The 115,343-nt window shown below is 60.2% G+C and carries 99 protein-coding genes, 2 tRNA genes and 1 riboswitch (2 of these 102 running past the window's edge); of the genes, 50 read left to right on the top strand and 51 right to left on the bottom strand.

Annotated elements, in window-relative coordinates:
- The 12 genes from argS to BTE54_RS15875 form a co-directional block, all read left to right on the top strand.
- Window positions 1-1,348, top strand: the 3' portion of a protein-coding gene (gene argS / locus BTE54_RS15930; RefSeq protein ID WP_078053085.1) for an arginine--tRNA ligase. Its footprint begins 410 nt before the window's first position; only the last 1,348 of its 1,758 coding nucleotides appear in the window; its start codon lies off the left edge, out of view; its stop codon occupies window positions 1,346-1,348.
- Between the two features lie 66 nt (window positions 1,349-1,414).
- Window positions 1,415-4,456: an SPOR domain-containing protein gene (locus BTE54_RS15925; RefSeq protein WP_078053084.1), complete on the top strand. Its 3,042-nt coding sequence runs from the start codon at window positions 1,415-1,417 to the stop codon at window positions 4,454-4,456.
- Window positions 4,457-4,703: 247 nt separating this feature from the next.
- Window positions 4,704-5,720: a beta-N-acetylhexosaminidase gene (gene nagZ / locus BTE54_RS15920; protein WP_065655997.1), complete on the top strand. Its 1,017-nt coding sequence runs from the start codon at window positions 4,704-4,706 to the stop codon at window positions 5,718-5,720.
- Window positions 5,721-5,778: 58 nt separating this feature from the next.
- A complete protein-coding gene (locus tag BTE54_RS15915; RefSeq protein WP_003522723.1) occupies window positions 5,779-6,627 on the top strand; it encodes a ScpA family protein in 849 nt (282 codons plus the stop codon).
- The gene (gene scpB, locus BTE54_RS15910; protein WP_143240728.1) at window positions 6,617-7,351 is read left to right on the top strand and encodes an SMC-Scp complex subunit ScpB; all 735 of its coding nucleotides are present in this window, start codon (window positions 6,617-6,619) and stop codon (window positions 7,349-7,351) included. Before BTE54_RS15915 ends, scpB begins: the two co-directional genes overlap by 11 nt.
- 128 nt (window positions 7,352-7,479) lie before the next feature.
- Entirely contained in the window at window positions 7,480-7,686 is a 207-nt protein-coding gene (locus BTE54_RS15905; RefSeq protein WP_003509722.1) for a twin-arginine translocase TatA/TatE family subunit, read from the top strand.
- A gap of 157 nt (window positions 7,687-7,843) precedes the next feature.
- Window positions 7,844-8,611, top strand: coding sequence for a Sec-independent protein translocase protein TatB (gene tatB / locus BTE54_RS15900; protein WP_078053083.1), 768 nt, complete (start codon window positions 7,844-7,846; stop codon window positions 8,609-8,611).
- On the top strand, window positions 8,608-9,411 hold the full coding sequence (gene tatC, locus BTE54_RS15895) for a twin-arginine translocase subunit TatC (protein ID WP_065655994.1): 804 nt from the start codon (window positions 8,608-8,610) through the stop codon (window positions 9,409-9,411). The genes tatB and tatC overlap by 4 nt, the downstream gene beginning before the upstream one ends.
- Window positions 9,412-9,512: 101 nt before the next feature.
- A complete protein-coding gene (gene serS / locus BTE54_RS15890) occupies window positions 9,513-10,796 on the top strand; it encodes a serine--tRNA ligase (protein WP_078053082.1) in 1,284 nt (427 codons plus the stop codon).
- Window positions 10,797-11,004: 208 nt separating this feature from the next.
- Window positions 11,005-11,775: a 5'/3'-nucleotidase SurE gene (gene surE, locus BTE54_RS15885; RefSeq protein WP_065655992.1), complete on the top strand. Its 771-nt coding sequence runs from the start codon at window positions 11,005-11,007 to the stop codon at window positions 11,773-11,775.
- Entirely contained in the window at window positions 11,772-12,425 is a 654-nt protein-coding gene (locus tag BTE54_RS15880) for a protein-L-isoaspartate(D-aspartate) O-methyltransferase (RefSeq protein ID WP_003522731.1), read from the top strand. Before surE ends, BTE54_RS15880 begins: the two co-directional genes overlap by 4 nt.
- Before the next feature lie 345 nt (window positions 12,426-12,770).
- A complete protein-coding gene (locus BTE54_RS15875) occupies window positions 12,771-14,336 on the top strand; it encodes a LysM peptidoglycan-binding domain-containing M23 family metallopeptidase (protein WP_198939161.1) in 1,566 nt (521 codons plus the stop codon).
- Window positions 14,337-14,630: 294 nt separating this feature from the next.
- Here BTE54_RS15875 and mobB read toward each other — a convergent pair whose 3' ends face one another.
- The 5 genes from mobB to moaA form a co-directional block, all read right to left on the bottom strand.
- The gene (gene mobB, locus BTE54_RS15865; protein ID WP_078053078.1) at window positions 14,631-15,146 is read right to left on the bottom strand and encodes a molybdopterin-guanine dinucleotide biosynthesis protein B; all 516 of its coding nucleotides are present in this window, start codon (window positions 15,144-15,146) and stop codon (window positions 14,631-14,633) included.
- Window positions 15,143-15,769, bottom strand: coding sequence for a molybdenum cofactor guanylyltransferase MobA (gene mobA, locus BTE54_RS15860; RefSeq protein ID WP_078053077.1), 627 nt, complete (start codon window positions 15,767-15,769; stop codon window positions 15,143-15,145). The genes mobB and mobA overlap by 4 nt, the downstream gene beginning before the upstream one ends.
- Window positions 15,766-16,965, bottom strand: a complete 1,200-nt coding sequence (locus BTE54_RS15855) for a multidrug effflux MFS transporter (RefSeq protein WP_078053076.1) — start codon at window positions 16,963-16,965, stop codon at window positions 15,766-15,768. Before BTE54_RS15855 ends, mobA begins: the two co-directional genes overlap by 4 nt.
- 1 nt (window position 16,966) lies before the next feature.
- Window positions 16,967-17,935 (bottom strand): DMT family transporter, encoded by a 969-nt coding sequence (locus tag BTE54_RS15850; RefSeq protein ID WP_078053075.1) that lies wholly within the window; start codon window positions 17,933-17,935, stop codon window positions 16,967-16,969.
- A 171-nt stretch (window positions 17,936-18,106) separates the two neighbouring features.
- Window positions 18,107-19,156: a GTP 3',8-cyclase MoaA gene (gene moaA / locus BTE54_RS15845; protein WP_078053074.1), complete on the bottom strand. Its 1,050-nt coding sequence runs from the start codon at window positions 19,154-19,156 to the stop codon at window positions 18,107-18,109.
- A 132-nt stretch (window positions 19,157-19,288) separates the two neighbouring features.
- Here moaA and BTE54_RS15840 point away from each other — a divergent pair, with 132 nt between their 5' ends.
- From BTE54_RS15840 to BTE54_RS15830, 3 genes are all read left to right on the top strand, one after another.
- The gene (locus BTE54_RS15840; protein ID WP_003522738.1) at window positions 19,289-19,657 is read left to right on the top strand and encodes a DUF971 domain-containing protein; all 369 of its coding nucleotides are present in this window, start codon (window positions 19,289-19,291) and stop codon (window positions 19,655-19,657) included.
- Between the two features lie 277 nt (window positions 19,658-19,934).
- On the top strand, window positions 19,935-21,746 hold the full coding sequence (locus tag BTE54_RS15835; RefSeq protein WP_078053073.1) for a monovalent cation:proton antiporter-2 (CPA2) family protein: 1,812 nt from the start codon (window positions 19,935-19,937) through the stop codon (window positions 21,744-21,746).
- Between the two features lie 49 nt (window positions 21,747-21,795).
- Entirely contained in the window at window positions 21,796-22,404 is a 609-nt protein-coding gene (locus BTE54_RS15830; RefSeq protein WP_065655984.1) for a pyridoxamine 5'-phosphate oxidase family protein, read from the top strand.
- Window positions 22,405-22,630: 226 nt separating this feature from the next.
- Here BTE54_RS15830 and BTE54_RS15825 read toward each other — a convergent pair whose 3' ends face one another.
- The 8 genes from BTE54_RS15825 to BTE54_RS15790 all read right to left on the bottom strand — a co-directional run bounded on the left by BTE54_RS15825 (window position 22,631) and on the right by BTE54_RS15790 (window position 30,318).
- Complete coding sequence (locus tag BTE54_RS15825; RefSeq protein ID WP_078053072.1) at window positions 22,631-23,701, bottom strand: GGDEF domain-containing protein; 1,071 nt, start codon at window positions 23,699-23,701, stop codon at window positions 22,631-22,633.
- A gap of 506 nt (window positions 23,702-24,207) precedes the next feature.
- Window positions 24,208-25,425 carry a gephyrin-like molybdotransferase Glp gene (gene glp, locus BTE54_RS15820; protein ID WP_078053071.1) on the bottom strand — a complete coding sequence of 406 codons (1,218 nt, stop codon included), beginning with the start codon at window positions 25,423-25,425 and terminating at the stop codon, window positions 24,208-24,210.
- A complete protein-coding gene (gene moaC, locus BTE54_RS15815) occupies window positions 25,426-25,932 on the bottom strand; it encodes a cyclic pyranopterin monophosphate synthase MoaC (protein WP_078053070.1) in 507 nt (168 codons plus the stop codon).
- Between the two features lie 7 nt (window positions 25,933-25,939).
- Window positions 25,940-26,755 carry an indole-3-glycerol phosphate synthase TrpC gene (gene trpC, locus BTE54_RS15810; protein WP_065655980.1) on the bottom strand — a complete coding sequence of 272 codons (816 nt, stop codon included), beginning with the start codon at window positions 26,753-26,755 and terminating at the stop codon, window positions 25,940-25,942.
- A 10-nt stretch (window positions 26,756-26,765) separates the two neighbouring features.
- Complete coding sequence (gene trpD, locus BTE54_RS15805) at window positions 26,766-27,785, bottom strand: anthranilate phosphoribosyltransferase (RefSeq protein WP_078053069.1); 1,020 nt, start codon at window positions 27,783-27,785, stop codon at window positions 26,766-26,768.
- A 16-nt stretch (window positions 27,786-27,801) separates the two neighbouring features.
- Complete coding sequence (locus BTE54_RS15800) at window positions 27,802-29,694, bottom strand: peptidylprolyl isomerase (RefSeq protein ID WP_078053068.1); 1,893 nt, start codon at window positions 29,692-29,694, stop codon at window positions 27,802-27,804.
- Between the two features lie 269 nt (window positions 29,695-29,963).
- Entirely contained in the window at window positions 29,964-30,098 is a 135-nt protein-coding gene (locus tag BTE54_RS25435) for a hypothetical protein (RefSeq protein WP_256387174.1), read from the bottom strand.
- A gap of 40 nt (window positions 30,099-30,138) precedes the next feature.
- Window positions 30,139-30,318: a hypothetical protein gene (locus tag BTE54_RS15790; RefSeq protein WP_004442101.1), complete on the bottom strand. Its 180-nt coding sequence runs from the start codon at window positions 30,316-30,318 to the stop codon at window positions 30,139-30,141.
- A 437-nt stretch (window positions 30,319-30,755) separates the two neighbouring features.
- Between BTE54_RS15790 and coaD the strand changes: the two genes are divergently transcribed.
- From coaD to BTE54_RS15755, 6 genes are all read left to right on the top strand, one after another.
- A complete protein-coding gene (coaD, locus tag BTE54_RS15780; protein ID WP_059760169.1) occupies window positions 30,756-31,250 on the top strand; it encodes a pantetheine-phosphate adenylyltransferase in 495 nt (164 codons plus the stop codon).
- A gap of 29 nt (window positions 31,251-31,279) precedes the next feature.
- Window positions 31,280-31,849, top strand: a complete 570-nt coding sequence (locus BTE54_RS15775; protein WP_004442095.1) for a peptidylprolyl isomerase — start codon at window positions 31,280-31,282, stop codon at window positions 31,847-31,849.
- Window positions 31,850-31,885: 36 nt separating this feature from the next.
- A complete protein-coding gene (locus BTE54_RS15770) occupies window positions 31,886-32,395 on the top strand; it encodes a peptidylprolyl isomerase (RefSeq protein WP_065655977.1) in 510 nt (169 codons plus the stop codon).
- A gap of 244 nt (window positions 32,396-32,639) precedes the next feature.
- A complete protein-coding gene (gene queA, locus BTE54_RS15765) occupies window positions 32,640-33,722 on the top strand; it encodes a tRNA preQ1(34) S-adenosylmethionine ribosyltransferase-isomerase QueA (RefSeq protein ID WP_078053066.1) in 1,083 nt (360 codons plus the stop codon).
- The gene (gene tgt, locus BTE54_RS15760) at window positions 33,722-34,852 is read left to right on the top strand and encodes a tRNA guanosine(34) transglycosylase Tgt (protein ID WP_078053065.1); all 1,131 of its coding nucleotides are present in this window, start codon (window positions 33,722-33,724) and stop codon (window positions 34,850-34,852) included. The genes queA and tgt overlap by 1 nt, the downstream gene beginning before the upstream one ends.
- A 37-nt stretch (window positions 34,853-34,889) precedes the next feature.
- Window positions 34,890-36,047: an aminodeoxychorismate synthase component I gene (locus BTE54_RS15755; RefSeq protein ID WP_078053064.1), complete on the top strand. Its 1,158-nt coding sequence runs from the start codon at window positions 34,890-34,892 to the stop codon at window positions 36,045-36,047.
- A 205-nt stretch (window positions 36,048-36,252) separates the two neighbouring features.
- Here BTE54_RS15755 and BTE54_RS15745 read toward each other — a convergent pair whose 3' ends face one another.
- The 5 genes from BTE54_RS15745 to BTE54_RS15725 form a co-directional block, all read right to left on the bottom strand.
- Window positions 36,253-37,530, bottom strand: a complete 1,278-nt coding sequence (locus BTE54_RS15745; protein ID WP_198939160.1) for a type III PLP-dependent enzyme — start codon at window positions 37,528-37,530, stop codon at window positions 36,253-36,255.
- On the bottom strand, window positions 37,514-39,046 hold the full coding sequence (locus BTE54_RS15740; protein ID WP_078053063.1) for an AMP-binding protein: 1,533 nt from the start codon (window positions 39,044-39,046) through the stop codon (window positions 37,514-37,516). Before BTE54_RS15740 ends, BTE54_RS15745 begins: the two co-directional genes overlap by 17 nt.
- Entirely contained in the window at window positions 39,043-39,306 is a 264-nt protein-coding gene (locus BTE54_RS15735; protein WP_078053062.1) for an acyl carrier protein, read from the bottom strand. The genes BTE54_RS15740 and BTE54_RS15735 overlap by 4 nt, the downstream gene beginning before the upstream one ends.
- 105 nt (window positions 39,307-39,411) lie before the next feature.
- Complete coding sequence (locus BTE54_RS15730; RefSeq protein ID WP_198939159.1) at window positions 39,412-40,152, bottom strand: hypothetical protein; 741 nt, start codon at window positions 40,150-40,152, stop codon at window positions 39,412-39,414.
- 287 nt (window positions 40,153-40,439) lie between these two features.
- The gene (locus BTE54_RS15725) at window positions 40,440-41,567 is read right to left on the bottom strand and encodes an S-(hydroxymethyl)glutathione dehydrogenase/class III alcohol dehydrogenase (RefSeq protein ID WP_003525152.1); all 1,128 of its coding nucleotides are present in this window, start codon (window positions 41,565-41,567) and stop codon (window positions 40,440-40,442) included.
- 428 nt (window positions 41,568-41,995) lie between these two features.
- Between BTE54_RS15725 and BTE54_RS15720 the strand changes: the two genes are divergently transcribed.
- From BTE54_RS15720 to BTE54_RS15710, 3 genes are read left to right on the top strand one after another with little or no spacing between them, the layout of a single operon-like run.
- On the top strand, window positions 41,996-43,210 hold the full coding sequence (locus tag BTE54_RS15720) for a TadE/TadG family type IV pilus assembly protein (protein WP_078053060.1): 1,215 nt from the start codon (window positions 41,996-41,998) through the stop codon (window positions 43,208-43,210).
- 1 nt (window position 43,211) lies between these two features.
- Window positions 43,212-43,778 (top strand): TadE/TadG family type IV pilus assembly protein, encoded by a 567-nt coding sequence (locus BTE54_RS15715; protein WP_078053059.1) that lies wholly within the window; start codon window positions 43,212-43,214, stop codon window positions 43,776-43,778.
- Entirely contained in the window at window positions 43,775-44,377 is a 603-nt protein-coding gene (locus tag BTE54_RS15710; protein ID WP_078053058.1) for a TadE/TadG family type IV pilus assembly protein, read from the top strand. The genes BTE54_RS15715 and BTE54_RS15710 overlap by 4 nt, the downstream gene beginning before the upstream one ends.
- A 6-nt stretch (window positions 44,378-44,383) precedes the next feature.
- On the opposite strand, the gene trmFO is transcribed toward BTE54_RS15710, so the two are convergent.
- The 3 genes from trmFO to BTE54_RS15695 all read right to left on the bottom strand — a co-directional run bounded on the left by trmFO (window position 44,384) and on the right by BTE54_RS15695 (window position 47,186).
- Window positions 44,384-45,826: a methylenetetrahydrofolate--tRNA-(uracil(54)-C(5))-methyltransferase (FADH(2)-oxidizing) TrmFO gene (trmFO, locus tag BTE54_RS15705; RefSeq protein WP_198939158.1), complete on the bottom strand. Its 1,443-nt coding sequence runs from the start codon at window positions 45,824-45,826 to the stop codon at window positions 44,384-44,386.
- A gap of 588 nt (window positions 45,827-46,414) precedes the next feature.
- Window positions 46,415-46,558 carry a DUF1127 domain-containing protein gene (locus BTE54_RS15700; protein WP_003495735.1) on the bottom strand — a complete coding sequence of 48 codons (144 nt, stop codon included), beginning with the start codon at window positions 46,556-46,558 and terminating at the stop codon, window positions 46,415-46,417.
- 481 nt (window positions 46,559-47,039) lie between these two features.
- Entirely contained in the window at window positions 47,040-47,186 is a 147-nt protein-coding gene (locus tag BTE54_RS15695; protein WP_004433052.1) for a DUF1127 domain-containing protein, read from the bottom strand.
- Window positions 47,187-47,849: 663 nt separating this feature from the next.
- On the opposite strand from BTE54_RS15695, the gene BTE54_RS15690 reads away from it, so the two are divergent.
- From BTE54_RS15690 to BTE54_RS15680, 3 genes are all read left to right on the top strand, one after another.
- A tRNA-Leu gene (locus tag BTE54_RS15690) sits at window positions 47,850-47,932 on the top strand.
- 239 nt (window positions 47,933-48,171) lie between these two features.
- On the top strand, window positions 48,172-49,650 hold the full coding sequence (gene tig, locus BTE54_RS15685; protein WP_078053057.1) for a trigger factor: 1,479 nt from the start codon (window positions 48,172-48,174) through the stop codon (window positions 49,648-49,650).
- A 335-nt stretch (window positions 49,651-49,985) separates the two neighbouring features.
- Window positions 49,986-50,636, top strand: a complete 651-nt coding sequence (locus BTE54_RS15680) for a hypothetical protein (RefSeq protein ID WP_078053056.1) — start codon at window positions 49,986-49,988, stop codon at window positions 50,634-50,636.
- Between the two features lie 258 nt (window positions 50,637-50,894).
- Here BTE54_RS15680 and sthA read toward each other — a convergent pair whose 3' ends face one another.
- From sthA to BTE54_RS15660, 3 genes are all read right to left on the bottom strand, one after another.
- Complete coding sequence (gene sthA / locus BTE54_RS15675; RefSeq protein ID WP_004433043.1) at window positions 50,895-52,298, bottom strand: Si-specific NAD(P)(+) transhydrogenase; 1,404 nt, start codon at window positions 52,296-52,298, stop codon at window positions 50,895-50,897.
- A gap of 407 nt (window positions 52,299-52,705) precedes the next feature.
- Window positions 52,706-53,239, bottom strand: a complete 534-nt coding sequence (locus BTE54_RS15665) for a DUF1003 domain-containing protein (RefSeq protein ID WP_078053054.1) — start codon at window positions 53,237-53,239, stop codon at window positions 52,706-52,708.
- 115 nt (window positions 53,240-53,354) lie between these two features.
- Window positions 53,355-55,295, bottom strand: coding sequence for an LTA synthase family protein (locus BTE54_RS15660; protein WP_198939157.1), 1,941 nt, complete (start codon window positions 55,293-55,295; stop codon window positions 53,355-53,357).
- Between the two features lie 222 nt (window positions 55,296-55,517).
- On the opposite strand from BTE54_RS15660, the gene BTE54_RS15655 reads away from it, so the two are divergent.
- A complete protein-coding gene (locus BTE54_RS15655) occupies window positions 55,518-57,197 on the top strand; it encodes an NAD+ synthase (RefSeq protein ID WP_065656130.1) in 1,680 nt (559 codons plus the stop codon).
- Between the two features lie 238 nt (window positions 57,198-57,435).
- On the opposite strand, the gene BTE54_RS15650 is transcribed toward BTE54_RS15655, so the two are convergent.
- Window positions 57,436-57,813: a glyoxalase superfamily protein gene (locus BTE54_RS15650; RefSeq protein ID WP_078053053.1), complete on the bottom strand. Its 378-nt coding sequence runs from the start codon at window positions 57,811-57,813 to the stop codon at window positions 57,436-57,438.
- A 191-nt stretch (window positions 57,814-58,004) separates the two neighbouring features.
- Here BTE54_RS15650 and BTE54_RS15645 point away from each other — a divergent pair, with 191 nt between their 5' ends.
- A complete protein-coding gene (locus tag BTE54_RS15645) occupies window positions 58,005-58,835 on the top strand; it encodes a TolB family protein (protein ID WP_078053052.1) in 831 nt (276 codons plus the stop codon).
- Window positions 58,836-58,899: 64 nt separating this feature from the next.
- A riboswitch (cobalamin riboswitch) is annotated at window positions 58,900-59,083 on the top strand.
- 76 nt (window positions 59,084-59,159) lie between these two features.
- Window positions 59,160-59,876, top strand: a complete 717-nt coding sequence (gene bluB, locus BTE54_RS15640) for a 5,6-dimethylbenzimidazole synthase (protein ID WP_078053051.1) — start codon at window positions 59,160-59,162, stop codon at window positions 59,874-59,876.
- A gap of 194 nt (window positions 59,877-60,070) precedes the next feature.
- Here bluB and BTE54_RS15635 read toward each other — a convergent pair whose 3' ends face one another.
- Together BTE54_RS15635 and BTE54_RS15630 are read right to left on the bottom strand one after the other, a co-directional pair.
- Window positions 60,071-61,186 carry a DUF2865 domain-containing protein gene (locus BTE54_RS15635; protein WP_198939156.1) on the bottom strand — a complete coding sequence of 372 codons (1,116 nt, stop codon included), beginning with the start codon at window positions 61,184-61,186 and terminating at the stop codon, window positions 60,071-60,073.
- A gap of 136 nt (window positions 61,187-61,322) precedes the next feature.
- The gene (locus BTE54_RS15630; protein ID WP_078053050.1) at window positions 61,323-63,638 is read right to left on the bottom strand and encodes an NADP-dependent malic enzyme; all 2,316 of its coding nucleotides are present in this window, start codon (window positions 63,636-63,638) and stop codon (window positions 61,323-61,325) included.
- Window positions 63,639-63,866: 228 nt separating this feature from the next.
- On the opposite strand from BTE54_RS15630, the gene BTE54_RS15625 reads away from it, so the two are divergent.
- Entirely contained in the window at window positions 63,867-64,706 is an 840-nt protein-coding gene (locus BTE54_RS15625) for a UDP-2,3-diacylglucosamine diphosphatase (protein WP_161988019.1), read from the top strand.
- 290 nt (window positions 64,707-64,996) lie between these two features.
- On the opposite strand, the gene dgcA is transcribed toward BTE54_RS15625, so the two are convergent.
- Window positions 64,997-65,980: an N-acetyl-D-Glu racemase DgcA gene (dgcA, locus tag BTE54_RS15620; RefSeq protein ID WP_078053049.1), complete on the bottom strand. Its 984-nt coding sequence runs from the start codon at window positions 65,978-65,980 to the stop codon at window positions 64,997-64,999.
- A gap of 144 nt (window positions 65,981-66,124) precedes the next feature.
- Here dgcA and BTE54_RS15615 point away from each other — a divergent pair, with 144 nt between their 5' ends.
- The 5 genes from BTE54_RS15615 to BTE54_RS15595 all read left to right on the top strand — a co-directional run bounded on the left by BTE54_RS15615 (window position 66,125) and on the right by BTE54_RS15595 (window position 71,210).
- The gene (locus BTE54_RS15615; protein WP_065656138.1) at window positions 66,125-67,285 is read left to right on the top strand and encodes an ABC transporter permease; all 1,161 of its coding nucleotides are present in this window, start codon (window positions 66,125-66,127) and stop codon (window positions 67,283-67,285) included.
- 10 nt (window positions 67,286-67,295) lie between these two features.
- Window positions 67,296-68,132, top strand: coding sequence for an ABC transporter ATP-binding protein (locus BTE54_RS15610; RefSeq protein WP_003502972.1), 837 nt, complete (start codon window positions 67,296-67,298; stop codon window positions 68,130-68,132).
- Window positions 68,133-68,140: 8 nt separating this feature from the next.
- Window positions 68,141-69,511 (top strand): MlaD family protein, encoded by a 1,371-nt coding sequence (locus BTE54_RS15605; protein WP_078053048.1) that lies wholly within the window; start codon window positions 68,141-68,143, stop codon window positions 69,509-69,511.
- 15 nt (window positions 69,512-69,526) lie between these two features.
- On the top strand, window positions 69,527-70,132 hold the full coding sequence (locus BTE54_RS15600) for an ABC-type transport auxiliary lipoprotein family protein (RefSeq protein WP_078053047.1): 606 nt from the start codon (window positions 69,527-69,529) through the stop codon (window positions 70,130-70,132).
- 112 nt (window positions 70,133-70,244) lie between these two features.
- Entirely contained in the window at window positions 70,245-71,210 is a 966-nt protein-coding gene (locus tag BTE54_RS15595; protein WP_078053046.1) for a dienelactone hydrolase family protein, read from the top strand.
- 23 nt (window positions 71,211-71,233) lie between these two features.
- On the opposite strand, the gene BTE54_RS15590 is transcribed toward BTE54_RS15595, so the two are convergent.
- Entirely contained in the window at window positions 71,234-71,671 is a 438-nt protein-coding gene (locus BTE54_RS15590; RefSeq protein ID WP_078053045.1) for a PACE efflux transporter, read from the bottom strand.
- A gap of 680 nt (window positions 71,672-72,351) precedes the next feature.
- On the opposite strand from BTE54_RS15590, the gene BTE54_RS15580 reads away from it, so the two are divergent.
- The gene (locus tag BTE54_RS15580) at window positions 72,352-72,600 is read left to right on the top strand and encodes a hypothetical protein (RefSeq protein ID WP_078053044.1); all 249 of its coding nucleotides are present in this window, start codon (window positions 72,352-72,354) and stop codon (window positions 72,598-72,600) included.
- 234 nt (window positions 72,601-72,834) lie between these two features.
- Here the strand turns inward: BTE54_RS15580 and BTE54_RS15575 are convergent, their stop codons facing one another.
- The 6 genes from BTE54_RS15575 to BTE54_RS15555 all read right to left on the bottom strand — a co-directional run bounded on the left by BTE54_RS15575 (window position 72,835) and on the right by BTE54_RS15555 (window position 74,650).
- The gene (locus BTE54_RS15575) at window positions 72,835-73,023 is read right to left on the bottom strand and encodes a hypothetical protein (protein WP_003524758.1); all 189 of its coding nucleotides are present in this window, start codon (window positions 73,021-73,023) and stop codon (window positions 72,835-72,837) included.
- A gap of 56 nt (window positions 73,024-73,079) precedes the next feature.
- The gene (locus BTE54_RS24980) at window positions 73,080-73,226 is read right to left on the bottom strand and encodes a hypothetical protein (protein WP_158080269.1); all 147 of its coding nucleotides are present in this window, start codon (window positions 73,224-73,226) and stop codon (window positions 73,080-73,082) included.
- 76 nt (window positions 73,227-73,302) lie between these two features.
- Window positions 73,303-73,533, bottom strand: coding sequence for a hypothetical protein (locus BTE54_RS15570; RefSeq protein WP_003524760.1), 231 nt, complete (start codon window positions 73,531-73,533; stop codon window positions 73,303-73,305).
- Window positions 73,534-73,733: 200 nt separating this feature from the next.
- Window positions 73,734-73,985, bottom strand: coding sequence for a hypothetical protein (locus BTE54_RS15565; protein ID WP_020810465.1), 252 nt, complete (start codon window positions 73,983-73,985; stop codon window positions 73,734-73,736).
- Between the two features lie 179 nt (window positions 73,986-74,164).
- Window positions 74,165-74,240, bottom strand: a tRNA-Lys gene (locus BTE54_RS15560).
- A gap of 155 nt (window positions 74,241-74,395) precedes the next feature.
- Entirely contained in the window at window positions 74,396-74,650 is a 255-nt protein-coding gene (locus BTE54_RS15555; protein WP_003524764.1) for a GlsB/YeaQ/YmgE family stress response membrane protein, read from the bottom strand.
- A gap of 122 nt (window positions 74,651-74,772) precedes the next feature.
- Between BTE54_RS15555 and BTE54_RS15550 the strand changes: the two genes are divergently transcribed.
- The 3 genes from BTE54_RS15550 (at window position 74,773) to BTE54_RS15540 (ending at window position 81,215) form a co-directional block, all read left to right on the top strand.
- Window positions 74,773-77,409: a mechanosensitive ion channel family protein gene (locus tag BTE54_RS15550; RefSeq protein ID WP_143240726.1), complete on the top strand. Its 2,637-nt coding sequence runs from the start codon at window positions 74,773-74,775 to the stop codon at window positions 77,407-77,409.
- 297 nt (window positions 77,410-77,706) lie between these two features.
- Window positions 77,707-80,220, top strand: coding sequence for an FAD-dependent oxidoreductase (locus BTE54_RS15545; protein WP_065654977.1), 2,514 nt, complete (start codon window positions 77,707-77,709; stop codon window positions 80,218-80,220).
- 161 nt (window positions 80,221-80,381) lie between these two features.
- Window positions 80,382-81,215: a response regulator gene (locus tag BTE54_RS15540; protein WP_065655037.1), complete on the top strand. Its 834-nt coding sequence runs from the start codon at window positions 80,382-80,384 to the stop codon at window positions 81,213-81,215.
- Window positions 81,216-81,231: 16 nt separating this feature from the next.
- Here BTE54_RS15540 and BTE54_RS15535 read toward each other — a convergent pair whose 3' ends face one another.
- Window positions 81,232-82,788, bottom strand: a complete 1,557-nt coding sequence (locus BTE54_RS15535; RefSeq protein ID WP_065654978.1) for a phospholipase D family protein — start codon at window positions 82,786-82,788, stop codon at window positions 81,232-81,234.
- Window positions 82,789-82,947: 159 nt separating this feature from the next.
- On the opposite strand from BTE54_RS15535, the gene BTE54_RS15530 reads away from it, so the two are divergent.
- Genes BTE54_RS15530 through BTE54_RS15520 form a run of 3 tightly spaced genes read left to right on the top strand, consistent with a single transcriptional unit; the run spans window position 82,948 to window position 84,265 of the window.
- On the top strand, window positions 82,948-83,262 hold the full coding sequence (locus tag BTE54_RS15530) for a metalloregulator ArsR/SmtB family transcription factor (protein WP_065654979.1): 315 nt from the start codon (window positions 82,948-82,950) through the stop codon (window positions 83,260-83,262).
- Window positions 83,259-83,615, top strand: coding sequence for an SRPBCC domain-containing protein (locus tag BTE54_RS15525; protein WP_065654980.1), 357 nt, complete (start codon window positions 83,259-83,261; stop codon window positions 83,613-83,615). Before BTE54_RS15530 ends, BTE54_RS15525 begins: the two co-directional genes overlap by 4 nt.
- A 41-nt stretch (window positions 83,616-83,656) precedes the next feature.
- Window positions 83,657-84,265, top strand: a complete 609-nt coding sequence (locus tag BTE54_RS15520; protein ID WP_065654981.1) for an ATP-dependent Clp protease proteolytic subunit — start codon at window positions 83,657-83,659, stop codon at window positions 84,263-84,265.
- Window positions 84,266-84,274: 9 nt separating this feature from the next.
- Here BTE54_RS15520 and BTE54_RS15515 read toward each other — a convergent pair whose 3' ends face one another.
- The 13 genes from BTE54_RS15515 to parE form a co-directional block, all read right to left on the bottom strand.
- Window positions 84,275-84,622, bottom strand: a complete 348-nt coding sequence (locus BTE54_RS15515) for a hypothetical protein (protein ID WP_223215635.1) — start codon at window positions 84,620-84,622, stop codon at window positions 84,275-84,277.
- Window positions 84,623-84,719: 97 nt separating this feature from the next.
- On the bottom strand, window positions 84,720-84,974 hold the full coding sequence (locus tag BTE54_RS24975; RefSeq protein WP_125145652.1) for a hypothetical protein: 255 nt from the start codon (window positions 84,972-84,974) through the stop codon (window positions 84,720-84,722).
- Between the two features lie 49 nt (window positions 84,975-85,023).
- Entirely contained in the window at window positions 85,024-85,470 is a 447-nt protein-coding gene (locus tag BTE54_RS15510; RefSeq protein WP_065654982.1) for an SMI1/KNR4 family protein, read from the bottom strand.
- Window positions 85,471-85,481: 11 nt separating this feature from the next.
- Window positions 85,482-93,815 carry a hemagglutinin repeat-containing protein gene (locus BTE54_RS15505; protein WP_078053042.1) on the bottom strand — a complete coding sequence of 2,778 codons (8,334 nt, stop codon included), beginning with the start codon at window positions 93,813-93,815 and terminating at the stop codon, window positions 85,482-85,484.
- A gap of 61 nt (window positions 93,816-93,876) precedes the next feature.
- Window positions 93,877-94,173: a hypothetical protein gene (locus BTE54_RS25300; RefSeq protein WP_236774855.1), complete on the bottom strand. Its 297-nt coding sequence runs from the start codon at window positions 94,171-94,173 to the stop codon at window positions 93,877-93,879.
- Window positions 94,173-94,613, bottom strand: a complete 441-nt coding sequence (locus BTE54_RS15495) for a hypothetical protein (protein ID WP_143240725.1) — start codon at window positions 94,611-94,613, stop codon at window positions 94,173-94,175. The genes BTE54_RS25300 and BTE54_RS15495 overlap by 1 nt, the downstream gene beginning before the upstream one ends.
- 62 nt (window positions 94,614-94,675) lie before the next feature.
- Window positions 94,676-95,218: a hypothetical protein gene (locus BTE54_RS15490; RefSeq protein WP_078053040.1), complete on the bottom strand. Its 543-nt coding sequence runs from the start codon at window positions 95,216-95,218 to the stop codon at window positions 94,676-94,678.
- A gap of 28 nt (window positions 95,219-95,246) precedes the next feature.
- Window positions 95,247-96,086 (bottom strand): tetratricopeptide repeat protein, encoded by an 840-nt coding sequence (locus BTE54_RS15485; RefSeq protein ID WP_245316611.1) that lies wholly within the window; start codon window positions 96,084-96,086, stop codon window positions 95,247-95,249.
- 125 nt (window positions 96,087-96,211) lie between these two features.
- Complete coding sequence (locus BTE54_RS15480) at window positions 96,212-98,200, bottom strand: filamentous hemagglutinin N-terminal domain-containing protein (RefSeq protein WP_245316609.1); 1,989 nt, start codon at window positions 98,198-98,200, stop codon at window positions 96,212-96,214.
- Window positions 98,197-99,009: a ChaN family lipoprotein gene (locus BTE54_RS15475; protein ID WP_245316607.1), complete on the bottom strand. Its 813-nt coding sequence runs from the start codon at window positions 99,007-99,009 to the stop codon at window positions 98,197-98,199. The genes BTE54_RS15480 and BTE54_RS15475 overlap by 4 nt, the downstream gene beginning before the upstream one ends.
- A 140-nt stretch (window positions 99,010-99,149) precedes the next feature.
- Complete coding sequence (locus BTE54_RS15470) at window positions 99,150-99,713, bottom strand: invasion associated locus B family protein (RefSeq protein ID WP_245316606.1); 564 nt, start codon at window positions 99,711-99,713, stop codon at window positions 99,150-99,152.
- Window positions 99,714-99,815: 102 nt separating this feature from the next.
- A complete protein-coding gene (locus BTE54_RS15465; RefSeq protein WP_223215627.1) occupies window positions 99,816-101,807 on the bottom strand; it encodes a ShlB/FhaC/HecB family hemolysin secretion/activation protein in 1,992 nt (663 codons plus the stop codon).
- A 958-nt stretch (window positions 101,808-102,765) separates the two neighbouring features.
- Complete coding sequence (gene parE, locus BTE54_RS15455) at window positions 102,766-104,880, bottom strand: DNA topoisomerase IV subunit B (RefSeq protein ID WP_065654989.1); 2,115 nt, start codon at window positions 104,878-104,880, stop codon at window positions 102,766-102,768.
- 226 nt (window positions 104,881-105,106) lie between these two features.
- On the opposite strand from parE, the gene BTE54_RS15450 reads away from it, so the two are divergent.
- The 4 genes from BTE54_RS15450 (at window position 105,107) to BTE54_RS15435 (ending at window position 109,331) form a co-directional block, all read left to right on the top strand.
- Entirely contained in the window at window positions 105,107-105,988 is an 882-nt protein-coding gene (locus BTE54_RS15450) for an alpha/beta fold hydrolase (RefSeq protein ID WP_065654990.1), read from the top strand.
- Window positions 105,989-106,200: 212 nt separating this feature from the next.
- Entirely contained in the window at window positions 106,201-106,971 is a 771-nt protein-coding gene (tpiA, locus tag BTE54_RS15445; protein ID WP_078053039.1) for a triose-phosphate isomerase, read from the top strand.
- Window positions 106,972-107,087: 116 nt separating this feature from the next.
- Window positions 107,088-107,543, top strand: a complete 456-nt coding sequence (secG, locus tag BTE54_RS15440) for a preprotein translocase subunit SecG (protein WP_003524802.1) — start codon at window positions 107,088-107,090, stop codon at window positions 107,541-107,543.
- 159 nt (window positions 107,544-107,702) lie between these two features.
- On the top strand, window positions 107,703-109,331 hold the full coding sequence (locus BTE54_RS15435; RefSeq protein WP_059760448.1) for a CTP synthase: 1,629 nt from the start codon (window positions 107,703-107,705) through the stop codon (window positions 109,329-109,331).
- A gap of 314 nt (window positions 109,332-109,645) precedes the next feature.
- On the opposite strand, the gene fumC is transcribed toward BTE54_RS15435, so the two are convergent.
- Window positions 109,646-111,037 (bottom strand): class II fumarate hydratase, encoded by a 1,392-nt coding sequence (fumC, locus tag BTE54_RS15430; RefSeq protein WP_078053110.1) that lies wholly within the window; start codon window positions 111,035-111,037, stop codon window positions 109,646-109,648.
- 500 nt (window positions 111,038-111,537) lie between these two features.
- On the opposite strand from fumC, the gene BTE54_RS15425 reads away from it, so the two are divergent.
- Complete coding sequence (locus BTE54_RS15425) at window positions 111,538-113,397, top strand: murein L,D-transpeptidase (protein ID WP_198939165.1); 1,860 nt, start codon at window positions 111,538-111,540, stop codon at window positions 113,395-113,397.
- Between the two features lie 310 nt (window positions 113,398-113,707).
- Here the strand turns inward: BTE54_RS15425 and BTE54_RS15420 are convergent, their stop codons facing one another.
- Window positions 113,708-114,409: a phosphoglycolate phosphatase gene (locus tag BTE54_RS15420; RefSeq protein WP_078053037.1), complete on the bottom strand. Its 702-nt coding sequence runs from the start codon at window positions 114,407-114,409 to the stop codon at window positions 113,708-113,710.
- A 190-nt stretch (window positions 114,410-114,599) separates the two neighbouring features.
- Between BTE54_RS15420 and rpiA the strand changes: the two genes are divergently transcribed.
- Entirely contained in the window at window positions 114,600-115,295 is a 696-nt protein-coding gene (gene rpiA / locus BTE54_RS15415) for a ribose-5-phosphate isomerase RpiA (protein WP_065654995.1), read from the top strand.
- 16 nt (window positions 115,296-115,311) lie between these two features.
- Window positions 115,312-115,343 carry the start of a DUF2059 domain-containing protein gene (locus BTE54_RS15410; protein ID WP_078053036.1) on the top strand. 538 nt of this gene lie beyond the right edge of the window, so 32 of the gene's 570 nt are visible here — the first part of the coding sequence; it begins with the start codon at window positions 115,312-115,314; the stop codon falls past the right edge of the window.

Raw genomic sequence — 115,343 nt, 5'->3', positions numbered from 1 at the left:
GCATGTCGGCCATTGCCGTGGCGCCGTCGTCGGCGACACGTTGGCGAACCTGCTCGCTTTTGCCGGTTATGGCGTCACCAAGGAATATTACATCAACGATGCCGGTTCGCAGATCGATGTGCTGGCCCGTTCGGTATTCCTGCGTTACCGCGAGGCGCTCGGCGAAGATATCGGCACCATTCCGTCCGGCCTTTATCCCGGCGACTATCTCGTTCCCGTCGGCCAGGCGCTGGCGGATGAATATGGCATCAAGCTGCGCGCCATGCCCGAGGAAAAGTGGATGCCTATCGTCAAGGACAAGGCGATCGACGCGATGATGGCGATGATCCGCGAGGATCTGGCGCTGCTCAATGTCCGGCACGACGTGTTCTTCTCGGAGCGCACGCTGCATGAGGGCAATGGCGGCCCGATCCTCTCGGCCATCAACGATCTCACCTTCAAGGGCCATGTCTACAAGGGCACCCTGCCGCCGCCGAAGGGCGAATTGCCGGAAGACTGGGAAGACCGCGAACAGACGCTGTTCCGCTCCACCGAGGTGGGCGATGACATGGACCGCGCGCTGATGAAGTCGGACGGTTCCTACACCTATTTCGCCGCCGACGTTGCTTACTTCAAAAACAAGTTCGACCGTGGTTTTTCCGAGATGATCTATGTGCTCGGCGCCGACCATGGCGGTTACGTGAAGCGGCTGGAAGCGGTTGCGCGCGCCGTCTCCGAAGGCAAGTCGAAACTGACGGTGCTTCTGTGCCAGCTCGTCAAGCTGTTCCGTGACGGCGAGCCGGTGAAGATGTCGAAACGCTCCGGCGACTTCGTCACGCTGCGCGATGTTGTCGACGAAGTGGGTCGCGATCCAGTGCGATTCATGATGCTTTATCGGAAGAATTCCGAGCCGCTGGACTTCGATTTCGCGAAAGTGACCGAACAATCTAAGGATAATCCGGTTTTTTACGTGCAATATGCGCATGCCCGTTCGATGTCGATCTTCCGGCAGGCGCAGGAAGCGTTTCCGGGGCTTTCTCCTTCGGCTGAGGAGATGGCGGCGTCCGTTGCTTTGATTAGCGATATCAATGAGTTGAAGCTGGTTGCGAAGCTTGCGGAATATCCGCGCCTGATCGAATCGGCGGCCCTTTCGCACGAGCCGCACCGGCTTGCTTTTTACCTCTACGATCTCGCCAGTTCCTTCCATGGACACTGGAACAAGGGTAAAGACCAGCCGGAATTACGTTTTATTAACGATAAAAACCGAGAATTGAGCATTGCCAGACTTGGGCTGGTGAATGCTGTCGCAAATGTTTTGAGGTCCGGCCTTACGCTTTTAGGAGCGGACGCACCTGCTGAAATGCGATAACATATCACCATTATTTGCTCACAATACGCTGGCAAGAGCTGCAATGCGTAGATGGTGGAACACGTAATGGTCGAAAAAAATGTCGCGTATAACCGGGACGCCCGGTCCGAAGGGTTCGCTGACAACGATCCTCTGGCAGAACTGGCGCGTATCGTCGGCTTCGAAGATCGTCCTTCGCATGCGGGTTCCGAGGCTCAGCCATCGGTGACCCGCCGCGAACCCGAATTCAATCTCGAAGATGAGCTTCTGAGGGAATTCGAGGTTTACGACGCACCGCACGCCGATCCGGTCGTTCTTGATCCGGCAAACGATGTCCGTGCGGGCATCCCCCCCAAAGATTTCATGCAGCGTGTCGAATCGGTTTTCGCCCGCCGCGAGCCCGAGCTTGCGCCGGCGGATGAACCCGCGCCGGTGGCCGCATCCGCACCGGAGGTGATCGAAGAGCCGCTTCCGGAAGTCGATCAGGCCTATATTCACAACTACGTCGAAACGACCACGCAGGACATTCGTGCGGATTTTCGCGACGATGCCTCCGCGGTGGCGGAAGTTTTCGATGTGCATTCGCGCCAGTCGCGTCCCGCCGAGCCGATGGTTTACCAGCCCGCCGCCCAGCAGGTGGCATGGGAAGAGCCGCAGGCCGCAGAACCCGCAGAGCCAGAATGGCACACGATGCCGGAGCTTCCGGCCGATGTTTCGAGCAACATTCACGCCGATGTTTATTCCTATGCGCCGGAGCCGCAGGCTTTCGATCTCGCCGATGAGGTGGAAATAGCTGTCGCCGAGGAGGCGCCCGCGCCGGTTTCCGTACGTCCGCCATCGCATGGCGGCCGTTCTTCGCTGGAATTTTCCAGCCTGCGGCTGCCGCTCGCCAACTTCGGCGCGCGCCGGGATGTTTCGGCCGCCGATCCGAAGCGGGTCGAGCCGCGTTCCGAGCAGCAGCCTGCCGCAGCCCGTATCGAGCCGCAGGTCGAAGCCGCGCCTGCCGTCGTGCAGGCGGAAGAGACCGCGCCGTCCTTTATGCCTCCGGTCGCCGAGACCTTTGCGCCTGCCGCAGAGCCTCTGGCGTTCGAGGCTGCCGGGAAGCCGGCAGCGAAACATCTCTCGCCGATGGACGAGCTGATTTACGACGTCGCGAAATATTCCATTCCCGGTCGCGGCGAAACACCGCTGGTGCAGGACGTTCCCGCTGCGCAGGCCGCGAAGGTAGAGCCGCCCGTGGTTGCCGCAGCGCCGGTGAAGGCAGCGCCGATTGTCGCTGCCGCGCCCGCAGCACCCGCTGAAGAACTTGATTTCACGGATTTCGCCGGCTTCAACGATGATGATTTCGAGCTTGCGCTCGACGATCTCGATCTTGATCTGGACCTGTCTGAAATTGCCGAGGCGGAAGTTGCGCCTGCGCCCGCACCGCAGCCCGTTCGTCAGCCGCCAGCCGCTCCGGTTGCCGCTGCTGCCGTTGCGCCGCAGCCGGTGAGGGAACAGCCGGCACCTCAACCGCGCCCGGCTCCCGTTGCCGCCGTGGCACCCGTTGCCGCCGTGGCACCCGTGGCCGCTGCTGCGGTTCAGCCGCGTCCGGCCGCCGCAGCACCGCAGCCAGCCGCGCCGCAGACGCTGGAAAGCCTGCCTTTCGATCCTTCGCAGATCGGCGAGACGGAAGAGCATCCGGAAAACATCATCGAGATGGACGTGCCGGAACTGCCGGTCGGGGTTTTCGAACCCAAGCCGACCGCGCGCCGCCACGAGGAAGATCTCGATATCGATACCGAGCTTGCGACGCTGTTTGCGCCTGCGGTTGCCGGCGGTCTCGACCGTCATAAGCACGCTGAAAACCGTGGCGCCGCCCAGGCGCGTCCCGCGCAGGCTCCGGAAGAGGCCGATGAATTCGAACGGGCGCTGGAAGAGGATTTCCGCCGCTCCATGCAGGAGGCTGCGGCTTCCCGTGGCAGCGCCCAGCGCGATGCCGAAAACACCTATGTCGACCATCAGGCGGCCTATCGTGAGGAAGATGAACGCGGCGGTCGCCGCTGGATCATGCCGGTTGCCGCCGCAATCGGTCTGGTGCTGATCGGTGGCGGCGTTTACGCGCTGGTCTCCGGCGGTTCGTCCAGCACCGGTTCCAATGGCGCGCCGGTCATCATCTCCGCCGATAACGATCCGATGAAGGTCGTTCCGGAAAATCCGGGCGGTCGCGTTGTGCCGAACCAGGACAAGGCGGTTTATGACCGCGTGGCCGGCGGCAGCGCTGCCGATCCGAAGCAGCCGGCACTGATTTCCAGCAACGAGCAGCCGGTGGATGTGGTTCAGCGTACGCTGATCCCCGAACAATTGCCGCTTGAAGGCGAAAACGACGCGGATATGGAAGCCGCCGGCACGCCGGTTGGTGAAACGGAAGATCCGCGCCTGCTTTCGCCGGAAGAAAAGGCCGCGCAGACCGAAGGTTCGGCTGCAACCGGCGTTTCGCCGCGCAAGGTCCGCACCATGATCGTCAAGCCTGACGGCACGCTGGTTGCCCAGGAAGTCGAGGTGCCGGCAGCCCAGCCGCCGAAGGCCGACAAGGTCGAGGAGCTTGCAGCACCGCAGACCGCAAAGCCGGGTGAGGGCGCTCCCGCCGTCATCGCCGCATCGCGGGTTCCGGTTGCGCCGGAACAGGCTCAGCCCCAGGCAAATACGCCTGCCGCCGCCGCCAAGCCGGCAGCGCAGTCGGCAGCACCGCTTCCTGCGGCGCGTCCGTCCTCGCAGCCCGCCAATGTGGTGGCAACGGTGACCAACCAGGGCAATGTCCGCCCTGCGACCGCTCCGGCGCAGCCGCAGGCCGCGCAGCAGCAGACGGCAGCCGCAACGCCTGCGGCCACCAGCACGCCGTCTGCCGGTGGCTATTACATCCAGATCGCCTCGCTGCCGAGCCAGGCGGAAGCCCAGAAGTCCTACCAGAACATGTCGGCCAAGTTCGGCTCGGTCATCGGTGGACGCGGCGTCGACATCAAGGCCGCCGAAATCGCCGGCAAGGGCACGTTCTACCGCGTCCGCATCCCGGCGGGCGACAAGAACGAAGCCGTGGCGCTGTGCGAAAAGTTCCGCTCGGCCGGCGGTAGCTGCCTCGTGGCGCGGTGATAGAGGCCAATAGGGCTTGTAAGATTGGGGTTGCCGTCTAAGGCAACCCTTCTTTGGGTGGGGAAGGGTTTTTCCCCACACGCGACGTCATCCTCGGCCTTGTGCCGAGGATCTGCAACGTTTCGCCAGCCGGTCGGTTGCAGATGCTCGGGACAGGCCCGAGCATGACGGCGGAGAGTTTGACACTCCTCCCCACGCCTTTCGGTACAAGGCCATTTCCCATTCCATTTCCTGCGAGCGTGACACCATGACCGATTGCAAAGCTATGATCCTCGGATGCAGCGGGCTTTCGCTGACTGCCGACGAGATTGCCCTTTACCGCGATGAGCAGCCGTGGGGCTTCATCCTGTTCGGGCGCAACATTGGCGAGCCGCAGCAGATTACCGATCTTGTCGCCGCCATGCGCGATGCCGTCGGGCGGCCAGATGCGCCGGTTCTTATCGATCAGGAGGGCGGGCGCGTGCAGCGTATCAAGCCGCCGATCCTGCAGGCCTATCCGAACGCCCGCATTCTCGGCGAAATCTATGAGCGCGACCGGGGGGCGGGTCTGCGCGCCGCCTGGCTGATGTCGCGCCTGCACGCGTTTGACCTGATGAAATTCGGCATCAATGTCGATTGCCTGCCGGTGCTTGATGTGCCGGTGGAAGGCGCCAGCAATGTCATCGGTAATCGCGCTTATGGCTACACGCCGACAATGGTGGCCGAGATGGGGCAGGCGGCGGCCGATGGGCTGAAGGCGGGCGGCATGCTGCCTGTCATGAAACATATGCCGGGCCATGGCCGTGGCATGGTGGATTCGCACCATGAACTGCCGGTCGTCGATGTGCCGCTCGATGAGCTGGACGCGCATGATTTCGTGCCGTTCCGGGCGCTGAACCGCGAATTGATGGCGATGAGCGCGCATCTGGTATTCAACGCCGTCGACCGCGAACGGCCGGCGACGACCTCGCCGAAGGTGATCGAGGAAATCATTCGCGGCCGGATCGGATTTGACGGCCTGCTGATGTCCGACGACAGTTCCATGAATGCGCTGAAGGGCACGCTCGGTGAAAGAGCTGCGAATATTGTTGCGGGCGGCTGCGATATAGTCTTGCATTGCAACGGTGTGATGGGTGAAATGCTTCAGGTCGTGAAGGAGGTTCCCGTTCTTTCCGGCCGTTCGCTGGAACGGGTGCAGGCCGTGGAAGCGGGTTTCCCCGTTGCGGACCCTTCCGACGAAGCGGAGCTGAGAGCCGAATTCAACGCCATGTGGGCCGTTTCCTGACAGTCGGGCGGCGGCCCGTTACTCGGGACGACAGGCCGGACGCCCGGCGGATGGAACAATGGCCGCAGACAAGTCTCGCAATTCGACACCGATGGACAAGCTCTGGCAGGATGTGACGCCGGAGCGGTTGACGGGCGAGGCCGGGCTGGTCATCGATGTCGCGGGTTTCGAAGGCCCGCTCGATTTGCTGCTGCATCTTGCCCGCACGCAGAAGGTCGATCTTTCGCGCATTTCGGTGCTGGCGCTTGCCGAACAATATCTGCAATTCGTGGAAAGCGCGCGCCGCGTGCGTATCGAGCTTGCGGCCGATTATCTCGTGATGGCGGCGTGGCTCGCCTTCCTCAAATCCAAGCTCCTCATTCCGCAGCAATCGAAGGATGACGGTCCCTCGGGCGAGGAAATGGCCGCGACGCTGGCGTTCCGGCTGAAACGCCTGGAGGCGATGCGCGAGGCGGCGGAACGCCTCGTCAACCGCGCCCAGCTCGGCCGCGATGTTTTTGCCCGTGGCGCGCCGGAGCATATTCCCCATATCAACCGCTCGGCCTATGAGGCGAACCTCTACGATCTCCTGAGCGCCTATGCCAATCTGCGGCAGCGGCAGGCGATTACCCAGGTCACGATTGAAAAGCGGCAGGTCTGGTCGCTTGTCGAGGCGCGTGAGCTTCTGACCCATCTCCTCGGCGATGTCGGAGAATGGACCGTGCTCGATCAATATCTGCTGCAATATGTGCCTGATCCCGCCATGCGGGTGACGGCGATAGCCAGCGCCTTTGCCGCTTCGCTGGAGCTGGTGCGCGAGGGCTCGCTGCAAATCCGGCAGGAGGGCGCTTTCCAGCCCATTTATATGCGTAAGGGTGGACGAGACGACCGTGCGGTGAATGCCGAAAGGACTGACAATGATGAATGACGATGAAACCGCCGAGGTCACCATCGCGGCCGACGGGGCCGAGCCCGAGCCCACGGTATTCTCCGAGCGCCAGTTGAAGGAGGCCGAGCGGATCGCCGAGGCCCTGGTCTTTGCCTCGTCCGAGCCGGTTTCCGTGGCCTTCATCGCCGAGCGCCTGCCGCGCGGCATGGATGTCGTCGCCATTCTGCAGCATCTCAAGGTTCTTTATGCGGAGCGGGGCGTCAATCTCGTGCAGGTGGGCGGGCAATGGGCCTTCCGCACCGCCGGCGATCTTTCCTTCGTCATCCGCGCCGAGGAAAAGGAGCCGAAGAAGCTGTCGCGCGCGGCGCTGGAAGTTCTGGCGATTATCGCATATCATCAACCGGTGACACGCGCCGAAATCGAGGAAATCCGCGGCGTTCAGACCTCGCGCGGCACGCTTGACGTGCTGATGGAGGCGGGCTGGGTCAGGTTCCGTGGCCGCAGGCGTACCCCCGGCAGGCCGGTGACGATCGGCACCACGGTTGAGTTTCTCGACCATTTCGGCCTTGAAGAATTGCGCGATCTGCCGGGCCTCGAGGAGCTGAAGGGGGCAGGGCTGCTTTCGGGCCGTATTCCCTCCAATTTCGGCGTTCCTCTGCCGATGATGAGCGACGAATTGCGTGAGGACGAAGACCCGATCACGCAGCTCGATCTCGAGGAACTGGGCCTGCTTTCGCCGGGCGGCGGTGATGGCGACGACTGATATCGCCATCCTGTTGGCGGGGCCACGAAAACTTTATGCGCACTCGCTGTTGAAGCGACGATTTGTCGTTTGAAAAAGCCTTTCAAACGTCTTACATCGTCTGAAAGCGAAATTCAGGAGTTTCAGTTATGGGTTCTTTTAGTGTGTGGCATTGGCTCATCGTGCTGGTGATCGTTCTCGTCCTATTCGGACGCGGCAAGATCCCGGAATTGATGGGCGATGTCGCAAAGGGCATCAAGAGCTTCAAGAAGGGCATGGCTGACGAAGACCAGACGCCGCCGCCGGCCGATGCCAACACGAAGACCGTCGACCACAAGGCTGACGAGATCAAGTAAGCGGCCTGTCGCCGCTTGGTGTGGGACTGGCGCTAGAGCGCCGTGCGTTCTTTCGGACGCACAAGAACGCTCTACCACTTGTATGTTGCGCATCGTTCCGGTCGAAAATCGATTCCGATTTTTGGGGCCGATGCGCTAGGGTCTCGGGAGCATATTGATGTTAGATATCGGCTGGAGCGAGCTTCTGGTGATTGCGGTCGTGTTGATCGTGGTCGTCGGGCCGAAGGACTTGCCGCCCATGATCCGCGCTTTCGGCAAGACGATGGCCGGCCTTCGCAAGATGGCGGGGGATTTCCGCACCCAGTTCGATGAAGCCCTCAAAGAGGCCGACATGGACGATGTGCGCCAGACCATCTCCGATGTCCGCAATCTCAACCCCACCAATTCGCTGCGCGATGCGATGAACCCGCTTCGCCAGCTTGGCAATGAGATCAAGTCCGATCTGCAGAAGGCGACCACCCCGCCGGACGGCCTGTCTTCCACCCAAGCGCCCGTCACAAGCGAGCCGGTTGCGCCGCTGGTGAGCGTGCCCGAGCCGGAGATGAAGCTGCCGGATGCGCCGCCTGTTGTCGCCGCATCCGCCGCGCCGGTGGCCGCAGCCGTCGCTGCGGAGGAGAAGCCGAGGCGCGCGCGGGCGAAATCGATTGCGACCGTGGAGGCCGAAGCGGTTGCCGCCAAGCCCAAACGCGCCGCCCGCAGCAAGGCCGCAGCGGCGACGCCCGAAACCGCCCCGGTTACGAAAACCGCCGCGAAAACCAGTGAGCCTGCCGTTTCGAAGCCCGCTGTTTCCAATCCCACCGTGAAGGCCGTCGCCAAAAAGGCTGCGGTCAGGAAGTCTGCCGCAGACAAGGCGGTTGTGGCCGAGACCAAGCCGGCGAAAACGGTAAAAACCAAGGCCGCAAAGCCCAAAAAGGATGAAGCATGAGCGGGGATATCGAGGACAAGCCGCAGCCGCTTATCGAGCATCTCATGGAGTTGCGCACGCGGCTGATCTGGGCGCTCGGCGCGTTCTTCGTCGCCTTCATCGCCTGTTTCGCCGTTGCCAAGCACCTGTTCAACCTGCTCGTCATTCCTTACAAATGGGCGGTTCTCTGGGCGGGCCTCGACGTCACGAAATCGTCGCTGATCTATACCGCGCCGCAGGAATTCTTCTTCACGCAGATCAAGGTCGCCATGTTCGGCGCGATGGTGATTTCGTTTCCGGTGGTCGCCTCGCAGCTCTATAAATTCGTGGCGCCCGGGCTCTACAAGAACGAACGGGCAGCCTTCCTGCCGTTCCTCATCGCGTCGCCGATCCTTTTCCTCATCGGTGCGGCGCTCGTCTATTTCTTCTTCACGCCCATGGTCATGTGGTTCTTCCTCGCCATGCAGCAACTGCCCGAGGACGGCGAGGTGGCGATTTCGCTGATGCCGAAGGTGTCGGAATATCTCAGCCTCATCATGACGCTGGTTCTCTCCTTCGGTCTGGTGTTCCAGTTGCCTGTCGTCACCACGCTTCTGGCGCGCGTTGGCCTCTTGACCAGCGACTGGCTGCGGGAAAAGCGCAAGTTTGCGATCGTCCTCGCCTTCGTGGTCGCCGCCGTGCTGACGCCGCCGGATCCCATGTCCCAGATCGGTCTTGCGCTGCCTGCGATCATTCTCTACGAGATTTCCATCTACATGGCTCGACTCGTGGAGAGGAAACGTGCGGCAGAATCCGCAAGCACGGAGCTGGAGGAGACCTGACATTCTTGAAGGTCTCGCCGCTCACGACATTTCCTCGCGCCGGGCTCATGCCCGGCGTTTTGCTGTAAAACGCGACGATGCAACAACGGTCTGGAACGACGATGCACGACATTAAATGGATACGCGAAAACCCCGAAGCTTTCGATGCGGCGCTTGCACGCCGAGGTGCTGAGCCCGCCGCCAGCGGCCTGATCGCGCTCGATGAAAAGCGCCGTTCCGTCATCCAGTCCCTGCAGGACATGCAGTCGCGCCGCAACGCCGCCTCCAAGGAAATCGGCGCCGCCATGGCGCAGAAGAACATGGAGCTTGCCGAAAAGCTTAAAGCCGAAGTCGCCGATCTCAAGGAAAACATGCCGCGCGCGGAGGAGGAGGACCGTCAGGTCACCGCCGAGCTCAACGATGCCCTGTCGCGTCTGCCCAACATGCCCTTTGACGACGTGCCCGACGGCAATGACGAGCATGACAATGTGGTGGCCCGTGTGGTCGGCCAGAAGCCCGGCTGGAACCACGAGGCCAGGGAACACTTCGATATCGGCGAAGCGCTCGGCTATATGGATTTCGAGCGCGCCGCCAAGCTTTCCGGTGCACGTTTTACCGTGCTGACCAGCCAGCTCGCGCGTCTGGAACGGGCGCTCGGCCAGTTCATGATAGACCTGCACACGGGCGAACACGGTTATACCGAGGTGTCCTCGCCGTTGATGGTGCGCGACGAGGCGATGTTCGGCACCGGCCAATTGCCGAAATTCACCGAAGACCTGTTCAGGACCACGGATGGCCGCTGGCTGATCCCGACAGCGGAAGTGACGCTGACCAATCTCGTCTCCGGCGAAATTCTCGACCAGGAAAAGCTGCCGCTGCGCTTCACGGCGCTGACGCCGTCCTTCCGTTCGGAAGCGGGCTCGGCCGGTCGCGACACGCGCGGCATGCTGCGCCAGCACCAGTTCTGGAAGTGCGAGCTCGTCTCCATTACCGATGCGGAAAGCGCCGTTGCCGAACATGAGCGCATGACGGCCTGCGCCGAGGAAGTGCTGAAGCGCCTTGGCCTGCATTTCCGCACCATGACGCTCTGCACCGGCGATATGGGCTTCAGCGCCCGCAAGACCTACGATCTGGAAGTGTGGCTGCCCGGGCAGAACACCTATCGCGAAATTTCGTCCTGCTCGGTCTGCGGCGATTTCCAGGCGCGGCGCATGAATGCGCGTTATCGCGGCAAGGACGACAAGGCGACGAAGTTCGTGCACACGCTGAACGGCTCCGGCACGGCTGTCGGCCGCTGCCTGATCGCGGTTCTCGAAAATTATCTGAACGAGGACGGTTCCGTCACAATTCCAGACGTGCTGCTGCCCTATATGGGCGGTCTGAAGCGCATCGAGAAAGCGGCCTGATTGTTCGTCTTCTAAGGGCGCGGCCGTCATTCCGGCCTTGAGCCGGAATCCAGCCAGCCCAAGTCCTTGGGCTGAAAAAGACTCTTCCCGCCGCGCAGACGCGCGTCGACTGGATTCCGGCTCAAGGCCGGAATGACGGTCGTGGGGGTGCTTCTGTGAGAGAAATCATTGTGTCCTCATAGTGGGATACAGCAGCGGAGAGAGAAACATGCGGATTTTGCTGACCAATGACGACGGTATCCACGCCGAAGGTCTGGCGGTGCTGGAGCGTATCGCCCGCACGCTGTCCGACGATGTCTGGATCGTCGCGCCGGAGACCGACCAGAGCGGTCTTGCGCACTCGCTGACCCTGTCCGAACCGCTACGTCTGCGAAAAGTTTCCGACAAGCATTTCGCGCTGCGCGGCACGCCGACCGATTGCGTCATCATGGGCATTCGCGAAGTCCTGCCGGAAAAGCCCGATCTCGTGCTCTCCGGCGTCAATGCCGGCGCCAACATGGCCGATGACGTGACCTATTCCGGCACCATTGCCGGCGCCATCGAAGGCACGCTGCAGGGCGTGCGCTCCTTTGCGCTCAGCCAGGCCTTTAGCCACGTCGACGGCCGCGTCGTGCCATGGGAAGTCGCCGAGACCTATGCGCCGGACCTCTTGCGCAAGCTGATGAATGTGGAACTGCCCGATGGCACCTTCCTCAATCTGAATTTCCCAAATTGCGCGCCCAAGGATGTGCAGGGCGTTTCCGTGACCGGACAGGGCAAGCTCGATTTCGGCCTGACGGTGGAAGAACGCCAGGATGGCCGCGGTTTTCCCTATTACTGGCTGCGCTTCGGCGAGCGTCTCGGCACCTTCCGCGAAGGCACCGATATCCACGCTTTGAAACATGGCAAGATTTCCGTCACGCCGCTTAAGCTTGACCTGACGGACTACACGGTGAAGGATCGGGTTGCGCAAGCACTTGGATTCGGAGTCGCCGATTGAAATCCGCAATGGTCGAAAAGGAAGGTTTTGCCGCTCTCGTTCTCCGCTTAAGGGGCGAGGGGATTTCCGATCTCGACCTTCTGACGGCGGTCGAGCAGACGCCGCGCTCCAAATTCGTGCCGCCGCAATTTGCGGCGGACGCCTATTCCAGCCGCACGATTCCGATCGACTGCGGCGCCTTCATGGAAGGCGCCGACATGGCGGTGAAAATCCTTGCCCGGCTGCAACTGAAACCCGGCCAGCGCGTGCTGGAAATCGGCACGGGCAGCGGTTTCATGACCGCGATCATCGCTCGCCGGGTAGAGCGCGTCTTTTCGCTGGAGCGTTACAAGACGCTGGTGCAGCAGGCGCAGAACTGTCTAGACGATCTTTCCATCCGCAATGTCGTCATCCGCCAGGCGGATGGCAGCAACGGTCTGGTGGGCGAGGGCACCTTCGACCGAATCGTTTCCACCGCCGCCTTCACCACCATGCCCCGCTTCTTTGCCGAGCAGATCGTTTCGGGCGGCATGATGATCGCGCCGATCATTCTCGAAGACGAGCGTTGCGTGATGACGCGCTTCTCCAAGACTGGCAGCCGCTTCGAGAAGGAAGAGCTGTTCGAAGCGCCTTACCTGCCGCTCAGCACTCATATTGCGCGTCACTTGTGACAAAATGAAAATTTTGGAGACACTCTATTTTTGTCTCCTAATGTTCTGAATTGCCGCAACTATCTGATTTTCAATATCATTATTGTATCAACATGACGCATCCGGTTTTCGTCATGGTTATCGAAGTGTCAAAAAAGCGCTGAACGGCTTAACGTTTTAACGGCGTGGTAACACTAACGCGCTTTAATCATAAACATCGACGCATGGTTTTCCCCACCTCGGGAAATGGGCCTTGCAAGAAGTGAAATTTGTGCCGGATCGGTCTCGATGCGGCGGGTTGGCGTCAGTGTAGATCGAGTCATGCGTATGAGACATTCGTCTAAAATCGGAAAATCAGTCGCAAAAATGTTCGCAGCGGCATTGCTGGCAAGCGTCGCAACGGGCTGTAGCTCGGATGCAACGCGGTTCAGCGGCCTCTTTTCCAGTGGACCGGATCAGATGACCACGGCGTCAATTCCTGCCCGTCAGGGCGGCGGTGCTTACGGGCAGGCCCCGGTTCCGCAGGGCGACATGAATGGCGGTTACGCCTCTGCCGCACCGCAAGGCGGTTATGCCAACCAGAACATGGCGGGCAATTCCTACCCGCAATCGGGTGGTTATGGCGGCGTTCAGCCTTCCACGGCCCGCTCGGCTTCGGCCTCTCCGGTGCAGCGTTCCGAGCTGTCGGCGCCGACGGTCGTGGCAAGCCGCGATCCGTCGACCCGCAACGAAGCCATGGCCCAGCCTTTCCCGTCCGCTCAGCCCAAGGCCGCGCCGTCGCTTGCTGCGCCCGCCCGTCAGGCTGCCGCTCCCGTCACCGACAATCTGACGACCGCAACCGTCCGTTCAGACAAGAACGGCTGGCACACCGACGGCGCTTCCTCCGTGACCTTGCGTCCCGGCGAAAGCATCGCGACCCTCTCCAACCGCTACGGCGTTCCGGAAAAGGAACTGCTGCGCGTCAACGGTCTGAAGACCGCATCTTCGGCGCAGGCCGGCCAGTCGATCCTCATTCCGAAGTTCGGTCAGGTCCGCAATGCCGCCAAGGACGCGGCCGGCGATATCGCTCTCAACCGCAATGGCGACCAGCCGACACCGCTGCGTAGTCCTGAAGGGAATGTGGCCGTGCTGCCGTCGCAGGCCGCCGCCCGTGACAAGGTTTCCTCCGAAACCGGCAAGCTGACGCCTCCCGGCGGCAAGCCGCTGCCGCCCACCGGCGGCTACAAGGTTCAGCCGGGCGATAGCCTGGCGAAGATTGCCCGCGAAAACGGCGTGTCGGTCTCTGCCCTCAAGGCGGCAAACGGTCTCAGCAACGAAAGCATCCGCGTCGGCCAGACGCTCAACATGCCTGGCGCTTCGACGGATGCCATCAAGACGGCTTCCGTTCCCGCCAAGGAAGCGGCCAAGCCGGTCGAAACCGCATCCGCCAAGCCTGAGCCCTACAAGGCACCGGCTGCTGCCGCGGCTCCGACTGCACCTGCCACACCGGCCACCGCCAGTGTCAGCGACATCGAGAAAAAGGCCGACATGGCTTCCGTCGCACCGGAATCCACGGGCATCGGCAAATATCGCTGGCCGGTTCGCGGCGCGGTCATCAACAATTTCGGCGATAATGTCGAAGGCAGCCGCAACGATGGCATCAACATCTCCGTTCCGGAAGGCACGCCGATCAAGGCCGCTGAAAACGGCGTGGTCATCTATGCGGGCAACGGCCTGAAGCAGCTCGGCAACACGGTTCTTGTCCGCCATGACGACGGCAAGGTCACCGTTTACGGCAATGCCGCCAATCTCGACGTGCAGCGCGGTCAGAAGGTCCAGCGCGGCCAGACCATCGCCACATCGGGCATGACCGGCAGCGCCAAGCGTCCGCAGGTTCACTTCGAAGTTCGCAAGGATGCGACGCCGGTGAACCCCTCCAGTTTCCTTGAATAGGTATTGCGTCTCAAGGAATGATGAAGCCGGGTGAAGAGCCCGGCTTTTTCATTTTTGGGGTGGGGGATCACGGGAGGTTACGTCGGCGTTGCGGCAGGCGTTGTGGGTTTCGGTTTTACGGCACATCTCCTCCGTCATGCCGGGCCTGATCCGGCATCCAGCCGACGCGCGTCGGCGCGGCGAGAGTGTCCTTTCAGCCCAAGGACTTGGGCTGGCTGGATACCGGCTCAGGGCCGGTATGACGGAAGTGGGGAGGCGGCCTGGGCGCCGACGCCGCGCCGTTCCGACGCCTGTTTACGCCCTCACTAACCCAACCGTCTTCTCGATGAAATCGGCAATGGCGCCGGTATCGTCGAGATCGAAAACCGGCAGCGCCGTGTCTGTCACCGCATGGTCGGCGGCAATGGCGACGATATGCGGATCGAGCGGCGCAAGCGGTTCGGTCTTGGCGGCCTCCAGCCGGCGTGCTTCGATCTTCGGCACGGGCTCGTATTTGTAGCCTTCGATCAATACCAGATCGCAGGGGGCGAGGCGGGCGAGAATATCCTCGAAAGAGGGTTCCGGTTCGCCACGCAATTCATGCATGATGGCGAAGCGGGTGCCGGAAACGATGGTGACCTCGTGTGCGCCGGCCTGGCGGTGACGCCAGCTATCCGCGCCGACCTTGTCGATATCGAAATCATGATGGGCGTGCTTGATGGTGGAGACGCGGTAGCCGCGCGCCGTCAGCTCGGTGACGATACGGACCGCAAGGCCGGTCTTGCCCGAGTTCTTCCAGCCGGCGATGCCGAAGACCTTTTGTGCCGTCATGATTGCAGGTTCTCCAGATAGCTGCGCGCCAGCGCCAGTTCATCCGGCGTGTTGATGTTGAAGAACGGATCGAGGCTGCCCTTTGCCGTTTCCAGCGGCGGGAAGGCCACGCCGATGGTGACATGGCGCGCGAGATAGGCGCGGATGCGCCGGTTCGCATCGTTCTTCAGCCACGCCTCGAGATCGTCGGCCAGCGCCAGCGGCCACAGCGCAAAAACCGGGTGAAGCTGGCCGCTGGAGGCGGCGATGACGATCGCATTGTCCGACAGGTGTTCGCAAAGCCGCGCCACGAGATCGTCCGGGAAAAACGGGCTGTCGGCGGGCGCCGTCAGAAAGTGGCTCGCCGCATCCCCGCGGTGCTGGAAATGGCGCATGCCCGCCAGAATACCCGCGAGCGGCCCGGCATGGCCGTTCAGCGTATCGGGCAGGAGCGGCAGGCCGAAACCCTCCGCCCAGCCATTGGCCGCGTTGATGGTGACATCTGAGACCTGCGGCGTGATGCGGCTGATGACATGGGAGATGAGGGGCGCATCGCCCAATTGCACCATCGCCTTGTTGCTGCCCATGCGCCGCGAAAGCCCGCCGGCGAGCACGAGACCGGGTATTTCGAAAGGGGCCGTCATTCCCGCTTTTCCTGCAGCCTTACGACATAGGTGGTGAGGAGGGCGACAAGGCCGGTCGCCAGCATCACCAGAAGAAGCGGCCAGGTTCCGTCCTCCCTGGACAGGACCGAGGAGGCGAGCACCGAGAGCGCTGCGCCGCCGCCGATGGTCATCGCGCCGCCGAGGCCGGAGGCGGAACCGGCCAGATGCGGCTGGACGCTGACCATGCCGGCATTGGCGCTTGGCAGTGTCACGCCGTTGCCGACGCCGATCAAGGCGAGCGGCACGAAAAACGCATAGGCGCTTTCCGCCCCGGCGGAGATCAGCAGCATGGTCGTGGCGATGCCCGCAATGGCGATGACATTGCCCGACAGCATCATACGGGTAATGCCGATTTCGCTGGCATAACGGCCGGAGATGAAGTTGCCGAGCATGTAACCGCTGGCCATGAAGAAGAATTGCAGGCCGAGCATGGCCGGCGCAAGCCCGTAAAGCACGCTGCCGACAAAGGGCGCACCGCCGAGGAAGGAGAAGAACATGCCCGATGAGAAGGTCGAGGTCAGCGCGTAACCCCAGAACAGCGGCGAGCGCAGCAGTTCCGGCCAGGCGTGAAACTGCTGCGAAAAGCTCGCCGATTTATTGTGGTTGGTTTCGCCGAGATCGAACCAGGCGAGCACCAGAATGCCGACGCCGAGCAGGGAGAGGAGGGCGAAGCTCGACTGCCAGCCGGAAATGTCGTTAAGCAACCCGCCAACCGTCGGCCCCACCATCGGCACCACGGACATGCCCATGGTCACGTAGCCGATCATCGAGGCCGCCTGTTCCATCGGCACCATATCGCGTACGATGGCGCGCGCCAGCACGAAGCCGGAAACGACGGCCGCCTGCGCGACGCGCCCGATCATGAAGACGGTGATATTGGGCGCCAGCATGCAGACGAGCGTTGCGACGATCATGATGGCGATGCTGGCCAGCATGACCGGGCGGCGTCCGAAGAGATCGGAAAGCGGGCCGATGATGAGTTGCAGGCAGGCGGTGGCGGCAAGATAACCCGAAACGGCAAATTGCATCACCGCGTAGTCGGTCTCGAAATAAACCGCCATGGCCGCAAGCGAGGGCAGAAACACATTCATGCACAGCGCCGCAACGCCGGCGATGACGACCAGCGTGATGATGTGGGGCGGGGTGGTCCTGTCCAGAAAACGGCCGCTGTTCATGTCATTCTCCCGCCTCTTCCGTAACGGCAGCTTTCGTTACGGAAGCCGGCCGTACCGTGGTCGCGGCGGTGGGTGTGGCGGCTGCGCGCTTGGCCATCTGCGAGCGCTTGCGCAGGCTTTCGCGGTAGAAGGTATAAAGGCCGGAGCCGATGACGATCATGGCGCCGACAATGGTGTAATTGTCGATCTTTTCGTTGAAGAAGAACACGCCGATCATGAAACCCCAGAGCAGGCCGGTATAACGGAACGGCGCGACGAAGGAGATTTCGCCTGATCGCATCGACAGTATGATCGCCTGATAACCGACGAGCACCAGAATGGCCGAAGCCGCCAGATGCGATACGATCATGAAGTTCATCGGTTGCCAGCCGCCGAAGGGCACGATCAGCAGGCCGCCCACCGCCATGTTGACGAAGGCGGTGATGACGGTGATGGCGAGCGAGGGCACATCGGCATACATTTTCCGGGTCAGCAGATCGCGCGCAGCGGTGACGGCGAGCGATGCGACGACCAGAAGCGCACCCGGCGTGAAGCCTTCCGGGCCGGGCCTGATGATAACGAGCACGCCGATAAAGCCGACGATGATCGCCACCCAGCGCCGCCAGCCCACGGGCTCACGCAGAAACAGCGCCGCACCCAGCGTCACCACCAGGGGCAGGGACTGCAATATGGCCGAGGCATTGGAGAATTCGATAAGGCCGAGCGCCGTCAGATAGAGCACGGCCGCAGTCACCTCGCAGAGACAGCGCAGGATGATGATGGGGCGCATGAGGGTTTTCAGCGGCCGGAGCGCGCCGAAATGGCGGGCGGCGATATAGATCAGCACCACCGTCATGATGCCGCGGACGAACATGATCTGGCCGGTGTTGATATAGGGGGTGACGGATTTCGTCAGGGCGTCATTTGCCGTGAAGCTTGCCATGGCGAGCGCCATCAACAGGGCGCCGCGCGTATTGTCCGTCAATGCCATTCCAAAATATCCCAGACCATGCGCGGTTTTCCCGGCCGCCCTTTCGGGGCGGTTTGGGCCGCCTTTCCGGCGTGACCGCGCATTCCTCCATGTAAAGAGACGTGGCACGGCACAGCCGGCATTTCAACCGTTTATATGGGTGGGTGGACGAGAAACAGTTTCAGCCGTCGCTCAGCCGCCGGTCACGCTCATATGGCGGGAGACGGCAGGCCGGTTGTGGGTGCGGTCGATGATGAAATCATGCCCCTTCGGCTTGCGCAGAAGGGCTTCATCAATGGCGCTGGAAAGATAGGCGTCGCTGTCGGAGGCGCGCAGCGCGGTGCGCAGATCGGCGGCGTCATCCTGGCCCAGGCACATATAAAGCGTGCCGGTGCAGGTGAGGCGGACGCGGTTGCAGCTTTCGCAGAAATTATGCGTCATCGGCGTGATGAAGCCGAGCCGGCCGCCGGTTTCCTTCACCGTCACGTAACGGGCGGGACCGCCGGTCTGGTAATCGCTGTCGATGAGCGTGAAGCTCTTTTCCAGATCGGCGCGCAACTGCGAAAGCGGCAGGTAGCGGTCGGTCCGGTCTTCCTCGATCTCGCCCATCGGCATGGTTTCGATCACCGTCAGGTCCATGCCGCGACCGTGGGCGAAACGCATGAGGTCGGGCATTTCGGCGTCGTTGAAGTCCTTCAGCGCCACCGCGTTAAGCTTGACCTTGATGCCCGCGGCCTGGGCGGCGTCGAGCCCCTCCATGACACGGTCGAGATCGCCCCAGCGGGTGATGTGGCGGAATTTGTCGCGGTCGAGCGTATCGAGCGACACGTTGATGCGGCGCACGCCGCAATCGGCAAGCTCGACAGCGAATTTGGCCAGCTGTGAGCCGTTTGTCGTCAGCGTCAGCTCTTCCAGCATACCGGTTTCAATGTGGCGGCCGAGGTTCCTCACCAGCGACATGATGTTCTTGCGCACCAGCGGCTCGCCGCCGGTCAGCCTCAGCTTGCGCACGCCGCGCGTTATGAAGACGGAACAGAGCCGGTCGAGTTCTTCGAGCGTCAGAAGGTCCTTCTTCGGCAGGAAGGTCATGTGTTCGGACATGCAATAGGTGCAGCGGAAATCGCAGCGGTCGGTGACGGAAACGCGCAGATAGGTGATGGCGCGGCCGAAAGGGTCCACCATCGGTGTGCTGTTTTCCGTCAGGGTTTTCGCTTTTTCAAGCGAGCCGGAGAAACCGTTCACGTCTCCATCCTCAATGCGCCTTGCGCCGGGCACACACGCCAAATGTGTGCTCTATTAGCTGATGTAGTGGCTTGCCTATCGTGAGGCAAGTCCGTAATTCTGACGCATATGACGAGCTTGCGGAAGTGAAAAATGAGCGATGCCTGGCCGACCGAGCTGCTTGTGTCGAAAGACCGGCGCGAATTGACCGTTTCCTTCGATGATGGAAGCGTTTATCGCCTTCAGGCCGAGATGCTGCGCGTGCTTTCGCCCTCTGCCGAGGTGCAGGGCCATGGGCCGGGACAAAAGGTCACAGTGCCCGGCAAACGCGACGTTACCATCCGTTCCATGGTCGCCACCGGCAATTATGCGGTTCGCATCGTTTTCGACGATGGCCACGATAGCGGCATCTACACCTGGAAATATCTGAAGGAACTGGGTGAGACCGGGGACGCGCTGTTTGCGGATTATGAGCGGCAGCTCGCCGAAAAGGGCTTGAGCAGGGAACCGCGATACCGGTAGAGAAAACACCGAGGGAGACGCCCTCGTGAGAATGATGGCAAGGGGTTGAAGAACTGGTGCGTTTGGCAACGTTGTTGCATCCGCGCTTCGTCACCCCGGACTTGATCCGGGGTCCAGCGCGATCAAGTCCTTGATCGCGGGAGAGTCCTTTCACGGCGCAGACGCGCCGTGGCTGGATGCCGGATCAAGTCCGGCATGACGGAGGAAATGTTCTTGCGCGTTGCCGATAATCGGACGAGGGCAAAGCTCTTGTCTCACTATTTAAACGGGGTGGCGTGTGGCTGTAGAAGCGAACGGAAATGATCTGGCCCAGGTGGTCGTGTTGCTGGCGGCAGGCGTTGTCGCCGCGCCGATCTTCAAGCGCATCGGCCTCGGTTCGGTGCTCGGCTATCTGGCCGCCGGCCTGGTGATCGGGCCTTACGGTCTCGGTTTTTTCTCCGATTCGCAGGCCATTCTGCATATAGCGGAACTCGGCGTGGTGATGTTCCTGTTCATCATCGGCCTTGAAATGCAGCCGTCGCGGCTGTGGTCGATGCGGCAGGATATTTTCGGGCTGGGGGCGCTGCAGGTGCTGGTCTGCATGGCGGGCCTGACATTGATCGGTGTCGGTCTCGGCTTTCCCGTGATCATGTCCTTCGTCGCCGGTACCGGTTTCGTGCTGACATCGACGGCGATCGTCATGCAGATGCTGCAGGAGCGCAACAGCATGTCGAGCCTGAAAGGCCAGCGCATCATCGCCATCCTGCTGTTCGAGGATCTGGCCATCGTGCCGCTGCTGGCGCTTGTCGCTTTCCTCGGTTCGGGCGGCGAACATGTCACGGCGTCGGAACGCTGGGCTTCCGTCGGCATCGCGCTTGCCGCCGTCGGTGCGCTTATCCTTGCCGGGCGTTATCTTCTCAACCCGTTCTTTCGCCTGCTCGCGGCTTCCGGCGCGCGGGAGGTGATGACGGCCGCGGCGCTGCTGGTGGTGCTGGGTTCGGCGCTTCTGATGCAGGTCAGCGGCCTTTCCATGGCCATGGGCGCCTTTCTCGCCGGCGTGCTGTTGTCGGAATCCTCCTTCCGCCATCAGCTGGAGGCGGATATCGAGCCGTTTCGCGGCATTCTGCTCGGTCTGTTTTTCCTGGGCGTCGGCATGGCGATCGATCTTGCCGTCATCGCCTCCAACTGGCAGCTCGTGGTCATCAGCGTCGCAGGCTACATGCTGCTCAAGGCCTTCCTGATCTATGGCGTGGCGCGGGCGCTCGGCACCACCCGGCGCGAAAGCCTGGAACGGGCGGTGCTGATGGCGCAGGGCGGCGAATTCGCCTTCGTGCTCTATTCTGCCGCCGTCAGCGCCGGCATTCTCGACCGGGAGGCGAACGCCATACTGACGGCGACCATCATCATCTCCATGGTGCTGACGCCGCTAATGGTCATCCTGCATGACCGGCTGGTGCCGGCGGCGGTTCCCAATACCGACGATCTCGACCTGCCTGAAAATGTCGAGGGCAGCATTCTCCTCATCGGCTTCGGGCGTTTCGGCCAGATCGTCAGCCAGCCGCTTCTGGCGCGGGGCTATACGCTGTCGCTGATCGACAAGGATGCGGACTTCGTGCGCGATGCGGCGGAATTCGGTTTCAAGGTCTATTATGGCGACGGTTCGCGGGCGGAAATCCTGCATGCTGCCGGGGCGAGCACGGCGCGTGCCGTGCTTATCTGCGTCGACGACAAGGAGGCGGCCGTCAGGATCGCGGAGATCGTCAAGCACGAATTCCCGCTGGTGCCCGTTCTCGCCCGTGCTTACGACCGCGGCCATGCCATCGATCTGCTGAAGGCTGGCGTCGATTACCAGATCCGCGAAACGCTGGAATCGGCGCTGAATTTCAGCGAGGAAGTGCTTGGCGCCATGGGCGAGGAGCGGGAAGATGCCGCGCGTCTGGTGGAAGAATTCCGCGACCGCGACGAGGAACGTTTCGCCATGGAAGTCGTCGGCGGCATCTATGCCGGCCGTTCGCTGATCCGCGGCAATGCCCAGCCGGCCGATCTCGTTGCCGCCCGCACCGCCCGCGAGCGGGCCGAGCGGGAAAAGGCGGAAGCGGCAGAGGAATAGCACGCCCCGGTCTTTCGGCGGCGACAGAGGGAATTGGCAGGGATAGGACATGACGATCATTCGCACGGTTGAGGAATTGAAGGCCATCTATGACAGCACGAGCGAGGCATCGATCGCCAAGGTGACAGCCACGCTGACGGCCGAATACCGGCTGATGATCGAGACTTCGCCGTTCCTGGCGCTGGCGACGGTCGGGCCGGAAGGCATGGACTGTTCGCCGCGCGGCGACAAGGGCGGCGTGGTCCGGGTGGCCGATGAGAGGACCGTGCTTCTGCCGGACTGGCGCGGCAATAACCGTGTGGATTCGCTTCTGAACATCGTCCGCGATCCGCGCGTGGCGCTGATGTTCCTGGTACCCGGCTCGAATACGACGATGCGCATCAACGGCCGTGCTGTGGTCTCCGTCGATCTCGACCTGCTGGAAAGCTTCGAGATGGACGGCAAACATCCGCGCACCGTCATCGTGGTGACAATCGATGAAGTCTATTTCCAGTGCGCCCGGGCGCTGATGCGCTCGGAACTATGGAACCCCGATAATTTCGTCGACCCGGCCTCGCTTCCGACACCCGGTCTTCTGCTCAAGGCGGCCAAGGCGGAATTCGATCAGGAGACCTATGACCGGGAATGGGCGGCGCGGGCGGCGAAGACCATGTGGTGAGGTGCAGTAACGACGCGACCATCGGGCCGTTGAGGCAATCCTCGCAAGGCTTACGTCATTGGCGAAAGCGGAGCGTCTCACTCCGTCCCCCCGGACTGGATCCGGGGTCTAGCGCGATCAAGTCCTTGATCGCAAGAGGCTTTTCTCACGGCGCAGACGCGCCGTGACTGGATGCCGGATCAAGTCCGGCATGACGGAGGAGATAGTGGTGCACACACCACCATCCTCACGTCCGATAAATCAGCCAGTTCTTGCCGGTATAGTTCTTCTGCATGCCGTCCTCGTAATAGACGGAGCGGTTCCGGCCGGTTTCCTTGGCATGGTAGAGCGCGGTGTCGGCATGGCCGTAAAGCTCGCTCGGGTTGGTGGCCTGTGCGGCGGAAGCGAAGCCGAGTGAGATCGTTACCGTGCCGTAGTCGGCGCCCGATCTCGAATTGCGGAAGGGCGTGCTTTCCAGCGACAGGCGGATGCGCTCGCACATCACCATCACCTCTTCCGGCGTATTGCCGTCCAGAATAATGGCGAATTCCTCGCCGCCGCTTCTGGCGACAAAACCATCCTTGCGGACATTGGCGCGGATGACCGAGGCGACGGTGGCGAGAATCTTGTCGCCGACCGGATGGCCGAAAGTGTCGTTGATCCGCTTGAAATGATCGATATCGAGCAGGACGAGCGTGGTATATTGCAGGCCGATGGAGCTGTCATAGATGGATGCCAGCCGGTCGTCGAAGGCGCGCCGGTTGGACAGGCGCGTCAGCGAATCCGTATTGGCGATGCGCTTGTACTCATCCAGCTCCAGACGCACCTGATGCATTTCCTCGGCATGGCGGTTGACATCGTTGAAGGTCTTTTCGCCGTCGATGATCTTCGAGCCGGTGGCCTCGGCCAGCAGCGAAATCGCATTCCTCAGAATATTGCTGCTGGCGGCATTCTTGTCGTCGATGCGCTGACGCGTTTCGCCGAGAATCCTGTTGTAGTTTTCGATGGAGGATTGTTCGCGCCTCAGTGTGCCCAGAAGGCCCTCCAGTTCGCGTCTGAGCTTCTCATGCGCATCGTCGATGGACCGGGCGGGATTGCCTTCCCCGTAACGTGAGGACAGCTCGTCCAGATCCTCCTGCGTGACCCGGTTTCCAAGCGCTGCCAGATCCTTCGTCAGGGCAGGGTTCGAACCGATATAGGCTTCGTAAAAGAGGCTGTAGTTACGCGGGATCGGCGAAACACCCATGCTCCGCATGGCATAGGCAATCTGCCCGGCAATGTCGGGCCCCGTGGTTTTGGGCGTGGATGCCGTGTTCATCAAGAAACTCCAGTGAGTCTGCTTATCGACTATGATTATTATTATGAAGGTCGTTTTGGAAAGCTTAATTTATGGGAAACTAATTTTTGTGCCCGGAAACTTCATTTTCGTCACTTTTTATCTTATTTAATTGATAAATATAAGTAATTTTCATTCTAAAGAATTCCGGAATTTTTTCCCTCTACTATTCGCCTTGGTGACAGCATCGCATTTATTCTGTCAATCCCAATAACGGGATTCGTGTGATTTATTTTGGCACAACAATATGTAGAAATAATTCCGCGGCGGAAAGCCATGGTGGTTTTTGAATTCGTGGAAATCCCGCCTATAGGCGGTTTTTTTTATCGTTCGTGTCGGGATACAGGAATGTTACAGTCTTATCTTCGATTGCCGTGCCATGCGGCACGCGGCGGTGCCGTTTTGTGACGGCGCGGCAACCGTTCGGTAAGGTTCAGGAAGAGGCCAGTTATGCTGCCGGCCGCAGGTCCGGCCGTATCGCCTGCGTGTCAGGATCTCAGCCTGATAACCGGGCATTCCGCCCCGGCCGCCGCCGCCGGCGCGTTTGGCGGGCGCACGATCAAGCCGTCGGAATGGGCCAATATCTTCATCATCGATGAATCCTGCTTCGCATGGGCTTCCGCCACCAGCAGGCCGTTTTCGTCCGTGCTGAAACGGGCGCGCAGATAATCCTGCCGATGATCATTCGCTTTCAACGGCGTGGCGGTGCGGGCGGTCGTCGTGCGTTGCAGCGGCGCGCGGCGGGCGATGCTGCGGAGCAGCGGTTCGAGGAACAGCAGGCCGCAGACGAGGCTGGCAACCGGGTTTCCGGGCAGGCCCAGAACCTGCATGGCGCCGATGGACCCGACCATCAGCGGTTTCCCCGGACGCATGGCGATGCGCCAGAAATCGAGCTGCATGCCCTCCGCCTTCAAGGCTGCCTGCACGAGGTCGTGGTCGCCGACGGAGGCGCCGCCGAGCGTCACAAGCACATCGACCTTCGCCGCGACCGCCTTGCCGATAGCGGCGCGGATCAGCCTGTCATCATCGGCAATGATACCGAGATCGAGAACCTCGGCACCCGCCTGCCGGGCGAGGGCTGCGACGCCGAAGGTGTTGGACGCGATGATCTGGGCGGGCTGCGGCGCGCTTCCCGGCGGCAGCAACTCATCGCCGGTGGCGAGGATGGCGATGCGCGGCCTGCGATAGACGGTGAGCGCGGCATGATTCATCGCCGCGGCGAGCGTCAGGTCGGTGAAACCGAGTTCCCGCCCGACCTTCAGGGCCGCTTCGCCTTCGGTAAAATCCTGTCCGCGCGGGCGGATATGTCGCCCGGCGGTGACGTCGAAGGCGGTGCGGATTTTTCCGCCCTCCAGCACTTCGGCATCTTCCTGAATGAGAATGGTGTCCGCACCCTGCGGCACGGGCGCGCCGGTGAAGATGCGCACGGCCTGTCCTTCACCCACCATGCCGGCAAAAGCATGACCGGCGGCGGCCTGGCCGATGACGGTGAGGACCGAGCCGATGGCCGGTGCATCGGCGCTGCGCAATGCATAACCGTCCATGGCTGAGGCGTCGAAGGGGGGCTGGGTGAGGCTTGCGATGAGATCGACCGAGAGAACGCGGCCGTCGCACTCGGCGAGCGGCAGCGTTTCGGTGTCGGTGACCGTAACCGCTGCGTCCAGAAGGCGCGCGATGGCCTCATCCACGGGCAGCAGCGGCTTCATTCAGTTCTCCTGTCGCCCGAAATCACTGGCTTTGAAATCACCGGATTTGCCGCCGCTCTTTTCAAGGAGGCGGATATTGACGATCTCCATCGCCTTGTCGGCGGCCTTGGCCATGTCATAGATCGTCAGGCAGGCGATGGATACGGCGGTCAGCGCTTCCATCTCCACGCCGGTCTTGCCGGACAGTTTCACCAGCGCTTCGACCCGCAGGCCGGGCAGGGCGGCGTCTTCGGTAATATCCACCGCCACCTTTGTCAGCATCAGCGGATGGCAGAGCGGGATGAGATTTGCCGTCTGCTTGGCGGCCATGATGCCGGCGAGGCGTGCAGTGCCGATGACATCGCCCTTCTTGGCGTTGCCCTCGCGGATAAGCGCCAGCGTTTCCGGCTTCATTTTCACGAAGCCTTCGGCGACTGCAACACGGACGGTCTCGGCCTTGTCGCCGACATCGACCATATGCGCTTCGCCGCCGGCATCGATATGGGTGAGCTTTCCCGCCTCGCTCATCGGTGCATTATTCCGCTGCCAGAATGCCGGATTGGCCGGTCAGCAGCGCTTTGGTGGCCGCCGTCACATCGTCCTTGCGCATCAGGCTTTCGCCGACGAGGAAGGTACTGATGCCGCTTTTTTCGAGACGCTTACAATCCTCGAAGGTGAAGATGCCGCTCTCGCCGACCAGCAGCTTTTCCGCGGGCACGAGGCCTGCGAGCTTCTCGCTGGTTTCGAGGCTGACCTCGAAGGTGCGCAGGTTGCGGTTGTTGATGCCGAGAAGCGGCGAGGCAAGCTTCAGCGCCCGTTCCGTTTCTTCCTCATCGTGCACTTCCACCAGCACATCCATGCCGAGCGCGAAAGCCTCGTCTTCAAGGCGTTTCGCCTCGTCGTCGGAAAGCGAGGCCATGATGAGGAGAATGCAGTCCGCGCCCCAGGCGCGGGCCTCATGCACCTGATAGGTCTCGAACATGAAATCCTTGCGCAGCGCCGGCAGGGCGCAGGCATTGCGGGCGGCGGTGAGGAATTCCGGGGCGCCCTGAAAGCTTGGGCTATCCGTCAGCACCGAAAGACAGGCGGCGCCACCGGCTTCATAGGCGGCGGCCAGCGCCGGCGGATCGAAATCCGGGCGGATGAGGCCCTTGGAGGGGCTGGCCTTCTTGATTTCGGCGATCAGACCGAATTTGCCTTCGGCCTGCTTTGCCCGGAGTGCCCTGTAGAAACCGCGCGGTGCGCTCTGGTCTGCGGCCATGGCCTTCAGGTCGGCCAGCGAAACCTTCGCCTTGGCGGCGGCGATTTCCTCGCGCTTGTAAATCTCGATCTTTTTAAGAATGTCGCTCATGATCTCGCTCTCATTCCTGAACCTCGTTGGACACGGCGACCAGACGGTCGAGCGCGGCTGCGGCCTTGCCGCTGTCCAGCGCCTCGCTGACGATCGCCATCGCCTCAGACAGTGTCTCCGCATTGCCGGCGATAACCAGCGCTGCGGCCGCGTTGCACAGCGACACGTCACGATAGGCGTTGCGTTTGCCGGACAGAACCTCGCGCAGCGCCGCCGCATTGGCAATGCCGTCTCCGCCCTTCAGATCTTCCATGGAAGCAGGTTCGACACCGAAATCCTTCGGCGTCAGGTCGAAGGTGCGAATCTTGCCATTTTCCAGTGCCGCGACATGGGTAACGCCCGTGGTCGTCACCTCGTCCATGCCGTCGCCATGGACGACCCAGATGCTTTCCGAACCCAGATCGCGCAGCACTTCCGCAAGCGGCACCAGCCAGCGCGGCGAAAAGACGCCAAGCAGTTGCCGTTTGGCGCCCGCCGGGTTGGAGAGGGGGCCGAGCAGGTTGAAGATGGTGCGCGTGCCGAGTTCGACGCGGCTTGGACCGACATGGCGCATGGCCGAATGGTGAAGCTGCGCGAACATGAAACCGAGACCTGCCTCGCTGATGCAGCGGGCGATGAGTTCCGGACCGATATCGAGCTTCACGCCGAGTGCAGAGAGCGCATCCGCCGTGCCGGATTTGGAACTCAGCGCCCGGTTGCCGTGTTTGGCGACCGGCAGGCCCGTGCCGGCGACGATGATCGAGGCGAGCGTCGAGATATTATAGGTGCCGATGCCGTCACCGCCGGTGCCGACGATATCGATGGCATTGGCGGGGGCCGAAACCGGCAGCATGCGGGAACGCATGGAGGAGACGGCGCCGACGATTTCGTCCACCGTTTCCCCGCGCACGCGCAGCGCCATCAGGAAGCCGCCGATCTGCGACGGCGTGGCTTCGCCCGACATCAGAATGTCGAAAGCCGTACGCGCATCCTCGCGGTTCAGGCTTTCTCCATTGGCGACCTTGGCGATCAGCGGCTTCAGTTCGGCCATCTTGTCGCCCCCCGGGTTAGAAGCCGACCATCGCCTGATCGGCGAGGGCCTGATTGATGGTGACACCATAGTCATTCTGCAGGCGGTTGACCATCTGGTCCAGCATGTCGTCGCCGGCCGCGCGGGCAATCGCGGCGAACTGCTGGTCGTCATTGGCGAGCGCGTCGGCAGGCGCATTGGTGTCGACCGAGTTGACCTTGAAGAGGATACGGCTGGAACCGTCGGCATCGGCCGCCGTGCCCACCTTGCCCTCCGCGCCGGAGAAGACCGCCGCGATCGTCTGCTGGCCGAAAATGGCGTCTTCGCTGTTGCGGCGCAGGCCGGATTTCTGTTCGACGGCAAGGCTGAGCTCACCGGCCACGGCTTCCAGCGTGTCGCCCTTTTCGACGCGCGCCTTCAGTTCCTCGGCCTTGGCGGCAAGCGCGTTGCGCTGCTGCTCCGCCGTCCAGTCGGCCACGACATCGTCGCGAACTTCGGCAAGCGTGCGGTCGCGGGCGGCGATGATCTGGTCGACATCGAACCAGATGTAGCCTTCACGGCCGAGATTGATCGGCAGCGCTTCCGTGCCGGGTTCGGTCTTGAAGACCTCCCGCGCGAGCTGCGGGGAGGGCAGGCCCTGAACCGAATCGCCCTTTTCATCGAGGCCGGAAGCGTCGATGGCGGCGATGGTGACGGGTTTCAGGTTCAACTGCGTTGCCGCATCGGCGAGCGAAGAACCGCCGGCGCGCAGATCCTCGTAACGGTCGTGAACATTGGTGATTTCTTCCGCAGCGGCGGCGGTGGCGAGGTCCTTGCGGATATCTTCCTTCGCCTCTTCCAGCGTGCGGGTCGTTTCCGGCTTGATGCCGGTGACGCGCAGGAGAACCGGGCCGAAGGAACCCTGGACCACCGGCGATACGCCGCCATTCTTCTGGATGGCGAAAGCGGCGTCGGCAATCGACTGGTCGGGGATGGTATCCCTGGTGAATTCGCCGAGCGTGACGTCGGAAGCGGTCTTGCCCTGATCCTTCACCACCTGGTCATAGGTGGTGTTGCCGAGGCGGATCTGCTCGGCGGCGGCCTCTGCCATTTCCTTTTCGGGGAAGGTCAGCTGCTCAACCGTGCGACGGCCGGCGGTGCGGAAGCTGTCCTTGTGGCTGTTATAATAATCGGCGATCTGGGCGTCGGTGACGGCGGCCTGATCGGCGATATCGGACGGCTCAAGCTTCACATAGGTGAACTTGCGGAACTCGGGCGCGCGATATTTCGTCTTGTTGGTTTCGAACCAGGGGGCAAGCACGTCGTCGCCCGGCGCCTTGACCGGCGGAATGACGGCGTTCGAAAGAATGACGTAATCCACGGCGCGCTGCTCGTTGCGATATTGCTTCAGCGCATCCACCAGCACCTGCGGCGCGGCAAAACCGTCGGAAACGGCTTCGACGATCTGGCTGCGGACGGCGACCTTACTGCGTTCCTTGATATAGTCATCCTCGCGGAAACCGGAATTGCGCAGGCGCTCGCTGAAGAGATTGCGGTCGAACTGGCCGTTGACCGCCTTGAAGGCCGGGTCTTCGGCGATGAGATTGGCGAGGCGGTTTTCCGAAAGGCCGAGATTCATCTTCGAGGCCAGCTCGTCAAGCGCTGCACCGGCCGCAAGCTGGCTGAACACCTGACGGTCGATGCCGAATGCCTTGGCCTGCTCGGTCGTCAGCCTTGTGCCGAACTGGCGGCTGAGATCGGAAATCTGGCGCTGATAGGCGAGGCGGAATTCCTCCGGGCTGACCGTCTGGTCGCCCACCGTCATGACGGCGTGGGAATTGGCGGTGACAAGCGATGCGGAAACGCCCCAGATGCCAAAAGAGACAACAAGCAGGAGAAGCAGCAGCTTGGCTGCCATGGTTCGAGAAGCATTTCTCAGGGAATCGAGCATCGTTATGCAAACCTCACAGGAACGTCGTCGCGGTCGCCGGCTCTCCGGCCCGCAACGTATCGGCGTTCCTTAAATCAATCCAAAAGGAAATTGAAGGGAATTTGCCTTGGAAAAACGGGGTTTTGAAAACGCTTGTGTGATTGGAGGCGGGATTTTCCGCCATCGTCTTCGCCGCCTTGCCCCGGCGAAGCGCAAAATAAAACCGCCCGGAAGGTCCAGGCGGTTGAAAAGAATCACTTTTAAGCGGCCGTCTGCCCGGCCCGTCGCGCTCAGAAGGCGCGGTCGCGCCGGATCATCGCCTTGAATTCCTCGTCTTCACGTCGCATTTCGGCGACCACGGAGATCATCGATGTCACGAACATAACGCTGATCAGGGCAAGAAGCATTGTCAGAAATGTGAACATGATATCGTCTCCGGGAGTTTCGAGAAAATTCTCTCCGTTATCAGTAGTAATTCATATACTGATAACGGGCGGTCAGCTGCGGATAGTCCGGGCCCAGTTTTTCAGGCTTCTGTTCATAAAGGCTAAACGTCGTTGCTACCATTGCGATAACCAGTACTGTCCAGGCGGTGCTGATGACGCTGATTTTCGCCGAAGTAGACTGTTTTTCTCTTACAAACATCTGTCCGTTCCTTTGGTTCTTTCTTAACGCGCCATGTCCAAACATGTTCCGCGTCAACCGTAAAAATCGATTAGCATCGCGCCTGTGAAACTTCCTTGAATGGTTCGTTCATCTGGCGTTCAGGAAACTGGCTAAGGCCGTCATTCGAGAAAAATATACTCGGCAGCGAATGAAGCGATGATCGAAAGGACGATCATGAAGGCCAGCATTTTCATTTCTCCGGATGCTTAACGAGTGAGGGGCGTTTCGGTTTCCCGATGCTGTGCATTTAAACAAAATAGCTGTGAAACCGCACTGAACGGCCCATTCATCCGCGGTTCACGCCGCAGCCACGCTTGTGAGGGGTTGGTTATAAAGTCTTGCGCCGCGTGCCTCTCCATGACAAAAGGCGGCACATATGCTGAAGCGTCGAGACGCGCCCACCATCTGAGAGCGATATGACGATTGCCTTTTATCCAGGATCCTTCGATCCGATGACTAACGGACATCTGGATGTGCTTATTCAGGCGCTGAACGTGGCGTCGAAAGTCATCGTTGCGGTCGGCATTCATCCCGGAAAAGCGCCGCTGTTCAGCTTCGAGGAGCGGGCAGGGCTGATAAAGCGGGCGCTTGCCGAACATCTGCCGGGCGAAGCGGCGCGCATGGAAGTCGTCTCCTTCGATAATCTCGTCGTCGATGCCGCCCGCCAGCACGGTGCGCGCCTTCTGCTACGCGGCCTGCGCGACGGCACCGATCTCGATTATGAAATGCAGATGGCCGGGATGAACCGCCAGATGGCGCCCGATATCCAGACCGTATTCCTGCCCGCCGGCACCTCGTCGCGACCCATCACAGCCACATTGGTCCGGCAGATCGCCGCCATGGGCGGCAATGTCGACGCCTTCGTGCCGAAAGCCGTGCTTGAAGCCCTCAACGCCAAGCTGAAGCGCTAACTTCAGCCTCACATTCTGGAGCCAATCCGATGAAACTCGTTCGATTTGCCTTTGCCGGCGCCATGTTTGCAGGCGCTCTCGCCGCCAGCACCTTCGCTTCCGCCGCCGAACTCCTGACCGTGCAGTTGAAGGACGGCCCCGTTGTCATCGAACTGATGCCGGATGTCGCGCCCAAGCACGTGGCGCAGATCGAGGCGCTGGCCAAGAAGGGCGCTTATGACAATGTGGCCTTCCATCGCGTCATCGATGGCTTCATGGCGCAGACCGGCGACGTGCAGTATGGCAATATGGAGAAGGGCTTCAGCGCCCAGCGTGCGGGCACCGGCGGTTCCGACCTGCCGGATATTCCGGCCGAATTCTCCAAGGTTCCGTTCACGCGCGGCGTGGTCGGCATGGCCCGCTCGCAGGATCCGAATTCCGCCAATTCGCAGTTCTTCATCATGTTTGCCGACGGTCCGTTCCTGAACGGCCAGTATACCGTGGTCGGCAAGGTCGTGTCCGGCATGGAAGCCGTGGACAAGATCAAGCGCGGGCAGGGCAGCAACGGCGAAGTTTCCAACCCCGACCGGATGATCAAGGTCACCGTCGGCAAGAAGTAAGGTAGGGCAATAGAGCCCGAACAGAGGAGAATAGTCATGGCCGAGATTAAGGATCCGGAAAACACCATCATCATGGAAACGACGACCGGCAAGGTCGTGATCCAGCTGCTTCCGGAAGTTGCGCCTGGTCACGTTGCCCGCATCAAGGAACTCGTCTCGGAAGGCGCTTACGATGGCGTCGTTTTCCACCGCGTCATCGAAGACTTCATGGCCCAGACGGGCGACGTGAAGTTCGGCAAGAAGGGTTCGGAAAGCTTCAACCCGGCACGCGCCGGCATGGGCGGCTCCGACAAGCCGGACCTGAAGGCCGAGTTCTCCGCCATTCCGCACGTGCGCGGCACCTGCTCCATGGCCCGTTCGCAGAACCCGAACTCCGCCAACTCGCAGTTCTTCATCTGCTTCACGGATTCTCCGTGGCTCAACAAGCAGTACACCGTCTGGGGCCAGGTCATCGAAGGCATGGAGGCCATCGACAAGATCAAGCGCGGCGAGCCGGTGAAGGACCCCGATTCGATCGTTTCCATCAAGCTCGCTTCTGCGGCCTGAGGATAGCGTATAAAGTGTTTACCCGCTCCGCAGGAAACTGCGGGGCGTTTCACATTGATGACAAGGGTGCCAACCTCTCCGTCGTCATCCTCGGGCTTGTCCCGAGGATCTAACGATCCCCGACGGCTACGTGGTTAGATCCTCGGGACAAGCCCGAGGATGACGTCTCGTTAGACGAAGCCTTGTCACTACCCACCACCCGCCCCATTGAGGGCGGGTTTTGATATTTTCGAGAGCCCTTGCAATGCGTGTAGACCTGTTCGATTTCGATCTGCCCGAGGAGAATATCGCTCTGCGCCCGGCGAACCCGCGCGATAGCGCGCGCCTGTTGGTGGTCGATCCGAATGAGAACCGCATGGAAGACCATCGCGTCTTCGATCTGCCGTCCTTCCTGAAGGCTGGCGATGCGCTGGTGTTCAACGACACCCGCGTCATTCCCGCCCAGCTGGAAGGTGTGCGGCTGCGCGAAGGCGCGCCGGAGACGGCGGTTTCGGCCACGCTGCACATGCGCGCCGATCAATCCCGCTGGAAAGCCTTTGCGCGTCCCGGCAAGCGCATCAAGCAGGGCGACCGCATCCGTTTCGGTTACGAGCGCGACAATGCCTGCGGCCTTGCCCATCTGGAAGCCACCGTGGAGGAGAAGGGCGAGGAGGGCGAGATCACGCTGCTGTTCGACGTTTCCGGCCCGGTGCTGGATGAGGCGATTGCCTCCGTCGGCCATATTCCACTGCCGCCCTATATCGCGGCCAAACGGCCGGAGGATGCGCAGGACCAGACCGATTACCAGACCATCTATGCCCGCGAAAAGGGAGCCGTTGCCGCCCCCACCGCCGGGCTGCATTTCACGCCCGATCTGTTTGCCGCGCTGGACAGGGTGGGCATCGAGCGGCATTTCGTGACGCTTCACGTTGGGGCAGGCACTTTCCTTCCGGTGAAGTCCGACGATACCGACGATCACAAGATGCATTTCGAGATCGGCCATGTGTCTCAGGAAACCGCCGACCGGCTGAATGCGGTAAAGGCGCGCGGCGGACGTATCGTCTGTGTCGGCACGACATCGCTGCGCCTGATCGAAAGTGCGGCCGATGAGAATGGCGTTATCCACCCATGGTCCGACGCCACCGGCATCTTCATCACGCCGGGATACCGCTTCCGCGCGGTCGATATTCTGATGACGAATTTCCACCTGCCGAAATCGACGCTGTTCATGCTCGTTTCGGCTTTCTGCGGTCTCGAAACGATGCGTGACGCTTACAGGCACGCCATCGAAACCGGATACCGCTTCTATTCCTATGGCGATTCCAGCCTGTTGTTCCGGAAAAACTGATGCACGACAAATTCACCTTCACCCTGAAAGCCACGAGCGGCGGCGCACGCCTCGGCGAAGTCGCCATGCCGCGCGGTGTCATCCGCACGCCCGCCTTCATGCCGGTCGGCACCGTCGGCACCGTCAAGGCCATGTATCTCGATCAGGTGCGGGAGCTTGGGGCCGATATCATTCTCGGCAATACCTATCACCTGATGCTGCGGCCGGGTCCGGAGCGAGTTGCCCGCCTTGGCGGCCTGCATGAGTTGATCCGCTGGCCGCATCCGATCCTCACCGATAGCGGCGGTTTTCAGGTGATGTCGCTTTCCGGCCTGCGCAAGCTCGACGAGAAGGGCGTGACCTTCAAGAGCCATGTGGACGGTTCGCTGCACCACATGTCGCCGGAACGCTCGATTGAAATTCAGGGCATGCTCGATTCGGATATCCAGATGCAGCTCGATGAATGCATCGCGCTGCCGGCCGAACGCAAGGAAATCGAGCGCGCCATGGAAATGTCGCTGCGCTGGGCCGAGCGCTGCCGCGTCGCCTTTGGCGAGCAGCCCGGCAAGGCCATGTTTGGCATCGTGCAGGGCGGCGACCAGCCGGACCTGCGCGTCCGTTCCGCAGAGGGCCTCAAGCAGCTCGATCTCAAGGGGTATGCGGTCGGCGGCCTTGCCGTCGGCGAGCCGCAGGATGTGATGCTCGGCATGCTCGATATCACCCTGCCGGTGCTGCCCACCGAAAAGCCGCGTTACCTGATGGGCGTCGGCACGCCCGACGACATCCTGAAATCGGTGGCGCGCGGCATCGACATGTTCGACTGCGTGATGCCGACCCGTTCCGGCCGTCACGGGCTTGCCTTTACCCGTCGTGGCAAGGTCAATATCCGCAATGCCCGCCATGCCGAGGATATGCGCCCGCTGGACGAGCAGTCCAATTGCCCGGCCTCGCGCGATTATTCCCGCGCCTATCTGCACCATCTCACCCGCGCCAATGAGGCGCTGGGCGGCATGCTGCTCTCCTGGCACAATCTTGCCTATTATCAGGAGCTGATGCAGGGTATCCGCAAGTCTATCGAGGAAGGCCGTTTCGCCGATTTTTATGCGGAAACTATCGAAATGTGGGCGCGGGGCGATATAGACCCCATCTGACGCTTCCCGACTTTTTCTCCTGTTTCGGACGCTTTCCTTGGCACACGCGCCTTACGTTCTTTTCCGGGATGACACGACCGGCACGGTGACAGCCTTCACCGAGCCGGAAGAGATCGTTGTCGTGGATGAACCGGCGTCGTTTTTTGCTGCGCTCAAGCGCATGGAAGAGCTGCGCCGGGCCGGGAAATACCTCGCCGGCTATATGTCCTACGAGGCGGGTTTCCTGTTCGAGCCGAAGCTCGCGCCTTTCGCGGACGAGCCTCGCAACGTGCCGTTTCTCAATTTCGGCGTCTTTTCCGGCCCGCAGCCGGATGAGGGGCGGTTTGCGCGGCCGGCAAATCTGCCGGATGCGGATGCGTTTCTGTCTGATCCCGTGCCGGCATGGACCCTTCAAGACTATTGCCAGCGTTTCGAGCGGCTGCACGGGCACCTGCGTCGCGGCGACTGTTACCAGGGCAATCTGACCATGTCGGTCCATGCCCGCTGGAGCGGCGATCCGCTGACGGCCTTCTGGTCGCTGATCGAGCGGCAGCCGGTGAAATATGGCGCGCTTGTCGATCTCGGCGGCCCGGTCATCCTGTCGCGCTCACCGGAACTGTTTTTCTCGGTCGACGGAGAAGGTTTCATCGAAACCCATCCGATGAAGGGAACGACGCCGCGCGGAGCCGATGTGGCAGAAGACCGGGCGATTATCGCCGCAATGCTGGCGGATGAAAAGACGCTCGCCGAAAACCGCATGATCGTCGATCTGCTGCGCAACGATATTTCCCGCATTACCGAAGTCGGCAGCCTTGATGTGCCGCGGCTGTTCGATATCGAGACTTATCCGACCGTGCACCAGATGGTGAGCCATGTGCGGGCGAAACTTCTGCCTGACGTGACGGTGGAAGATATTTTCGCTGCCCTGTTTCCCTGCGGCTCCGTTACCGGCGCGCCGAAAATGTGGGCGATGAAAATTCTGCGCGAGCTGGAAGCGACGCCGCGCGACGCCTATTGCGGCGCAATCGGCTTCATGTCTCCAAGTGGTGAGATGCGGTTCTCCGTGGCGATCCGCACGCTCAGCCTGTTTGATGACGGCCGCGCCGTCTTCAATGTCGGCGGCGGTATCGTGTTCGATTCCGTTGCCGAAGCGGAGTATGACGAGTGTCTGCTGAAATCGAAATTCGCGGTGGGGGACAGGTTGCTTCGGAGTTAGTCGCCTCCCTCATTCCTGTGCTTGTCACAGGAATCCAGCCAGCCCAAGTCCTTGGGCTGAAAAGACTCCTCCCGCCGCACGGACGTGCGTCGACTGGATTCATGTGACAAGCACAGGAATGAGGGAGGTTGGAGGAAGCTCCGAGGTAGGCAGCCAAATGTGTGCCCTTAGGAAAGCCGGCTACGGTTTTCGCTACCAAACGTCCTCAGCGCCCGATCACCTCAAACACCCCATTCTCTACCAGCACTTCCTTTGCCGCCGCATGGCTCAGAAAGCCCGCTGGGCTGGCACTGGCGCCATAGGCGCCTGATTGCAGGATGGCGAGGAGATCGCCGGCCTTGAGCTTCGGCAGCGCCGCATTGCGGGCAAGCGTATCGAGCGGCGTGCAGAGCGGGCCGACGATGGTTGCCGTCTCTTCATGCTCCGCCAGCATCATGGCCGGTGCGACGATGGGATAGTTGCGCTTGACGATCTGGCCGAGATTGCCGGAAGCGGCCAGGTGATGGTGCATGCCGCCATCCATCACCACAAAGGTGGTGCCGCGCGAGGTCTTTACCGAGTTCACCTCCGCCACATAGACGCCGCCGGGACCGGCGAGGAAACGGCCGGGTTCGACGATGACATGGGCGTCGGTTATCAGCGGATGCGCCTTCAGGAGCGCCTTGAGATCGGCAATGGCGGCGCTCACTTTTTCAAGATCGAGCGGCGTTTCGCCTGCGAAATAGGGAATGCCGAGACCGCCGCCGAGATCGATGGTTTCGAGCGGCCTGCCGAGCATCTCGGCCATGCGCGCGGCAAGGGAAATGCCGTGTCGCCACTGGGAGACAAGCATGTCGGCATCGAGGATCTGCGTGCCGCCGTAAATATGGACGCCGACGAGATCGATATATCGGGCGTCCTTGAAGAGCGGCAGGACATTTTCCAGCTCCTCCTCGTCGAAACCGAAGGCGGTGGCCTTGCCGCCCATGCGCATCGCGCCGGCCTGTGCATCCGGCACCGGATTGATGCGGATCGAGGCTTTGACCGGCTTGCCGACTGCCTCGATGCGGTCGATTTCCTCGGCGCTTTCGATGTGAATTTCGCCGATGCCGCCCTCGATCACTTCGCGCAGCTCGGCCATGCCTTTGCCGGGGCCGGCAAAGATGATGTTTTGCGCTGCGACACCGGCCTTAATGGCGGCGCGGTATTCGCCGACGGAAGCGATTTCCGCACCCGCACCTTCCTGCCGGAAAAGCGAGACGATGGCGGGCAGGGGATTGGCTTTCACCGAATAATAGATATCGGCAAAACCGCCGAGCGCGGTTTCGAGATCGCGATAGGCGCGGCGTATGGCGGCGGCGTCATAGAGGAAGCAAGGCGTTCCGGTCCCGGCGACAATATCGCGCACGGGAAGTCCGCCGATCATCAGATCGTTCTCGCTTGTGTCGAACAACGCGGCTGCAAAAGCCGGGCCGTGGCTCTGGGGCTTATCCGTTGGCGCCATTGTCCGTCCGTTCGCGCACCAGCGCGCGGTAATCCACCTTGCCATTGGCCGTGACCGGCAGCCGTTCCACCAGTTCTATGGCGCGCGGGATCATGAAGGGGGCGAGCATTTCGGCGGCCTTCTTCAGAGCCGCCGTTACATCGATATTCTGGTTGGCGGCAGTCGCCACGGCATGGACTTTCTCGCCCGCAAAGGGGTCCGGCAGGCCGATGACGGCGACCTGCTGGAAAAGGCCTGTCGACATCAGGCTTTCCTCAACCTCGGTCGGGCTGATGCGATAGCCCGACGATTTGATCATCGCATCGTTGCGGGCGACGAAGCTGAAGAAACCATCCTCGTCCTCCACCGCCAGATCGCCGGAATAACACACGGTCTCGCCGCCCATTGCCGCCGGAATGAAGGGGTGCGGGCGCAGCACCTTTGCCGTATCTTCCGGCCGGTTCCAGTAACCCAGCGAGACGGTCGGGCCGCGATGCACGAGAATGCCGTGCTCACCGGGCTTTGCCCTTTGTCCCTCGGCGGTGACGATGAAGATTTCGCATTCGGGAATGGCCTTGCCGATGGAGGTCGGGCGGCGGTCGATTTCATCGGGCGGCAGGAAGGTGGAGCGGAAGGCTTCCGTGAGGCCATACATCAGGTAGATTTTCGTATCCGGCAGCTTCTCGCGCAGCGCTTTTACGGTTTCCTGCGGCACGCGTCCGCCGGAATTGGTGATGTAACGCAGATGCGGCAGAGGCGTCTTTGTGAGCGACGGGGCCGCTTTCGTCAGGATCGCCCAGATCGTCGGCACGCCGGCGAGACCGGTGATGGCATGGTCGCGCAGATTACGGACGATCTCATCGCCCAGCCGGAAGGTGGAGATGATCGTGGCCGCACCCTGTTCAACCGCCGTCAGCAACTGGTTCAGGCCATAATCGAAGCTGAAGGGCAGGAGGGAGAGAATGCGGTCGCTACCGGTGATGTCCAGATAGGTGCGCACGATGCGCGCGCCGGCCAGAAGATTGCGGTGAGACAGCATCACGCCCTTGGGCGAGCCGGTGGAGCCGGAGGTATAAAGAATGGCGGCCAGGTCTTCGCCGATTGCCGCTGAAGGCCGGGCGAGTGTCTCGGCGGGGGCCTCTATCTCTTCCGCCAGCAGGACCGTGACCTCGGGAAGGTCTTCCAGTGCCGCTTTCAGCTCATCCATCATCGCGGCGTCGCTGATGACGATTTTTGCGCCGCAATCCTTAACGATATGGCGGATCTGCTGCGCCTTCAGCAATGCGTTCACCGGCACGAAGACGCCGGACGCCATGCTCACGCCAAAGATCGACCAGCATTCCTGAATGCCGCGCGGCAGATAGATGACGACGCGGTCTCCGCGTTGCGCTCCGGCTTCCTGCAATGCCGCCGCGCAACGGGCCGCCGCTGCGGCAAATTCGCGATAATTCAGCGATCGGTCCCTGTGGACGAGGGCCTGATCGTCGCTCGCCGCGCGGGCGGTAAGCAGGTGGTGCAGCAGGAAATGGGACGTCATCTCCTCCGTTCCCTGAGGACGAAGGCGATGAGATCGGCCGGCGTGCCGAGATTGTCGGGCGTGAAATGTTCGTCATCGAGAATGATGCCGAAACTTTCACCGAGGAAGATCATCAGTTCCAGAAAGCCGAGCGAATCGATTACGCCGCCTTCGAGAAGCTGCGTATCGGCGGCAAAGGGGGCATAGGCGGGAAAACGGTTGGAGAGGTAGGAATAGATGGTATCGGCAACGTCGATTTCACTCTTTTTCGCTGCAAGCATGCTCGTTCTCCGATTTCCCGCGTCTTTCCCAATGACCTGCCCGGAACGGCGCTTTTTCTGTAAAGGCCAAGATTCCGTCAAGTCGCGCACGATTCACTAAAATACCTACGGTGGCAATAACACCAACTCTGAGTATGCTTCGTTAATAAATCGTGGGTTCCATGCGCCTTTTACTTGTATCGGTGCAGATTTATGTGCGGCAAGCCCGCCAGCCTTTCGCTCTGCGCCCATTGCCGCCATGGTCAGCGCAAGCCGGCCATGGCCAAGAAGGTGGCGGGCGATTGTGGATATGTGCCTTTGCGCGACCTGCCGGTCTTCGCAATGGATGAGGCGCGCGGATGGCAATCTTTTGGTCGTGGTTTTCAGGAAGACCAGAGGGTAATGGCGGTTCTCCGCCTCCATCACGGCCACGATGCAGCCGAGACGGGCATGATCTTCCAGCAGGTCGCGCATTTCGGCGGAGAGTATTTCCGGTTTTATCTCTCCTGGCGCCCGCAGCCGTGCGCTTGCCGGGCGAAGCGCTGCAAAGGGCAGCGGATAAAAAAGCGTGCAATCGGTTACCGTCGCAAAGCCCAGCCTCTCATTCAGCTTGCAGGCTTCGGGAGAGGGCGTGAGATCGGTAAAGATTTCGTCCTCATTGGAGGACGCCATCTGCAACATGCGCGGGGCGAACCAGCGGCAGGAAGGCTCCACATACCAGCTGGACAGGTTGACGACGATCCTGCCGGTCTCCGGCAGACGGCTTTTGATCGTCAGCAGAACGCCTGCGGCATCGTCGCCCTTCATCAGCAATTGCCCGATAGGGCCGAGTTCGCGCCGCTCGTGATGTTCGCTGACGAGCGACAACCCGCGCGACCAGAAGGCCTCGCTTTTTTCCGGGAAGCCTTTCGCCAGAAGAGCGACGGCGGCGACGCGGTTTCCGTTGTCGATCGGTACGATTTTCAGGGTCGCTCTCCGCAGATCTGGCGTCGTTCTGGGCGGGGAGGGATTTTCAACTCCACCGCGTAGTATCGGCTTACGACGATAGATTTACCGTCCCGTTAATCGCAATGGCTGCAGCGGGTTGGAGGCGATCACATTTCTATGAATGGCGGGCGCGCGCGGTTACGCGCGTCCGCCTCTGTCTTATCCAATCAATAAACCACGACGCCGCGAATGCTTTCGCCCTTGTGCATCAGGTCGAAGCCCTTGTTGATGTCTTCGAGCGGCATGGTGTGGGTGATCATCGGGTCAATCTGGATCTTGCCTTCCATGTACCAGTCGACGATCTTCGGCACATCCGTGCGGCCGCGCGCGCCACCGAAGGCGGTGCCCATCCAGTTGCGGCCGGTGACGAGCTGGAACGGACGCGTGGAGATTTCCTGGCCGGCACCGGCAACGCCGATGATGACCGACTTGCCCCAGCCGCGATGCGAGGCTTCCAGCGCCTGGCGCATGACTTTGGTATTGCCGGTGCAATCGAATGTGTAATCGGCGCCGCCGATCAGGTCGCCATTGCGCTTCGTCATGTTGACGAGGTACGGCACGATATCGTCGCCGACTTCCTTCGGGTTTACGAAGTGGGTCATGCCGAACTTCTCGCCCCAGGCCTTGCGGTCGGGGTTGATGTCCACGCCGATGATCATGTCCGCGCCGGCAAGGCGCAGGCCCTGCAGCACGTTGAGGCCGATGCCGCCGAGACCGAAGACAATCGCCGTGGAGCCGATCTCGACCTTGGCGGTGTTGATGACCGCACCGATGCCGGTCGTCACGCCGCAGCCGATGTAGCAGACCTTGTCGAAGGGCGCGTCGGGATTGATCTTGGCAAGCGCGATCTCCGGCAGAACCGTATAGTTTGAGAAGGTCGAGCAGCCCATATAATGATGGATCTTGTCCTTGCCGATGGAGAAGCGCGACGTGCCGTCCGGCATCACGCCCTGACCCTGGGTGGCGCGGATGGAGGTGCACAGATTGGTCTTGCGCGAGGTGCAGGAATAGCATTCGCGGCATTCCGGCGTGTAGAGCGGAATGACATGGTCGCCCTTCTTGACCGAGGTGACGCCCGGTCCGACATCGACGACGACGCCCGCGCCCTCATGGCCGAGAATGGCCGGGAACAGGCCCTCCGGATCGGCACCCGACAGGGTGAAATCGTCTGTATGGCAGATGCCGGTCGCCTTGACCTCAACCAGCACTTCGCCGGCGCGCGGGCCTTCGAGTTGAACGGTCATGACCTCAAGCGGCTTTCCGGCCTGAATGGCAACTGCGGCGCGAACGTCCATATCTTATCTCCTGGCATTGTCTTGTGATTGAACAGGGCTGTTTTGCCCGAGCTTGGCTTGAGGGACAAGGGGCGAGCCCAAGTTTGTGTTTTCGGAAGAAACCGTGAAGGCAAACCCCGCACTGCCGTTACGTGGTTATACGATTTTATTGTCGAGACCTAATTTACTAATAAATAAACTAAGCATATGAATTTGCTTCATATTTTTAGGTTCCGATTGAGTTTTGATTTACGGTTTGCGTGTTAATTGACCCCTGTATTTCAGGGGTCAGGCGAAGTTGCTCGAAAAGCAGCGCCGCCGGCGACCAACGAGCAATTTTCGAGCGACCGGCGCGAGCCGGACATTTTTTAGCGTCGCAGAAAGCAAGGCCTGTCGCTTTTCACAGCGCGCCTTTCCCATGGCGATGAGCGACATGAAACGGTGTTTTGATGACGAGCAGGCGGATTAAAAAAGCGGCATGGAAACGGAGCCTGTTTTCATCGCTCCTCAGGGACCGCGCGGGTACCTTCGCCATCATGACCGCGCTGCTGCTGCCGGTCTTTATCATTTTGCTGGGGCTGCTTTTTGAGGGTGGCAGGGCGCTGGCCTATTACAACCAGTCAAAGCGGGTCATGGCCATGGCATGCGAAAGAGCCACCAAGCCGACACGTACCTACACGTTGCTTGACACTGTCCGGCGCGACAATGTGACCGCGGCCTTCGATGCGATGATTCAATCCACGAAGCAGAAGGTCCTCTCGCGCGACGTGCAAGTGAAATGGACTGAGACAAAAATCAATGCCGAGTTCAGTTACGGGCTGATTTTCTCGGAGATGTTCAATCTCGAGAAGCTGAAATATCGCCTTGCATACTCTTGCGAGGGCATCCCGCCCTATCCCGAGGATGATGCGGTCATCATTGACAATATGTTCGAGAGCAACGCTCTCGGCGTCGAGCGGGTTCTGAAAAACGGCGTCACCAAGGAAACCCCCGGCGGTTGCTGGGGTGTCTATCCCTATTCGGAGATCGGATGGGATGGCGGGACCGGCCCCGGCGTCGAGTTGCAGGATTGGAGCAGCCCCTGCTGCCGCCGCAATCACAACTGGCAGGGCTATCCGGCGGGAATGCAGAGCAAGAAACTCAACGAGGCCCCTACCGCCAACGACAAAGCCTGTACTTTGAAGGAGGTCGATAAGGCAAAGACCACCGACAAAATCGAAATCGACAAGGATCCGGGCACCGAGCTCTCATTGCCAACCCGTTATGTCATGGAGCTCGATAGTGACTGGGGGCCGCCTGCGCCCGGCAAGAAAAAAAATATCGAAGCCAATAGCTCGATCTACAAGGATGTCGAGCTTCATCCCGGAATATATAAGATCATGGTTTGGTATAATGGGCGCCGGGCCGTCGAGGACGTTGAGAAAACAAACGGAATCAAGATCTCGCTCCAACAGCTCCTTCCTGACCTGAAACCCCAGCAGCGGGTGTGGGAGTTGACCCAGGATAAAAACAGTATTGCCTGGACGCCGAGGGATTACAGTTTCAGGGTCAAGGCCTACTCGATCTATCGGGTGACGATTGAGGCAACCGGCCTGAGCGACAGCTTTGGTGGCATCATCACCGGTTTCCAGCTCATCTACGTGGATCGAATGGAAGAGGGCTGAGATGAAGTCCTTACTTTCCCCGCGTCGGGATAAAAGCCGTGGTGGCCCGCGCAGATGCCGGGTCGCGCATGCCAAATGTTATCGGCTGCTCGGCGACCGAAAGGCAGCAACGGCGGTGGAGACGGCTCTGCTGTTGCCGCTGTTTTTTGCGCTGATTTTCGGGACGCTCGAAATCGGCCTGCTGATGCTCTATTATCTTTATCTCTCGTTCGCATCGAATGCGGGTATCGAATATCTCCGCAAGGCGGCGTCGGACGGTAAACCGGCGACCGAGATTGCGTTGCGCAAGGCAATCGCCTCCAATTTCATTGGAGGGACTGACGAAACCACTCTCAAGATCGCCCTCTTGCCGATTCCCGACGACGATATTGCCGAAGCCAAAGTGCCCATACCGATCGTGAACGATTTTCGCCCACCCGCCGATACCGCCGGGCAGTACATTCTGGCCATCGGTTACAACTGGAATTTTTTGATGCCGACGACGCGTTTCCTCGTGCCGGACACGGGCGGCATTCATCAGTTGCGCAACATTTCCCTGGCGATCACTGCCGTGCGGGTGACGGAATGAAAAAGACGACATGGTTTTTGCGTCTTGCTGGTTTCGGGCGTTGCCGTTCTGGCGCTGCGGCGGTGGAAATGGGGCTTTTGGCGCCGCTGCTCGTCCTTATGCTTGCAGTGATCATTGAGGTCGGGCGGGGTTGGCTGAGCTATGACCGGTTCATGACGATAGTCGACAATTCAGCGCGCTGGGCGGCAAGATTCCCCGAATTCGAGGAACGGGTGCGCACGGGGGTTCCGAGCTTCGTCGTCCTTTCCGGCAGCGGCATTCTCCAGACGGGCAAACTCGACCTGACGCTGAGAAGCGTCAAACTGGTGGACAAAGTCGCCCGGCTGCAGTTTCCCGCCCACAATTTTCTGGGATCTGCCGAAGATGTGCCTTGGGAGAAAACCGTGATCGCCAACGGTTTCGTCGCTCAGGACGCTATCATTGTTGTCTCTGGGCGGTACAGCTATCGGCCTCTGATCGCTGCGGTGGCCGATATCACGCTCAAATTCGAATATGTTGCGGCCGTCAACCCGTTCTTTTCCCAGCGATATCCTTACCGGAGCGGCAAATCGGATTTCGCAAAGTGGAACCTCAAGCGCTCGCCATTCAAACCGAACTGATCGGCCTCAGACAGCCTCTGTCGCGACCTGGCTTTCGCCGAGCCACGTCGCACAATCCCGCAATGCCCGCGCTGCAATGAGCTGGCGTTTCATGATCGTCTTGTCCTTGCCGCGAAAACGCTTCACGCCCTCCGGCTTGACGATCGAGCCCGGCTCCAGTTCCGGGAAAAGGCCGAAATTGATGTTCATCGGCTGGAAGGAGCGTTTGCCCGGCTCATCATCGGAAGAGAGGTGGCCGCCGGTGATGTGGTTGAGGAGCGAGCCGAGCGCGGTGGTGGCCGGCGGCAGGCTTGGGCTCTCACCCTTTTGCTCGGCGGCGGCGAAGCGTCCGGCGAGAAGGCCGACGGAGGCACTTTCCACATAACCTTCGCAGCCGGTGATCTGGCCGGCGAAACGCAGGTCCGGCCGCGATTTCAGCTTCAGCGAGCGGTCGAGCAGGATCGGGGAATCGATATAGGTGTTGCGGTGCAGGCCGCCGAGGCGGGCGAACTCCGCATTTTCGAGGCCCGGTATCATGCGGAATACATCCGCCTGAACGCCGTATTTCAGCTTGGTCTGGAAACCGACCATGTTGTAGAGCGTGCCGAGCGCATTGTCCTGTCGCAGCTGCACGACGGCATAGGCCTTGACCGTGGGGTTATGGGCGTTGGTCAGTCCCATCGGCTTCATCGGGCCATGGCGCAGCGTTTCGCGGCCGCGCTCGGCCATGATCTCGATAGGCAGGCAGCCGTCGAAATAGGGCGTGCCTTCCCATTCCTTGAAACCCACCGTGTCGCCGGCAATCAGCGCGTCGATGAAGGCGTTGTACTGCTCCTCGTTCAGCGGGCAGTTGATGTAATCCTTGCCGGTGCCGCCGGGGCCGACCTTGTCGTAACGCGACTGGTACCAGCAGATATCCATATTGATGCTGTCGCGGTGGACGATGGGGGCGATAGCGTCGAAGAAGGCGAGCGCATCCTCACCCGTCTCGGCCTGGATGGCGGCTGCGAGATCCGGCGAGGTCAGCGGGCCGGTGGCGATGATCGAGTTGCCCCATTCCTTCGGCGGCAGACCGTTCACCTCTTCGCGCACGATCGTCACCAGTGGGTGACTTTCCAGCTCTTTCGTTACGGCCTCGGAGAACCCGTCGCGATCGACGGCGAGCGCGCCGCCGGCCGGCACCTGGTGCCTGTCGGCGCAGGCCATGATCAGAGAACCGGCAAGCCGCATTTCGGCATGGATGACACCAACCGCATTGGCCGTCGCATCGTCGGAGCGGAAGGAGTTGGAACAGACCAGTTCCGCCAGCGTATCGCCCTTATGCGCGTCCGTCCCGCGCACGCCGCGCATTTCATGCAGGATGACGGGCACACCGCTTTGCGCGATCTGCCACGCGGCTTCCGAACCGGCCAGTCCGCCGCCCACGACGTGAATGGGAGAAGTGGTCTTGTCTTGCATGCTGGCGTCCATGTGCCTCCGCGGGGCAAAGGCTCCCGTCCGGCGGCTGTCTTTCGAGTGATTATTCCGCGCGGGTCCCGAAGGACGCGGCATTGTTTGCGGATGCACTAGCATGCATGGCCGGGGCAGCCAAATGTTTTTGAGGATGGGGATGTGAGAGAGGATGTGGTCTTTATGCTCGCGAGCCGCCCGAACGTAACGAGCGATCTCGTTTCCGTCCTGGATGTGTAATTTGCTGTGATGGTTGGCAGCATTTTGGTAGTGGACCATCTTCCTCCGTCATTCCGGCCTTGAGCCGGAATCCAGCCAGCCCAGGTCTTTGGGCTGAAAGGACTCTTCCCACGGCGCAGACGCGCCGTGACTGGATGCCGGATCAAGTCCGGCACGACGGGAGAGGAGCGTAGCGAACCAGCCACCGACAAGAAAGGGGGGCGGTGCCGCATGGCATGGTTCGCCGGGCCGATGTTCGTCAATCGCCGACTGGCGAGAATTTCCAGTAGATCCTGCCAGAATCAAAAACGGCGCCAGAGGCGCCGCTTTTTTACCTGTCGCTCAATCGTCGCGCCCTGGAGGTCGGGCAGCGGGACGATCGTTTACGCCTTAGCGGAACGAACGGGCTGCTACGTTACGGATGTCGTAACGGGTCAGGCCGATGTCGCTCAGAGCCTGGTTGGAAAGGCTGCCAAGTTCGTTGATCGTGCGGCGGTAGGAGATCCAGTTCTTTGCGATGCGGATGGGGTTCATGGTCGTTTCCTCAATCTATCTCTGTTGATTTCGTCTGCCGGCTCAGCGTTTCTCTGTGCTCTCGGCTGTTGAGGTTTATATATAGACATTGAGCCATGTTGTGCAGTGCAGAATTTAGGCTACTGCCATGCATTTGTGCACTATGTCGGCTAAATTTGCGGCTTTGAATATCATCTGAGCAAAATATGAGCGGAAATGCCTGTGTTTCAGGCGGTTTTGACAGGTTTGGCAGCCTTTGGCGGCGCTAAAGGCGCTTTTCGGTGTAAAAAGGCGCGTCGGGAGGGGGCTCTGACGCTATCCGGGCGCTGCGCAGATGATCGGCCATCGATGCATTTTTCATCTGCCGACCCCGCGAGCGGCTGTGGCAATGCCGCTTCGACCCGGAGAACCGCCCAAAACGAAAAAAGGCCGGAGGCGGGAGCCTCAGGCCTTTTTGGGTAGGTCGTCTCGCATCCGCCGCAAGAAGCGGCGGTGCTTATAATCAGAAGCCGACGGCGGTCTTGGCGACGCGGCGGATGTCCTGACGGCCAATGCCGAGGTCACTCAGTTCGCGGTCGGTCATGCGGCCGAGTTCGGTTACGGTCTGACGATACTTGCGCCAGTTGGTGAGCGAGCGTGCAATGTTCATTTTCATCTTCCTCTTCGTGCTGTTCAGTCTCTGCGGCCAGTCTTGGGAGGCTTTGGTCCGGGGCTGAACTCGATCTCTGTATGACCATGAATATAATCGGTTTAATCAAAACAAAAACAGACAAAGCAAGATGTCACCTATGCACGCATTGCAATGCAAGCCGATGAAACAGGCCGATTGCGGCGATTCATGCATAATTTGTGACCAATTTGTGTGCTTTTGGTGGTCGCCTGGGTCTTCGGCAGTGCGAAGGCGTGAGGGATGACCGTATAAGTGGCGGGGCAGGTTGCGGAAGCCCATCAATTGCTGGTCTGGAGCAGGGGCCGGCAATGCGGTAACCGGGCTGCGGCGCGCGCTATATATAATGTCAATGTAGCCGCATAAATATTGCCTGTTTTCTCCGCCCGCCTGCATGCGATGCGCCGGGCCATGTGGATTGGGAAGGCGATGGGAGGCGGATGCGGCGCGGCTTGCCGTTTCCGCCCAGAATCGCCCCTGTCCGGCTGTTGCGCCCTGTTCCCCGGCGCGGGTGGCGAATAAGCGGAGAGCGCGGCCGCCTCCTGCCACTGGCGCGGGGGATGAGAAAAGTCCGGAGGAAACGAAAGGCGGCGATAAGGCGTGCTTGACCCTTTCTGAACATTGTGACATACCGCCGCCCAACGTGCGGGTATGGCGGAATTGGTAGACGCATTGGTTTTAGGTACCAACGCTTCGGCGTGGGAGTTCGAGTCTCTCTACCCGCACCACAAGCAAGGCATGGCTGCGCCACGCTTGCGCCAGAGTGCATCTTTATAAGATGCGGGGAGCTTCGGGGTTCATTTCTCCCCTTTGGTCTTTTTTCCGGTGCAGGCTAAACGGCGTCCGGCAGGGGCTTGTGTAAAGAAATAAGGGAAGCCACGGCCGGGCAACGATGTTTCCGGCGCAGTGCTCGAAAGTAAACCAACGGCTGTCTGAGCACCGCCGCCATGATGTGAAGGTTAGGAAAATGCAGGTTATCGAAACGCTCGCTGAAGGGCTGAAGCGCGAACTCAAGGTCGTTATTCCGGCTGCCGACATGAAGGCCCGTCTGGACGAGCGCCTGGTTGACGCCAAGGACAAGGTTCGCATCAACGGTTTCCGTCCCGGCAAGGTGCCGATGGGCCACCTGAAGAAGATGTACGGCAAGTCCATCATGGCCGACCTCGTCAACGAGCTGGTTCGTGAAAAGCCGACCGAAATCCTTTCCAGCCGCGGCGAAAAGTCTGCGACGCAGCCGGCCATCTCCATGACCGAAGACGAGCAGGAGGCCGAAAAGATCCTGTCGGCTGAATCCGATTTCGAATTCACCGTTGCCTACGAAATCATTCCGGCCATCGAACTGAAGGCCAATGACGGCATCAAGGTTACCCGCGAAGTTGTTGAAGTCTCCGAAGACGAAATCAACGAGCAGATCCTCAAGATCGCCGAAAGCGCCCGCACCTACGAGCCCAAGAAGGGCAAGGCCGCCGATGGCGACCGCGTCACCATGAACTATCTCGGCAAGGTTGACGGCGTTGCCTTCGACGGCGGCGCGGCCGAAGATGCCGAACTGGTTCTCGGTTCGGGCCGCTTCATCCCCGGCTTCGAAGACCAGCTGGTCGGCGTCAAGGCTGGCGATGAAAAGACCATCACCGTAACCTTCCCGGCCGACTACCCGGCTGCGAACCTTGCCGGCAAGGAAGCCAACTTCGACATCACCGTCAAGGAAGTTGCTGCTGCCGCTGCTGTTGAAATCAACGACGAACTGGCCACCAAGCTCGGTCTCGAATCGGCTGAAAAGCTGAAGGAAATCGTCAAGGGCCAGATCGAAAGCCAGTACGGCAACATCACCCGCCAGAAGGTCAAGCGTCAGATTCTCGACCAGCTGGACGAAATGTACAAGTTCGACACGCCGGCTGGCCTCGTCGACGCCGAGTTCGACAACATCTGGCGCCAGATCAACACCGATCTCGCTCAGTCCGGCAAGACCTTCGCTGACGAAGACACAACTGAAGAAGAAGCCCGCGAAGAATATCGCAAGCTGGCTGAACGCCGCGTCCGTCTCGGCCTCGTTCTCTCCGAAATCGGCGAAAAGGCCGGCGTTGAAGTGACCGAAGAAGAAATGCAGCGTGCGCTGTTCCAGCAGCTGCAGCAGTTCCCGGGCCAGCAGAAGGAAATCCTCGATTTCTTCCGCAACACCCCCGGCGCTTCCGCTTCGCTGCGCGCTCCGATCTTCGAAGAAAAGGTTATCGACAAGCTGCTCTCCGAAATCTCGGTAACGGACAAGACCGTTTCCAAGGAAGAGCTTCTGGCTGACGACGCCGAAGAAGCAACGGAAACCAAGAAGAAGGCCCCGGCCAAGAAAAAGGCCGCTGCCAAGGCTGACGACGCCGCTGAAGGCGAAGAAGCCGCTCCGAAGAAGAAGGCTCCGGCCAAGAAGAAGGCCGCTGAAGGCGACGCCGAATAATCTTCTTCAGTGCAAGCTGATTGAATGGAAGGCCGTGGCGAAAGCTGCGGCCTTTTTGTTTTGGGCGTCCGGTTTCTGGGCGGTCGCGCGGGCTTCCCTACCGTCGTTTCGATCACAATGCAGTGCAGCATGATTTTTTGCTGCATCTGCTCTTGTTCATCTCCCGTTCATCTGGCACCCTGCGCAGCATGATTTGCCCCGGCCGCTGCATGCGGTCGTTCGGGCATTGTGTGCCGCTCTTGTGCGGCCTTATCGCTGCCAAACCATTGGCCTTAAGCTTTTACCGTGCCTGCCGGGTTCTCCCGGTGCGCCCTTAATTTGCAAGGGGACAAGATATGTCGCCACAAGCGGGTTTTACCCTTCTATTGTCTTTTTTCACCGCCGCTGGCACCGCGGCACACGCCGATGAGGCCGGGCTGATCTGGAAGCCGGTCAAGAATTCCGACCGTTCCTATACGGCGCGCATCGGTGCGAAACTGCCGGTCGATACGCCCATTCGCGCGGGGCTGGAAATGGGCATGAGCGCTTCCAAAACGGGGCAGGTGGTGGATACGCCGGTGCGGGTATGGGGTAATGTCACGCTGCTGGCCGAACAGTTGCCAGGCGTTTCACTTGCCCGTGATGTCGGTGTCATCTTCAATGCGCTGACGGGATCGAGCAGCGTTTCCGTGACCTCGCAGCAGAAGCGCATCGTTACGCCGGAGCTGGATATCGAGGCGAACCGCAATTTCACCGTGCGTTATGACGGCACGGCGCAGCAATGGAACGGGCTGGATGTGTCGCAGTCGCTGCGCCTTTCCCGCTCCGAGACCGGCACGGCCTTTGTGCTGACGGGGGCGAGCCGTAACAGTTTCAACGAGTTCAGCAGCGGCGTGGCGGTGGAGCAGAAACTGGGCGATCACCTGACTGTGCGGGGGACGCTCGATCAGGGTTATGCGGATCATTTCCGGCCGGGGGTGAGTGCGCGGTATAGTATTCGGTGGTGAGGGGGCTGGCTGTCTGTATACGGTTAGTTCGCAGGTGAGAAAGTCTCTTTAGGGGCGAAAACCTTTCCTCCGTCATGCCGGGCTTGACCCGGCATCCAGTCACGGCGAGTCTGCGCCGTGAAAGAGTCTTTCGCTATCAAAGACTTGATCGCGCTGGATCCCGGCTCAAGGCCGGGATGACGGGGTGGGGATGCTATGCTTTCTCAAAAGGCCGAATACGGTAACTCCGCCGTCTCAAAAGCCGCCCCCGGTGCAACCTCAATCCTTCTTGATCTCACCCATGCGGTTCCACGCATCGAGTCCCGCAATCTTGTAGGCCTCGGCAAGCGTCGGATAGTTGAACGTATTCTCGACGAAATATTCCACGGTGCCCTTCAGGTTCAGCACCGCCTGGCCGATATGCACCAGTTCGGTCGCACCTTCGCCGACGATGTGGACGCCGAGTAGGCGGCGGGTTTTGAGCGAGAAGATCATCTTCAACAGGCCGCTGTCGAGGCCCATGATGTGGCCGCGCGAGGTTTCGCGGAAATGGGCGATGCCGCATTCATAGGGAATGCCGCGTTCGATGACTTCTTCTTCCGTCAGGCCGCAGGTGGAAATTTCCGGTACGGCATAGATGCCGTAAGGGAAGAATTGCGGCGGTTCGCCGGCCGGTGCGCCGACGGCGTGGCGGGCGGCGATGCGGCCCTGTTCCATGGAGGTGGAGGCAAGGCTCGGGAAACCGATGATGTCGCCGGCGGCATAGATGTTCGGCACCGAGGTCTGGAAGGTTTCGGGATCGACCTTCAGGCGGCCGCGGCTATCGGCCTCCAGCCCACAGGCCGAAAGATTGAGTGTATCGGTGGCGCCGACACGGCCGGCGGCGAAGAGGACGGTCTCCGCCTTCAGGACGCGGCCATTGCCGAGCGAGACGAGGCATTTGCCGCTTTCGTCGCGCTCCACCTTTTCCGCCTTCTGGCCGAAGATCAGCTTCATGTTGCGGTCGCGCAGCTGATAGGTGAAGTCCTCGACGATTTCCTTGTCGATGAATTCCAGCATGGTTTCGCGCGGCTCCACCACCGTCACCTGCGTATCGAGCGCGCTGAAAATGGTGGCATATTCGATGCCGATGACGCCGGCGCCGACGACGACCATGGAGCGCGGCAGTTCCTTGATCTCGAGAATCTCGTCCGAATCTAGCACCGCTTCGCCATCGAAGGGAATATGCGGCGGCCGATAGGGGCGGGTGCCGATGGTCAGCAGGATGGAGGTGCCCGTCACGGTCATGATCTCGCCGTCGCTCTTCACCACCTTCATGGTGTTGGCGTCGATGAAGCTCGCGGTGCCGCGAATGTGCTGCACGCGGTTGCGGGCAAACTGGTGTTCCAGCACTTCCACTTCGTGATCCAGCGTGATGAGCAGGCGGCGGCGCAGGTCTTCGGCATCGATCTCCTGCTTGACGCGATAGGCGCGGCCGTAAAAACCGCGCTCGCGCCAGCCGGTGAGATTGAGCGCCGTCTCGCGCAGGGTCTTCGATGGAATGGTGCCGGTGTGCACGGAAACGCCGCCGACGCGGCTGCCCTTCTCGATGACCAGAACCCTCTTTTCGAGCTTGGCGGCCTGAATGGCGGCCCGTCTTCCCGCCGGACCGCTGCCGACAACAATCAGATCGAACTGGTGCATGAAAAACCCCGGAACAGAATTATTGCGATGACCGGATGTCGCATCCGGCATGGCGTCGCTGCGAAATGGTCATGATGCCATTTTGACGATGGGGAGTGATTCCCCCCTTCAGCCTTGCCCGCAAGAGTGCAATGCAACAAACGCCTGCGTCAATCTGTAGCGTAAGAATCTGACGGATTCGTAACTGGGGGTGGGGTTTCAGGAGGTTGTGCGATTTCTGGAGGGCGGAGGTGCGTGTGGCTTACCCCCCTCTGCCCTGCCGGGCATCTCCCCCTCAAGGGGGGAGATCGGCAGGAGGCGCGACCACCAGTTCATTCGCAAATGTAGAGATGGGCGAAACCTGCCCGCGAGTCGATCTCCCCCCTTGAGGGGGAGATGCCCGGCAGGGCAGAGGGGGGTAAGCGGCGTCAGTCTTCCTTCCGGGTGACATGGCGGTGAAGTGCCGCAAGGTCCTGACGGAGCGCGGCCAGTTCGGCCAGCACCTTCACATCGATCTTTTCATGCAGGGAAAGAACCTCAAGCTCGGCCTTCAGGTTCACCTCGTAGTCCTTGGCGGCCTCGAAACGGTCGCGGGCGGCCTGGCGGTTCTGCGACATCATGATGATCGGCGCCTGAATGGCCGCCAGCATGGAAAGCAGCAGGTTGAGGAAGATGAAGGGGTAGGGATCGAAAGCGCCGGTCGTCAGGATGATGGTGTTGATGACAGCCCAGAAGATCAGGAAAAAGCAGAAACCGAGGATAAAACCCCAGGAACCGCCGACCTTGGCGATATTGTCGGCCAGCCTGTCGCCGAAACTCGCGCCAGCGGAAAATTCCGCATTGGTGTCGCGCGAAATCAGTTTCTTCTGGTGCGACAGTTCCAGAATGCGCCGCTCCACTTCGCCGATTTCGCGAGAGGAACGCTTGAAATGCGAAACGATATAGTCGGAGATATCTGACACGGTGTGTCTCCGGTTCTGATGGGGCGATGCGGATGTTCCCGAGATAAACCCGCATGGCGGCGGAATTCAAACGATTTCCACCGCCATGCGGTTCAGGCGTCCCCGCCGAAAAACATCAGACCGATGGCGCGCCTTCGTGCAGCCAGTTGAAACCGGGGAAGAAGCGCTCGCGGCCATATTGCTGGCCGAACATCATGTCGAATTGCAGCAGGCGGTAATCGCGCACCACGTCGGGAACGGCGTTCGGGGCAATTGACCAGTCGGGCAGGGCCTTGCCGTCGGTTGCCACAAGCATATGCCGGTCGATGACGGAAAAGGCCTGCTGCACGTCGCCCAGCGTGCCGGTGTAGAAAGGATCGGAGAAGCCCGCCGTCTTCAGCACGTGATAGGGCAAAAGCGCCGGGCTGATGGTGCCGATATTCTTGCGCACGCCCTGCTTTGAGGACCAGACGACGAGCGGCGTCTCGTGTTCCTTCTTCATCACCTCCAGCGGCGCGCGGCGGCTGGCTACCATGCCCGGCATATAGCCGCTTTCCACGAAGGTCTGGCCGAGCGGCGGCAGATGGTCGCCGAACAGGACGACGATGGTTTCCCGGTCACGCTTCTTCGCCCAGCGCATGAGTTTCAGCAGCGCTTCATCGGCTTCCGCCACCCCTTGCGAATAGGTGGCGAGCGCCTGCGAGGCCGAGGCGGAGAGATCGCCTTCGACGCCGATGGTGTTCTCGGCGTAACGGGTCGCCTCGTAGGGACCATGTCCCTGAAGGGTGACGGCGAAGAGGAAGAGCGGGTTCTGCGCTTTTTCGGCCGTCGCCATGATCTCGTCCATCAGCGCATCGTCGGAGGCGAAGTTGCCGCGTTTTTCCATGGCCGGCAGCGTCTCTTCGGAGCGGAATTCCTCGAAGCCGAAATTCCTGTAGACCTGCTCGCGGTTCCAGAACCATTCCTGGAAGGGGTGCATGGCGATGGCGGAATAACCTTCGCCACGGAAGAAGCTGGCGAGCGAGGGCACCGGGCGGCGGATATATTGCTGATAGGGAATGCTGCCATAGGGCAGGAAGGCGTTGGAAAAGCCGGTCAGTGCCTCGAATTCCACATTCGCCGTCATGCCGCCGAACTCGGGGGAAAAGACATTGCCGGACTGTTTGGCGCGGATCGTCGGCATGGGATCGGCGGAGAGGTTCACATTTTCCAGCCGCGTCGGATCCCACAGCGATTCGCTCATCAGCATGATGACATCGGGGTAATCGCCCTTGTTGGCGGCGAAGGCGGCGGGCTCGGAAGTCAGGTCGGCAATGGTGTTTTCGCCGTAACCCTGCGGCGCCGAGACATTGGCCATCGGAATATTGAAGGCAAAGGCCATCAGGAAGCCGTTATGGCGGTAATTTTCCTGCTGATCCCACATCATTGGAATGATGTTGAGGCGATCGCGCACCCAGGAATAATGCGAATAGTCCATAAGCGAGGCGAGACCCGCAAGAAGCGGCAGCGCCATCGCGAGACCGGCGGCGCGTTCGCGCAAGCTCAAGCCCGGTGAGTGGCGGCGCGCCAGCAGCCAGAGGCCCGTAAGTGCCGCAATCGTGGCGCAGATGCCGAGGGCGACGAGGGCTGCCGTCATCGGCTGGGCCTTCAGCATGGTCGGCAGAAGCTCAAGAATCTGTCGGCCGAACAGCAGGTCGGAGGGATAAAGCGGATCGGAAAGATAGGTCTGTTTCTGTGCCGAAATCAGCCCCGTCAGCGCGCAGAGCGGCGCAAGCGCGATCAGCGAGAGGTAACGCCTGCCAAGAAGTGCATCCAACGCCACGAGAAGGGCGAGCACGGCGGCAATGGTGGTCATGCCGGGGCGGGCGGAGGAGGTGAGGAAAGCGCCGACATCGGTGAGCGAACCGCGGGCGATCCACTCCAGCGCCACGACCAGCACGACGGACGCGACCGTCAGATTGGCAAGCGGATAGGCGATGCCCGAAAGCTTGGAAAGGCTCCTTGTCCATGCAGGCGAAAAGACGAAACCAGCCTTTTCGGAAGCCGTTGTTTTTGGCGCCGAATCTCTCAAACTCATACTCCGGTATTGCAGGCGGCACGGCCGATCCCGGGAGGTGAATCGGGTGTCGCAAAAGTGTCATGTAACTGTCACATAAGCGCGATGAACGCGACATGAACTTTGAAGAGTCTGGCCGGTGCGGCGATAACCTTAGCGTGAACGCGCGCGGACGAAGCCTAACGGGCGTCGCCATGCAATTGCCGCGTTGCGGAGCGGGCACGGGCGCGGTATTGAAAAGCCATGAGCGACAGACACGATATAGAGAACCATCTCCGGATTGCCGTCGGGCAGTTCAATCCCACCGTTGGCGACGTGGCGGGCAATCTCGCCAAGGCGCGCGAGGCAAGGGCCGATGCGGCGACGCAGGGCGCCGATCTTCTGCTTCTGACCGAGCTGTTCATATCGGGCTATCCGCCGGAAGATCTGGTGCTGAAGCCGGCTTTCCTGAAAGCATGCCTGAAAGCCGTGGAAGAGCTGGCGGCGGAAACCGCCGATGGCGGGCCGGGCATCGTCATCGGTTTTCCGCGACAGGGTGAGACGGGCCGGCACAATTCCGTGGCGCTTCTGGATGGCGGCAAGATCATCGCGCTGCGCGACAAGATCGACCTGCCGAATTACGGCGAATTCGACGAGAAGCGTGTTTTCTCCGAAGGGTCGATTTCCGGTCCCTATAATTTCCGTGGAGTCAGGATCGGTATTCCGATCTGCGAGGAAATCTGGAACGATATGGGTGTCTGCGAAACGCTCGCCGAAAGCGGGGCGGAAATCCTGCTGGTGCCGAACGGTTCGCCCTATTATCGCGGCAAGCTGGATGTGCGCCATCAGGTGGCGCTGCGGCAGGTTATCGAAAGCGGCCTGCCGCTCGTCTTCGCCAACCAGCTGGGCGGGCAGGATGAGCTGGTGTTCGACGGCGCGAGCTTCGGCTTTAATGCCGATAAGACGCTCGCTTTCCAGATGAGCCAGTTCGAAGCCACACTTGCCGTTACCGACTGGAAACGCACGGCAGACGGCTGGCATTGCGACAGCGGACCTTTCTCGAAGATTCCCGAAGGCGAGGAGGCGGATTACCGCGCCTGCATGCTGGGCTTCCGCGATTACGTCAACAAGAACGGCTTCAAGAGCGTGGTTCTCGGCCTTTCCGGCGGCATCGATTCGGCGATCTGTGCCGCCCTTGCCGTCGATGCGCTGGGCGAGGAGCGGGTGCGCTGCATCATGCTGCCTTACCGTTATACTTCGGAAGAATCGCTGAAGGATGCGGCCGATTGCGCCAAGGCGCTGGGCTGCCGTTACGACATCGTGCCGATCGTCGAGCCGGTGGAAGGATTCCTCTCGGCGCTTTCCGATCTCTTCGAAGGCACGGAAGAGGGCATTACCGAGGAAAACCTGCAGAGCCGCACGCGTGGCACGATTTTGATGGCCGTCTCGAACAAGTTCGGCTCCATGGTGGTGACGACGGGCAACAAGTCGGAAATGTCGGTGGGTTATGCCACGCTCTACGGCGACATGAATGGCGGTTTCAACCCCATCAAGGACCTCTACAAGATGCAGGTCTATGCCATTTCCAGCTGGCGCAACGCCCATGTGCCGCCGGGCGCGCTCGGCCCTTCCGGCGAAGTGATCCCGGCCAATATCATTTCCAAGGCCCCGTCGGCCGAATTGCGCCCCAACCAGACCGACCAGGATTCGCTGCCGCCCTATCCGGTGCTGGACGATATTCTGGAATGCCTCGTCGAGAAGGAAATGTCGGTCGAGGAAATTCTGGCGCGTGGCCATGATGTGGCGACCGTGCACCGGGTGGAGCATCTGCTCTATCTCGCCGAATATAAGCGCCGGCAATCGGCCCCGGGCGTGAAGATCACCAAGAAGAACTTTGGGCGTGACCGGCGTTATCCGATCACCAACCGGTTCCGGGATAGGTGATTGAAGGAAGGCGCGGGTAGCGGATGTTTTGCCCGGCGTTGCTGCTCGTTTCTTCTCCCGGGGAGAAGGTGGCCCGAAGGGTCGGATGAGGGGGCAACGTTGCCGTAACTCACTACCCTTGCCCCCTCATCTCGCTGCCGCGGACTTCTCCCCGGCGGGGAGAAGAAACAAGGGGCATGCGCTCGTTCCACAACATTAAACAAGCGGCGCGGAGAAAACCCCGCGCCGTTCACTTGTCTTAAATAGCCTGCCCCACATCGATGCGGTTGCCATCCGGGTCCTCAAACACAAAGGCGCGCAGGCCGTAATCCTTGTCTTGCAGGCCCTTGATGATGCGCAAGCCCTGGCTCTTGCAAAGTGCGTGAAGCGCATCGACATCGCTCACCATCATATGCGCCACGTTGAAGGGCGCTGCCTTATGTGTGGGCTGCAATGTCAGGTGCAGTTCGGCATTGCCCTGTTTGAGAATCATGAAACCGACAGGGTTGCCGTTTTCGAAGGTCTTTTCGAAGCCCAGCACGCCAACGTAAAAATCATGGGCCTTTTCGATGTTTTTGACAGGAAGCATTGCGGCGATCCGGCCGAAGCGGATGCCGTGATCGGCGATGGTATTCATCGCGGAACCTCGGATCTGGGAGAAACGGCAAGGGTCACGGACGGTGCCGGAGCGCTGGCGTTTTTTCCGGTTTGAATTTGCAGGACGGTGCCTGCCGCCCTAGGATCATAATCGAGGCGATGGTGGATGCAAACGGAATGTCTGCATTGCCGGGCGCTTTGAACGACACACGGACACGCCCGGGAGGCAGAATGCGCAGCTCCATCGAAATCTTCAACATCCGCACCCGGCAGATGCGGGTGGTGTGGCAGACGCCTGATCTCTTCGAAGCGCCGAACTGGTCGCCGGATGGAAAATATCTGCTGCTGAACAGCGAAGGTCTGCTTTACCGCCTGTCTCTTGCCGGTGATATCGCGCCGGAGAAGGTCGATACCGGCTTTGCCACGCTCTGCAACAATGATCACGGTATTTCGCCGGATGGATCGCTCTACGCCATTTCCGATAAGGTGGAATTTGGCAAGAGCGCCATCTACCTCATGCCCTCGGTGGGCGGTGCGCCGCGGCTGATAACGAAAAATCTTCCCTCCTACTGGCATGGCTGGTCGCCGGATGGGAAAGGTTTTGCCTATTGCGGCATTCGCGATCAGGTCTTCGATATCTATTCGATGGATATAACAAGCGGCGTCGAGACGCGGCTGACCCATGGCGAGGGCCGCAATGACGGGCCGGATTATTCGCCTGACGGCGAGTGGATCTATTTCAATTCCAGCCGCACCGGGCGAATGCAGATCTGGCGCGTGCGGGTGGATGGCTCCGCCGTCGAGCGCATTACCGACAGTCCCTATGGCGACTGGTTTCCGCACCCGTCTCCCAAGGGAGACAAGGTGGTGTTCATTTCCTATGACGGCGACGTTTTCGACCATCCGCGCGATCTCGATGTGCGGGTGCGGCTGATGGATATGGATGGCGGCAATGTCGAGACGCTGTTCGAACTTTTCGGCGGGCAGGGGACGATGAACTCGCCCAACTGGTCACCGGATGGGGACGAGTTCGCTTATGTCAGGTATTTCCCGGTGGAATGATGGGGGTGAGGCAGGCCACATTGCCGCACCACCGGCAGGATGCTTGCATTCGCAAACTTTTTTGCCCATAGCTTGCCTGTCAGGTGCCTGCCCTTGCGGCGGGAGAATCGGGAATCCGGTGAAAGACCGGAACGTGCCCAGCGCTGTGAGGCGGACGTTCTTTTTTTAAAGCCACTGAAGCAATTCGGGAAGGCGAAAAGGGCGGATGAAGCCTAGTCAGAAGACCGGCCTGACGGGATAGACCGAACCGCGCGGACGGCGGCAGGTTATTGTCGAGGCGGGGTGCGCATTTGCGCCCGGCCTTTGCATTGTTGGGGATAAGCGATGCCAGCCGATTCGTCCGTAAACAATCCGCCCGGCGCCAGTTCGTTCGATCATGCGCTCTCGCCCGCCCGCCCGTTTTCCTGTGAGGAACGCGAGGCGATTTACCGCGCCATCGAGACCCGTCGCGACGTGCGCGACCAGTTCCTGCCGGACCCGCTGCCGGACGATCTGGTGGAGCGTCTTTTGAAGGCGGCTCATTCCGCACCCTCGGTCGGTTTCATGCAGCCGTGGAATTTCACCCTCATCACCGATGGCGCGATCCGTCAGGCGGCCTTCGTGGCCTTCAGCCGCGCCAATGAGGAGGCGGCGGCGATGTTTACGGGCGAGCAACAGGCGCTTTATCGCAGTCTCAAGCTTGAAGGCATCCGCAAGGCGCCGCTCAGCATCTGCGTCACCTGCGATCCGACGCGTGGCGGCAAGGTGGTGCTGGGCCGCACCCATAATCCGCGCACGGATGTCTATTCCACCGTCTGCGCCATCCAGAATCTCTGGCTCGCGGCGCGCGCCGAAGGCATCGGTGTCGGCTGGGTGAGCATTTTCCACGATAGCGACATTCGCACCATTCTCGATATTCCCGGCCATATCGAAATCGTCGCCTGGCTTTGCCTCGGCCGTGTCGATGCGCTCTATAACGAGCCGGAACTGGCGGTGAAGGGCTGGCGACAGCGCGTGCCGCTGGAGGAACTGGTGTTTCGTAACCGCTGGGGCGGGATGTAGAAGCGTAGGCCTGTGAACAAGGCGGGGCCTTGCCGTGTGTTTCTTCTCCCCGCCGGGAAGAAAGTGGCCCGAAAGGTCGGATGAGAGGGCAAGCTCTCCGAATATCGCTGACGCCGCACTCTCATCGCGCTGCCGCGGACTTCTCCCCGTTGGGGAGAAGAAGCAAGGGGCGCGCGCTCGCTCCGCGATGTATGTCACTGCTGCGGCTGTATACCCTTCAATGCCGGGTTCTTCAGGTCGATCCGGCCTGTCTGGTCGGGCAGGAATTTCGGGCCTATGACGCGGACGCGGCTGTCGTTGGGGTCATAGTCGCGTTCGGGAACGGGCTGTTCCGGCGGCTTGGCGGCCTGTCGCTGTTCGGTGGGTTTCTCAGCCTTGTCACCTTGCGGTGATGGAATGGTGGTGATGCCGGAATAGGGTTTTTCGGGCTGCGGCCGGGCGGCCTCTTCCTGCTTTTGCATTTCCTTGTGATAGGCGGCCATGTTGCAGGCGCAGCCCGGCGCTTTTGCCGTGGCGTTCCTGTAGGCGAAGGCGGTTGGCAGGTCCCTGTAGGGCTTGCCTGTTTCCGCAGACACCATGTCGGCGGTTTCCTGATCCGTCATGGAATGGAAATAAAGCTCCGTCTCGGTGCCCGGACACATTTTCTCGCACTGCTCCGCCTGGGCGCGAAAATCAAGCGGCGAGGCATTGGACGCGATGGGGAAAAACGAGCCGTCGCAGGTGCGCACGCAGAGTGTGCGAAGCCCACCCTCGGCGGCAGCGTTGGGGTAGGGCGAAAGCCCCGCCTGTCCCGGCTCATCGTCGTTCTGCGGGCCATTCTGCCGAAAAGCGTCGGGATAACGCGTCACATCCGGAGGCGGAGGCAATTGTGTTTCCGTTTGTGGCATGGTGTTGCAGCCATTGGCATCGAGGGCGGCGAGAATGCGCTGCCGCCTGATGTCGCCGTCGTTGTCACGCGCGGCCGCCATGGCGTCGTCGCGGTCACGGATGATGGCGTCGCGCTCGCTTTCCGCTTCCGCCAGCGCATCGCCGATCTCGGCGCAGATACCGGCATTGGGATTGCCATAGACGATGACGCTGCCGGATGAGCAGCCGTAGCCGCGCAGGTCGTTCCTGATCTTGCGGATGACGATGTTCTGGCGGGCGAGCGCATTGGCATAACGCCGCACCTCGGCCGTATTGCCGATGACGCGGGGCGGTTCGCGCAATTGCGCATAAAGCGTATCGCAGACCTGATCCGCGAAGGCGGCGGCCGGGGCGAGGAAAACAAGGGGAAGCAGGAGGCCGATGATGCGGCTGCGGCGGGTCAATTGTTCGATCCGTTCGATGTCCCCGGCTGGTGGCAGGGGCGTTATACTTCACGACATCCGTGTTTCGGGAAGATAACATAAGCTGTTGCCGCAATGCGGCAACAGCCTGTTCAAAATTGCGTTAATGCGGCCTCTATCACACCGAAGGGTGCGAGGCCTGCACCACGGCAAACGCCGCCATGTTGACCACGCCGCGCGAGGTGACGCTGGGCGACAGGATATGGGCGGGCAGGGCCGTGCCGAGCAGGATCGGGCCGACATGCAGGCCTTCCGTCAAGGTGCGGGTGACGCCGAGCGTGATGTTGGCGGCATCGAGGTTCGGGAAAACCAGAAGGTTCGCTTCGCCCGTCAGCACGCTGTTCGGCATGGCACGCTTGCGCAGCGCTTCCGAAAGGGCCGAACCGCCCTGCATTTCGCCATCCACTTCCAGTTCCGGTGCGGCCTCCTGCACGATCTTCAGGGCGCGGCGCATCTTGCGGGCGCTTTCGGAATCGCGCGAGCCGAAATTGGAATGGCTGGCGAGGGCGATCTTCGGCGTGATGCCGAAGCGGCGGATTTCCTTGGCCGCGAGAATGGCCATTTCCGCCACTTCCTCGGAGGTCGGGTCGTAATTCACGAAAGTGTCGGTGAGGAACAGCGCACCCTGCTGGGTGATGAGCAGGCTGAGGCCCGCGAAGGAACGCACGCCTTCCTGCTTGCCGATGATCTGGTTGACGTCGCGCAGGTGGCGGTCGTAACGGCCTTCGAGGCCGCAGATCAGCGCATCCGCTTCGCCCCGCTTCACCGACAGCGCGCCGATGACGGTCGTGTTGGTGCGCACGATGGTGCGGGCTGCTTCCGGGTTGATACCGACGCGACCGACAAGGGCGAAATAGTCATCGACATAGTCGCGGTAGCGCGGATCGTCTTCCGGGTTGACCACGGCGAAATCCGTATGTGGGCGGATGCGCAGGCCGAAGCGCTTCAGGCGCGTTTCGATGATCTGCGGACGGCCGATGAGGATCGGGATGCCGGTGCCTTCTTCCAGAAGCACCTGGGCGGCGCGCAGTACGCGCTCGTCTTCGCCTTCGGCAAAGATGATGCGCTTCTTTTCGGCGGCTTTCGCGGCATTGAAGACCGGTTTCATGATGAAGCCGGAACGCCAGACGAAACGGTTCAGCTGGTCGAGATAGGCTTCGAAATCGGTGATCGGCCGGGCGGCGACGCCGCTTGCGGCCGCAGCGCGGGCAACGGCTGGCGCAATGCGCAGGATGAGGCGCGGATCGAAAGGCGAGGGGATAAGGTAGTTCGGGCCGAAGACCGGCGTTTCGCCGCTATAGGCCTTCGCGGCCACTTCGGAAACTTCCTCACGCGCGAGTTCGGCGATGGCCTGCACGGCGGCCATCTTCATTTCCTCGTTGATCGTGGTTGCGCCGCAATCCAGCGCGCCGCGGAAGATATAGGGGAAGCAGAGAACGTTGTTCACCTGGTTCGGGAAATCCGAACGACCGGTGCAGATCATCGCATCCGGACGGGCCGCACGCGCCGCCTCCGGCATGATTTCCGGATTGGGGTTGGCAAGCGCCAGGATCAGCGGGTTCTCCGCCATGCGCTCCAGCAGTTCCGGCTTCAGCACGCCTGCGGCGGAAAGGCCGAGGAAGACATCCGCGCCGTCGATGGTTTCGGAGAGAACGCGCTTGTCGGTCTTCTGGGCGTAAACTTCTTTCCACTCGTCCATCAGCGTGTTGCGGCCATCGTAAACGAGGCCTTCAATGTCGTGGACCCAGATGTTTTCTTTCTTCGCGCCCATGGAAACGAGCAGGTTGAGGCAGGCAAGAGCTGCCGCGCCGGCGCCCGAGGCGACGATCTTGACGCTCGAGAGCGATTTTCCGGCGAGTTCCAGCGCATTGGTGACGGCGGCGGCGACGATGATCGCGGTGCCGTGCTGGTCATCGTGGAAGACCGGGATGTTCATCTTTTCGCGCAGCTGGCGTTCCACCTCGAAACATTCCGGCGCCTTGATGTCCTCAAGGTTGATGCCGCCGAAGGTGGGCTCCAGCGCTGCGATGGTGGAGACCATGTCGTTGATGCCGGGCGCATCGATTTCGATATCGAAAACGTCGATGCCGGCGAATTTCTTGAAGAGGACGGCCTTGCCTTCCATCACCGGCTTGGAAGCGAGCGGGCCGATATTGCCGAGGCCGAGCACCGCCGTGCCGTTGGAGATGACGGCGACGAGGTTGGCGCGGGCGGTATATTCCGCCGCCGTTTCCGGATTTTCATGGATGGCGAGGCAGGGGGCGGCAACACCCGGCGAATAGGCCAGCGCCAGATCGCGCTGGTTGCCGAGCGGCTTGGTGGCCTGGATTTCCAGCTTGCCGGGGCGCGGATAGCGGTGGAAAAAGAGCGCCTGTTCCTCGATGTCGGCCTTTGCCGTGTTGGCGGGCGTGTTGTTCTTATCGTGAGAGGTCATTCTTCCACCGTCATGTCTGGTTCAATTCCGGACCCCTGAATACAACAAACTTCCCCGTGGTACAGCCGTTATTTGACCGCACCTTATGCAAATGCGGCCATGGCTTATTCGCGTTTTCGTGAAGGCTTTCGTCATATTCCCTATAAAAACCGGCGTCTGTCATGTTGCTGAAACACGAGTCTGGTTCTGAGAGGTAAGAAAGCCGCAGGGACGCAACCGAACAGGGGGATGAAATCCGTGGCCGGTCAAATCGAAACCAGACAGTTCAGAACGCTTTTCATTTCGGATGTTCATCTCGGCTCCAAGGCGGCCAAGACGGATTATCTGCTCGACTTCCTGAAATATCACGAGGCCGAGACGATCATTCTCGTCGGCGACATTGTCGACGGCTGGCGTCTGCGCCGCAGCTGGTACTGGCCGCAGGGCTGCAACGACGTGGTGCAGAAGCTTCTGCGCAAGGCCCGCAAGGGAACGCGCATCGTCTATATTCCCGGCAATCATGACGAATTCCTGCGGGAATTTCCGGGCATGCATTTCGGCGGCATCGAAGTTGCCGAGCGCATGATCCATGAGGCCGCCGACGGCAAGAAGTACCTGATCATCCATGGCGACGAGTTCGACGTGGTGGTGCGCAACGCCCGCCTGCTCGCCTATCTTGGCGACTGGGCCTATGACGCGGCAATTGCGCTCAACATCGCCATCGCCGCCGTGCGCCGCCGCATCGGCCTGCCTTACTGGTCGTTCTCGGCCTGGGCCAAGCTGCAGGTCAAACACGCGGTCAACTTCATCGGCGAATTCCAGCGCGTGGTGGCCGACGAGGCGCGACGCAACAATGTCGACGGCGTGATCTGTGGGCACATCCACCACGCTGTCATGGAAGACATGGACGGCATCCGCTACATCAACACCGGCGACTGGGTGGAAAGCTGCACGGCGATTGCCGAAAATGCCGATGGCAGCTTCGAGCTGATCACCTGGATGCAGACGAGCGACGTTACCGCCGAACACACATCGGACGAGATGGAGCCGGTGGATATTCCGGGGCTGATCGGGAAGCACGCGGCCTGAGTTGGCGTGTTTGGTTGCAGGCTCACCTGTAAACGAAGTGTTTGGCAAAAATTGTAGCATCCGCATACCGTCATCCCGGCCCTGAGCCGGGATCCAGTGCGATCAAGTCTTTGATCGCGTAAGACCTATTTCTCACGGCGCAGACGCGCCGTGGCTGGATGCCGGATCAGGTCCGGCATGACGGAGGTGAGGCTTTAGAGCCTTCCCAGTAACCTTCCGGTTAGGCACCGGCGAGATGGTGCGAACGCAGCCTCTCGACACCAACCCAGTGCGGACCCTTAGCGAGAGTTCTACCCCCACAATACCGGCCGTGCCGGATAAACCAGCGAACCCTCATAAACCAGCCCCGGCTCACGATCCTGCGCCAGCAGCAGCGGTCCGTCGAGATCGGCGAAGGCCGCGCCCTGCGCCGCGAGCACCGCAGGCGCCATGCCGAGCGAGGTGCCGAGCATGCAGCCGACCATGATGGTGAAGCCGAGCCTTTCGGCCTCAGCCTTCATGACGAGCGCTTCGGTCAGGCCGCCGGTCTTGTCGAGCTTGATGTTGATCGCATCGTAACGGTCGCGCAGGCCGGCGAGGTCCTTCGTGGAATGCACGCTTTCATCGGCGCAGATCAGCACCGGATGGTCGATGCGGGCGAGGATGTCATCCTTGCCGGCGGGTAGCGGCTGCTCGATCAGCGATATCTTCAGTTCTGCCGCAAGCCGCAGATAATATTCGATATTATAATCGTTCCAGCCCTCATTGGCGTCGATGATGATGCGCGCTTCGGGTGCGGCGGCGCGCACGGCCCTGAGACGCGCTTCGTCATCCGCCGTGCCGGTCTTGATCTTCAGCAGCGGGCGGCCTGCGTTTTCCGCCGTTTTCGCGGCCATGGTCTCGGGGTCGGCAAGCGAGATGGTGTAGGCGGTGACGAGCGGCTTTGCCGCCTGTCCAAGGATGCGCTCGGCAACGGTTTTGCCGGTGATCTTGGCTTCGAGGTCCCACAGCGCGCAATCGACCGCATTGCGGGCGGCGCCGGGTTGCATCGCCTGTTGCAGTTCCTGCCGTGTCACACCGCCGGCGATCTGCTCCGCCATCGCCTCGATATCGGCGATGACGCCTTCAATACTTTCGCCATAACGCGGATAGGGCACACATTCGCCGATACCGGTAAAGGAACCATCGCGGATGGTGCACGTTACGACATCCGCGTGGGTGCGGGTGCCGCGTGAAATGGTGAAGCTGCCGGCGACGGGAAAACGTTCCGTTGTGGCTTGAAGGTAACGGGGCATGTTTTTTTCACTTCCGATTGGGCGGCAAAAGACACATGACGCCAAATTTATCACGAATTGTCGGCCGTCACTGTGGCTTGCCGGAGGCCAAAACGTTATGAAACCTTTAAGAATCTCGTGACGGCTGCACTCGCTCGGAGCATTATGCAAGAACAGGACACACGGCAACAGGCGAACCCGGCCGCAATCACCGAAGACGACAGCGTCTCCGGCGGCGGCTTGCGTTTTGTCATGAGCGGTTCCTGGCGCAACAGCAATCTCGCCGGTGTTTTCCCCGGTCTTGAAAAGATCGAAAAGGGCAAATCCGCCGGCCCGGTGGAAATCGATCTTTCTTCCGTCGAGGCCATCGATACGACGGGTGCATGGATCATCCAGCGCCTGCGCAAGGACCTCGAGGCAAATGGCGCCACCGTCACCGTGACGGGCAATGACCGTATCGAAGAGGTCATCGGCCAGTTGCCCGAAAAGGTGGAGATGGAGGGCGAGGCGCCCAAGAAGGTGGGGCTCGCCGAGCGTATTTTTGCGCCCATCGGCAAGGCCGTCATCCAGAACGGCGCGGATTTCCTGGCGGGCATGTATATTCTCGGCTCGGCCGTGCGCGGCGCGCAGATGAAGCTCGGGCGTGGGCGCGGCGTCTCGCCGGCGGCGATCGTCAACCAGATCGACCATATGGGCGTGCGCGCCGTGCCGATCATCATGCTGATGTCGTTCCTGATTGGTGCGATCATCGCCCAGCAGGGTGCGTTTCAGCTGCGTTATTTCGGTGCGGAAGTCTTCGTTGTCGATCTCGTCGGCATTCTGCAATTGCGTGAAATCGGTGTGCTTCTGACCGCGATCATGATCGCCGGCCGCTCCGGCAGCGCCATTACCGCCGAAATCGGCTCGATGAAGATGCGCGAGGAAATCGACGCGCTGAAGGTGATTGGCCTCAACCCCGTGGGCGTGCTGGTGTTTCCGCGGCTGGTGGCGCTCACCATCGCGCTGCCGCTTTTGACCATTCTCGCCAATTTCGCAGCGCTTTTCGGTGCGGCCATCGTGGCCTTTGCCTATTCCGGCATAACCTTCGAGGTGTTCCTGTCGCGCCTGCATGGTGCCGTGGAGGAATCGACCATTGCCGCCGGCATGATCAAGGCGCCGTTCATGGCGCTCATCATTGGCATCGTCGCGGCCGTTGAAGGCATGAAGGTGGGCGGTTCGGCCGAATCGCTTGGTCAGCACGTCACCTCCTCGGTGGTGAAGTCGATCTTCGTTGTCATTCTGGTGGATGGTCTTTTCGCCATCTTCTACGCAGCCATCGATTTTTAGGGAGGGCGCGTTGGAGAAACTGGACCAGAAACCGCATGAGACAAGAACCGGGAAAGACGGCCGCGAGGTGGTGCTTTCCGTCGAGGGTGTGACCGTCGGCTTCAACGGCCGCAACGTGCTCGAAAATCTCGACCTCGATGTCTATCGCGGCGAAATTCTTGGCTTCATCGGCCCCTCCGGCGCTGGCAAATCCGTGTTGATGCGCGCGATCTTGCGGCTGCTGCCACGGCAGGCGGGTGCGATCCGCATTCTCGGCACCGACTACGACAAGGCGAGCGAAGACGACCGCATGATGCTCGACCAGCGGCTTGGCGTGCTGTTCCAGCAGGGCGCACTGTTTTCCGGCCTGACGGTGAAGGAAAACATCCAGCTGCCGATGCGCGAATATCTCGACCTGCCGAAGAAGCTGATGGACGAGCTTGCCTATCTGAAGATCGAGATGGTGGGACTGAAGCCCGATGCGGGCGACAAGTACCCATCCGAGCTTTCCGGCGGCATGATCAAGCGCGCGGCCCTTGCCCGGGCGCTGTCGCTCGATCCCGACCTCGTCTTCCTCGATGAGCCGACGTCCGGCCTCGATCCCATCGGGGCGGCGGAATTTGATATGCTGATTGCGCGCTTGCGCGATTCGCTCGGCCTGACCGTTTATATGGTGACGCACGACCTCGACAGCCTGTTCTCCGTCTGTGACCGCATTGCGGTGCTGGGCCAGAAGAAAGTGCTGGTAGAAGGGACATTGCAGGACATGTTTGCCTGCGACGATCCGTGGGTGCAGTCCTATTTCCGCGGCAAACGGGCCCGCTCTGTCGTTCTTCCGGACGGCAAACACGAAAATCCGGTGGAGTAACAAGAAGCATGGAAACCAAGGCGAACTACACCATAGTCGGAATTTTCACGCTGATCGTGATCGCCGCCGCATTCGGCTTCGTTTACTGGATGGCGGAATTCGGTCGTGGCGGCCCGACGGCGCAGCTTGTCGTGCGTATTCCCGGCTCCGCAAACGGTCTTTCCGTCGGGTCTCCCGTGCGCTTCAACGGTATTCCGGTCGGCACCGTGCGCGGCCTTGCCATTGACCGCGACGACCCGGCCTATTCCATCGCCTTTACCGAAGTGCAGGCCGATGCCCCGGTTTTCCCGTCCACCCGCGCCGTGCTTGAAATTCAGGGCCTGACGGGTGCTGCCTATATCGAGCTTTCCGGCGGTAATAAGGATGGCGAGCGCATTCTGCAGAAAGCTGTCGAAAGCGGCGTTCCGGCCGAGCTGACAGCCGATCTTTCGAGCGTTACCAACCTGCTCGCCACCGCCGACAAGATCCTGAAACGCGCCGATGGCGCCATCGGCGAATTTCAGGGTTTCGTGCAGGATGCGCGCGGCCCGCTGACGCAGACGGTGCGCAATGCCGAGAAATTCTCCGATGCGCTGGCGGCCAATTCCGATGGCATCAAGAATTTCATCGCCAGCCTTAGCTCGCTTTCCACAACGGTACAGTCGGTCTCGGTGCGTCTCGACGGCACGCTGACGGCCATCGAGGATCTGGTGAAGGCGGTGGATGCCGGCAAGATCGATTCCATCCTGTCGAATGTCGACAAGGTGACGAAGGATGTCGCTTCCGCTTCCAGCGATATTCAGGGCATCATGGAGACGGTACAGAGCACGGCGCGCAATTTCGAAGCGGCGAGCACGGAAGTGCAGACCGTGGTGAAGCGCGCGGATGAGCTTCTCGCCTCCGTCGATCCCGCCAAGGTGGGCACCGTGGTCGATGACGTTTCCTCTGCGACCGCCGATGCGCGCGATGCCGTGGCGAACTTCAAACGCATCGCCGACGATGTCGGCGCCCGCCGTGCCGATATCGACCAGGCGGTTTCCGACTTTACCGAAATGGGTCGCAAGCTGAACCTCGCCTCCAGCCGCGTCGACGGCATTCTCGCCAAGGTGGACGGCATGCTCGGCACCGATGACGCCAATTCGCTGTTTGCCAAGGCGCGCGAAACGCTCACCTCCTTCAAGGCGGTTGCTGACAATCTCAATGCCCGTATCGGGCCGATTGCCGACAATCTGACGCGTTTCTCCAGCTCGGGCCTGAAGGATTTCCAAGCGCTGATCGGCAGCACGCGGGTTACGGTCGACAATCTCAACAATGCCATCACCAATATCGACCGCGATCCGCAGCGGTTGATTTTCGGCGGCGAAACCGTGAAACAATATGATGGCAGAACAAGGCGCTAAGAGGGGTATGGGCCAATGACACGATCGATGAACGGCCGTCAGCGACGCGCCCTCATTCTGGCTCCGCTGTTTGCCGCCTTGATGGCCGGCTGCGCGGGTGCGCCGAAGAACGACACTTTCGATCTTTCCGTCTCTTCGGGGGCGGCTACCCAGGGGCCTTCGCTGAAAAGCCGGCAATTGCTGATTGCCGATCCGACCGCCCTGAAGGCGCTCGACAGCGAAAACATCGTGGTGCGCCTTTCCGGCTCGGAGGTGCAATATCTCGGCAATTCGCAATGGAGCGACCGCCTGCCGCGCATGGTGCAGTCCAAGCTGGTGGAAGCCTTCGAGGACACCGGCAAGCTCGGTGGCGTCGGTCGGCCGGGGCAGGGGCTGGCAATCGACTATCAGGTCGTGACCGATATTCGCGCCTTCGAAATCGATACCGCGAGGAACATCGCTAATATCGAAATATCGGTGAAGCTGCTGAACGACCGCAACGGCACGGTGAAGGCGCAGGAAGTGTTCCGCGCCAGCGCCCGCGTCAGCGGTTCCGGCAACGCCAATTTCGTGAAGGCGCTGGATCAGGCCTTTGCCGCCGCCACGCGCGATATCGTGGCCTGGACGCTGAAATCGCTTTAAGCGTTCGGCGTTATTGCCGCCACAGGAAACCGCTTTATGTTCGCGTAGCGCCGGTCACCGATCGGCCTGTGCATAATGGTCCCGATCCGTGAGCCCGATCCGTGAGTTGGTGATGCGATTTCTGCTGCTGCTTTGCCTTATGTTTTCCGCCCTGTCTGGAACGGGCGCCGCCATGGCGGTCGGTCTCCGGCTGATCGACGTTCCAGCCGCGAACGGCAAAGCTGCCATGAAGGCTGCGGTATGGTCGCCCTGCGCGGCCGCGCCGGAAGAGGTCAGGATCGGTCTCTTCCTTTTGCCCGCCGTGCGCGATTGTCCTGTTCCTGAAGGGAAGTATCCGCTCGTCGTCATTTCCCATGGCTTTGGCGGCACCTATTTCAGCCATCGGGACACGGCGGCGGCGCTGGCGGATGCCGGCTTCATTGTCGCGGCTATCAATCACCCCGGAGACAATGCGCTTGAAATGAAAAAGGCGGGCGAGCTTTCCGCGCTGACGGGCCGTCCGGCGGATATTGCCCGGTTGCTGGATCATCTGCTTGAAGGTTTTAGTGACGCCGGTTCCATCGATGCCGGGCGGATCGGCGTCTTCGGATTTTCGCGCGGCGGCTATACCGCGCTGGTGCTTGCCGGCGGCACGCCTGATTTTGCCAATGCCGGGCTGCCCTGTCCCGACCCGCAGGCGCCGATTTGCACGCAGATGCGGCAGAAGACGACATTGCCGCAGCATGGCGGTCAGGATGCGCGTGTGAAGGCTGTGGTTACCGCCGACCCGTTGAATGCCTTTCCCGGCGCGGGCGACCTGAAGAATATCACGATCCCCGTCCAGCTCTGGAGTTCGGAACGCGGCGGCGACGGTGTCGCGCCGCAGGATGTTGCAAGGCTGCGCGACGATCTGTCGGTGAAACCGGACTATCGGATGGTAAAAGGGGCGGGGCACTTTTCCTTTATCGCCCCTTGCCCCGCCGAGATGGAAAAGGCCGTGCCCCAGATTTGCAGCGATGCGGCGGGTTTCGACCGGGCGGGGTTTCACCGCAGCTTCAACGCCGAGGTGGTCAGCTTCTTCAAGGCGTCGCTGCTCTGAGGCGTTGTTCCTTTCCGTGCCGGTCAGGCGGCGTCCTGCTGCGACTTCCATTCCGGCAGCGGGAAAACCCGGTCGTAGCTCCAGTTGAAGACAAAAGCATAGACCACGTAAAACAGCGCAAACGAGATATCCATCACCAGCGCGTGGGCAAGGCTGATATTCAGATACCAGGCGATGAAGGGCATCAGCACGATCAGCAGACCGAGTTCGAACAGCACGGCATGGGCGACCCGGAGGGCGGGCGTCTTCAGCGTCGTGCCTTTCATGCGCTGCATGGCGTGGTCGAAACCGAGATTGTAGACATAGTTCCAGACCGTCGCCAGCGTGGCGCTGACGAGGCCGACAATGCCGATATCTTCCATAGGCATGCCAAACAGCAGCGCGCCCAAGGGAATGACGAGCAGAAGGCCGATGATTTCGAAACTGAGGGCGTGGCGGATACGATCTTGCAGGGAACGCATTTCATTCTCCGGTATGTGACCGGGCCGTCCCGCATGCTGTCGCCGATATGGCCGAGGTCGTCCTCGCGCTGAGGCATATAGAGGTTTTGATCGGAATTTTCAAGCGCGGGCGTTGAGGACAGTCGATGTCACGGGGAGGGCGCCACTTGTTTCTTCTCCCCGCCGGGGAGAAGTCCGCGGCAGCGGGATGAGGGGGCAAGCTCTCCGCATATCTCTGCGCTTGCCCCCTCATCCGACCCTTCGGGCCACCTTCTCCCCGGCGGGGAGAAGAAACAACTGGCAGCACCTTGACCTCTCTCGGAGCAAAGAGAGGGCGATGGGGAACAAGACCGGCGCATTTTCGTTATCGCTCATGGAAGGAGGCGTGCCATGCAGCAGAATTCCTCTGAGGGGAGAACGATAAAGGCCGCCAACACGGCGAAGGTTTCGACTTACACGCCAAGCCTTATTTCTCTTAAGGGAAGTTATGTGGCGATGATATTTCGCAGACCGCTTTGCCGAAATCCGCTGGATGTGCGGAAGAAATAAGGGCGACGGCATTTGCCTGTTGTCTGCCACGCACATCGATGACGACGACTGCCGAAATGATCATGAGCTTTAGATGTCTCTAAAGTGTGATTTTCAATCCGGCCCGTCTCCACCTAGACTGGAGATCGCCACCAGAGCGAAGGGAGAATGACATGAAATCAGTTCTCATTATCGCCGCTGTCTTTGGTTTTTCCGCCAGTGCAGCGCTTGCGGAATGCGCAGGTCATCAACAGATCAACGCTTCCGTTCCTGCCGTAGACCGTGAATTCAAAACCGCAAGCATCGTTCCGCCGACAGATCCGGTGGAAAAGCCAGTCGTCATACTGAAAAAGACCGACCGCCTTCCGCCAGCGGTTGCGACGACCGGTGAACCAGAAGCCGCAATGCAACGCATGCAATAAACACGCACAACAACCTCTTCATTCTAAAAATCCCGTGCGTGAGTTGATCCGCACGGGATTTTGCTTTCGGGAGGAAAGTGGGGCAGCCTCCGCTTTCACAGCGCCACGCTTGCCGGTTCTTTGCATCGGCGAGTAGAGCATTTCCAGTAAAAGTGCGAAGCGGTTTCACGTCCGGAATGCGTAAAAACAAAGAGGTAGAGCACGCCCACCGATTCCGTTTAAACCGGGCGTGCCCTAGCTGTCGAGTTTCAGCGACAGCTGTTTCGGCCCTTCGTTCTTTTTGAGCACGTAAAGCGGCCGGGTGATGATGACTTCCGTTCGCCGTTGCAGCTCGCGCCGCCGCTCGAGCGCGCGTTCGCGCATATCGCGGGAGCGGGCGACAACGGAAAGGGCATTTTCTATGGCTGCGTCTGCTGTGTTCATCGCTGACCTCCATAATGTTCACTTTATGTTCTCATTATTGGTGGCTTGTGTCAACACTATGGCAGGGTTGCCGGCAGGCGGTTTGGCGCCCGGCGCGATGAACGCGGCGCGACGAGCTGCGTCCGGGTGCCGTGCGGGATCGACTTTGCCCACACGTCGGCCTTCACAGCACGAACCTGTTCCGGCAGTGTCGACAGGGACACTCCGAACCTGCTGTGTTGATTTTTGCGATGATGTTTCGATGACGCCGGCGCTGATCCGCCCGGGTTGAGGAGGGTATCAGGAGAGGGGGCGTTGATCCGGCGCGGGAACGCCGCCGGCGGACAATAGATCGGTGAGATGCTCGCTGGCGAGCGCGACGATGGCAAGGGCGGCCTGCTGGCGGTTCCAGCCGGCATGTTCGGCTTTTTCGATCAGCCCGTGAATGGAAGGTTCAAGTGCGAACTGGCACTCGGCCTGATAGTCCATGGTGTCGATCGAAAGCGACGGGGAATTGATTGCGGCCCGCATCCTTTGGTCTCCCTGTTTTCCGTCATGTCCACATACGCGAGACGCAAATCGGAACATGCACATTCAGAGGCCGGTGATATCGGGTTGCTCATGAGGCCCGCATATCACTGGCAGCGAATCCCCCAGCAGGCGGACGTTAGCGGCAAGTCTTGATCGCTGTCAACGCGTGCGCGGCGGCGATGACGTCGCCATCTAAGTTTTCAGAGCCTTCCGTTCCGGAAAGGCTTTCGCCGCCAGATCAGCAGCGCCATTACATAAAGCGCAAAAAGCACGAACCATGTGACGGGCAGCACCATGAAAAGCGCCGCATAAGCGCAATTTCCTTCAAAACAGGAGCCGAGAAATCCGGAATCGGCAAGCGCTGCCGATAATAAAAACGCACATATCCCGCTCCCGACCGCGCCGAGAATGAAAAGCAATATGTTGATGAGCAGTCTCATGGTCCCGATCATAAGGACGATTGAGACAGCTTTGGGGAAACGGGCGGTGCCGCAACGAGATTCCTGTCTCTCGAGGATTTCGTTGCCGGCGGCAGAGGATGGCAATGCGAAAGTGAGGGGCCGCACCGGCACAAGCGATCATGCGATGCTTTAAGTTAGCATCGCAACGTCTTGTCATTTCAGGAAGAATTTGGTGGGTGATGTAGGGCTCGAACCTACGACCCGCTGATTAAGAGTCAGCTGCTCTACCAACTGAGCTAATCACCCGACCGGCACCGTGTGGCGGTGTGAGGGGGCGTATAAAGGGGAAGTTTGGGCTTGTCCAGCGCGGAAATGAAATTTCTTCGATTTTTGTGACGAAAAAATTTCAGTCGCGCTGGAAAAGTCTGGAAATCCGGGGTTTTACGGATTTTTCCTTTTATTCATCCGCGCCTGAAAGCCCGGCCGATAAGGATGAGGATGCAGGCGCCGATGAAGCCGGCGATGAGATAACCAAGCCAACCCGTCAAAACGATTCCAAATACCGAAAGGATGGCGTTGGCGACGATCGCGCCGACGATTCCAAGAAGGATGTTCATGAAAACACCCATATTGCTTTTCATGAATTGTTCGGCGAGCCACCCGGCGACACCACCGATGATGATGGCTGCGATCCAGCCAATGCCAGCAGATTCCATGATTTCCTCCCATGTTGCTGCATCATCAAAGGTGATGATTCTCGTGGTGAAAAGCAAGGCAAACTCCTGAAAACCTCGCTTTATGCGGGTGGTTTTCCGCGCGGCAGGCGCTAAAAAGCCTGATGCGGTGCAAAGAGACGAAAGGCGTGGATGTGCGGTTGATGTTCGGCGGATTGATGTACGGCAGAAGGATGTTCGACGGCCTGGTGCGGGATCGACGGCAAAGGGGCGCCATGGCGGTGATAATGGCCATGGTGCTTTTTCTGGCCGGCGGTCTTTTGTCGGCAATGCCGGCGGCGGCGCAGGGGGAAACAACATCGCCCGCCCCGGTGGCTATCCAGGCCTCGACCGTCGAACAGGCGAGGGCGGAGCTGGAGAAATGGAAGGCCGATGTCGCGGTGATCGCCAAACAGGTGGAAGCGGGCGGCAGCGACGATGCGCAGCTTGTGGACCTGAAGGGCCGCGCCGACACCATTGCCGCCGATGCCGCCGCCGCCAACACCAAGCTGCGCACCCGTCTCGACCAAATCAAGACCCGGCTGGATGCGCTGGGTGCGGCGCCCGCGGACGACCAGCCGCCGGAAGCCAGCATGGTGACGGAGGAGCGAAACCGGCTGACGGCGGAACGGGCCGAGGTGAATGCGATTGCCGGCGAGGTGGAGAGCACGGCCACCAATGCCGCGCAGATTTCCAATAACATCACCGCCGTTCGCCGGGCGCTTTTTGCCGCCACCCTGTTCAAGCGCACGGAGGTTTCGGCGCAGACGCTGGGCGATGCCTCCTCCGCCTTTCTGACCGAATTGACCAACCTCAACAACGCTTTCAGCAGCTGGGCGAGCTTCGTCTGGAATTACAAGCGCCTGCCGATGTTCGGGGCGGTGACGCTGTCGATCATGGCCGCCCTGCTGTTTCTCGTGGGCGGTTACCGGTTTTTCGGCAGCCGCATGGACCGGCGGGCCTTTACGGGCGAGCCTTCCTATCTGAGACGGCTTTCGGTGGCCTTCTGGTCGACCATGGTGCAGTCGCTGTCGCTGTTCCTGTTTCTCGTCACCTCCGCCTTCTTCCTCGATAATTTCAACGTGCTGCGGTCAGACATCGCGCCGATCCTGTTCGGGGCGATGGCGATCACCGGTTTCGTTTATTTCGTCTCGCGGCTGAGCTATGCGATCTTTGCGCCGACGCAGCCGGAATGGCGTCTTCTGAAGGTGTCCAACAAGGGCGCGCACACGCTGTCTTCGGCGGTGCTGCTGATGGCGCTCGTCAATGGGCTCGATTACCTGTTCGGCACGATCAGCGAGACGCTTTATTCGCCGCTGATCGTCACGGTTGCCAAGAGTTTCCTCGCCTCGATCATCATCGGCCTTATCCTGCTGACAGTATCGTTCCTACGGCCGGTGATCGGCGAGGGGCAGGATTACGAGACCGGCAACCAGCGCCTCCCGCGCTGGCTGGTCATCCTGCTGCGGGTGGGCGGCCTCATTCTCATCGGCGCCTGCCTGACGGGTTATGTCGGGCTTGCACGCTTCCTCGCCACGCAGATCGTCGCCACCGGCGCGGTGCTGGCGACGATGTATATCGGCATTCTCTCCGGCAAGGCGATTTCGCGACAGGGCGCGTTTGCAGAATCGCTTGCCGGCCGTTATCTCGCACGGCGTTTCGGTCTCGGCGTGGTGGCGCTCGATCAGGCCGGCCTTGCCGCGGGGCTTGGCATTTATGCCGTCGCGCTTGCCTTCGGCGTGCCGCTCATCCTGTTTTCCTGGGGCTTCCAGCCGGGCGATATCGAAAGCTGGGCCTATCGCCTGTTGACCGGGATAACCGTCGGCAATGCCTCCATTTCGCTGATCAGCCTCTTCGGCGGCGTCCTCGTCTTCGCCATCGGTTACATTGTCACCCGCTGGTTCCAGAAGTGGCTGGACAATAACGTCATGGCGCGCGGCCAGGTGGATGCCGGGGTGCGCAACTCGGTCAAGACCGGTATCGGTTATCTCGGTATCGCGGTGGCGGCCATCTTCGGTGTGTCTTCGGCCGGTCTCAACCTCTCCAGCCTGGCGCTGGTGGCGTCGGCCCTTTCGGTGGGTATCGGTTTCGGCCTGCAGAACATCGTCTCCAACTTCGTCTCCGGCCTCATCCTGCTGGTGGAGCGCCCCTTCAAGGTGGGCGACTGGGTGGTGACGGGCACGACGGAAGGCACCGTCAAGCGGCTTTCCGTGCGCGCCACCGAGATCGAAACCTTCCGCGGCCAGTCGATCATCGTGCCGAATTCGGAGTTCATCAATTCCTCGGTCGGCAACTGGACACACCGCAACCGCATCATGCGCGCGGAAATTCCCGTTTCCGTCTCTTACGATTCCGATCCGCAGAAGGTGATGGATATTCTGCTGGAACTGGTGCGCGCCCAGCCGCCGGTGCTGCGCAATCCCGAGCCGCATGTGGAGTTTCTGCGCTTTGGCGATTTTTCGCTGGATTTCGAACTGCGTTTCCACCTTGCCGATCTCTCCAACGGGCTTGGCGTGAAAAACGCGCTTCGTATCGCAATCCTCCAGCGCTTCCGGGAGGAGGGGATCGACATCCCGTTCCCGCAGCGCAACCTCAACATCCACGTGGAAGGCGACGCCAACCCGCAGATGCTGGCGGCGCTGCTTTCGGAGGAGGGCGACAAGGCGGTGGTGGCCCATACGGGTGCGGCAACGGCAGAGAAAGAGGCCTCGAAGAGCGAGAAGCCGACTGAGCCGAAGGAGAAACCCGGCGCGAAAGCGTAGATCGCTGTTGCTTGTGGACGTCGAGTTCCGGGCAGCGGGACGAGGGGGCTAGGGTAGACGTATTTAGACAGCTTGCCCCTCATCCGACCCTTCGGGCCACCTTCTCCCGGCGGGGAGAAGAAACGAGCGGCAAAGCTGTGCTGCATTCATCCGGCGTGCTCCGCATTTTCTTCCCTGTCGCAGCACCCTATGGCCATGTCGCAATCAGGCGGCTGAACAACCCGCAAGCGCTTCATATTCCTCCCATCCAATGTCGGCGGAATAAGGCAAGGCCGGCGCTTTTCAGGGGTTCTGTAAATGAAGACACATGCACGGGCGGTGGTGATCGGTGGCGGCGTCGTTGGCGTTTCGACGCTTTATCATCTTGCCAAGAAGGGCTGGAGCGACAGCGTGCTCATCGAGCGCAAGGAGCTGACTTCGGGTTCCACCTGGCATGCGGCCGGGCTTCTGCCGCTGTTCAACATGAGCTATTCGGTTGGCCAGATTCACAAATATTCCGTGAAGTTCTATGAGGAGCTTCAGGAAGAGACCGGCATGAATGTCGGCTTCTCCAAAGTCTCGAATATCCGTCTCGCCCGCACCAAGGATCGCTGGGACGAATATATGTATTATGCCGGCATCGCCGAGACCATCGGCGTGCGCGTCAACATGCTGACGCCGGAGCAGGTGAAGGAAATCTGGCCGCTCTGCGAGACGGACGGTCTGCTCGGCGCCATCCAGCATCCCGATGACGGTTATATTCAGCCTGCCGATCTGACGCAGGCGCTCGCCAAGGGCGCGCGTGATCGCGGGGCGACCATCTATCGCAACACCACCGTCACCGCCATCGAGCAGCTGGAAGACGGTCACTGGAAGGTGACAACCGACAAGGGCGAGATCATCGCCGAGCACATCATCTCCTGCACGGGCTCCTTTGCCCGCAAGACCGGCGAGATGGTCGGCATCAACATTCCGGTCATTCCGGTCGAGCACCAATATATCGTCACCGAGCCGCACCCGGCCATCCAGGAGCGTCGTCGCCAGGGCTTACCGGAAATGGGCGTGCTGCGCGAATCCGACTCCGCCTGGTATATGCGCGAGGAAGCGGGCGGCCTGATCCTCGGTCCTTATGAAGTCGGCGCGCCGGTCTGTTATGTCGACGGTCCCTCCGATGACAGCGAATATGAGCTGTTCCAGGAAGAACTCGACCGCCTGATGCCGCATATCGAAACCGCCATGGTGCGCGTTCCGGCCTTCGGCGAAGTGGGCATCAAGAAGGTCTATAACGGTGCTATCGCCTATACGCCTGATGGCAACCCGATTGTCGGTCCCGCACCGGGCCTCAAGAATTTCTGGCTGAACGAAGGCCATTCCTTCGGCATCACCGCTGCCGGTGGCGCTGGCTGGCAGCTGGCGGAATGGATCGTCGATGGCGAGCCGACGCTCGACCTGATGGGGGTCGATCCGCGCCGCTTCGGCCCTTACGCAACGGAAGGTTACCTCATCGCCAAGAACGAGGAAGCCTATGCCAATGTCTTCACCATGCATTACCCGGACGAAGAGCGCTCCGCCGCCCGCCCGCTGAAGACGACGCCGGTCTATGACCGCCTAAAGAAGCTCGGCGGCGTGTTCGGCTCCGTCTATGGCTGGGAGCGCGCCAACTGGTATGCACCGGAAGGTTATGCGCTGCGCGAGGAAGATCTCGGCGTGGGTGCCGATGTCATCACCAGCCACAATCACGCGCCGGCCCTGGATGACGGCCGTATCGTTGAGAAATGGTCGTTCCGCCGCTCGAACTATTTCGAACATGTCGGCAACGAGGTGAAGAATGTCCACCAGAATGTCGGCGTGCTCGATATGTCGGCCTTCGCCAAGATGGAGGTCTCCGGCCCCGGTGCGCGGGCATGGCTGGACAGCATTCTCGCCAATGCGGTGCCGAAGAAGCGTGGCCGTATCGCGCTCACCCATCTTCTGACGCCGAACGGCGGTGTGAAGGCGGAATTCACGGTCTATGAATGGGCGCCGGGCCGCTTCTACATGGTTTCGGCCGGTGGTCTCGAAGCCCATGACCACGACGTACTGTTCCGTCTGGCACCGACCGATGGCTCGGTTGTGCTGCAGCCGATCACCCAGAAATACGGCGTGCTGGTTCTGGCCGGTCCGAAGTCGCGTGATCTGCTTAAGAAGTTGACCCGCACCAGCCTTGAGAACAAGGACTTCCCCTGGCTCACCGGCAAGCAGATTTCCGTCGGCGTTGCAACGGCGCATGCGCTGCGCGTCAACTTCGTGGGCGAGCTTGGCTGGGAACTGCACCACCCGATCGAGATGCAGAACTACATCTTCGACCGGCTGATGGAAGCGGGCGCTGAATTTGGCATCAAGCCTTTCGGTATCCGCGCCATGGTGTCGATGTCGCTCGAAAAATCCTATCGCAACATGGGTCGCGAGCTTTCGGTCGAATACAACGCCTATGAATCCGGTCTTGACCGCTTCCTGCGCCCGGAGAAGAGCTTCATCGGCCGTGATGCGCTGGTGGCTTACAAGGAGGCCGGCGTGAAGTGGGTGTTCTCGACGCTCACCGTGTCAGGCAATACGGATGTCGATGCGCGCGGTTCGGAGGCAATCGTCGATGAAAGCGGCGCGCTTGCGGGCCGCGTGACGAGCGGCGGTTTCGGCTGGCGTCTCGGCAAATCCATCGCGCTCGCCATGCTCAAACCGGAATATGCGGCCGTGGGCACCAAGCTCAAGATCCGCATTCTCGGTACGTCCTATGATGCCGAAGTGGTGGAAGAAAGCCCGTTCGACACGGACAATGCGCTTCTGCGCGCCTGAGACAAAATACCCCTCCCAAACTCGGAATACGGCCCCTCGCGGGCCGTGTTTCCGTTTAGGTAAGCATGTGCTCAACTGCTTTTCCGGCAAAAGTGTTATTAATGATTTTGAAAAATGAGCCTGCTATCTTTCCCTGACATACGATGGGGGATCGGGGCAGAATGAATTTTCTAGGCATTACGGGCATGCAATATTCTGGCGTGCCTTTTACCAACAGCCGCATCTTGCTGGCGGAAGATACCAATGTGTTCACCCAGATGGTGAGCATGCGCCTGAAGGAACTGCTGGGCGTTACCGTGGAAGTGTGCCGCAATTTCGAGGAATTGCAGGCCTGTTACGAGCATTCTCCCGAACCGGTGACGCTGGCGATTTCCAACATCAACCTGCCGGGGGCGGAAAAGGGCGAGGCGCTGGAATATCTGATCGATCTTTCGATCCCGACCATCGTTTTCACCAGCACTTTTCATGAGGCGACGCGCGAAACGCTGATCGCCAAGGATGTGGTCGATTATATTCTGAAGGACAATATTTTCGCCGTGGATATGCTGACGGAATCCGTCTGCCGCTTTCTCACCAACCATCGCCATCACGTGCTGATCGTCGATGACAGCCCGACGGCGCGGGCGCTGCTTTCGAGCCGTCTCAAGCGTTATAATTTCCGCGTCAGCCTGGCCGACAGCGGTGCGAAGGCGCTCGATATTCTGAAGGCCAATCCCGATATCGGCCTCGTGGTGACCGATTACAACATGCCCGATATTGACGGCTTCGAACTGACACGGCGCATCCGCACCATGCGCGGGTCGCATGAGCTGCGCATCATCGGGGTGTCTTCCTCCACCAACCGGCTGCTTTCCGCGCGGTTTTTGAAGGCGGGCGGCAATGATTTCATGCTGCGCCCCTTCATCGACGAGGAGTTTTATTGCCGGGTCAACCAGAACCTCGATACGCTGGTGCAGATACAGCTGGCGAAAGCGGGGGTAAGGCCGGCGGCCTGAACCCAGGCTTTCCCCGTTAAAGCTGCGATTCCAGCGGCAGGAAGCGCATGATACCGGCGACGATGCGGCGGCTGATGGCGGCGTCGGGTTCGCGCCGGTATGTCCTTGTCCGCCCCTGTTCTTCCGTCATCCAGACGATGTGCCTGCCTTTGTCGATTTCCAGCTCGAAGCTCATGGTGCGACGGATTTCGCCGGCGAATATCTCGTCCATACAGGCAACCAGCGGCGCCGAGTTGAAGACGACGCCCATTTCCGTATTCAGCGAGGCGGAACGCGGATCGAAATTGAGCGAACCGATATAGCCGGTCCTGCCATCGCGGGTGAAGGCCTTGGTATGCAGGCTCGCCTGTCCCGAGCCGCGCAGGGTGAAGTTCGACTGATCCGCCTGCGCGCGCAGCTCGTGCAGGCGCACCCCGCCGGAGAGAAGCGGTTTTCGATAGCGGGCATAACCGGCGTGCACGGCGGCCACATCTGTCGCGGCCAGCGAATTGGTGAGGATGGCGACCGACACGCCGTTTTCTGCGAGCTGTTGAAATATCCCCACACCCTGTTTGCCGGGAATGAAATAGGGGGAGGTAATGTGCAGGCTGTCGCTTGCCGCCTGCATCAGCGGCAGCAGGCTTTCCATCAGGAAGTTATGACCCTTGCGGCGTTTGCCCGCCGCCTTTTCCGGCGGGTCGGCGAGGATATCCGCCGCCTCGACCCAGTGCAGACGGTCCGACATCAGGAAATGGTCGCGGCCATACTGGCTATCGACGCGCTCCAGATAGGGTTTTGCCGCTTCGCTTTTCGGCAGGGCATCGAGTTCGCGCCGCAGCTTTGCGAGTTTGCTCGGTCTGCGCGCCAATAGCGAACGCACGGGCACGGAAACGGCGCTGTTCCAGTAATCGTCGAAGATTTCCGTGGCGTCGGCGACGATGTTGCCGAAGCCGAGAATATCGAAATCGTGGAAATTCGCCCGCTCGGCGGCGTCGAAATAGGCGTCGCCAATGTTGCGCCCGCCGACGATCACGGCCCGGCCATCGGCAATCCAGGCCTTGTTGTGCATGCGCCGGTTGACGCTGCGGAAGCGCAGTACCAGCTCGATGCTTCGATGCAGAATGTTTTCCCGCGCCCGGGTAGGGTTGAACAGGCGCAACTCTATATTCGGATGGCTGTCGATGGCGTGGAAGATGCGGTCGGAGATGGAGACGCCGAGATCGTCGAGCAGCAGACGCACGCGCACGCCGCGATCGGCGGCGGCGATGACTTCACGCATCATCAGCCGTCCGGTCAGGTCGGCATTCCACATGTAATACATCAGGTCGAGGCTGCGCCCGGCGGCACGCGCCGCCGCCACGCGCACCGCAAAGGCATCGAGGTTGGAATGCAGCAGGCAGAGCGCATTTTTCTCGTTCCAGCCGTTTCTTATCGATTGCCAGTGCCGGTCCAGCGTCGTCGCGTCTTCGGCAAGGGGCAGGGCGGTGGAGGGGCGCTTGGGAATGGCCTTTTCCCGCTGTTTGCCGATGACGACAAACAGGCTCGGTCCAATGACCATAAGAAGAATGATGATGAAGACCGTAAATGCAGTCACTTGTTTTGATCGCTCCCGGCCCGAAGAGTATCAGGCGGGATGAAAACGCGCGAGGGAAGAAAGCGTTCACGGCACCTCGTGCCATCAGCGTGAAAAAGACGCGTTTTCCACGCGCCGAAAGGGCTTGTGAATCACATAAGCGTGTGCTTATGTGTTGCTATGACAGAGAACGATATTTTCCGGGCGCTGGCCGATCCGACGCGCCGCGCCATTTTCGAAAGGCTGGCGGATGGCGCCATGAACGCTTCCGCCCTGCGTGAGGGGATCGAGATCAGCCAGCCGGCCATGTCGCAGCATCTTTCCGTGTTGCGCGGGGCAGGGCTGGTGGTCGAGAAGCGGCAGGGCCGTTTCGTCAATTATGAGGTGGATCCGGACGGGCTGACGCGCATTGCGGCCTGGCTCGGCAAATATCGCGCCTACTGGCCGCAGCGCATTGAGGCTCTCAAACTCCTGCTGAAGGATATGGACCAATGAACAGGCAGACACCGGAAGCGCCGAAAAACGGCATCGAGCTTGAATATGATCTGGACGAGCCGCCGCAAAAGGTCTGGCGCGCCATCAGCATTCCGGCGTTTCGTGAAAACTGGCTGCCGAAGGAGGCTTTGGCGGAGCCCGATGCGATCGATATCAAGCCCGGTGAGGAGGTTCGCTACCGGCTGCGCGAGGATAATCCGTCATTTCTGGAAAGCACCGTCACCTTCAGGATCGCGGCGAATGCCCATGGCGGCACCAGCCTGCGCATCATTCATGACCTGCCCGTCAATACCGGCCGGATGATAAAGGCCGCCGCAAACCACAACGGTTCGCCGATCAAGCTCGCCGCCTGATCCGTAACCTTCCCCGACATTTCAACGACAGGAGTTCGCCGATGCGCGAAGCGATGCAACTCGTCCCTATGGTAGTCGAACAATCGTCAAGGGGAGAAAGGTCTTTCGATATCTATTCCCGGCTGTTGCGGGAAAGGATCATCTTCCTCAACGGCGAGGTGAACGATGCGGTTTCGGCGCTGGTCTGCGCGCAATTGCTGTTTCTGGAGGCGGAAAACCCGAAGAAGCCGATCCATCTCTATATCAATTCGCCAGGCGGTGTGGTGACCAGCGGTCTCGCCATGTATGACACCATGCATTATATCCGCGCACCGGTTCATACGCTCTGCATGGGAACAGCCCGCTCCATGGGATCGTTTCTGCTGATGGCGGGTGAACCGGGCGAACGGAGCGCCCTTCCCAATGCCAGCATCCACATTCATCAACCGCTGGGCGGTTTCCAGGGGCAGGCGTCGGACATGCTGATCCATGCCGAAGAGATGCGGCAGACCAAGCACCGTATGACGCGGCTTTATTCCGAACATTGCAAACACAGCTATGAAAAATTCGAAGCGGCCATGGACCGCGATTTTTTCATGACGGCGGAGGAAGCCCAAGAATGGGGCCTGATCGATCGCATTCTGGGCGTTCGTGAGAATATCGCGGCATAAGCCAGACGGTTATTCGGATTTCCTGCATATATTGGCGCCCACAGGCGGGACCTCCAGACTGCGCCGGTCCAATTGTGCAAGTACCTCGCCGAAACCGAAGCGGGATGTCCAGCCCAGACCCTCTGCGGCGCAAGCGGGCGAATAGATCCGGTCAATCGTTGCCGGCAGCGCCCATTCCCTTTGCGTGAAAGCGTCGGCGAGGGCCGGGGTCCGCTGCCGGAGAACGGAAGCGGCATCCTTGGCGAGGCTGTCGCAGTCATCGGCGGAAAACGGGGTGGTTGCCGATATGATATAGCGCTGGAAATCGTCTCCCGCATTGGTCAGCGCCAGCACATGGGCATCGGCGACATCGCGCATATCGACGCCGCGATGCAGCCACTCGGCCCGGCCTCGTAATTTTCTGAAGCTGCACCATGCTGTGTTTGCTTGGAAAGTGCGGGGAACTGAGCCGGTGTCACCTCTCAGTGCCAATCACTTCAGAACGCCATGAACCTGAGAAATAGCCCGGATCAGGACACAACAAGCGCCATATTTGACCACTCTCTCTACAGCGAAACTTACGCTCGGTCGGCTCAAAAAAAATAGTCTTATCTTCTACGATTTCTTCGCACTCTCCTCTTTTTACTTGCTCTTCGAGCCAAGCTAAAAATCGCCGATATTCGCTTAAGCTTCTGAAGGAGAAAATTTCTTCCCAATCACAGTTTTTCATTGTTTTATTCAGTTAGGATTCATGGGCTGATGATATGCCAGACCAATTTTCACAAATTCAAGTTTCCGGAAGCAAAATCCAGAAAAAAATCATATATACTCACGTCAAAAACCTTGTTAATGTTCGGACCTATAATGCACATTCTACTTTCCGAATAAAATAGAGTGTCCATATATATATAGTTTCCAAATCCATCTTCTGAGATCGCAATTAGACTTGGCCGCTCCGCCCCCACCTGTTTCCATTCTCTCAATTGTTGAGTCACTGAAACAACGTTTTGCCAAAGGGGCGGATCGTTATTTTCGGCGCTAGGTAAGCCGAATATCGTGAAGCCATCAGCCAACACAGCACCATACGTTCTTAACAAATCCGCGTATTCTAGGGGGAATTGGACACCCAACTCCGCTTCTGCGTGTTGAATTTCATGAGTCTCAACTGGTCCTGAAATTTGCCCCTCGTAGCATAGTGCATCAAACTCTTTGCGTCGTGTTGTCACCAAAATTCTCCTCAGGGTACAATTTGTCCAGAGCTTACAAAGCTTTGATAACGCTGCTTCCAATAAGATTGCGAATAACCCGATTGTCGCACAGGTCCTCCCGGACCAGGAATATGTAGTGGGCCACCATTCACAGAATTATAGGCATTTTGTGAGCGGGTCACCTCAATCAACTGACCTGTCTCGCGTCCAACGTGGTGCAACTGCACCGGTTCCCAATTACCGTCGGCACCCCGAACGAAGGGAGCTTGGCCATTCTTCATCAAGATCACATTCTGTGGACTCAGTTCAATATCTGAACGTTGGACGACCAATTCCCCATTATGACGAGTAACTCCCGTCCAGACGGTACTGTTACTGAACGTTGTTTCAACATTCGCTATAAATTGCTCTTCATCGATGTTTTGAGCTTTAACATTTTCAAAACGTCCCGTCGTGCCTTTAACACTTTCAAATTTTCCATCATAAAACCTCACGCCAATTGCCGCCATAGCAACGGACATGGCGATGCCTTGTGCAAGAAGCTGCTTAACTTCCTTGGCTTGAGGCGAATCCGGGTTCTCGGCGATGAACTTGTGCACCTGCTGCTCGGCTGCCGCATCTGCCACATAATCGTCCAGCATCCTGTGAGAGAGAGCTTTCAGATAGGCCGAACCGGCATCGCCGAGCGTTCCCAGAGCAACCGCAATTCGGAAGCTTGCCGCCTGACCGCTTGGCCCGTCAGTTTTCAGGATGTCGATCAACTGATTGAATTGCGCGGCGTCGATCCGACCGTTTTCGCTGGCCATGACGATCTTTGTTAGCGCCATGGTGATGTCGATACCATCGGCAGCAAGAGCGGGGGCCTCGTTCTGCAGATTGCTACCGACGATGCTCGTCGCCGCGTCCGCGTATTTCTGGATCGCCACAGCATCAAATTTGCCTGATGATTTCAGGGTTTCAAAGTGACTTACGTCCCCACGAACGAGTGCATAAGCCAAGGCACATTCCAGTGCCTCCTGTAGGGCTGCATCGTCCCCTTTTTCCAACCTCTGTTCGATGAAACGCGCGACGGTCTCCGTTGCTTCCAGCCGCAGCTTGGAGATCTCGACACCACAGGGCCCGTTTGTGCCGCAGGCGGTGCGAACCATAAGGTTACCGCTTGTCGGATCGCGATAGAGTTCCTCGCCCTGTTGGATCAGCATAATCGATTTCAGCAAGTCCTCGCTGTTGAGGGCGCCCTGCTTCAAAGCGTCGAAGGATTTGCGCTCCTGCAGCATGGCCTGGAAGCGCGGTGTCTTCATCAACTCTTCGGCTTCGGCAGGTGTCGCCCCGCCATAGAGGATCGCCTCACGATACTGGTCGATAGCGTGCGGGCCTTCTGCCGCAATCCAGCCTGGAACGGCGGCATCCTGCGCCTGGCTGTATCGAAGAGCAAAATCGAGATTGCGTTTCAGATTACGCAGAGCCTCGACATCGAGTTCGCCCGACAGCTTGGTGTAGCTGTCCTTGGTGATTTCCTGATACTTCGAGGCATCCTTGTTGATGGAGGCGAGAAGCTCCTCGGCGGCAGCCTTGTCCGCTTCCGTTCCGGCAACACCATCCTTGTCGGCATCACGAATCGTGACATTCAATTCACCGGAGGCATCGAGCGTCGTGCGGGTCTCGCCCTGCTTGTCCTTCTTCTCATAAGAGAAACCGACGGAGTTCAGCCCACCGCCGCTGATGCCGATAGACCCGCCAACGTTCTTGTACTGGTCGGTATCCTTCAGGTCGGCCACCGTCAGTGTGCCGGTATCGAGGCTGATATCGCCATCGGTCGCCTGAAGCAGCGCGCCGACCAGCGTGGTGTCTTCGGCAACCTTGATGTCGATGCCCTGTGCCGCGACAATCCCAGAGCCGGAGGACCATGCCTTGAAGCCGTCCTCCTTCGAGCCGCGAACACTCCAGTCGGCGGGGTTGACGCCAACCGTCAGGCCGAAGGAAAAGCCGTCGCGCCAGCCCTGAGCCTGCGGCGAGAGGATGGCGAGGTCGCGCCCGACATCGAGATCGACCGTCCTGCCGATGATGTTGCCGCCCAGAAGCGCCGTATCGCGGCCCGATGTCAGCGAAACATTGCCGGCGGAGGTGATGGAGGCATTCGTCAGCGTCTCGTCATAGCCCTTCGACTTGCCGATATCGAAGCCGATCGAGGACAGGGAGAGCTGCAGGCCGAAGGAAGACGACTTGTCTTTTGCATAATCGACAAGCGCTGCCATGAGGATATCGCGGCCGGCATCGATGGAGACATCGCCGCCGGAGACCATCTTCGTGCCCTGATCCAGAATGACGTCCAGCCCGGCCTTCATGACGATATCGCCGCCAGCCGTCAGTTCGGAAATCTGGCTCTCGCTCCAGCGCTGCTCGCTCTTCCAGACCGACAGGTTGATGCCGACAGTCTTGGCTATCGAGCCGGCAGTGATCTGTCCTGTTCCCGGGTCTCGGAATTGCCCCAACGGGTCCAGCATTTTCTCGACCGGACTGCTGAGCGAAGGCCCTTGGGTTGATTGACCTGCACTATAAAAAGCGCCCAGTCCCCCCGTGGCCAGATTGACAACAGCCAGCCCCGCCGCAAGCCCATTGTCGGCATTGGCAAGCGTTGCGAGTTTGGCGGTGATGGGATTGATGCCGGCAAGGCCGGACAGGATCTGCCCGCCGGAGCCGCCCTTCAGTGCGGCATCTATGCCGGCCGATCCGGGGAAGCTAAGGCCGACGTAAAAACCCTTCTCCGTGAAATAAAGCGCATCCTGCGCCGCTTCCAGCCGGATCGTGTCATCGGTCTTCATCAGAAGGTCGTTGACGGCGGCGATCTTCACGCCCGTACCGGTGATCGGACCCTTGGCATTGAGCGAGACGTCATTGCCCGAAAGGCGGGTGACGGTCGTATCGACATCGTTCCACGCCTGTTTGACCGAGCCCCAGCCCAGACCCTTGAAACCCCATTCCTTGTAGCGGTTATGGACTTCCTCACTGACGACACCCATGTCGATTTTGCCGGTGGCGTCGATCGAGAGCTTGTCGAAGGCGCTGACCAGCGCGCCGTTCAGAAGAACATCGCCAGGAGCGGTTCCCTTCGCGCACAGGCTGCCACCGTCGCATACGCTGTAACCGGCAAGGATCGAGACATCGCCAACCAGCGACTGGGCGCTGGCCTCGGCGGTGGTGATCTCGTTGCGCAGTACCGTGATACCCGACAGGAAGCCGCGCTTCTTATAATCTTCGGCGACGAAACTGTCCTTCAGCGTCTCGAAGGTTACATCGCGACCGGCTGCAAGCAGCATGTCGGTGACGGAGCCGAGTGTACCGCCGCTATTGACGATATCCAGGTCGGCGATGACGGTCAGATCCCGTCCGGCCGTGATGGATGCAACATTATAATCGGTACGCAGGGTGCCGCAGGCCTTGCCGACACAACCGTCCTGTGAATCGACGGTGCGGGTGTAGCGCTCTGTCTCGTTGATCAGCGAGCCGCCGATCCTGAGGTCGATATCGCCCGCCGAGGCAAGCGTGCCGCCCCGATTCAAAAGATCGCCATCGGTCGCCATGAACAGCGTGCCGGCAGAGATGAGGCCGCTGTCGCCACGCCCACCGGCAAGTGCACGGTCACGCTCATCGAGGTCGAGCAGACGCTGGTTAAGAATAGAGGAGGCGGAAATCGAGGCGAGCCCGGAGGCCACAATCGCGCCGCTGTTGTTGAGCTTGCCGTCAATGTCGATCAGGAGATCGTCGGCAGCGATGAGGCCGGCGCCGCGCCCGCCACGGAGCAGTTCGTCCTGCGAGGGCAGGTAAAGGCGCGGAACAAGCACGGGCTTGCCGTCGATGATGCGGGTTTCATGCCACACGATGGGCTTTTCGAGAGCAGCGCGCTGCGCCTCGGTTAAGGCCACGCCGTATTGCGCACCGGTGCTCGCCGCGAATTCCGCCGCATTGCGGTAAAGCTGCTCCCGTTGCTCTTCCACAGAGAGGGAAGGATCGATAACCAGATGCGTACCAGCCTGCTGGCGGGCCGCCTCGGCGAGAGCCTTGGCTTCCGCGACAGGATCCGCATAGAAGGTAAGCGCCGCGCCATCTATGCGCGCCGAGCCGAGCAGGCGCGCAGCTTCTGTCGAGCCGGTAACGCGCACGAGGTTGCCGAAATCGGAGGCGTTGACGCTGTGGAGGTTCCGCGCTTCGAAAGCTCCGAGATCAAGGGGCGGAACCGAGACATCATCGAGCACGAAGTTGACGATGCCCAACTGGCCCGCGGCACCGCTAATAGCCGAACCGGCGTTACCACTGATGCCAACAAGCGTCGTTCCGCTGTAATTGCCGAAGCCGGAACCATCGATACCACCGGGCGTGCCAAGACCGTTTTGCAACTCACCTGCCTCGATGGAGACGAGGCTTCCGGAAAGCGTGCCGCGATTGGTGATCGCGGCGCCGCCATCGATCATCAAAGAGCCGCCCGACTTTATCACGGAGCCGACACCGACCGAGGCGGTTCCGACATATGTTTTCGTGGCGTTGCCGTAGGGTCCAGTCCCCACCTCGGCCATACGGCTGCCGATCATGATCACATCGGGAATATTGTTCGGATCGATACCGAGCGCCGCCAGATCAAGCAGACTTGCCGCGTCTGCGTATTCGATGACCTGGACGGCGCCTCCGTTGATGACACCATCCTTGTATTTCTGTTTGCCCGAATAGGTGATCGTCACCGGAGACTTGCCCTTGGAAATGACAATCATCCGGTTGCCGCCTTCAGCGCGTTCGGCAAGCGCCGGGTCCTTGAAAACGGCGGGGTTGAATTGTGCCACGAGCCATCGCGGATCGGCACCGACCGGCGCATGAAACTTGCCGGACCCGCTATCCATGAAACTCCGGACACCGCCCCATTGCACTCGATAGTGATCGACATTGCTGGTGACCATATCGTTGAGGATACGGTTCACGTCGATGGAGAGGTCCTTGACCGCGAGGATACGACCTTCGCGGTTTTCAAGGGCATCACCTGAAATCGCCATATTGGCGCCGGCGCGAATCGTGCCGGGCAATCGAACCCGAACGATCCCGGAGAACTCGTCGCGCGTGGCGGTCATCGTCCCCCAGTATCGCGCAGGGCTGCTGGTGCGCTCGGTCGCATAGAGAATGCTGAGGTCACCGAGCTGGTAATAGTCCTGCATACTGTCCGTACCGTCCAATGCGGTATTGATCAGTGCCGTCGCCTTGATCTGCATGTCGGCGCCGCTTTCGATACGGGCCGATGCGTTCGTCAGCGTTGACAGGACTTCGATTGCAAGATTGCCGCCGGCGAATATGCGACCAAGGCTGTTATCGAGGTTGCCGCGAACCTCGAGGATCATGTTGCCACTGGATTTGATTGCGGCATTGGTCCCGACATTGGTGAGCGATGCGGTCTGGGCTTTCAATCCTGCCCCGGCATGAATCAGCGCTTCGTTGGTCAGCAGACCGCCAACCACGACATTCAGTGTTCCCGGAGTCAGGATCGAACCAAGATTGTGCAGGTTTCCACTGACATTGGTCTCTATCGCGCCGGCATCGATTTTACCTGTGGCACCGTTGACAAGATTGCCTTTGACATCGAGACCAAGCTTGCCGGCGACGGCAAGCAGCCCGGCATTGGTGAAGGAAGAGCCAAGGATGAGATCGAGATTGCGGGCCACCAGACGGGCAGAGGAAGAGCCGGGAATATAGCTATAGGTCTGAAGACGCAGATTTCCACCAGCCTCAATCGATCCGCTGTTACCAAGGCTCGTTGCCGCTGAAAGCAGGGCACCGTTGACCGAAACGATCTGACCGAGATTGGAGAGACTTCCGGAAAGGTTTACGGTCAATTCGCCAACAGCTACGGGGCCATTTTCTGTCTGGCGTGTGGAGCCGGCATAGATACGCCCCATCTGCTGGTTATCGAGCTTCTCAGCCGAAACTGAAAACCCCTCTCTGCCTTGCAGAAGACCGGAATTCGACAGAGTGGTGTCTGCCGAAAGCCTCAGCGTCCGGCTGGATGCGATTGAACCTGCGCCACTGTTGATCAGATCGCCTACAGTCAGCTCCAGATCACTGGCGGCATGGATAGAACCGCTGTTGGCGAGAAGACCGGAAACGGTTGCGTTCAACGTTGTATCAGAAACGAGTTTGCCGAGATTGACCAGATCACCAACGACCCTGGTCTCTATTGTCTTGGCGACGATTTCGCCGCTTGTGGCATTTTGCACTCCCTGTCCCGCCTGCAAGATCAAATCCCCAGACGCAGCAATCAGACCCGCATTGCGTAGAGTGCCCGAAAGGGTGATGTCTACGTTTGCCGCATATGTCCCGATCAATGCCGCCGCACCGGAATTGAGGAGGTCAGCCGCCACGAGAGTGAGGTCTGCATTGGAGCTGATCGCACCGGTGTTCGTGATCGTGCCACCGGCGCTGATATCGACGGTCTCGAGTGCGCTAATCGCTCCGTTGTTGCGGAGTTCGCTCCCGAGGATCAACTCTGCCTTCTGGGCGGCCAATTTTGCCCCCTGCGAGTTGGCGATATAATTTACGGCATCGAGTTCAAGTTCACCTGCTGCGGTGATCTTTCCATCATTTGTTACGCTTCCGTCAGAAAGAAGCGTAAGCGTCGTTTCGGAGAGGAGGCTTCCCAGATTGGTGAGATTGCCTGCGGTCGTTATCCTGAGCGTCCCGGCCTTGATGACACCCGTTGCATCAACGATAGCCTGCTGAGCGTTGATCGCGAGCTGGCCGCTTGAAAGGAGTACGCCGGCATTCCTGAAGTTGCGGACATCGAACAGGCGATCGCCCGTCGTGAACACACCGGTGTTCGAAATGGCCAGATCGCGGAATGCCATCGCGAGCGCGGGATAGCCCGCGGTATCGATCCGGGTGCCAATGGTTAGCTGTTCAGCTGCATTGATGAAGACGGGAGAAGTCTTTTTGAACTGGGTGCCATCACCGATCTCGACATTCGTTGCCGTGATCGAACCCTGGTTTCCCGGTTCGAACCAGGTCGATGTCAGCGTTACATCCTTCGCTCTGATATCGATGTTCGGCGCAACAAGGGTCGCCGTGTCGGTGGCAAGTTTGTCTGTCGCGCGCAGGTTCATATTGCCGACGCTGGCGATAATACCGGACAGAGAAGCACTGCCGCCCGCTTCCACCGTCATCACACCGCCGGATTTGAGGACGGCAGCGGAAACGATATCGGCACTCGCAACGATGGAAAGGCCGCGCCCGCCTTCTACGGTCGCCGTATCGAGCAGGGAAACATCGCGGGCAGTGATGGAGATTTCTCCCTGTGCCGCGAGATCGCGCGCAATCTGAAGCGCGCCTGCAGCACGCAGGTCGGCGTTGCCGACCACACCGCCCGACACCAACTGGATTTGACCGGCGGAGACGAGCGAAAGCGCACCCGGCAGGAGCGCGCCATTGGCATCGAGCATACCAAGAGCCTGTATGTTGCCAGCCAGCGAAATACCTGTGTTCAGATCGCTGGAAAGGGTCGCAATCGATGCCGCGCGTACAACGCCTGCCGCGCTCGAAACGATTCCCTGGCCCGCTGCATCGCCGGCGATGGCCGTCGTTTTGCCCGTTAAACCATCCGTACGATTGGAGCCGGCCTTAAGGTCGATACGACCCCGCGCATCGATCAGGCCATCGATCCGGATTGACTTTGCATCAAGCCGGATCTCATCCGGCGAATGACCGTCGGCGGCCGAAACACCGGTGCCGGAAATGGTGATGTCGCCTGACCGGGTCTCCAACCCTACCGTACCGGCATTGTAGTCGATAAGCGGTGCACCGGTGGTCAGCGTCGCGCGGCCGGTGTTGATAAATCCGCACCCCATGCAATCGATGCCGTTGGGATTGGCCACGATCACATCAGCCTTCGAACCAAAAACCTCGGTCACGCCATTGAGGTTGGAACGTCTGCTGCCGGTTACTTCGTTGACGATGATCTTGGCGGAGCCGCCACCGACGAGATTGGGATTGGATTCAACCTTGCCGCCGATGATGGAAGTTCCGCCAAGCCCGGAATTGTTCAGGATCAGTCCGCGCGTATCGATATTGTACTCGCGCAACTTGTTATGGCTGACGCCGCCGCTCGACGGCTTGACGATGTTCAGCGTCGGCGTTCCGTTGTCCGAAGACGTCACATTTGGACGAAACTCAATTGGCGCGGTCGGATCTGTGATGACCTGCGCGCTGGCGGGTGCAAATGAACTGGCGATGGTCGTCAGCACGAGGCTGACCGACGTCACCAATGCGGTCGCTTTCTTGACCAGCTTGCCCGGCTTGGACTTGCAGATCAGCACTTTGACCATCATCGTTTTCATTCGGGTACTCCCAACAGCAAGGGCAATTGAATTCGTATTCGCTTAGGTACAAACCAGATCGTCAGCAGTTCTTTATGAGGACGGTCCAGATATATTGCGTGGTCCATCCCGGATGGCGGTAAACCGGGCGAGATGTTTCGCTCATGTCTGCGATGGTCGCCCCCGGTTGGCATTTTTCGAGGACAGCCTTTTTGCAGGATTGCTCCGTCGGGGTGACGATCGAATTGGTGCACGTCGCCGACATGATCTTTTCGCCGTTCAGTGTCGCGACCGGCTGCGGATCGGTGGGCCGGCAGCCGGCAGCCAGGGCCAGCGAGAGGAAAACGGGAAGGAAACGCGTCATCTTCCAACAAGCCATTATTTTATTCCTTGCAACTGCCGTGTGTGCCGGAAGGCGATAGCTGCCTCAAGGAACGCGCGCGAACGCGACACGTTACCGGCAATCTCTTCGTCGAAACCGCGGATCAGCAATTTGCGATAGATATCCGAAGCATCCGGGTCGTTTTTTACCGAGACCGGCAACGCTGCCTTCTGCGCGCGACCGTAGGCCGCGACATCCCGCAGATTGTCAAAAAAGCCCGTATATTGGTTTCTGACCGCCGGACTGTAGCCGACAAGGGTGCCGTTGCGCCTGAAATAGGCGCAATCGTCGTTTTCAGGCGGCATCTGCCGGCGGGCGATTGTCAATCGATTTGCCTCATCGATCATCGTGCAAAACGCCTGTGCATTGCGCAGATTCGCTTGTTCGATTTTTTCCCGCCTGGCTGCCTGTTCAGCAGACGGAGCAGCCCCTGACATCCGACAAGTCCAATCAGGCTGAATGCGATCAAGGCCTTGCCGACAAATGTAACGCGCATGGCTTACCTCGCGCCCGATGCCAGATATTGCCGACCGCGACCGGTCGCTACGGCCGCGTGAGAGAAAGCTGCAGTGTCCGCGACTGCGGCAACCTCGGCCTCCTTGAACCCGCGAAGGATCATCTTCCGATAAACGATTGCTCCATCCTCGGATTTCAGATGGGCTGGTATTTGCGCTTTCTTTGCCCGTTCCTCGTTGGTCGCCTTTTCCGCCGCCTGGGCGAGTGCAACGACGCCGCCAATCGGCACGGGGATCCCGTTGAAGGCAAAATTCGGTAAAGGCGTCGGGCGGCCGTCGAAACCCACAAGAGTATTGTTTCTGCGCATATAGGCGCAGTCGGGTGCATGTAATGGCTTCTCGTCCACCTTGGTCCTGCGCTGATTGAGCAAATCCACCAGTTCGCAATCCGCCTTGGCGACTCGATCATTCTCGCGATTATATTCGTCCTGTTTCGCCTGTTGCTCCGGAGAAAGCGGCTTCGTCGTCTGGCAACCCGCCAACAAAAGTGCAGCCCCCGCCGCGATAAAAATCGTCGTGATCTTCATGGTCCCTCTCGAAATTCAATGTGATTGATCAATTTGCTTCCGCGGCCTGAGCCGGTTTCCAGTTGCGGGCACGCGCCTGCGCATCCTCGATCTCTGTCGGTGTCATGCTCGCCGTCAGCCGCTCGAGAGCGGCACGCGCGCCGGGATGTCCGCGTTCATTGGCGAGGTTGTAATAGAGGTGGGCACGGATCGGATCGGCAGCCACACCTTCACCCTTTTCCAGCATCTCGGCGAAACCGTAGAGCGAGACCGGGTTTCCGAGCGACGCGCCCTGTTCGAACAGTTTCACCGCCCTGGCGAGATCCTGTTCGGTTCCGGTTCCGGTTCGAAGAAGTGCGGCCTCCATGTTGCGTGCGCCGGTGTGGCCATTTTGCGAGGCCTTTTCGTAATAACCAAATGCAATCGCGGCATCCTTGGCGCGGCCGAGACCATCGAGAGCAAGACCTCCGCAATTGAACTGGGCTTCCGGGTTACCGAGATCGGCAGCCTTGCAGATCAGTTCAGCCGCGGCGGCAAAATCCTGGCGGACATTTTCGCCGCGAAGATGCATGAGCCCCAGCCGGTTCATCGCCGCAGCCGAACCCTTTTCAGCCGCAGCGATATAGAGGGCCCGTGCTTTCACCGCGTCAGGCGTAAAACCCACACCGAGCTCGACCATGCGCGCCAGATGAAAGCCGGCCTCGCCATCGCCCTTGTCAAAACCGTCGGCAAAAGCCTTTGCGGCATTGGTAAAATCCTTCTTTTCCAGAAGCGCCTTGCCATCTTCAAGAGGGCTAGCCGCTGTGGGATGGGCCAAACCCAAAGCGCTCATGAGGGCGAGAACTGCCAGAGAGGTGAGGGCGGGTCGGCGGCATGATGTGTTGCGCATGGATTGAACTCCGTGATCAGGATTTTCCGGGTTAGCCCCGAGAGCAATTTCGTCTTTTTTCGGCGCCGTGAGTTTGGGCCTCACGGCCAACAAGAACGGTGATTTCTGGTGAAGTCGGGCCGCCATCATCTACCGACCATCCCCGGGAAGAGCCCGATGGAATCGAGGCCGAACGGGTATTCTTCGCCTGCCGTTTCCTTGAAGGTTTCGATGCCTGATCGGGCGAAGACACCATCCCGAGCCCGCAGCGCGCCCGCAGTCACCTGAACAGGACGGAAGGCATTGATCGTGATGCTGCCCTGGGGCGCCTCAAAAACGCCGCCCTGATCGCCGGTCCCGATCCACGCGGTCGATCCGCCCCAGAAATTATAGAGGCCGGTTGGACGCTGAACGACGGTCGGGATCGAGCCGCCCTCCAGCACCACGGAGGGAGCAGTCGCATTGATGCTGCCGTAGCTGACGATCTGGCCATATCTGTTCAGGATTGAGGATGAGGCGCGCAATTCAATATTGCCGTTGGCATTGATCGCGCCACCCGAAACATTTGTCGTGGAGGAGCCATAACCGATGCAGGTCAGCCTGCAGCGCTTGACGAACTGCAGGGAGCCGGACAGACCGCCTTCATTGAGGATGCTACTGCCTTCAATATGCACCGACCCGGAATCAGCATTGATCGAACTGCCGCGGTTAACGATGTTATCGCCAGCCTTCACCGAAACGCTACTGCCGATTATATATGCCTGTCGGCCGGGTAGACGCGGCTGGCCGTAGTTTATGCTGATAGTTTCGGTCATCTCCCGCGATTGCCAGAGCGTGTACCAGAGGCGTTTGCCGTCGTCTTTCTGGTGGTGCCAGACACCTTCCCCGTTCAGGATGTCCGCAATATTAAGGACGTCCTTGCCTGCATCGATTGTCGTCTCGCTGTTGGAGAGGAGTCTGCCCGTATTGTTGATAACGGAGCCTTCGGCCTGCACATCAAGCCTTCCCTCTGAACCAAAGACGATTGCCAGTTGATCGGTATTTTCGGTCAACAGTTTTACATCGCCAGCGGCTTTGACGAATGCCTGGCTTTTCCCGCTCATCAGAACACCGGTATTTGTGATGTCACCCGTTCCGGCCAGAAGCGTCAACGCGCCGTTGATGGCTTCGATTCTGCTTTGAGGCTGACCGGCCAGTGAGCGAGCCTCTATCGAGCCCGCCTTAACATGGACATTGTCCTTCGCTTCAATTGATCCGCTCGTCGCGACCTTGCCGGATGCATCGATCACGAAATCGCCCAGCATCGCGAGCCCGTTGCCCGCGTGGCTGACACCTGCGCCATTGTTGGTGGCGCGGATGCGGACCGTATTGGCCTTCAGCGTCCCGCGCGAGGTTATTTCAATAGCGACAGAATTGTCGTTGCTTCCCTCGTCTTTCCTCCGTCCCCAGTTCTCGAGATCGGAGTTCGGCACGATCGCTGAATCGTATTCGACGGAACTGCCGCCGGCGGTCAGTTCTATAGACGAGCGCAATTGAGGAGAGCTGTTTTCGACAGGGCCGTCGACGCGGATGCGGCCTGCCAACAAATGCAGGGTAGACATCGCGCCGGAAAGGCCTCCCGCACCGATATCGATCGTGCCGCCCTCTGTCTTGAGCACCACATTATCTTGAAAGGAGCCGGATGTGATCTGTCGGCTCACGATAGACGCCTTGCCGGTGGAAAGCACGACGCCACCGGTCTTGTGGAAGCTTGCCCCATCGACGGAAATGCCGTTCGGATTGGCAATGATGACATGGGCGCTGGCCCCCAGCACCTCCAGCGGGCCGTTGAGATGCGATATGCGGGAGGATGTCACTTCATTGAGAATGGTGCGGGCATTGGCTGTCCGGTTGTCGAGATTGACACCGACCGGACTGACCGAAAATTCCGTATAGGTATTACGGCTGATGTTGCCGACCGGAGCAGCGATCTGGACGTTCGTCGCGCCGCTCACCGCATCGACGCTGGTCGTCGTATTGGTCCCGAGATCAGGAATGACCTGCGCGAAAGCTGGCAGAGCGACACCGCACAACAGCAGAGGCAGCCCACATCTCAACGAACGTCTAATGTCAAACGATTGGAACATGCTTCTCATCTGGAGATGGACTCCCCTGTCTTGCTCGTCAGCCCTGTCAGTTTGCACGGGTCGGCCAGTTCAGCCTTGCCGACGATCCAGAGGTAATCGTAGAGGAGGCGCTCTTCGACGGTGATCTTTTCACCTTCGGCGAAAGCGCCAACGGTCAGAACCGACGCGTCTGCCCGGGCAAGGGCCTGATAAAGAGAGCGGTCCTTGCGACCGTGACCGCGGCCGACTTGTAGCAGAACACCATGCTTCAACATCCGGGCCTGCTCTGCGGCATCGGCCATGGAAAGATCGCGCCGGATCTGATGGTCGGCGTTCAGCGCGGCCTGCCGGTCCGAGATCAGTCCGCAATGCGCTGCCATCATTGCTTTCGTCCAGCTTTTGCGGACTGCGGTTTCGGCTGCGCCGAGCCGTTTGCGGATCGCCTTTTTCTCGTTTGGTGTCAGTTCGCCCGTGCGTCCGTCTTTCTCCGCCAGATCGCCGCCAAGTAAGGGAACGCGAAGGCTGAATGCGCGCTCAACGAGCGGCAACCAGTTGTCGAAGGCTGGCCAGCCTCGCGTCCACCATTTAAGTTCTGCGCCGAGCCCGGCCGGTGTTTCCGGATGTTTTTTGCGATAGAGGGCAATTGCCGCATCGTCATCGCGCGAGAGCATTTCCATCACGGCGGTTACGGGACGATCATCCTTCGCCATAGCCGACAGCACACAGGACGACGCAACTGCCTGCTCCCTGACGCCATGCCGTTCGCCAAAAAGCAGGTAATCCACCTTACCGACGCGACCGGCCAGATCGGCAAAAGAGATCGGGCTGCTGCTGGACACTTCTTCAATCCTGCCCGTGCAGTCCTTGAACTCGCCGGGTGCCGCCAATCCTTGTCCGGCCATTGATAGCCAGCCTGCCGCCATCAGTCCGGCAAGCAGCACATTGCGAGCTATCCCTGCGCATATCTTCCTGCCTGGTCTCATGGTGTTGCCGCATCCAGCGCGTCAATACCGGCGCTGATCCCGTTGAGTGAAACCTTGAGCGGGATGGTGGTTGCCTTGGTGTCCTTGAGAGCGACCGTCAGAACGTTTCCCTTGCGCAAAGCGCCGAGCAGCGAGCCGTTGAGAGCAAAGCCGGCGTGGCATCCGGAGATATTGCAGGTCTCGAAGATAACGCGCTGAACCTGTCCACCATCGATCTTCAACTCCAGACCTGCCGGGAGATAGACGTTCAGCGGCGTCGAAATGACCGCGACACGTTGTTTTCCCTGCCTCGCAATGTTGAACAGAAAGACGACATCTTTCCCGCCGTTGACGGCCTGCGCCTGCTGGAGACGGCATGCCCCGCTTTCCGCTTTCGGCGTGGCGGAAGCCGCCTGCGGCTTGCAGACCAGTTCCCAGTCGCCGTAACGTTTGGGCTCTACGACTGCTTCTGCCGCAACCCCGGAAGTCTCTTCCCGGACAGCGAGAGCCTTTCCGTCCTCCGCAATTGCTTTCGGCGCAGGCGCGATCAGCAGCAATCCAACGGCAATAAGCGCCGCCATGCCCATTCCGGAGACCGATGAGACCAGCCAGCGGCGCGGCCCGAACGTGAGGCAATTATCGCCAGCATCTCTTGAGGGAGGATCGAACAAAAACGGCATGGCTCAAAAAACCTTCAAACGCAGTGTCATGAACAACTCACCCTTTTCCTCGCTCACGCGCCGGCTTCGGCTGTCTTCGGCAACTCGCCAGGCGTAGCCGACATCGAAAGAAAGCCTTGGGCCGCCATATCGCAGGCCCACACCACTGCCGACCCGGTATCCGGTGACTTCATTGGCAACGTCGCGGCCTAGTCCTGCGTCGAGAAAGAGATAAGGGTTGAGACGGGAGAGGGTCGTTCGCGCCCATTCCGACGATGGGGCGGGTATTTGCACTGGGCTCTGGCTGTCCGGCTGCGGGCCTGATCCGGCTTTCCCCAACAGCAAATCGACCGGCATCGCGAATGCGACCTCGTTGCGCCACACCGCGCCCCGGTCAGCCTTGAAGCTTCCATTGGAAAATCCGCGCACCGAACTGCGCGAGCCGATCGTCATCTGGTCGTCGGAATAAAGCGCGGTTGCCGCCCATTGTGTGGACAGGCTGGACGAAACGGAGGCGCGCCCGGGAAAGACATAAGACCCCGAAAGAGATGCATCCAGCTTTGTGAACTGGCTGTGAGGTATGGAGGCGTCGATATCGTCGGCATCTTCGCGCGCATTGAAGATAGACAGCCCCTGGCTGGCACCGATCCGGGCCGACACGTTGGCGCGTTCGAAAAAGCGGCTGTAAGTCAGGCCTGCCTGAATCGGAGAAACGCGCTGGTCCATCAGCCCAACGCCGTTGATATAGCGGTTCTGTTCACGATGCGCGACCGTGAAATCGGCAACCAGCCGCTCCGTGCGCGATGAATGAACGATCCAGTCGGCACCTGCGCTGACGTTCCAGGTCGTCATGAACAGTTCGGAAAGCGGGCCGAGGTCGATCATGTTTTCGGACCAGTCGCCCTTGAGCCTCATTGTGGCTCGTCCCACGGGAACAGCGAAATCCCCGCTCAGTTCGTTGGTCTCGACGCCGCTTTTAAGCGTCAGCCCCCACATGTCGTTGATGCCGATCAGATTGTCTTTCTCCGCCGTGATCCCAAAGCGCAACTTGTCAACGCCTTCGATGGATTCCGTGTCGTAACCGCCGTAGAGCCTGAACGCGTCATTGATGCGGTTCGTGATCTGCACGTCGGAGGTCGCCGGCCTCTTGCCCGGAACAAGCTCCGCCTTTGCCTTGTTCGAAGGAACCCTGTTGAGGCTATCGAGTGTGTCCTGCAGGCGATCGACATGCAGGACATCGTCTTTGGCAATTGTGCCAGTCATCGCGATCCGGGCGGATGGCGGCAGCAAGGTCAGGCGTTCGAGATCGTCATCAAGGCCCTCCCACCAGGCATCTGCCTGCTGCACGAACTCGGAAATGGACGAGGATCGTGCAACGTTGCCACTTAGTTCGGCCATGCGGGGAAAGAACGCCTTATAAGGCTGCTGCTCCTCCTTGTAGACGACCGCATCGATCCGCCCGGGCACAACGCGCAGGACCAGCGTTCTGCTGGCGGCAATGTCTTGCTCCGGCAACCAGGCCTGCGTCGTGGCAAAACCCTTGTCGGCAAAAAGACCGTTTACCGCCTTGAGCAATCCGCCGACGCTTTCATTGCTCTGGCAGGACAATGCGAAGGGTCTTGTCACGTCCTCCACAGCTTCGCTGCCAATGAGTTCGTGGCCGCCTTCGATGCGGATCGTGTCTACCGGAAAACATGGTGAAGCACCGGACGTCGTATTATCAGATGCGGGACCCGCAAATGTCTGGATCGTCAGGGCAGGCTCCTGCGATGCGGCGACAAGTGGATCTACCTCACCTGCGTTTGCCTCTGCCGGCGGCCGCCCTTTGAGATCATCCCGTGACGATGCCGTTTGTGGAGCAAGGCAAAGAGCTGCGCAGAGAACGACGACCGAGTTTCGCAACGCGGGTGAGGTCGGCGCGATACCGCCGATCACCTTCCTGTCGAAACCACTTGCTGTAGATGATTTGGTAGCTGCCGGAACGACAAATCGCGCTCTGGCCAGATATCTGGTCATCAATAAAATTCAACCCCATGTTGCCCAATGCGACGCATTAATCAATAGAGGGTAATTTGCAAGACAACTCTGGCGCGCTTACAAAAAGAATGAGAATTGAGTTACCAATTTGCATCAGTTATGCGTTGGATTTCGTTGAGATCGAAGCTCGCACGGTGCTGGCCGGAGTGGATTCAAGGGGCGATACTTCATGTCAGAATTATAATTAAGTGTTTAATATTGATTGTTTTATTGCGCTATCCGAGATCAAGAACGCAGCCGTTTGCCCGCAGTTGGATTGGTCGCGGGTAAAATGCAAAAAGTCATATGTGATTGTTTGTGATCTGCCCCGAATGTCGTCATGGGCACCAGACGCAGCGAATCCGGGGCAGATTTTTGATTTTTCCGGCCAGTAAGGGCGAAGATGAACGACCTTTGCGTGTATTTTCCATGGGGGCGATCGGGAAGGGCCGGCGGGCTCGCAGGCCTGGCCCTATTTTGGCTGAAGCCGGAAAGAGCCAAGCGCTCGGGGCTAGAAATCCACCTTTCCAGCCGGAGATCGGGTAGTTTCCCCTGACAAACAGGTAACTCGCTTAATCAGAAGTGGTGGGCCGTCTCCACCCTAAACGAAAGGCGTTCAGTTTGGCCCGGGGTATACCGCACGACGACATCATCGAAGCTCTTTGGGCCATCGGTCTTGTACGAGACCTCGACGACATGCGGGGTCTCAGGATTGCGAAGGCCTGAATCATATATCCAGAAGAACCGAGCCAGATAGTCGTGCCCGTCCCAGCTTGCAATCACTGCATCTGCCATAACCCCAACACCGGGCCTGCCCAGTTTACTCCTGTTTTGTTCCTTAAGGCATTCTCCGGGCACCTTTCAGCACCCGGAAACAGTAGAATGTGGTTTGGCCAGTTTTAGCTTCCAAAATGGCCAGATCTAACGCCTTTTGGTCAATACTTAGATCGGTTTCCCATCAGATATCCAGATTATCAGCGAATGCCGCCCGTTCCTGAATGAAACGGAAGCGGGCATCGGCCTTGGTGCCCATCAGGTTGTCGACGGCCTCGCGGGTGCCTTCGAAATCCACGTCGTCGATCTCGACGCGCAGCAGGGTGCGCTTTTCGGGATCCATGGTGGTTTCCTTCAGCTGCTGGGCCATCATCTCGCCGAGGCCTTTGAAGCGGCCGATTTCGACCTTCTTGCCCTTGAAGACGGTTTCCATCAGCTCGGCGCGGTGGGCGTCGTCGCGGGCATAGGCGCTCTTGGCGCCCTGGCGAATGACGTAGAGTGGCGGCACTGCCAGATAGAGGTGATTGCCGCGAATGAGTTCCGGCATTTCCTGATAGAAGAAGGTGATGAGCAGCGAGGCGATATGGGCACCGTCGACGTCGGCATCGGTCATGATGATGATGCGCTCATAACGCAGGTCCTCTTCGCGGTACTTGGTGCGCGTGCCGCAGCCGAGCGCCTGGATGAGATCGGCGATCTGCTGGTTGGCGGAGAGTTTTTCGCGGCTGGCGCTGCCGACGTTCAGGATTTTGCCGCGCAGCGGCAGGATGGCCTGGTTGGCGCGGTTGCGCGCCTGCTTGGCCGAGCCGCCGGCCGAGTCGCCCTCGACGATGAAAAGCTCAGCCCCTTCTGCGGTGTTCTGGGCGCAATCCGCCAGCTTGCCGGGCAGGCGCAGCTTGCGCACGGCGGTCTTGCGGTTGACTTCCTTTTCCTTGCGGCGGCGCAGGCGCTCTTCGGCGCGCTCGATCACCCAGTCGAGCAGCTTCGCCGCTTCGCCCGGATTGCCGGCGAGATAATGGTCGAAGGGATCGCGCAGCGCGTTTTCGACGATGCGCTGGGCCTCGACGGTTGCGAGCTTGTCCTTGGTCTGGCCGACGAATTCCGGCTCGCGGATGAAGACGGAGAGCATGCCGGCGGCGGAGATCATCACGTCATCGGTGGTGATGTCCTTGGCGCGCTTGTTCTGCGTCAGGTCCGCATAATTCTTCAGGCCCTTGGTGAGCGCGATGCGCAGGCCGGCCTCATGCGTGCCGCCTTCGGGCGTCGGAATGGTGTTGCAATAGGAATGAATCTGCGTATCGCCGCCATACCAGGTGACGGCCCATTCCAGCGCGCCGTGGCCGCCGGTCTTTTCCGTGCGGCCGGAGAAAATCTCGCGGGTGACGGTGAATTCCTTGCCGAGCGTGGCGGCAAGATAATCCTTCAGGCCGCCTGGGAAATGGAACACGGCCTTTTCGGGGATTTCACCGCCGGCCGGCACCATGCCGGGATCACAGCTCCAGCGGATTTCAACGCCGCCGAAGAGATAGGCCTTGGAGCGGGCCATGCGGAAGATGCGGGCCGGTTCGAATTTCGCGTGGTCGCCAAAGATTTGCGGATCGGGATGGAAACGCACGCGGGTGCCGCGGCGATTGTGCACGTCGCCCAGCTCTTCCAGCGGGCCGATCGGCAGGCCGCGCGAAAAGCGCTGGCGGTAAAGCTTGCGGTTACGGGCCACTTCCACTTCGAGAAGATCGGACAGCGCATTGACCACGGAAACGCCGACGCCGTGCAGGCCGCCCGATGTCTCATAGGCCTTGCCGTCGAACTTGCCGCCGGCATGCAGCTTGGTCATGATGACTTCGAGCGTCGACTTGCCGGGCACCTGCGGGTGGTTTTCCACCGGAATGCCGCGGCCATTGTCGGTGACCGTCAGGAAACCTTCGGCGTCGAGATGGACCTCGATGAAATTGGCGTGGCCGGCGACGGCCTCGTCCATGGAGTTGTCGATGACTTCGGCGAAGAGATGGTGCAGCGCCTTTTCATCGGTGCCGCCAATATACATGCCGGGGCGCATGCGCACCGGCTCCAGCCCTTCGAGCACGCGGATCGAGGACGCGCCGTAGTCGTCACCGGATGGTGATGCGGGGGCGGGCGGCGTCACGGCCGCAACGGCTGCGGGCTTCGGCTGCACATTCGCGTTGGCGGGCACGTTGGGGGCCGCGGTCACCGGCGTCTTTGCGGTGTCCTCGTTCGTTTCCGTATCGCTGTTTCGTGCTGCCGGAAGACCGGAGAAGAGATCGTTGCTGTCGTCCATCATGTCCAAAGTTCAAAAGCGTGTGTCAGAATTTCGCCATGCGAATCATTATGCCAATAGCGTCAATCATAACGCCAAACGCGGTTCCCGTCCGATTGAACCGGGGTTCGCCTGGGCGAGCGCTGCGCATCCTATGCCACGATTGTGTCAGGGTTTCGCAACAGGAGGATTGCGCTGCCGGCCTTGCGATGGCAAGTCTCGCAGCCACGAATGAACGGTTAGCCAAGGCATGTCCACAGCTCATTTCACGTTTTGTACTCTTTTCAGCCTGACTGTGGCGGCCATGCCCGTCGCAGCCTCTGCCGCCGAGGGCCCGCTGCGGCCGTTCAAGGATGAGCTGTTTTCCGCCCAGACGGTGCTTTCCACCGCCGATGGCGGCGCTTCAGAAGTCATCGACTATCAGGAGATGCGCGATATCAATGGCCGCGACGAGGTGCCGGAGCGGCGGGTGAAACGGCAATATGTCGATATGACGCCGAAGAAGGCGCAGGCGCTGGAAACAATGTCCGTCGAGGGCAGGGCGCTTGAGGTCGGCCGCGTCGGGCCGGCAAGCGGGCAGGCCTTTACGGTCATCTTCATTCACGGGCGCGGCGGCGACCGGCGGCTCGGCATGAACGACTATACGTTCGGCGGCAATTTCAACCGGCTGAAAAACCTCGCTGTGGCCAATGGCGGCACCTATTATGTGCCGAGCGTGCGCTCCTTCGATGAAAACGGCGTTGCCGATGTTGCGGCGCTGATTGCCGATGCGGCCAAAAAATCGGGCGGCAAGCCTGTCATTTTGGCCTGTGCCTCCATGGGCAGTTTCATCTGCTACGGTATCAGCCGTGACAAGGCTGCCGTCGCCAATCTCAAGGGCATGGCGATCCTCGGCGGTGCGGTCGATCCGGATTTTCCGAAAAGCGCCTTTGCCAGGGCGAAGAAGCCGGTCTGGTTCACCCATGGCAGCGCCGACAAGGTCTATTCGGCCGATCAGCAGGCGACGATCTTCCGTTCCTTGCTGAAGGCCGGCGAGCCGGCGCGGTTCACGCGGTATGAGAGTGGCAGCCACGGCACACCGGTGCGCATGACCGACTGGCGGGCGGTTTTGAACTGGATTTTGAGCCGCTGAGGCCGCGATTTGGGTCAGCAACGGCAAATTTTTAGAAATTGCCCGTCGTTTTGAACCTTCGGGCCGCTTTTTTGTACCATTTGTTGCCGGCTGAGGTTAAAGGAATATCCCGGGATTTCCGGCAGCGTTTCTGTCGCGATTATGGGCCGTGATACGGCTGAGGGAAGGGGCGCCGCCACAGGCGGCCTCAAGACAAAGGGAATGGGATACGCATGACGCCGAATGTTCGACCGCTTGTTGCCGGAAACTGGAAGATGAACGGCACCCGTGCCTCGCTCGATCAGATCAAGGCCATGGCAGAGGGCGTCAAGGGCGCGCTGTCCGAAAAGGTGGATGCGCTGATCTGCCCGCCCTCGACATTGCTCTACGTCTCAACGGCGCTGTGCGATGACAGCCCGCTGATGATCGGCGCGCAGGATTGCCACCAGAACGCCTCCGGCGCGCACACCGGCGATATTTCCGCCGAGATGATCGCTGACTGCTTCGGCACCCATGTCATCGTCGGCCATTCCGAGCGCCGCACCGACCATGCCGAGACCGATCATCTGGTGCGCGCCAAGGCCGTGGCCGCCCATCAGGCCGATCTCATCGCCATCGTCTGCATCGGCGAGACGGCGGATGAGCGCAAGGCGGGCCAGACGCTCGACATCCTCAAGCGCCAGCTCGCCGGCTCCCTGCCGGATGAGGCTACCGCCGAAAACACCGTCATCGCCTATGAGCCCGTCTGGGCGATCGGCACGGGTCTGACACCCACCGTGGACGATGTGCGCGAGGCCCACGCCTTCATGCGCGACGAACTCGTCAAGCGCTTCGGTGAGGCCGGCAAGACCATGCGCATCCTCTATGGCGGCTCGGTGAAGCCCGCCAATGCGCTGGAACTGATGGGCGTCGAGAACGTGGATGGCGCGCTGATCGGCGGCGCGAGCTTGAAAGCCGCAGACTTCCTGTCCATCTATGCGGCATACGAGCAACTGACGGCCTGAGACAGGTTTTCCTGTTACAGATGGCGGGAAAGGGGCTTGGAATAAGCCTTCGCCTCATGTAAAGAGCCGCGAAACCTTCTTTGTAGTGCTCCGCGCGGGGCATGGAATGGATTGTCATGCAGACCGTTTTGATTGTTATTCACCTCATGATCGTGCTGGCGCTTGTCGGCGTGGTCCTGATCCAGCGCTCCGAAGGCGGCGGCCTCGGTATCGGCGGCGGTTCGGGCTTCATGTCCGCGCGCGGAACGGCCAATGCGCTGACGCGCACCACGGCGATCCTTGCCGCGTTGTTCTTCGCGACCTCGCTCGGCCTCGGTCTCCTGACGCGCTACGAATCGCGCCCGACCGACATTCTGAACCGTATTCCGGCCACGCAGGGCCAGGGTAACGGCATTCTCGATACGCTCGGCCCGGCGACGACGCCGTCGACGCCGGCTCCGGCTGAGAATGGCGTGCCGACCAATGGTGCAGCCGCACCGGCTCAGACGACCCCGGCTCCGGCCGCTTCCGGCACGGCCGCTCCGGCCCCGGCGCAGCCCGCCGATCCGAACGCAGTTCCGACCGGTCAATAAGCCCGGTTTTGATTTAACGCTCCGGCAGGCCAAAAGCCTGCCGGTTTTCTTTTGTTCGCATTCCGGCCTGACCCATCGCAAATTCGTCAACAGCGAATTTTCGAAAGCATGAAATTTGGGCTGGCGGAATCAGAGGTAAAAAGGTATCCGGTGAATCCCATGGCGCGATATGTATTCATCACAGGCGGCGTGGTCTCCTCTCTAGGCAAGGGCATCGCTGCGGCAGCACTCGGAGCTTTGTTGCAATCCCGTGGTTATCGGGTGCGGCTTCGTAAACTCGACCCCTATCTGAACGTCGATCCCGGCACCATGAGCCCGACACAGCACGGCGAAGTGTTCGTGACGGATGACGGTGCCGAGACGGACCTCGACCTTGGCCATTACGAGCGCTTTACGGGGCGTTCGGCAACCAAGACCGACAACATCACCACCGGTCGCATCTACAAGAACATCATCGACAAGGAACGGCGCGGCGACTATCTCGGCGCAACCGTTCAGGTCATTCCGCATGTCACCAACGAGATCAAGGATTTCGTGATCGAAGGCAATGACGATTACGACTTCGTCATCTGCGAGATCGGCGGCACGGTGGGTGACATCGAGGCGATGCCTTTCATGGAAGCGATCCGTCAGCTCGGCAACGACCTGCCGCGCGGCACGGCGATCTATCTTCACCTGACGCTGATGCCTTACATTCCGGCAGCCGGCGAATTGAAGACCAAGCCGACCCAGCATTCGGTGAAGGAACTGCAGGCGCTCGGCATTCACCCCGACATCCTGCTGGTGCGTGCCGACCGGGAAATTCCGGAAGCCGAACGCCGCAAGCTTTCGCTGTTCTGCAACGTGCGTCCTTCCGCCGTGATCCAGGCGCTGGATGTGGCGAACATCTATGACGTTCCGATTGCCTACCACAAGGAAGGCCTCGATTCGGAAGTGCTGGCCGCCTTCGGCATCGAGCCGGCGCCCAAGCCGCGTCTGGAGCCCTGGGAAGAGGTCTGCAACCGCATTCGCACGCCGGAAGGCGAGGTCACGATTGCGATCGTCGGCAAATATACCGGCCTCAAGGACGCGTATAAGTCGCTGATCGAGGCGCTGCATCACGGCGGCTTTGCCAACCGCGTCAAGGTCAAGCTCGAGTGGATCGAGTCGGAAGTCTTCGAAAAGGAAGATCCGACGCCATACCTTGAAAAGGTCAACGGCATTCTGGTGCCGGGCGGTTTCGGCGAGCGCGGTTCTGAAGGCAAGATCATGGCGGCGCAGTTCGCGCGTGAGCGCAACGTGCCCTATTTCGGCATCTGCTTCGGCATGCAGATGGCGGTCGTGGAAGCGGCCCGTCACCTTGCCGGCATCGAAAATGCCTCCTCCACCGAATTCGGTCCGACTTCCGAGCCGGTTGTTGGCCTGATGACCGAATGGGTGAAGGGTAACGAGCTGGAGAAGCGTTCCTCCAAGGGCGATCTCGGCGGCACGATGCGTCTTGGCGCCTACAAGGCGGCGCTGAAGAAAGACACCAAGATCGCCGAAATCTACGGCACCACGGATATTTCCGAGCGCCACCGTCACCGCTATGAGGTGAATGTGGATTACAAGGACCGGCTGGAAGAATGCGGCCTGGTCTTCTCGGGCATGTCTCCGGATGGTGTCCTGCCGGAAACGGTGGAATATCCCGACCATCCGTGGTTCATCGGCGTGCAGTACCACCCGGAACTGAAGAGCCGCCCGCTCGACCCGCATCCGCTTTTCGCCAGCTTCATCGAAGCGGCGGTGGAGCAGAGCCGGCTGGTTTGACGGTTTGAAGGATTATGAGGAGGGTCGCGAAAGCGGCCCTTTTTTGTTTATGCGAATGGCTTTCTTCCGTCATGCCGGACTAGATCCGGCATCCAGCCACGGCGCGTCTGCGCCGTGAACGAGTCTAAAGCGATCAAGGACTTGATCGCGCTGGACCCCGGATCTAGTCCGGGGTGACGGAGTGTGGATGCGATAGCCGCGACAAACATGGCATTTCGAGATGGGGCGTCGATCATTTAAGTCCGACCCGCTAACTTCAAACAAAAAAAACGGGCCCGAAGGCCCGTTCCGCATTCCACCAAAATTCAACAGGCTTACTTCGGCCCGATCATGTTCTCCGGGCGCACATACTGGTCGAACTCCTCGTTGGTGAGGTATCCGCCGCCGACGGCCTCGTCGCGCAGGGTTGTGCCGTTCTTGTGCGCAGTCTTGGCGATCTTGGCGCAAATGTCGTAGCCGAGTTTGCTGTTGAGCGCCGTCACCAGCATCAGCGAGTTCTCGACGCCCTTTTTGATATTGTCTTCGCGGGCCTCGATACCGACGACGCAATTGTCGGTGAAGGAGACGGCCGCGTCGCCCAGAAGCTGGACCGACTGCAGGAAGTTGTAGGCCATCATCGGGTTATAGACGTTGAGCTCGAAATGGCCCTGCGAACCGGCAAACGACAGTGCCGCATTGTTGCCGAAGATGTGGGCGCACACCTGCGTCAGCGCTTCCGACTGGGTGGGGTTGACCTTGCCGGGCATGATCGACGAGCCGGGTTCGTTTTCCGGCAGCGACAATTCGCCGAGACCGGCGCGCGGCCCGGAGCCGAGGAAGCGGATGTCGTTGGCGATCTTGAAGAGTGCAGCCGCAGCCGCATTGATCGCGCCATGGGAGAAGACCATGGAATCGTGCGAGGCGAGCGCCTCGAACTTGTTCGGCGCGGTCACGAAGGGCAGGCCGGTGATCTTGGAGATTTCCTCGGCGACCTTTTCGGCAAAGCCGATGGGAGCGTTGAGGCCCGTGCCGACGGCGGTGCCGCCCTGTGCGAGCTTGGAGAGCGCGGGCAGGGTGGTTTCGATATTGGCGATGGCGGAGGCGACCTGCGCGGCGTAACCGGAGAATTCCTGGCCGAGCGTCAGCGGCGTTGCATCCTGCGTGTGGGTGCGGCCGATCTTGATGATCTTCTCGAACTGCTTGACCTTGGCTTCCAGCGCCTTGTGCAGGTGCTTGAGGCTCGGCAGCAGGTGATGAACGATCTCTTCCACGCAGGCGATGTGCATCGCGGTGGGGTAGGTGTCGTTCGAGGACTGGCTCATATTGACGTGGTCGTTCGGATGAACCGGCTTCTTGCTGCCCATTTCGCCGCCGAGCATCTCGATTGCGCGGTTGGAAATCACCTCATTGGCGTTCATGTTGGACTGGGTGCCGGAGCCGGTCTGCCAGACGACGAGCGGGAAATGCTCGGTCAGCTTGCCGTCGATGACTTCCTGCGCGGCGGCGATGATGGCGTCACCGACCTTGGGGTCGAGGCCTGCCAGCGCCATGTTGGCGCGGGCGGCTGCCTGCTTGACGATGCCGAGCGCGCGAACGACAGAGGCGGGCTGCTTTTCCCAGCCGATCTTGAAGTTGCCGAGCGAGCGCTGCGCCTGCGCGCCCCAATAGCGATCGGCCTGAACTTCAATGGGTCCAAATGTATCGGTTTCCGTCCGTGTGGCTGTCATCAATCTTGCCTTTTTACTCGTTTTCCTCCGCCAAAACGGCGCCTTCGCCCGCCTTGCGCGGCCGATATATAGAATCATCGCGCCGGCAATGAAAGCGCTGCAATGCAGCGGAGGCAGATATTTCCCGCCGCGCAAAAGCGATTTCGCCTTAAGGCGCGGTGCAGGGTGAAAAAGGCGCTGGCGTGTCATTTTTACTACGACGCGAAATAGCCGGAAAACCGGGCTTTCCGGGGCGCCCGGAAGGTGTGGCGGGGCAGGGCAAAGTGAATGAAATAAATGGAAATTTAACCATTCTCGCCAATTCTGGAAATTACGTTTTTACGGCTTTGGCTGTATCATAAGGTTCATTTCGGCACGGTTATGGGCCTTTTCACGTTTTCTTTTCAACGGGCCGTCGATCGGCTAGACAGGCATGAAACTGATGCCCGCTTTCGCTGGCGGTGCTGGGTGCTACGAGGATCAAATTGCAAGTCACATCTGGAAAAACATCGGCAGCACTGGTGCTGGCTCTCGGTCTTTCCGTTTCCACCGCTCTTCCCGGCAGCGCCGGTGCGGTAACGCTGATGGACCTCCTGCGCGGCGGCCCTGGCAAGATCGCGCGTGATCGCGGTGAATTGCCGCCGGCCGGCATCGTCACCTCGCCCTCCGGATCGAGCGCTGGCCAAAGTGCCGATGCTTCCGATCCCGAGCCGTTGCCGCGTGTTTCCGGCCCGCGTTATTACGACTACAAGGCGGATACAGCCCGCGCGGTGAACACGGCGAATTTCGGTGGAGGCCTTGCCAATCTAAAATTCAGCGCCACCCCCGAGATCGCCAAGGCGCTGGAAGCCTATTACGGCGCCGGCGGCAAGACGCTCTGGGTTTCGGAAGGCGAGCTGACCGCGCGCGCCAATGCTGTCATCGCCTTTCTCGAGACGGTCGGTGAAAGCGGCCTCGATCCGGCCGATTACAGCATTTCGCCACCGGCAAAGGATGTGACGGCCAGCATCAGCAACGCTTCCGGTGCGGCTGCGACCGATACGCCGGTGGAGACGGCCTCGGCACCCGTGTCCGACGCCTATCAACGGGCGCAGATGCAGTTCGAGCTGGCGCTTTCCGCCAAGGTTCTCGCCTATGTGCAGGATACGGCCCGTGGCCGTGTCGATCCGAACCGGCTCTCCGGCTATCACGATTTCAAGCGCAAGACGGTGAACCTCGCACCGGTGCTGAAGCTTGCGGGCCTGAGCCCCGATGTCGCCGCCTATCTGCGCAGCCGTGAACCGTCGAGCGCCGAATATCTGGCGCTGAAGGCGGAGCTTGCCCGCCTGCGCGGTGAGGGTGATGCGGCTCACACCGTCCGCGTTCCCGCCGATCTGGTCCTGAAGCCCGGCAACAGCAGCGCTGATATGGCCAATGTCGTCAAGGCTATCGAACATCGCGCATCGCCCGCCTTCAAGGCGGAGCATGCGGCGATCATTTCTGGGTATCAGCAGACGCCGGATTACACGCCCGATCTCGTCGATCTGGTGAAGGCGTTCCAGAGCGAGAACGGTCTGAAGCCCGATGGCGTGATCGGCCGCGCCACCGTGCGCGCCATGGTCGGCGAAAGCAATGACGCGAAGATCGCCAAGGTGCAGGTGGCGATGGAGCAGGTCCGCTGGCTGCCGGCCGATCTCGGCCAGCGTTATGTCTTCATCAACCAGCCCGCTTTCATGGCCTATTACCACAATGATGGCGTGGAACAGTTCGGCATGAAGGTGGTCGTCGGCTCCAAGGCCAACCAGACCTATTTCTTCCAGGACGAAATCCAGACCGTCGAGTTCAACCCCTATTGGGGCGTGCCGCAGTCGATCATCGTCAACGAAATGCTGCCGAAGCTGCGCCGCGATCCGTCCTATCTCGACCGGCTGGGTTACGAAGTGCAAGTGGGCGGTCGTGCCGTCTCCTCCACCAGCGTCAACTGGTATGGCTCTACCAATGCCGTTTCAGTGCGCCAGCCGCCGAGCAGCGACAATGCGCTGGGCGACCTGAAAATCCTGTTCCCCAATGCGCATGCCATTTACATGCATGACACGCCTGCCAAGAGCTTCTTCAACCGCGACATGCGGGCGCTGAGCCATGGCTGTATCCGTCTGGTCGATCCGCGCCGCATGGCTGCCGCCGTTCTCGGCACCAGCGTCGAAAAGGTCGGCGAGCAGATCGCATCCGGCAAGAACCGCGCCGTGCAGGTGCCGGAGAAGGTTCCGGTCTACGTGGCCTATTTCACCGCCTGGCCGGACAAGGACGGCAAGGTGCAGTTCTTCGACGATGTGTATGACCGCGACAGCTATGTGCAGAAGGCGTTTGCCGTGACGACGAAGGCGCGTGCCGCTTCGATCTGATCAGGATTGCATCAAGAAAAAAGCGCCGGAGACGGCGCTTTTTTGTTTGAAGGAAGGCCTGCCCAATTTGTTTGGTGCTGGAGTCCGCCTGCTACATTTGGCGTCAACGGCAACACCGTACTCCGTCACCCCGGACTTGATCCGGGGTCCAGCGCGATCAAGTCCTTGATCGTAAGAGACTCTCTTCACGGCGCAGACGCGCCGTGGCTGGATGCCGGATCTAGTCCGGCATGACGGAAGAGAGGTTGTTCAGCTCTCATTGACGTCGGAATCGCCGTTCCCTGGCGCTTTACTTGTCTGGTCCAGCCTCTCAGGCGGCCGCTGCACCCTTCGCAACCAGTTCTTCGAACAGCGCCGGCGTCAGCGCAGTGAAATCGTCGATCACCACATCCGGTTCGAGTTCAACCATTGGCACATCTGAATAACCGAAAGTGACGCCAATCGACGGCACGGCGGCGTTCTTTGCCGCGAGAATGTCGTTGATGCTGTCGCCGACCATGATGGAGCGCTGGACGTCACCGCCGGCCTTTTCGATGGTGCCGAGAATATGGCGGGCATCCGGCTTGCGGAAGGAGAAGGTGTCGCCGCAGGTGATGGCGGCGAAATAGCGTGTCAGGCCCAGTTTTTCGAGCAGCGGCAGAGCGAGGATTTCAGTCTTGTTGGTGCAGACGGCAAGCGTGATGCCGGCTTCCGAGAGCGCATCCAGCGTGTTGACGATGCCGGGATAGGGGCGGCTTTCGCCCGGCATTTCGACGCGGTAATGGGTGATGAAACGCTCATAGAGCGGCTCGATTTCGGCTTCCGGCAATTCCGTCTCGCGAAGCGCGAAGGCGCGCTTGATCATGACCCGCGCGCCCTGGCCGACGAGGTGGGTCAGGTCGTCATAGGTGACGGGAGCAAGCCCGGCTGCGGCGATGGTGTGGTTGAGGCTCGAGACCAGATCGGCGGCGGTATCGACCAGCGTGCCGTCGAGATCGAAAATGGCGAGCGGGGAGAGCGGGCGGGATGTCACGGGAACTGGCCTCTCGGGAATGCGTGTAACTGATGTATCGGTGCTTTCATTCCCGCCAAGCCTAGGCAAACGGGCCTGTCTTTGCAACCGCGTCACAACGTTCTGTTCGTTGGCTTGAAAAAGGCTTTCGTTTGGCTTTCGACCCGTGTAAACAGCACGGCGACGACAAAGTTACCGGAGTTTCAGGCACATGGATGCCCGCCAGATGAAGATCAAGGCCGCCGAGGCCGCATTGTCCCACGTACAGGATGGGATGCGGCTCGGTATCGGCACGGGTTCGACGGCCGAGGAATTCGTCAGGCTTCTGGCCGAAAAGGTCGCCGCCGGTCTGAAAGTCGAGGGGGTGCCGACATCCGAGCGCACAGCGCGCCTGTGCGTCGAGCTTGGCGTGCCGCTGAAATCGCTGGATGAATTGCCGGAACTGGATCTTACCATCGACGGTGCGGATGAGGTCGACCATGCGCTGCGTCTCGTCAAGGGCGGCGGCGGCGCGCTGCTGCGCGAAAAGATCGTTGCGGCGGCATCCGCCCGCATGATCGTGATTGCCGACCAGAGCAAGGTGGTGGAAACGCTGGGCGCCTTTCCGCTGCCCATCGAAATCAACCCGTTCGGCCAAGTGGCGACGCGTATCGCCATCGAAAAACTGGCGTCGCGTTCCGGGCTTTCCGGCGCGCTGACGATGCGTTCGTCGGGCGACGGCGCCTTCATGACCGATGGCGGACACCTTATCCTCGACGCATCTTTTGGCCGTATTCCTGATGCAGAAGCGCTAGCACGCGAGCTGAACACGATTCCCGGTGTCGTCGAGCACGGACTTTTCATAAATTTGGCATCGCTTGCCATTATCGCGGGTCCTGAAGGCGCCCGCGTGATGCAGGCAGTATAACAGGAGCGAGATTTTCATGGTCAAACTAGCGGGACTGGGCAAAGCTGC

This window comes from Agrobacterium sp. YIC 4121, assembly GCF_002008205.1.
Classification (GTDB): Bacteria; Pseudomonadota; Alphaproteobacteria; order Rhizobiales; family Rhizobiaceae; genus Agrobacterium; species Agrobacterium leguminum.
Note: the sequence above shows the minus strand (reverse complement) of the source record. Positions and strands in the feature narration are given on the sequence as shown.

Excerpts from the sequence above, each read along its gene's own strand:
- BTE54_RS15580 (WP_078053044.1), top strand. The coding sequence starts at position 72,352 with ATGAAATCAGTTCTCATTATCGCCGCTGTCTTTGGTTTTTCCGCCAGT.
- BTE54_RS15915 (WP_003522723.1), top strand. The coding sequence starts at position 5,779 with ATGGCCGCAGACAAGTCTCGCAATTCGACACCGATGGACAAGCTCTGG.
- BTE54_RS15435 (WP_059760448.1), top strand. The coding sequence starts at position 107,703 with ATGGCGCGATATGTATTCATCACAGGCGGCGTGGTCTCCTCTCTAGGC.
- BTE54_RS15660 (WP_198939157.1), bottom strand. The coding sequence starts at position 55,295 with ATGAGTTTGAGAGATTCGGCGCCAAAAACAACGGCTTCCGAAAAGGCT.
- BTE54_RS15905 (WP_003509722.1), top strand. The coding sequence starts at position 7,480 with ATGGGTTCTTTTAGTGTGTGGCATTGGCTCATCGTGCTGGTGATCGTT.
- BTE54_RS25435 (WP_256387174.1), bottom strand. The coding sequence starts at position 30,098 with ATGTTCACATTTCTGACAATGCTTCTTGCCCTGATCAGCGTTATGTTC.
- BTE54_RS15775 (WP_004442095.1), top strand. The coding sequence starts at position 31,280 with ATGAAACTCGTTCGATTTGCCTTTGCCGGCGCCATGTTTGCAGGCGCT.
- trpD (WP_078053069.1), bottom strand. The coding sequence starts at position 27,785 with ATGGCCGAACTGAAGCCGCTGATCGCCAAGGTCGCCAATGGAGAAAGC.
- BTE54_RS15450 (WP_065654990.1), top strand. The coding sequence starts at position 105,107 with ATGTCCACAGCTCATTTCACGTTTTGTACTCTTTTCAGCCTGACTGTG.
- mobA (WP_078053077.1), bottom strand. The coding sequence starts at position 15,769 with ATGACGGCCCCTTTCGAAATACCCGGTCTCGTGCTCGCCGGCGGGCTT.
- BTE54_RS15630 (WP_078053050.1), bottom strand. The coding sequence starts at position 63,638 with ATGACCTCTCACGATAAGAACAACACGCCCGCCAACACGGCAAAGGCC.
- BTE54_RS15565 (WP_020810465.1), bottom strand. The coding sequence starts at position 73,985 with ATGATCGGGACCATGAGACTGCTCATCAACATATTGCTTTTCATTCTC.
- mobB (WP_078053078.1), bottom strand. The coding sequence starts at position 15,146 with ATGACGGCACAAAAGGTCTTCGGCATCGCCGGCTGGAAGAACTCGGGC.
- trmFO (WP_198939158.1), bottom strand. The coding sequence starts at position 45,826 with ATGGACGCCAGCATGCAAGACAAGACCACTTCTCCCATTCACGTCGTG.
- BTE54_RS15545 (WP_065654977.1), top strand. The coding sequence starts at position 77,707 with ATGAAGACACATGCACGGGCGGTGGTGATCGGTGGCGGCGTCGTTGGC.
- queA (WP_078053066.1), top strand. The coding sequence starts at position 32,640 with ATGCGTGTAGACCTGTTCGATTTCGATCTGCCCGAGGAGAATATCGCT.
- scpB (WP_143240728.1), top strand. The coding sequence starts at position 6,617 with ATGATGAATGACGATGAAACCGCCGAGGTCACCATCGCGGCCGACGGG.
- BTE54_RS15745 (WP_198939160.1), bottom strand. The coding sequence starts at position 37,530 with ATGGCGCCAACGGATAAGCCCCAGAGCCACGGCCCGGCTTTTGCAGCC.
- tatC (WP_065655994.1), top strand. The coding sequence starts at position 8,608 with ATGAGCGGGGATATCGAGGACAAGCCGCAGCCGCTTATCGAGCATCTC.
- BTE54_RS15625 (WP_161988019.1), top strand. The coding sequence starts at position 63,867 with ATGAAATCCGTGGCCGGTCAAATCGAAACCAGACAGTTCAGAACGCTT.
- BTE54_RS15505 (WP_078053042.1), bottom strand. The coding sequence starts at position 93,815 with ATGAAAACGATGATGGTCAAAGTGCTGATCTGCAAGTCCAAGCCGGGC.
- BTE54_RS15520 (WP_065654981.1), top strand. The coding sequence starts at position 83,657 with ATGCGCGAAGCGATGCAACTCGTCCCTATGGTAGTCGAACAATCGTCA.
- BTE54_RS15480 (WP_245316609.1), bottom strand. The coding sequence starts at position 98,200 with ATGAGAAGCATGTTCCAATCGTTTGACATTAGACGTTCGTTGAGATGT.
- sthA (WP_004433043.1), bottom strand. The coding sequence starts at position 52,298 with ATGCACCAGTTCGATCTGATTGTTGTCGGCAGCGGTCCGGCGGGAAGA.
- BTE54_RS15555 (WP_003524764.1), bottom strand. The coding sequence starts at position 74,650 with ATGGAATCTGCTGGCATTGGCTGGATCGCAGCCATCATCATCGGTGGT.
- BTE54_RS15590 (WP_078053045.1), bottom strand. The coding sequence starts at position 71,671 with ATGCGTTCCCTGCAAGATCGTATCCGCCACGCCCTCAGTTTCGAAATC.
- BTE54_RS15710 (WP_078053058.1), top strand. The coding sequence starts at position 43,775 with ATGAAAAAGACGACATGGTTTTTGCGTCTTGCTGGTTTCGGGCGTTGC.
- BTE54_RS15525 (WP_065654980.1), top strand. The coding sequence starts at position 83,259 with ATGAACAGGCAGACACCGGAAGCGCCGAAAAACGGCATCGAGCTTGAA.
- BTE54_RS15735 (WP_078053062.1), bottom strand. The coding sequence starts at position 39,306 with ATGCTTGCAGCGAAAAAGAGTGAAATCGACGTTGCCGATACCATCTAT.
- BTE54_RS15530 (WP_065654979.1), top strand. The coding sequence starts at position 82,948 with ATGACAGAGAACGATATTTTCCGGGCGCTGGCCGATCCGACGCGCCGC.
- moaC (WP_078053070.1), bottom strand. The coding sequence starts at position 25,932 with ATGAGCGAGGCGGGAAAGCTCACCCATATCGATGCCGGCGGCGAAGCG.
- surE (WP_065655992.1), top strand. The coding sequence starts at position 11,005 with ATGCGGATTTTGCTGACCAATGACGACGGTATCCACGCCGAAGGTCTG.
- trpC (WP_065655980.1), bottom strand. The coding sequence starts at position 26,755 with ATGAGCGACATTCTTAAAAAGATCGAGATTTACAAGCGCGAGGAAATC.
- BTE54_RS15575 (WP_003524758.1), bottom strand. The coding sequence starts at position 73,023 with ATGAACACAGCAGACGCAGCCATAGAAAATGCCCTTTCCGTTGTCGCC.
- BTE54_RS15515 (WP_223215635.1), bottom strand. The coding sequence starts at position 84,622 with ATGCGCGATGTCGCCGATGCCCATGTGCTGGCGCTGACCAATGCGGGA.
- BTE54_RS15840 (WP_003522738.1), top strand. The coding sequence starts at position 19,289 with ATGAGCGATGCCTGGCCGACCGAGCTGCTTGTGTCGAAAGACCGGCGC.
- BTE54_RS24975 (WP_125145652.1), bottom strand. The coding sequence starts at position 84,974 with ATGAAAAACTGTGATTGGGAAGAAATTTTCTCCTTCAGAAGCTTAAGC.
- BTE54_RS15650 (WP_078053053.1), bottom strand. The coding sequence starts at position 57,813 with ATGAATACCATCGCCGATCACGGCATCCGCTTCGGCCGGATCGCCGCA.
- BTE54_RS15790 (WP_004442101.1), bottom strand. The coding sequence starts at position 30,318 with ATGTTTGTAAGAGAAAAACAGTCTACTTCGGCGAAAATCAGCGTCATC.
- tatB (WP_078053083.1), top strand. The coding sequence starts at position 7,844 with ATGTTAGATATCGGCTGGAGCGAGCTTCTGGTGATTGCGGTCGTGTTG.
- BTE54_RS15550 (WP_143240726.1), top strand. The coding sequence starts at position 74,773 with ATGCGGTGCAAAGAGACGAAAGGCGTGGATGTGCGGTTGATGTTCGGC.
- BTE54_RS15855 (WP_078053076.1), bottom strand. The coding sequence starts at position 16,965 with ATGAACAGCGGCCGTTTTCTGGACAGGACCACCCCGCCCCACATCATC.
- BTE54_RS15595 (WP_078053046.1), top strand. The coding sequence starts at position 70,245 with ATGCGATTTCTGCTGCTGCTTTGCCTTATGTTTTCCGCCCTGTCTGGA.
- BTE54_RS15470 (WP_245316606.1), bottom strand. The coding sequence starts at position 99,713 with ATGGCGGCGCTTATTGCCGTTGGATTGCTGCTGATCGCGCCTGCGCCG.
- BTE54_RS15715 (WP_078053059.1), top strand. The coding sequence starts at position 43,212 with ATGAAGTCCTTACTTTCCCCGCGTCGGGATAAAAGCCGTGGTGGCCCG.
- coaD (WP_059760169.1), top strand. The coding sequence starts at position 30,756 with ATGACGATTGCCTTTTATCCAGGATCCTTCGATCCGATGACTAACGGA.
- tig (WP_078053057.1), top strand. The coding sequence starts at position 48,172 with ATGCAGGTTATCGAAACGCTCGCTGAAGGGCTGAAGCGCGAACTCAAG.
- BTE54_RS25300 (WP_236774855.1), bottom strand. The coding sequence starts at position 94,173 with ATGGCTTGTTGGAAGATGACGCGTTTCCTTCCCGTTTTCCTCTCGCTG.
- BTE54_RS15875 (WP_198939161.1), top strand. The coding sequence starts at position 12,771 with ATGTTCGCAGCGGCATTGCTGGCAAGCGTCGCAACGGGCTGTAGCTCG.
- BTE54_RS15700 (WP_003495735.1), bottom strand. The coding sequence starts at position 46,558 with ATGAACCCCATCCGCATCGCAAAGAACTGGATCTCCTACCGCCGCACG.
- BTE54_RS15695 (WP_004433052.1), bottom strand. The coding sequence starts at position 47,186 with ATGAACATTGCACGCTCGCTCACCAACTGGCGCAAGTATCGTCAGACC.
- BTE54_RS15600 (WP_078053047.1), top strand. The coding sequence starts at position 69,527 with ATGACACGATCGATGAACGGCCGTCAGCGACGCGCCCTCATTCTGGCT.
- BTE54_RS15830 (WP_065655984.1), top strand. The coding sequence starts at position 21,796 with ATGACGATCATTCGCACGGTTGAGGAATTGAAGGCCATCTATGACAGC.
- parE (WP_065654989.1), bottom strand. The coding sequence starts at position 104,880 with ATGATGGACGACAGCAACGATCTCTTCTCCGGTCTTCCGGCAGCACGA.
- BTE54_RS15925 (WP_078053084.1), top strand. The coding sequence starts at position 1,415 with ATGGTCGAAAAAAATGTCGCGTATAACCGGGACGCCCGGTCCGAAGGG.
- BTE54_RS15740 (WP_078053063.1), bottom strand. The coding sequence starts at position 39,046 with ATGACGTCCCATTTCCTGCTGCACCACCTGCTTACCGCCCGCGCGGCG.
- BTE54_RS15465 (WP_223215627.1), bottom strand. The coding sequence starts at position 101,807 with ATGACCAGATATCTGGCCAGAGCGCGATTTGTCGTTCCGGCAGCTACC.
- bluB (WP_078053051.1), top strand. The coding sequence starts at position 59,160 with ATGCCAGCCGATTCGTCCGTAAACAATCCGCCCGGCGCCAGTTCGTTC.
- BTE54_RS15490 (WP_078053040.1), bottom strand. The coding sequence starts at position 95,218 with ATGAAGATCACGACGATTTTTATCGCGGCGGGGGCTGCACTTTTGTTG.
- BTE54_RS15570 (WP_003524760.1), bottom strand. The coding sequence starts at position 73,533 with ATGCGGGCCGCAATCAATTCCCCGTCGCTTTCGATCGACACCATGGAC.
- BTE54_RS15850 (WP_078053075.1), bottom strand. The coding sequence starts at position 17,935 with ATGGCATTGACGGACAATACGCGCGGCGCCCTGTTGATGGCGCTCGCC.
- BTE54_RS15725 (WP_003525152.1), bottom strand. The coding sequence starts at position 41,567 with ATGGACGTTCGCGCCGCAGTTGCCATTCAGGCCGGAAAGCCGCTTGAG.
- BTE54_RS15655 (WP_065656130.1), top strand. The coding sequence starts at position 55,518 with ATGAGCGACAGACACGATATAGAGAACCATCTCCGGATTGCCGTCGGG.
- BTE54_RS15615 (WP_065656138.1), top strand. The coding sequence starts at position 66,125 with ATGCAAGAACAGGACACACGGCAACAGGCGAACCCGGCCGCAATCACC.
- tgt (WP_078053065.1), top strand. The coding sequence starts at position 33,722 with ATGCACGACAAATTCACCTTCACCCTGAAAGCCACGAGCGGCGGCGCA.
- BTE54_RS15540 (WP_065655037.1), top strand. The coding sequence starts at position 80,382 with ATGAATTTTCTAGGCATTACGGGCATGCAATATTCTGGCGTGCCTTTT.
- BTE54_RS15680 (WP_078053056.1), top strand. The coding sequence starts at position 49,986 with ATGTCGCCACAAGCGGGTTTTACCCTTCTATTGTCTTTTTTCACCGCC.
- glp (WP_078053071.1), bottom strand. The coding sequence starts at position 25,425 with ATGAAGCCGCTGCTGCCCGTGGATGAGGCCATCGCGCGCCTTCTGGAC.
- BTE54_RS15485 (WP_245316611.1), bottom strand. The coding sequence starts at position 96,086 with ATGCGCAACACATCATGCCGCCGACCCGCCCTCACCTCTCTGGCAGTT.
- secG (WP_003524802.1), top strand. The coding sequence starts at position 107,088 with ATGCAGACCGTTTTGATTGTTATTCACCTCATGATCGTGCTGGCGCTT.
- BTE54_RS15605 (WP_078053048.1), top strand. The coding sequence starts at position 68,141 with ATGGAAACCAAGGCGAACTACACCATAGTCGGAATTTTCACGCTGATC.
- BTE54_RS15720 (WP_078053060.1), top strand. The coding sequence starts at position 41,996 with ATGACGAGCAGGCGGATTAAAAAAGCGGCATGGAAACGGAGCCTGTTT.
- BTE54_RS15645 (WP_078053052.1), top strand. The coding sequence starts at position 58,005 with ATGCGCAGCTCCATCGAAATCTTCAACATCCGCACCCGGCAGATGCGG.
- BTE54_RS15770 (WP_065655977.1), top strand. The coding sequence starts at position 31,886 with ATGGCCGAGATTAAGGATCCGGAAAACACCATCATCATGGAAACGACG.
- tpiA (WP_078053039.1), top strand. The coding sequence starts at position 106,201 with ATGACGCCGAATGTTCGACCGCTTGTTGCCGGAAACTGGAAGATGAAC.
- nagZ (WP_065655997.1), top strand. The coding sequence starts at position 4,704 with ATGACCGATTGCAAAGCTATGATCCTCGGATGCAGCGGGCTTTCGCTG.
- serS (WP_078053082.1), top strand. The coding sequence starts at position 9,513 with ATGCACGACATTAAATGGATACGCGAAAACCCCGAAGCTTTCGATGCG.
- BTE54_RS15495 (WP_143240725.1), bottom strand. The coding sequence starts at position 94,613 with ATGTCAGGGGCTGCTCCGTCTGCTGAACAGGCAGCCAGGCGGGAAAAA.
- rpiA (WP_065654995.1), top strand. The coding sequence starts at position 114,600 with ATGGATGCCCGCCAGATGAAGATCAAGGCCGCCGAGGCCGCATTGTCC.
- BTE54_RS15825 (WP_078053072.1), bottom strand. The coding sequence starts at position 23,701 with ATGAACACGGCATCCACGCCCAAAACCACGGGGCCCGACATTGCCGGG.
- BTE54_RS15800 (WP_078053068.1), bottom strand. The coding sequence starts at position 29,694 with ATGCTCGATTCCCTGAGAAATGCTTCTCGAACCATGGCAGCCAAGCTG.
- fumC (WP_078053110.1), bottom strand. The coding sequence starts at position 111,037 with ATGACAGCCACACGGACGGAAACCGATACATTTGGACCCATTGAAGTT.
- dgcA (WP_078053049.1), bottom strand. The coding sequence starts at position 65,980 with ATGCCCCGTTACCTTCAAGCCACAACGGAACGTTTTCCCGTCGCCGGC.